At 71.9% G+C, this 112,904-nt stretch carries 99 protein-coding genes, 1 tRNA gene and 1 pseudogene (1 of these 101 running past the window's edge); 50 read left to right on the plus strand and 51 right to left on the minus strand.

Annotated features, from left to right (window positions below; genetic code table 11):
* The 5 genes and pseudogenes from GQQ92_RS12845 to GQQ92_RS12865 all read right to left on the minus strand — a co-directional run.
* Positions 1 to 183 (minus strand): annotated as a pseudogene (locus GQQ92_RS12845) (hypothetical protein); the annotation flags it as partial.
* Positions 180 to 1,298 (minus strand): 4-hydroxy-2-oxovalerate aldolase, encoded by a 1,119-nt coding sequence (gene dmpG / locus GQQ92_RS12850; protein WP_156999707.1) that lies wholly within the window; start codon positions 1,296 to 1,298, stop codon positions 180 to 182. The gene dmpG and the pseudogene GQQ92_RS12845, both read right to left, overlap by 4 nt.
* A complete protein-coding gene (locus tag GQQ92_RS12855) occupies positions 1,295 to 2,266 on the minus strand; it encodes an acetaldehyde dehydrogenase (acetylating) (RefSeq protein ID WP_156999708.1) in 972 nt (323 codons plus the stop codon). The genes dmpG and GQQ92_RS12855 overlap by 4 nt, the downstream gene beginning before the upstream one ends.
* Positions 2,263 to 3,162 (minus strand): 2-keto-4-pentenoate hydratase, encoded by a 900-nt coding sequence (locus tag GQQ92_RS12860; protein WP_269149182.1) that lies wholly within the window; start codon positions 3,160 to 3,162, stop codon positions 2,263 to 2,265. Before GQQ92_RS12860 ends, GQQ92_RS12855 begins: the two co-directional genes overlap by 4 nt.
* Positions 3,159 to 4,667, minus strand: coding sequence for a 2-hydroxymuconic semialdehyde dehydrogenase (locus tag GQQ92_RS12865; protein ID WP_156999709.1), 1,509 nt, complete (start codon positions 4,665 to 4,667; stop codon positions 3,159 to 3,161). Before GQQ92_RS12865 ends, GQQ92_RS12860 begins: the two co-directional genes overlap by 4 nt.
* 83 nt (positions 4,668 to 4,750) lie before the next feature.
* On the opposite strand from GQQ92_RS12865, the gene GQQ92_RS12870 reads away from it, so the two are divergent.
* From GQQ92_RS12870 to GQQ92_RS12925, 12 genes are all read left to right on the plus strand, one after another.
* The gene (locus GQQ92_RS12870) at positions 4,751 to 5,704 is read left to right on the plus strand and encodes a LysR substrate-binding domain-containing protein (RefSeq protein WP_156999710.1); all 954 of its coding nucleotides are present in this window, start codon (positions 4,751 to 4,753) and stop codon (positions 5,702 to 5,704) included.
* A gap of 243 nt (positions 5,705 to 5,947) precedes the next feature.
* The gene (locus GQQ92_RS12875) at positions 5,948 to 7,573 is read left to right on the plus strand and encodes an LVIVD repeat-containing protein (protein ID WP_156999711.1); all 1,626 of its coding nucleotides are present in this window, start codon (positions 5,948 to 5,950) and stop codon (positions 7,571 to 7,573) included.
* Between the two features lie 28 nt (positions 7,574 to 7,601).
* A complete protein-coding gene (locus GQQ92_RS12880) occupies positions 7,602 to 9,116 on the plus strand; it encodes a DHA2 family efflux MFS transporter permease subunit (protein WP_156999712.1) in 1,515 nt (504 codons plus the stop codon).
* Positions 9,117 to 9,201: 85 nt separating this feature from the next.
* The gene (locus tag GQQ92_RS12885; protein ID WP_156999713.1) at positions 9,202 to 10,326 is read left to right on the plus strand and encodes an ABC transporter ATP-binding protein; all 1,125 of its coding nucleotides are present in this window, start codon (positions 9,202 to 9,204) and stop codon (positions 10,324 to 10,326) included.
* A gap of 108 nt (positions 10,327 to 10,434) precedes the next feature.
* Positions 10,435 to 11,613, plus strand: a complete 1,179-nt coding sequence (locus GQQ92_RS12890; RefSeq protein WP_156999714.1) for a type 2 periplasmic-binding domain-containing protein — start codon at positions 10,435 to 10,437, stop codon at positions 11,611 to 11,613.
* A 54-nt stretch (positions 11,614 to 11,667) separates the two neighbouring features.
* A complete protein-coding gene (locus tag GQQ92_RS12895; RefSeq protein WP_156999715.1) occupies positions 11,668 to 13,506 on the plus strand; it encodes an ABC transporter permease in 1,839 nt (612 codons plus the stop codon).
* Positions 13,507 to 13,706: 200 nt separating this feature from the next.
* Positions 13,707 to 15,065: a 4-aminobutyrate--2-oxoglutarate transaminase gene (gene gabT, locus GQQ92_RS12900; RefSeq protein WP_156999716.1), complete on the plus strand. Its 1,359-nt coding sequence runs from the start codon at positions 13,707 to 13,709 to the stop codon at positions 15,063 to 15,065.
* Positions 15,062 to 16,363 (plus strand): Glu/Leu/Phe/Val family dehydrogenase, encoded by a 1,302-nt coding sequence (locus GQQ92_RS12905; RefSeq protein ID WP_156999717.1) that lies wholly within the window; start codon positions 15,062 to 15,064, stop codon positions 16,361 to 16,363. Before gabT ends, GQQ92_RS12905 begins: the two co-directional genes overlap by 4 nt.
* A gap of 115 nt (positions 16,364 to 16,478) precedes the next feature.
* Positions 16,479 to 17,951, plus strand: coding sequence for an NAD-dependent succinate-semialdehyde dehydrogenase (locus tag GQQ92_RS12910; RefSeq protein WP_156999718.1), 1,473 nt, complete (start codon positions 16,479 to 16,481; stop codon positions 17,949 to 17,951).
* A 143-nt stretch (positions 17,952 to 18,094) separates the two neighbouring features.
* Complete coding sequence (locus GQQ92_RS12915) at positions 18,095 to 19,459, plus strand: flavin monoamine oxidase family protein (RefSeq protein WP_156999719.1); 1,365 nt, start codon at positions 18,095 to 18,097, stop codon at positions 19,457 to 19,459.
* Between the two features lie 3 nt (positions 19,460 to 19,462).
* Complete coding sequence (locus tag GQQ92_RS12920; RefSeq protein WP_156999720.1) at positions 19,463 to 20,347, plus strand: universal stress protein; 885 nt, start codon at positions 19,463 to 19,465, stop codon at positions 20,345 to 20,347.
* Positions 20,344 to 21,906, plus strand: a complete 1,563-nt coding sequence (locus GQQ92_RS12925; RefSeq protein WP_156999721.1) for an APC family permease — start codon at positions 20,344 to 20,346, stop codon at positions 21,904 to 21,906. Before GQQ92_RS12920 ends, GQQ92_RS12925 begins: the two co-directional genes overlap by 4 nt.
* 325 nt (positions 21,907 to 22,231) lie before the next feature.
* Here GQQ92_RS12925 and GQQ92_RS12930 read toward each other — a convergent pair whose 3' ends face one another.
* Positions 22,232 to 23,935, minus strand: a complete 1,704-nt coding sequence (locus GQQ92_RS12930) for an amidohydrolase (protein WP_156999722.1) — start codon at positions 23,933 to 23,935, stop codon at positions 22,232 to 22,234.
* On the minus strand, positions 23,932 to 25,230 hold the full coding sequence (locus tag GQQ92_RS12935; protein ID WP_156999723.1) for an MFS transporter: 1,299 nt from the start codon (positions 25,228 to 25,230) through the stop codon (positions 23,932 to 23,934). Before GQQ92_RS12935 ends, GQQ92_RS12930 begins: the two co-directional genes overlap by 4 nt.
* 176 nt (positions 25,231 to 25,406) lie before the next feature.
* Here GQQ92_RS12935 and GQQ92_RS12940 point away from each other — a divergent pair, with 176 nt between their 5' ends.
* From GQQ92_RS12940 to GQQ92_RS12960, 5 genes are all read left to right on the plus strand, one after another.
* Positions 25,407 to 26,018 carry a TetR/AcrR family transcriptional regulator gene (locus tag GQQ92_RS12940; RefSeq protein WP_156999724.1) on the plus strand — a complete coding sequence of 204 codons (612 nt, stop codon included), beginning with the start codon at positions 25,407 to 25,409 and terminating at the stop codon, positions 26,016 to 26,018.
* A gap of 73 nt (positions 26,019 to 26,091) precedes the next feature.
* Entirely contained in the window at positions 26,092 to 27,534 is a 1,443-nt protein-coding gene (locus tag GQQ92_RS12945; RefSeq protein ID WP_197738251.1) for a basic amino acid/polyamine antiporter, read from the plus strand.
* 181 nt (positions 27,535 to 27,715) lie between these two features.
* On the plus strand, positions 27,716 to 28,162 hold the full coding sequence (locus GQQ92_RS12950) for an FAS1-like dehydratase domain-containing protein (protein ID WP_156999726.1): 447 nt from the start codon (positions 27,716 to 27,718) through the stop codon (positions 28,160 to 28,162).
* A complete protein-coding gene (locus GQQ92_RS12955; RefSeq protein ID WP_156999727.1) occupies positions 28,162 to 28,599 on the plus strand; it encodes a MaoC family dehydratase in 438 nt (145 codons plus the stop codon). Before GQQ92_RS12950 ends, GQQ92_RS12955 begins: the two co-directional genes overlap by 1 nt.
* Position 28,600: 1 nt before the next feature.
* The gene (locus GQQ92_RS12960) at positions 28,601 to 29,983 is read left to right on the plus strand and encodes a UDP-N-acetylmuramate dehydrogenase (protein WP_232057684.1); all 1,383 of its coding nucleotides are present in this window, start codon (positions 28,601 to 28,603) and stop codon (positions 29,981 to 29,983) included.
* Positions 29,984 to 30,245: 262 nt separating this feature from the next.
* On the opposite strand, the gene GQQ92_RS12965 is transcribed toward GQQ92_RS12960, so the two are convergent.
* Together GQQ92_RS12965 and GQQ92_RS12970 are read right to left on the minus strand one after the other, a co-directional pair.
* The gene (locus GQQ92_RS12965) at positions 30,246 to 30,680 is read right to left on the minus strand and encodes a hypothetical protein (RefSeq protein ID WP_156999728.1); all 435 of its coding nucleotides are present in this window, start codon (positions 30,678 to 30,680) and stop codon (positions 30,246 to 30,248) included.
* Positions 30,681 to 30,688: 8 nt separating this feature from the next.
* Positions 30,689 to 32,455, minus strand: coding sequence for a PspC domain-containing protein (locus tag GQQ92_RS12970; protein WP_156999729.1), 1,767 nt, complete (start codon positions 32,453 to 32,455; stop codon positions 30,689 to 30,691).
* A 115-nt stretch (positions 32,456 to 32,570) separates the two neighbouring features.
* On the opposite strand from GQQ92_RS12970, the gene GQQ92_RS12975 reads away from it, so the two are divergent.
* Together GQQ92_RS12975 and GQQ92_RS12980 are read left to right on the plus strand one after the other, a co-directional pair.
* Positions 32,571 to 33,791: an ATP-binding protein gene (locus GQQ92_RS12975; RefSeq protein WP_156999730.1), complete on the plus strand. Its 1,221-nt coding sequence runs from the start codon at positions 32,571 to 32,573 to the stop codon at positions 33,789 to 33,791.
* Complete coding sequence (locus tag GQQ92_RS12980; protein WP_156999731.1) at positions 33,784 to 34,503, plus strand: LuxR C-terminal-related transcriptional regulator; 720 nt, start codon at positions 33,784 to 33,786, stop codon at positions 34,501 to 34,503. The genes GQQ92_RS12975 and GQQ92_RS12980 overlap by 8 nt, the downstream gene beginning before the upstream one ends.
* A 218-nt stretch (positions 34,504 to 34,721) precedes the next feature.
* Here the strand turns inward: GQQ92_RS12980 and GQQ92_RS16845 are convergent, their stop codons facing one another.
* The 9 genes from GQQ92_RS16845 to GQQ92_RS13025 form a co-directional block, all read right to left on the minus strand.
* Positions 34,722 to 35,648, minus strand: coding sequence for a DUF1990 family protein (locus GQQ92_RS16845; RefSeq protein WP_232057685.1), 927 nt, complete (start codon positions 35,646 to 35,648; stop codon positions 34,722 to 34,724).
* Between the two features lie 128 nt (positions 35,649 to 35,776).
* Entirely contained in the window at positions 35,777 to 36,187 is a 411-nt protein-coding gene (arr, locus tag GQQ92_RS12990) for an NAD(+)--rifampin ADP-ribosyltransferase (RefSeq protein ID WP_156999732.1), read from the minus strand.
* 142 nt (positions 36,188 to 36,329) lie between these two features.
* Positions 36,330 to 38,093, minus strand: a complete 1,764-nt coding sequence (locus GQQ92_RS12995; RefSeq protein ID WP_269149183.1) for a long-chain-fatty-acid--CoA ligase — start codon at positions 38,091 to 38,093, stop codon at positions 36,330 to 36,332.
* Positions 38,094 to 38,239: 146 nt separating this feature from the next.
* Positions 38,240 to 39,982 carry an MDR family MFS transporter gene (locus GQQ92_RS13000; protein WP_156999734.1) on the minus strand — a complete coding sequence of 581 codons (1,743 nt, stop codon included), beginning with the start codon at positions 39,980 to 39,982 and terminating at the stop codon, positions 38,240 to 38,242.
* Positions 39,979 to 40,641: a TetR/AcrR family transcriptional regulator gene (locus GQQ92_RS13005; RefSeq protein ID WP_156999735.1), complete on the minus strand. Its 663-nt coding sequence runs from the start codon at positions 40,639 to 40,641 to the stop codon at positions 39,979 to 39,981. Before GQQ92_RS13005 ends, GQQ92_RS13000 begins: the two co-directional genes overlap by 4 nt.
* Before the next feature lie 168 nt (positions 40,642 to 40,809).
* Entirely contained in the window at positions 40,810 to 41,472 is a 663-nt protein-coding gene (locus GQQ92_RS13010) for a response regulator (RefSeq protein WP_156999736.1), read from the minus strand.
* On the minus strand, positions 41,469 to 42,677 hold the full coding sequence (locus GQQ92_RS13015) for a sensor histidine kinase (protein WP_156999737.1): 1,209 nt from the start codon (positions 42,675 to 42,677) through the stop codon (positions 41,469 to 41,471). The genes GQQ92_RS13010 and GQQ92_RS13015 overlap by 4 nt, the downstream gene beginning before the upstream one ends.
* A gap of 38 nt (positions 42,678 to 42,715) precedes the next feature.
* On the minus strand, positions 42,716 to 43,525 hold the full coding sequence (locus GQQ92_RS13020) for an ABC transporter permease (protein ID WP_156999738.1): 810 nt from the start codon (positions 43,523 to 43,525) through the stop codon (positions 42,716 to 42,718).
* Positions 43,522 to 44,430, minus strand: a complete 909-nt coding sequence (locus tag GQQ92_RS13025) for an ABC transporter ATP-binding protein (protein WP_156999739.1) — start codon at positions 44,428 to 44,430, stop codon at positions 43,522 to 43,524. Before GQQ92_RS13025 ends, GQQ92_RS13020 begins: the two co-directional genes overlap by 4 nt.
* A gap of 150 nt (positions 44,431 to 44,580) precedes the next feature.
* On the opposite strand from GQQ92_RS13025, the gene GQQ92_RS13030 reads away from it, so the two are divergent.
* A complete protein-coding gene (locus tag GQQ92_RS13030; protein WP_156999740.1) occupies positions 44,581 to 47,304 on the plus strand; it encodes a phosphoenolpyruvate carboxylase in 2,724 nt (907 codons plus the stop codon).
* Positions 47,305 to 47,310: 6 nt separating this feature from the next.
* Here GQQ92_RS13030 and GQQ92_RS13035 read toward each other — a convergent pair whose 3' ends face one another.
* Complete coding sequence (locus tag GQQ92_RS13035) at positions 47,311 to 48,618, minus strand: RNA polymerase sigma factor (protein WP_156999741.1); 1,308 nt, start codon at positions 48,616 to 48,618, stop codon at positions 47,311 to 47,313.
* A 7-nt stretch (positions 48,619 to 48,625) separates the two neighbouring features.
* On the minus strand, positions 48,626 to 48,967 hold the full coding sequence (locus GQQ92_RS13040; protein WP_156999742.1) for a YciI family protein: 342 nt from the start codon (positions 48,965 to 48,967) through the stop codon (positions 48,626 to 48,628).
* Between the two features lie 182 nt (positions 48,968 to 49,149).
* Between GQQ92_RS13040 and GQQ92_RS13045 the strand changes: the two genes are divergently transcribed.
* Positions 49,150 to 49,491 (plus strand): YciI family protein, encoded by a 342-nt coding sequence (locus GQQ92_RS13045; RefSeq protein WP_156999807.1) that lies wholly within the window; start codon positions 49,150 to 49,152, stop codon positions 49,489 to 49,491.
* Between the two features lie 3 nt (positions 49,492 to 49,494).
* Positions 49,495 to 49,842: a YciI family protein gene (locus GQQ92_RS13050; protein WP_232057686.1), complete on the plus strand. Its 348-nt coding sequence runs from the start codon at positions 49,495 to 49,497 to the stop codon at positions 49,840 to 49,842.
* Positions 49,843 to 49,899: 57 nt separating this feature from the next.
* Here GQQ92_RS13050 and GQQ92_RS13055 read toward each other — a convergent pair whose 3' ends face one another.
* Positions 49,900 to 50,667, minus strand: coding sequence for a LysE/ArgO family amino acid transporter (locus GQQ92_RS13055; RefSeq protein WP_156999743.1), 768 nt, complete (start codon positions 50,665 to 50,667; stop codon positions 49,900 to 49,902).
* Between the two features lie 71 nt (positions 50,668 to 50,738).
* Between GQQ92_RS13055 and GQQ92_RS13060 the strand changes: the two genes are divergently transcribed.
* Complete coding sequence (locus GQQ92_RS13060; RefSeq protein WP_156999744.1) at positions 50,739 to 51,719, plus strand: LysR family transcriptional regulator ArgP; 981 nt, start codon at positions 50,739 to 50,741, stop codon at positions 51,717 to 51,719.
* Positions 51,720 to 51,822: 103 nt separating this feature from the next.
* On the plus strand, positions 51,823 to 51,996 hold the full coding sequence (locus GQQ92_RS13065; RefSeq protein WP_156999745.1) for a CsbD family protein: 174 nt from the start codon (positions 51,823 to 51,825) through the stop codon (positions 51,994 to 51,996).
* 103 nt (positions 51,997 to 52,099) lie between these two features.
* Here GQQ92_RS13065 and GQQ92_RS13070 read toward each other — a convergent pair whose 3' ends face one another.
* Both GQQ92_RS13070 and dgt read right to left on the minus strand, forming a co-directional pair.
* Complete coding sequence (locus GQQ92_RS13070) at positions 52,100 to 53,326, minus strand: pyridoxal phosphate-dependent aminotransferase (protein WP_156999746.1); 1,227 nt, start codon at positions 53,324 to 53,326, stop codon at positions 52,100 to 52,102.
* A gap of 90 nt (positions 53,327 to 53,416) precedes the next feature.
* The gene (gene dgt / locus GQQ92_RS13075; RefSeq protein WP_156999747.1) at positions 53,417 to 54,934 is read right to left on the minus strand and encodes a dGTP triphosphohydrolase; all 1,518 of its coding nucleotides are present in this window, start codon (positions 54,932 to 54,934) and stop codon (positions 53,417 to 53,419) included.
* Positions 54,935 to 55,090: 156 nt separating this feature from the next.
* Between dgt and GQQ92_RS13080 the strand changes: the two genes are divergently transcribed.
* The 7 genes from GQQ92_RS13080 (at position 55,091) to GQQ92_RS13110 (ending at position 61,553) form a co-directional block, all read left to right on the plus strand.
* Positions 55,091 to 58,132, plus strand: a complete 3,042-nt coding sequence (locus GQQ92_RS13080) for a hypothetical protein (protein WP_156999809.1) — start codon at positions 55,091 to 55,093, stop codon at positions 58,130 to 58,132.
* Positions 58,133 to 58,242: 110 nt separating this feature from the next.
* Positions 58,243 to 58,315 (plus strand) — tRNA-Trp (locus GQQ92_RS13085).
* A 40-nt stretch (positions 58,316 to 58,355) separates the two neighbouring features.
* The gene (gene secE, locus GQQ92_RS13090) at positions 58,356 to 58,631 is read left to right on the plus strand and encodes a preprotein translocase subunit SecE (protein ID WP_156999748.1); all 276 of its coding nucleotides are present in this window, start codon (positions 58,356 to 58,358) and stop codon (positions 58,629 to 58,631) included.
* Positions 58,632 to 58,693: 62 nt separating this feature from the next.
* Positions 58,694 to 59,623, plus strand: coding sequence for a transcription termination/antitermination protein NusG (nusG, locus tag GQQ92_RS13095; RefSeq protein WP_156999749.1), 930 nt, complete (start codon positions 58,694 to 58,696; stop codon positions 59,621 to 59,623).
* Positions 59,624 to 59,795: 172 nt separating this feature from the next.
* Positions 59,796 to 60,224, plus strand: a complete 429-nt coding sequence (gene rplK / locus GQQ92_RS13100; RefSeq protein ID WP_055863240.1) for a 50S ribosomal protein L11 — start codon at positions 59,796 to 59,798, stop codon at positions 60,222 to 60,224.
* Between the two features lie 130 nt (positions 60,225 to 60,354).
* A complete protein-coding gene (gene rplA / locus GQQ92_RS13105) occupies positions 60,355 to 61,044 on the plus strand; it encodes a 50S ribosomal protein L1 (RefSeq protein ID WP_156999750.1) in 690 nt (229 codons plus the stop codon).
* A 137-nt stretch (positions 61,045 to 61,181) separates the two neighbouring features.
* A complete protein-coding gene (locus GQQ92_RS13110; RefSeq protein WP_156999751.1) occupies positions 61,182 to 61,553 on the plus strand; it encodes an iron chaperone in 372 nt (123 codons plus the stop codon).
* 134 nt (positions 61,554 to 61,687) lie between these two features.
* Here the strand turns inward: GQQ92_RS13110 and GQQ92_RS13115 are convergent, their stop codons facing one another.
* From GQQ92_RS13115 to GQQ92_RS13130, 4 genes are all read right to left on the minus strand, one after another.
* On the minus strand, positions 61,688 to 63,208 hold the full coding sequence (locus GQQ92_RS13115; protein ID WP_156999752.1) for an APC family permease: 1,521 nt from the start codon (positions 63,206 to 63,208) through the stop codon (positions 61,688 to 61,690).
* Between the two features lie 188 nt (positions 63,209 to 63,396).
* Positions 63,397 to 64,761 (minus strand): NAD-dependent succinate-semialdehyde dehydrogenase, encoded by a 1,365-nt coding sequence (locus GQQ92_RS13120; RefSeq protein WP_156999753.1) that lies wholly within the window; start codon positions 64,759 to 64,761, stop codon positions 63,397 to 63,399.
* Positions 64,762 to 64,847: 86 nt separating this feature from the next.
* Positions 64,848 to 65,627, minus strand: coding sequence for a hypothetical protein (locus GQQ92_RS13125; RefSeq protein ID WP_197738253.1), 780 nt, complete (start codon positions 65,625 to 65,627; stop codon positions 64,848 to 64,850).
* Positions 65,608 to 66,378, minus strand: coding sequence for a FadR/GntR family transcriptional regulator (locus GQQ92_RS13130; protein WP_156999754.1), 771 nt, complete (start codon positions 66,376 to 66,378; stop codon positions 65,608 to 65,610). The genes GQQ92_RS13125 and GQQ92_RS13130 overlap by 20 nt, the downstream gene beginning before the upstream one ends.
* Before the next feature lie 95 nt (positions 66,379 to 66,473).
* Between GQQ92_RS13130 and GQQ92_RS13135 the strand changes: the two genes are divergently transcribed.
* Together GQQ92_RS13135 and GQQ92_RS13140 are read left to right on the plus strand one after the other, a co-directional pair.
* Positions 66,474 to 67,763 (plus strand): CaiB/BaiF CoA transferase family protein, encoded by a 1,290-nt coding sequence (locus GQQ92_RS13135; RefSeq protein WP_156999755.1) that lies wholly within the window; start codon positions 66,474 to 66,476, stop codon positions 67,761 to 67,763.
* The gene (locus GQQ92_RS13140; protein WP_156999756.1) at positions 67,760 to 68,959 is read left to right on the plus strand and encodes an acyl-CoA dehydrogenase family protein; all 1,200 of its coding nucleotides are present in this window, start codon (positions 67,760 to 67,762) and stop codon (positions 68,957 to 68,959) included. Before GQQ92_RS13135 ends, GQQ92_RS13140 begins: the two co-directional genes overlap by 4 nt.
* A gap of 58 nt (positions 68,960 to 69,017) precedes the next feature.
* Here the strand turns inward: GQQ92_RS13140 and GQQ92_RS13145 are convergent, their stop codons facing one another.
* A complete protein-coding gene (locus tag GQQ92_RS13145) occupies positions 69,018 to 69,347 on the minus strand; it encodes a hypothetical protein (protein WP_156999757.1) in 330 nt (109 codons plus the stop codon).
* A 334-nt stretch (positions 69,348 to 69,681) separates the two neighbouring features.
* On the opposite strand from GQQ92_RS13145, the gene GQQ92_RS13150 reads away from it, so the two are divergent.
* From GQQ92_RS13150 to GQQ92_RS13165, 4 genes are read left to right on the plus strand one after another with little or no spacing between them, the layout of a single operon-like run.
* Positions 69,682 to 70,488 carry an amino acid ABC transporter substrate-binding protein gene (locus GQQ92_RS13150; RefSeq protein ID WP_156999758.1) on the plus strand — a complete coding sequence of 269 codons (807 nt, stop codon included), beginning with the start codon at positions 69,682 to 69,684 and terminating at the stop codon, positions 70,486 to 70,488.
* 33 nt (positions 70,489 to 70,521) lie between these two features.
* Complete coding sequence (locus GQQ92_RS13155) at positions 70,522 to 71,190, plus strand: amino acid ABC transporter permease (RefSeq protein WP_197738254.1); 669 nt, start codon at positions 70,522 to 70,524, stop codon at positions 71,188 to 71,190.
* The gene (locus tag GQQ92_RS13160) at positions 71,177 to 72,019 is read left to right on the plus strand and encodes an amino acid ABC transporter ATP-binding protein (protein ID WP_156999759.1); all 843 of its coding nucleotides are present in this window, start codon (positions 71,177 to 71,179) and stop codon (positions 72,017 to 72,019) included. Before GQQ92_RS13155 ends, GQQ92_RS13160 begins: the two co-directional genes overlap by 14 nt.
* A gap of 45 nt (positions 72,020 to 72,064) precedes the next feature.
* Positions 72,065 to 72,817, plus strand: coding sequence for a Pr6Pr family membrane protein (locus GQQ92_RS13165; protein ID WP_156999760.1), 753 nt, complete (start codon positions 72,065 to 72,067; stop codon positions 72,815 to 72,817).
* Here the strand turns inward: GQQ92_RS13165 and GQQ92_RS13170 are convergent.
* Positions 72,714 to 74,288, minus strand: a complete 1,575-nt coding sequence (locus tag GQQ92_RS13170) for a flavin monoamine oxidase family protein (protein WP_197738255.1) — start codon at positions 74,286 to 74,288, stop codon at positions 72,714 to 72,716. The two genes, GQQ92_RS13165 and GQQ92_RS13170, sit on opposite strands and share 104 nt — an antisense overlap.
* Before the next feature lie 106 nt (positions 74,289 to 74,394).
* On the opposite strand from GQQ92_RS13170, the gene GQQ92_RS13175 reads away from it, so the two are divergent.
* On the plus strand, positions 74,395 to 74,832 hold the full coding sequence (locus tag GQQ92_RS13175; protein WP_156999762.1) for a hypothetical protein: 438 nt from the start codon (positions 74,395 to 74,397) through the stop codon (positions 74,830 to 74,832).
* 69 nt (positions 74,833 to 74,901) lie between these two features.
* Here GQQ92_RS13175 and GQQ92_RS13180 read toward each other — a convergent pair whose 3' ends face one another.
* Positions 74,902 to 76,332, minus strand: a complete 1,431-nt coding sequence (locus tag GQQ92_RS13180; protein WP_156999763.1) for an aspartate aminotransferase family protein — start codon at positions 76,330 to 76,332, stop codon at positions 74,902 to 74,904.
* A 93-nt stretch (positions 76,333 to 76,425) separates the two neighbouring features.
* Positions 76,426 to 78,006: a CoA-acylating methylmalonate-semialdehyde dehydrogenase gene (locus GQQ92_RS13185; RefSeq protein ID WP_156999764.1), complete on the minus strand. Its 1,581-nt coding sequence runs from the start codon at positions 78,004 to 78,006 to the stop codon at positions 76,426 to 76,428.
* Positions 78,007 to 78,130: 124 nt separating this feature from the next.
* On the opposite strand from GQQ92_RS13185, the gene GQQ92_RS13190 reads away from it, so the two are divergent.
* The 3 genes from GQQ92_RS13190 (at position 78,131) to GQQ92_RS13200 (ending at position 81,130) form a co-directional block, all read left to right on the plus strand.
* A complete protein-coding gene (locus GQQ92_RS13190; protein ID WP_232057687.1) occupies positions 78,131 to 79,786 on the plus strand; it encodes a PucR family transcriptional regulator in 1,656 nt (551 codons plus the stop codon).
* Positions 79,787 to 79,911: 125 nt separating this feature from the next.
* Positions 79,912 to 80,373, plus strand: a complete 462-nt coding sequence (locus GQQ92_RS13195) for a VOC family protein (protein WP_156999765.1) — start codon at positions 79,912 to 79,914, stop codon at positions 80,371 to 80,373.
* 13 nt (positions 80,374 to 80,386) lie between these two features.
* Positions 80,387 to 81,130, plus strand: a complete 744-nt coding sequence (locus tag GQQ92_RS13200; protein WP_156999766.1) for a winged helix-turn-helix transcriptional regulator — start codon at positions 80,387 to 80,389, stop codon at positions 81,128 to 81,130.
* A 44-nt stretch (positions 81,131 to 81,174) separates the two neighbouring features.
* Here GQQ92_RS13200 and GQQ92_RS13205 read toward each other — a convergent pair whose 3' ends face one another.
* The 3 genes from GQQ92_RS13205 to GQQ92_RS13215 are packed head-to-tail and all read right to left on the minus strand — an operon-like array spanning position 81,175 to position 83,602.
* On the minus strand, positions 81,175 to 81,744 hold the full coding sequence (locus GQQ92_RS13205; RefSeq protein WP_156999767.1) for an MOSC domain-containing protein: 570 nt from the start codon (positions 81,742 to 81,744) through the stop codon (positions 81,175 to 81,177).
* A 38-nt stretch (positions 81,745 to 81,782) separates the two neighbouring features.
* A complete protein-coding gene (locus GQQ92_RS13210; RefSeq protein ID WP_232057688.1) occupies positions 81,783 to 82,154 on the minus strand; it encodes a cupin domain-containing protein in 372 nt (123 codons plus the stop codon).
* Positions 82,151 to 83,602 (minus strand): NAD(P)/FAD-dependent oxidoreductase, encoded by a 1,452-nt coding sequence (locus GQQ92_RS13215; RefSeq protein ID WP_156999768.1) that lies wholly within the window; start codon positions 83,600 to 83,602, stop codon positions 82,151 to 82,153. The genes GQQ92_RS13210 and GQQ92_RS13215 overlap by 4 nt, the downstream gene beginning before the upstream one ends.
* Before the next feature lie 137 nt (positions 83,603 to 83,739).
* Between GQQ92_RS13215 and GQQ92_RS13220 the strand changes: the two genes are divergently transcribed.
* Positions 83,740 to 83,901, plus strand: coding sequence for a hypothetical protein (locus GQQ92_RS13220; RefSeq protein ID WP_156999769.1), 162 nt, complete (start codon positions 83,740 to 83,742; stop codon positions 83,899 to 83,901).
* A 36-nt stretch (positions 83,902 to 83,937) separates the two neighbouring features.
* Here GQQ92_RS13220 and GQQ92_RS13225 read toward each other — a convergent pair whose 3' ends face one another.
* Positions 83,938 to 85,131, minus strand: a complete 1,194-nt coding sequence (locus tag GQQ92_RS13225; protein ID WP_197738256.1) for a serine hydrolase domain-containing protein — start codon at positions 85,129 to 85,131, stop codon at positions 83,938 to 83,940.
* Between the two features lie 118 nt (positions 85,132 to 85,249).
* Here GQQ92_RS13225 and GQQ92_RS13230 point away from each other — a divergent pair, with 118 nt between their 5' ends.
* Positions 85,250 to 85,786: a PadR family transcriptional regulator gene (locus GQQ92_RS13230; protein ID WP_197738257.1), complete on the plus strand. Its 537-nt coding sequence runs from the start codon at positions 85,250 to 85,252 to the stop codon at positions 85,784 to 85,786.
* A 3-nt stretch (positions 85,787 to 85,789) separates the two neighbouring features.
* Here the strand turns inward: GQQ92_RS13230 and GQQ92_RS13235 are convergent, their stop codons facing one another.
* Together GQQ92_RS13235 and GQQ92_RS16940 are read right to left on the minus strand one after the other, a co-directional pair.
* Entirely contained in the window at positions 85,790 to 87,313 is a 1,524-nt protein-coding gene (locus tag GQQ92_RS13235) for a helix-turn-helix transcriptional regulator (protein WP_156999772.1), read from the minus strand.
* Between the two features lie 187 nt (positions 87,314 to 87,500).
* Complete coding sequence (locus tag GQQ92_RS16940; protein ID WP_156999773.1) at positions 87,501 to 88,142, minus strand: TetR/AcrR family transcriptional regulator; 642 nt, start codon at positions 88,140 to 88,142, stop codon at positions 87,501 to 87,503.
* A gap of 95 nt (positions 88,143 to 88,237) precedes the next feature.
* Here GQQ92_RS16940 and GQQ92_RS13245 point away from each other — a divergent pair, with 95 nt between their 5' ends.
* From GQQ92_RS13245 to GQQ92_RS13255, 3 genes are all read left to right on the plus strand, one after another.
* Positions 88,238 to 89,545 carry a nucleotide disphospho-sugar-binding domain-containing protein gene (locus tag GQQ92_RS13245; protein WP_156999774.1) on the plus strand — a complete coding sequence of 436 codons (1,308 nt, stop codon included), beginning with the start codon at positions 88,238 to 88,240 and terminating at the stop codon, positions 89,543 to 89,545.
* A 94-nt stretch (positions 89,546 to 89,639) separates the two neighbouring features.
* Positions 89,640 to 90,422 (plus strand): alpha/beta fold hydrolase, encoded by a 783-nt coding sequence (locus GQQ92_RS13250; protein ID WP_156999775.1) that lies wholly within the window; start codon positions 89,640 to 89,642, stop codon positions 90,420 to 90,422.
* Positions 90,423 to 90,571: 149 nt separating this feature from the next.
* Entirely contained in the window at positions 90,572 to 92,959 is a 2,388-nt protein-coding gene (locus GQQ92_RS13255) for a glycoside hydrolase family 5 protein (RefSeq protein WP_156999776.1), read from the plus strand.
* 99 nt (positions 92,960 to 93,058) lie between these two features.
* On the opposite strand, the gene GQQ92_RS13260 is transcribed toward GQQ92_RS13255, so the two are convergent.
* The 9 genes from GQQ92_RS13260 to GQQ92_RS13300 form a co-directional block, all read right to left on the minus strand.
* A complete protein-coding gene (locus GQQ92_RS13260; RefSeq protein ID WP_156999777.1) occupies positions 93,059 to 93,613 on the minus strand; it encodes a cysteine hydrolase family protein in 555 nt (184 codons plus the stop codon).
* 9 nt (positions 93,614 to 93,622) lie between these two features.
* Complete coding sequence (locus GQQ92_RS13265; protein WP_156999778.1) at positions 93,623 to 93,982, minus strand: SHOCT domain-containing protein; 360 nt, start codon at positions 93,980 to 93,982, stop codon at positions 93,623 to 93,625.
* A 48-nt stretch (positions 93,983 to 94,030) separates the two neighbouring features.
* A complete protein-coding gene (locus GQQ92_RS13270) occupies positions 94,031 to 95,695 on the minus strand; it encodes an amidohydrolase (RefSeq protein ID WP_156999779.1) in 1,665 nt (554 codons plus the stop codon).
* Positions 95,696 to 95,895: 200 nt separating this feature from the next.
* On the minus strand, positions 95,896 to 96,858 hold the full coding sequence (locus GQQ92_RS13275) for an ABC transporter permease (protein ID WP_156999780.1): 963 nt from the start codon (positions 96,856 to 96,858) through the stop codon (positions 95,896 to 95,898).
* A complete protein-coding gene (locus GQQ92_RS13280; RefSeq protein ID WP_156999781.1) occupies positions 96,855 to 97,739 on the minus strand; it encodes an ABC transporter permease in 885 nt (294 codons plus the stop codon). The genes GQQ92_RS13275 and GQQ92_RS13280 overlap by 4 nt, the downstream gene beginning before the upstream one ends.
* A complete protein-coding gene (locus tag GQQ92_RS13285) occupies positions 97,732 to 98,913 on the minus strand; it encodes a polyamine ABC transporter substrate-binding protein (protein ID WP_156999782.1) in 1,182 nt (393 codons plus the stop codon). The genes GQQ92_RS13280 and GQQ92_RS13285 overlap by 8 nt, the downstream gene beginning before the upstream one ends.
* Before the next feature lie 50 nt (positions 98,914 to 98,963).
* Positions 98,964 to 100,145: an ABC transporter ATP-binding protein gene (locus GQQ92_RS13290; RefSeq protein ID WP_308206741.1), complete on the minus strand. Its 1,182-nt coding sequence runs from the start codon at positions 100,143 to 100,145 to the stop codon at positions 98,964 to 98,966.
* A 189-nt stretch (positions 100,146 to 100,334) separates the two neighbouring features.
* A complete protein-coding gene (locus tag GQQ92_RS13295; protein ID WP_232057689.1) occupies positions 100,335 to 101,759 on the minus strand; it encodes a permease prefix domain 1-containing protein in 1,425 nt (474 codons plus the stop codon).
* A gap of 1 nt (position 101,760) precedes the next feature.
* A complete protein-coding gene (locus tag GQQ92_RS13300) occupies positions 101,761 to 102,126 on the minus strand; it encodes a PadR family transcriptional regulator (RefSeq protein WP_156999783.1) in 366 nt (121 codons plus the stop codon).
* 325 nt (positions 102,127 to 102,451) lie between these two features.
* Here GQQ92_RS13300 and aceA point away from each other — a divergent pair, with 325 nt between their 5' ends.
* The 3 genes from aceA (at position 102,452) to GQQ92_RS13315 (ending at position 106,366) form a co-directional block, all read left to right on the plus strand.
* A complete protein-coding gene (gene aceA / locus GQQ92_RS13305; RefSeq protein WP_156999784.1) occupies positions 102,452 to 103,786 on the plus strand; it encodes an isocitrate lyase in 1,335 nt (444 codons plus the stop codon).
* Between the two features lie 135 nt (positions 103,787 to 103,921).
* A complete protein-coding gene (gene aceB, locus GQQ92_RS13310) occupies positions 103,922 to 105,625 on the plus strand; it encodes a malate synthase A (RefSeq protein WP_232057690.1) in 1,704 nt (567 codons plus the stop codon).
* 132 nt (positions 105,626 to 105,757) lie between these two features.
* Positions 105,758 to 106,366 (plus strand): GNAT family N-acetyltransferase, encoded by a 609-nt coding sequence (locus tag GQQ92_RS13315; protein ID WP_308206740.1) that lies wholly within the window; start codon positions 105,758 to 105,760, stop codon positions 106,364 to 106,366.
* Here the strand turns inward: GQQ92_RS13315 and GQQ92_RS13320 are convergent.
* Positions 106,318 to 107,730: a cryptochrome/photolyase family protein gene (locus GQQ92_RS13320; RefSeq protein ID WP_156999786.1), complete on the minus strand. Its 1,413-nt coding sequence runs from the start codon at positions 107,728 to 107,730 to the stop codon at positions 106,318 to 106,320. The genes GQQ92_RS13315 and GQQ92_RS13320 overlap by 49 nt on opposite strands.
* A gap of 295 nt (positions 107,731 to 108,025) precedes the next feature.
* The gene (locus tag GQQ92_RS13325; protein WP_232057691.1) at positions 108,026 to 109,429 is read right to left on the minus strand and encodes an MFS transporter; all 1,404 of its coding nucleotides are present in this window, start codon (positions 109,427 to 109,429) and stop codon (positions 108,026 to 108,028) included.
* Positions 109,430 to 109,485: 56 nt separating this feature from the next.
* On the opposite strand from GQQ92_RS13325, the gene GQQ92_RS13330 reads away from it, so the two are divergent.
* Positions 109,486 to 110,445 carry an ArsR/SmtB family transcription factor gene (locus GQQ92_RS13330; RefSeq protein ID WP_156999787.1) on the plus strand — a complete coding sequence of 320 codons (960 nt, stop codon included), beginning with the start codon at positions 109,486 to 109,488 and terminating at the stop codon, positions 110,443 to 110,445.
* 210 nt (positions 110,446 to 110,655) lie between these two features.
* Here the strand turns inward: GQQ92_RS13330 and GQQ92_RS13335 are convergent, their stop codons facing one another.
* The 3 genes from GQQ92_RS13335 to GQQ92_RS13345 all read right to left on the minus strand — a co-directional run.
* Positions 110,656 to 111,630 carry an NADP-dependent oxidoreductase gene (locus GQQ92_RS13335; RefSeq protein WP_156999788.1) on the minus strand — a complete coding sequence of 325 codons (975 nt, stop codon included), beginning with the start codon at positions 111,628 to 111,630 and terminating at the stop codon, positions 110,656 to 110,658.
* Positions 111,631 to 111,721: 91 nt separating this feature from the next.
* Positions 111,722 to 112,507 carry an alpha/beta fold hydrolase gene (locus GQQ92_RS13340; RefSeq protein WP_156999789.1) on the minus strand — a complete coding sequence of 262 codons (786 nt, stop codon included), beginning with the start codon at positions 112,505 to 112,507 and terminating at the stop codon, positions 111,722 to 111,724.
* Positions 112,504 to 112,904 carry the 3' portion of a YqaJ viral recombinase family protein gene (locus GQQ92_RS13345; RefSeq protein ID WP_372493355.1) on the minus strand. Its footprint extends 301 nt past the window's final position, so 401 of the gene's 702 nt are visible here — the last part of the coding sequence; its start codon lies beyond the right edge, outside the window; the stop codon is at positions 112,504 to 112,506. The genes GQQ92_RS13340 and GQQ92_RS13345 overlap by 4 nt, the downstream gene beginning before the upstream one ends.

The raw sequence follows: 112,904 nt of genomic DNA on the forward strand, positions 1-112,904 counted from the left end.
GCCGATGTGCTGGGCGGCGACGTCGGCCTCGGTGCAGTGGGTGGCCACGCGCACGCTGCGCACGCCGAGGTCGCGGGCGCGGGAGAGGTCGTCGATCGTGCCGATCCCGGGCAGGATCAGGGTGGTGAGCTTCGCGCGCGTGAGCACCGAGGCGGCGGCCGCGAACGCGGCGGCGGCGGTCACGCGACGGCCCCCGCGCCGGCCGACGCGGCCGCGCCGGCGCGCGCGGCGTCGGCGCGTTCGGCGAGCAGGTCGAGGGCCACATCCACGATCATGTCCTCCTGACCGCCGACCATGCGCCGACGGCCGAGCTCGATGAGGATGTCGCGGGCGTCGAGCCCGTGGCGTTCGGCCGCGCGTTCCGCGTGCAGCAGGAAGCTCGAGTAGACGCCCGCGTAGCCGAGCGAGAGGGTCTCGCGGTCGACGCGCACCGGGCGGCGCTGCAACGGGCGCACGAGCTCTTCCGCGGCATCCTGCAGTGCGAAGAGATCGCAGCCGTGCTGCCAGCCGAGCAGGTTGGCGACGGCGATGAACGCCTCGATCGGCGTGTTGCCGGCGCCCGCACCCTGCCCGGCGAGCGAGGCGTCGACGCGAAGGGCGCCGTGCTCCACGGCCGTGACCGAGTTCGCGACGCTCAGCGAGAGGTTCTCGTGCGCGTGGATGCCGATCTGCGTGTCGGGTGAGAGCACCTCGCGGTACGCGTCGATGCGTCGGGCGACGTCCGCCATGGTGAGGCGGCCGCCGGAGTCGGTGACGTACACGCAGTGCGCGCCGTACGACTCCATGCGGCGGGCCTGCTCGGCGAGCCCCTCCGGATCGTTGAGGTGGCTCATCATGAGGAACCCCGAGACGTCCATGCCGTGGTCGCGCGCCCAGCCGATGTGCTGGGCGGCGACGTCGGCCTCGGTGCAGTGGGTGGCCACGCGCACGCTGCGCACGCCGAGGTCGCGGGCGCGGGCGAGGTCGTCGATCGTGCCGATCCCGGGCAGGATCAGGGTGGTGAGCTTCGCGCGCGTGAGCACCGAGGCGGCGGCCGCGATCCAGCGCTCGTCGGTGTCGGCGCCGTGCCCGTAGGCGACGCTCGACCCGCCGAGTCCGTCGCCGTGGGCGACCTCGATCGCGTCGACGCCCGCGGCCTCGAGGGCGGCCGCGATGTCGCGCACCTGCTCGACGGTGTAGCGGTGGGCGAGGGCGTGCATGCCGTCGCGGAGGGTCACGTCCTGCACGTACACGCGGGTGGCGGATGCCTCAGGGGCGGATGCCGCGGGCGCGGCGTTCGTCGGCTGCTGCGCGGTCATGCGCGGGCTCCCGTCGTCTCGGTGGCGAGTCGGTGCTCGTCGAGGCGGCGCTCCAGGCGGCGCTCGACGAGGCGTTCGGCGGTGCGGAGCGCGGCCGAGGTCATGATGTCGAGGTTGCCCGCGTACTCGGGCAGGTAGTGCCCGGCGCCGGCGACCTCGAGCATGACGGTCACACGGATGCCGCGGAACGGCCGGTCGAGCGCGGGCACGTAGGCCTCGTCGACGGCGTCGAACTGCACGCGCTGCTTCAGGGCGTAGCCGCCGACGTAGGCCTGCACGTCGGCGACGGCGCGGTCGACGGAGTCGCGCACGGCGGCCTCGTCGACCTCGCCCTCGACGAGGCAGAACACGGTGTCGCGCATGATGAGCGGCGGCTCGGCCGGGTTCAGCACGATGATCGCCTTGCCGCGCTCGGCGCCGCCGATGCGCTCGATGGCGCGCGCGGTCGTCTGGGTGAACTCGTCGATGTTGGCGCGGGTGCCGGGGCCGGCCGACTTCGAGGCGATGGATGCCACGATCTCGGCGTAGGCGACGGGCGCGACGCGCGACACGGCGGCGACCATGGGCACGGTCGCCTGGCCGCCGCACGTGACCATGTTCACGTTCGACTCGTCGAGGTGCGCGTCGAGGTTCACGACGGGCACGACGTACGGCCCGATCGCGGCGGGCGTGAGGTCGACCATGATGCGGCCCGCGTTGCGCACGAGCGCGTCGTTGCGGGCGTGGGCGCCGGCCGAGGTGGCGTCGAACACGAGCTCGACGTCGGCGAACTCGGGCATCGCGAGCAGGCCGTCGACGCCCTCGTGGGTCGTCGCGACGCCGAGGCGCCGGGCACGGGCGAGCCCGTCGGAGTGCTCGTCGATGCCGGCCATGGCGACCACGTGCAGGGTCTTCGAGAGGCGCTTGACCTTGATCAGCAGGTCGGTGCCGATGTTGCCTGAGCCGATGACGGCGACGCCGACGCTCATGCCGGGTTCCCTTCGGTCGAGATGGAGGTTCGGTCGGATGCCGCGGGCGCCGTGAAGTCGGCCCGCACGTCGCCGAGCCCGTCGAGGCGGGCCCGGAACACGCCGGGTGCGGCGGCGACCATGGGGCCGAGCGCACCCGAGAGGATCACCTCGCCGGCGCGCAGCGGCTGCCCGTGGCGGGCGACCGCGCGGGCGAGCCAGGCGACCGCGATGACGGGGCTGCCGAGGCAGGCCGCGCCGGTGCCGGTCGAGACGGGCTCGCCGGCGTGGTCGAGCCGCATGCCGACCGCGGCGAGGTCGAGCCCGTCGAGCGCGTGCGGGGTCGTGCCGAGCACGATCGCGCCGCTCGAGGCGTTGTCGGCCACGGTGTCGGCGATGCGGATGTCCCAGTCGGCGACGCGCGAGTCGACGATCTCGATCGCGGGCAGCACGAACTCGGTGGCGCGCAGCACGTCGGCGACGTTCGTGACGGGGGAGTCGAGGTCGCGGCCGAGCACGAACGCGATCTCGGCCTCGACCCGCGGCTGCAGGAACCGGCCGAGGTCGATCGGCGCGCGGTCGTCGAACACCATGTCGTCGAGGAGCACGCCGTAGTCGGGCGTGAAGACGCCGAACTGCGCCTGCACGGCGGGCGAGGTCAGCCCGATCTTGCGGCCGATCACGCGCCGGCCCTCGGCGATGCGGCGGGCGATGCCGAGCGACTGCACGGCGTACGCGGCGTCGAGGTCGGCCTCGCCGATGAGCTCGCGCACGGGGGCGCACGGCACGGCGGATGCCGCGGCGGCGGCCAGTCGCGCGGCGGCGGCCCTGACGGCGTCCGTCGCGCCCGCGGCATCCGTCGCCGTCGTGATCTCCGGCGTCTCGCCGGGCCAGGCGGGGGTCCGCTGCCCGGTCACAGCTGCACGCACACGTTCGTCGGCTCGGTGTAGAACTCGAGCGAGTGGTGGCCGCCCTCGCGGCCGATGCCCGACAGGCCCATGCCGCCGAAGGGGCTGCGCAGGTCGCGCAGGTACCAGGTGTTCACCCACGACATGCCCGTGCGCATGCGCTGCGCGACGCGGTGGCCGCGGGTGAGGTCGCTCGTCCAGGTGACGGCGGCGAGGCCGTAGTCGGTGTCGTTGGCGAGGGCGATCGCCTCGGCCTCGGTGTCGAACGGGATGATCGCGGCGACCGGTCCGAAGACCTCCTCGCGCACGGCGCGGTTCGAGTTGTCGAGGCCGCTCCAGAGGGTCGGCTCGATCCAAGAGCCGCCGTCGAGCCCGTCGCCGAGGGTCGGGACGCCGCCGCCGGCGAGCACCGTCGCCCCCTCCTCGCGAGCCAGGTCGAAGTAGGACAGGACCTTCGCGCGGTGGGCCTGCGAGATGAGCGGGCCGGTCGTGGTGGCGGGGTTCTCGGGCCGCCCGAGCCGCAGCCGGCGGGCCTGTTCGGCGAGCCCGGCGGCCATCTCGTCGAAGATCGGGCGCTCGACGTAGATGCGCTCGGTGCAGAGGCAGACCTGCCCGGTGTTCAGGTAGGTCGACCTCGCGAGGCCCGCGATCGCGGCGTCGAGGTCGGCGTCGGCGAAGACCACGGCCGCGTTCTTGCCGCCGAGCTCGAACGACACGGGCCGCACGCGCGGGGCGACCGCGCGCATGATCGCGGATCCGGTCGAGGTCTCGCCCGTGAAGGTGACCCCGTCGATGCCCGGATGCCCCGTGAGGAACGCGCCCGCGGAATCCTCGCCGAATCCGTGCACGACGTTGACGACGCCGTCGGGCACCCCGGCCTCGCTGAGGATCTCGGCGAGGAGCGTCGCCGAGGACGGCGTCTCCTCCGAGGGCTTGATGACGACGGTGTTGCCCGAGGCGAGCGCGGGGGCGAGCTTCCAGGTGAGCAGCAGGAGCGGCAGGTTCCACGGCACGATGATCGCGACGACGCCGAGCGGCTTGCGGATCGCGTAGTTCAGCGCTCGGCGGCCGTCGGCCAACTCGGTGAGGAACGAGTCGAGTCCGGTCGAGGCGACCGTGTCGGCGAAGGAGCGGAAGTTCATGGCCGCGCGGGCGACGTCGAGGTCGCGGGCGAGCGTCTCGGGCTTGCCGGTGTCGCCGACCTCGGCGGCCACGAGGTCGTCGAAGCGGCGCTCGATCGCGTCGGCGATGCGGCGCAGCAGCGTGGCGCGGTCGCCGACCGACATCCGGCCCCACGGCCCGTCGAAGGCGGCGCGCGCGGCGGCGACGGCCCGGTCGACCTCGTGGCGGCCGGCCTCGTGCACGCGCCCGATGACCGCGCCGTCGACCGGGTCGATCTTGTCGAACCCGGCGACGCCGTCGACGAAGTCGCCGCCGATGAAGTTGCGGATGTCGCGCGGCGTGCCCGAGGCGGGCGGGGCGGTGGTCGTCGTCTGCGACGTCAGGGCGGGCATGTCCTCAGGCTAGGAAGGCGACGGGATGCCGACAAATACTCTCTTGTGGCACTGCCATGCCTGAACGGCTATGGTTCGGTGCCATGACCTCCGACCACATGCTCGACGGGCGCCTGAAGATCCGTCATCTCGTGCTGCTCGCCGCCATCGCCGACGAGGGCACGCTCGTGCGTGCGGCCGAGTCGCTGCACATCACCCAGCCCGTCGTCACCCGGGGCCTCCGCGAGGTCGAGGAGCTCGTGGGCGTGCAGCTCTTCGAACGGCTGCCGCGCGGCGTGGTGCCGACCCGCTACGGGGTGCCGTTCATCGAACGGGCCCGGTCGGTGCTCGCGGAGCTGCGCGTCGCGGGCGAGGAGGTGCGGCTCATGAAGTCGGGCCAGCTCGGCACCGTGACGGTCGGCACGCACCTGGCCGGCTCGAACCTGCTGCTGCCGCGCGCGATCGCGGCGCTCAAGGCCGAGCACCCCCGCCTGACGGTGGTCGTGCGCGAGGGCACCCCCGACACGCTGCAGCAGCTGCTGCTCGCCGGAGACCTCGACCTCACGGTCGGCCGGCTCTCGTCGACCGTGCCCGTCCGGCTCGAGCAGGAACGGCTGCATCAGGAGCCGATCCGGCTGGTGACCCGCGTCGGCCACCCCGTGCAGGACATCTCGCCCACCTCGCTCGCCGCCCTCGTCGGCTACCCGTGGATCTTCCCGGTCGCCCAGACCGCGCTGCGCGCCGAGCTCGAGGCGGTGTTCTTCCACGAGGGCCTGCCGCTGCCCGCCGACCGCGTGGAGTGCACGTCGATGCTCACGTTGCGCACCCTGCTGGTGTCGAGCGACGTGATCGCGGCGCTGCCCATGTTCATCGCGCTCGACGATGCCGAGCTGCAGCTGCTGCCGACCCAGCTGAGCTCGATCCGCCGGTCGGTCGGGGTCACCTCGGCGAAGGACCGCGCGCCGTCGGCGGCGGCGGCCGCGCTGCTCGTGCACCTGCGCGACGCCGGCGCCAGGCTCGCCGCGCTCGAGCGCGAGGTCGCCGAGTCCGGGCGCTGAGGCCGCGGTCGACCCCGCACCGGAGGCGCGCGGCTGCCTCGGCTCCGACGGTCCCGCTCCGTCCGGGCGAGTCTGAACGCCCGGTGAGCGGTCGCTGACCGTCGCCGAAACAGGTATGCCCGATCAGTCATGGCAGCGGCCGTTATAGATATTGGACAGTACTGGGAGATCCGACGACGCTGTGATGAACGACGCCGCCCTGCGTCGTGACACCGCACAGCAGTTGCCCGATCTGGAGGCGAAATGGCCGGCTCTCCCTACGCTCAGAACGCGAAGAAGTACGACCCGCAGGACTTCGAGCGGGTCGCCGGCGAGCCGGCCGATCCCGAGCCCGGTTCGTGGGGCATGCAGCCCGACGGTACCTTCCTGCCGCCCGCGCACACCCCGTCGGTGCCGCGCGACGTGTTCGTCGACTGGCCCGGCCAGCTCGACTACCGCGACCCCGAGACCTACGCCCTGAACGCGACCGCCGAGGCGTACTACCCGATCGTCGTGAACACGAGCCACTCGTGGCAGTGCATCTACGACATGGACGGCACGCGCTACATGCTGCACTACGGCGGCGGCAACCACTGGAAGCTCTACGACATCACCGATCCGCGCGACCTGAAGGTCGTCGACGAGGAGGAACGGGGCTGGGGCGACCCGCGCCCGCAGTTCGGCGCGACCACGGTGCAGTGGAACGAGCAGCTCGGGAAGTTCCTCGCGATCCAGGCGAGCGAGACGCCGCGCTACTTCCTGAAGGGCCGCGTCGCGAACAAGTGGATCGACGACACCGTCGAGGGCCAGCTGCTCGAGTGGGAGGGCCTGCGCGGCTTCCGCACGTTCGAGATGAACGGGCCGAGCCCCCGCGACTGGGTCCTCGTCAACGAGACCTCGACCGACCCGAACCACGGGCCCGACGAGATCCAGGAGGGCAACGGCGTCCTCGACCTGCCCGTCTACTACGGCGACAAGTACCTCTTCGTCGCCACCGCGCCCGACAACACCTTCACCAACCAGCCCTACAAGACCACGCTGTGGGCCGCGGGCCACGCGGCCTACGACATGACCGACCCGTCCAAGCCCGAGCTGCTCTCGACCTGGTGGGTGCCGGGCACCCGTGCCGGCGAGGAGGTCGACTCCGAGTACCTCGCGGGCAACGACCGCTGGAACAACAAGACCTCGTGGTTCGGCTCGCGCATGGGCGTGTTCATGCCCCGCTCGGTCGAGTCGGGCTACCGCCACGCCTACGCCGCGCAGGGCGGCCAGGGCTTCTTCGTGCTGGATGTCTCCGACCCCGCGAACATCCACCACGTCGGCTGGTGCGCGCTCCCGACGAGCGTCGCCGGCACCGAGGGCGACAACGTCGACACCACCCAGGTCGAGGAGACCGGCTACGTGTACGTCTCGGGCTACCCGATGAACACCGACTGCTACGAGCCCGCCAAGGAGATCTACCAGATCGACGTCTCCGACCCGACGAACCCGCGCGTCGTGCGCACGCTCCCGCGTCCGGTGCCGCCCGCCGAGGCGAAGTTCACCGACTGGGCGCAGCGCCGCGGGTCGTTCGGCCCCAAGCGCTCGGGCTACTTCACGAACACCGGAACCCCGCACGGCGGCGTGATCCCCTACGCGTTCTACGCGGCGGGCCTGCAGATCTTCGACGTGCGCGACCCCGAGGACCCGAAGGTCGGCGCGTACTTCGTGCCGCCCATGGGCCTCAAGGACGACGACGATCTCGCCGCCCCGGTGCACGGCATCTTCGTCGAGTGGGACCGCAACCTCATCTGGCTGTTCTCGAACCACGGCATCTACGCGGTCTCGACACCGCTGCTCGGCGAGCCCGTCGTCGGACTGCCCGACGCCGCGGCATCCGACGCCCGCTGAACCGGCCGAGACCCCCGCGAGAGCCGACATGACCCAGCAGACCTCCAGACCGTGGCCCGCCCTCTGGGCGCTCGTCATCGGGTTCTTCATGATCCTCGTCGACACGACCATCGTGTCGATCGCGAACCCGGCGATCCTCCACGACCTCGACACCGACCTCACCTCGGTGATCTGGGTGACGAGCGCCTACCTGCTGGCCTACGCGGTGCCGCTGCTCATCACCGGGCGCCTGGGCGACCGCTTCGGCCCGAAGCGCGTGTACCTCGTCGGGCTCGTCGTCTTCACGCTCGCCTCGCTCTGGTGCGGGCTCTCGGGCGACATCGGCATGCTCATCGCGGCGCGGGCGGTGCAGGGCCTCGGCGCCGCGCTCATGACGCCGCAGACCATGGCGGTCATCACCCGGGTGTTCCCGCCCACCCAGCGCGGAGCGGCCATGGGCCTCTGGGGATCGGTCGCGGGCGTCGCGACGCTCGTCGGCCCGATCCTCGGCGGCGTGCTCGTGGACTCGCTCGGCTGGGAGTGGGTGTTCTTCGTGAACGTGCCCGTCGGCGTCATCGCGTTCGTCGCGGCCTGGCGCCTGGTGCCCGACCTCGAGACCCATGTGCACCGGTTCGACTGGCTCGGCGTGGTGCTGAGCGCGGTCGGCATGTTCCTGCTCGTGTTCGGCATCCAGGAGGGGTCGACGTACGACTGGGGCGTGATCGTCGGACCGATCACGGTCTGGGGCCTCATCGTCGCCGGCATCCTCGTGCTGGCCGGGTTCGTGGTCTGGCAGGCGTTCAACCGCGTCGAGCCGCTGCTGCCGCTCGGGCTGTTCCGCGACCGCAACTTCGCGCTGTCGAACGTCGCGATCTCGCTCGTGGGCCTCGCCCTGACGGCGATGCCGCTGCCGCTCGCGTACTACTTCCAGGTGGGGCGAGGGCTCACGCCCACCCAGGCCGCGCTCATGCTCGTGCCGATGGCGGTGATCTCGGGCGTGCTCGCCCCGCTCGTCGGTCGCATGAGCGACCGGGTCGACCCGAAGTGGGTCGCCTTCGCCGGGCTGTCGACGTCGGCGGTCGCGCTGGCCTGGTACAGCGTGCTGCTGGCGCCGGATGTCCCGTACGCGGTGCTGCTGCTGCCCTCGGCGCTGCTCGGCGTCGGCATCTCGGGCGTCTTCGCACCGCTCGCGTCGACGGCGACCCGCAACCTGCCCCGCGCACAGGCCGGGGCAGGATCGGGCGTCTACTCGATGACCAGGCAGGTGGGATCCGTGCTCGGCTCGGCCGCGATCGCCTCCATCATGGGCATCGCGATCGCGGCGCAACTGCCCGGCGTCGAGGCGGAGCACGTGCGCCCCGCCGAGGGCGGCGCGCTTCCCGAGGCGCTCGTCGCGGGCTTCTCCACGGCGATGGGCCAGTCGCTCTGGCTCGCGGCGGCCGGCTTCGGGGTCTGCGCCCTCGTGGTGCTCGGCTTCGCCCGACCCAAGGTCACCGTCGGGTGGGGCGAGCCGACGCCCACCGCGGAGGCGACTCCGGCATCGACCGGCGGCGGCGAGCGCTGATGCCCGCGCGAACGGCCGCCGAGGCATCCGAATCATCCAACGGGATCCAGCATCCAGAAACCGTCACTGAAAGGTGAGCACCGACATGACCGACGCAACCGGAGGCGGGCGCCTCGTCGTCGACGGCCTCGAGAAGCAGTACGAGCTCGACGGCGCCGAGGTGCCCGTGGTGAAGGGCGTCACGTTCACCATCGAGCCCGGCACGTTCACCTCGCTCCTCGGCCCCTCGGGGTGCGGCAAGACCACGACGCTGCGCTGCGTCGCCGGGCTCGAGCACAGCAACGGCGGCGTCATCTCGCTCGACGGGAACGTGCTCTCCACCGGCACGAAGCACGTCTCGCCCGACCGCCGCGACATCGGCATGGTGTTCCAGAACTACGCCATCTGGCCGCACATGACCGTGCTCGCCAACGCGGTGTTCCCCCTGCAGGTCTCGGCCAAGCGGCTGCCGAAGCAGGAGGCCAGGCGACGCGCCATGGAGGCGCTCGAACTCGTGCAGCTCGACGCCTACGCGCACCGGCCCGCCACCGCGCTCTCGGGCGGGCAGCAGCAGCGGCTCGCCCTCGCCCGGGCGCTCGCCCACCGCCCCAAGCTCCTCCTGCTCGACGAACCGCTCTCGAACCTCGACGCCAAGCTCCGCGACACCATGCGGCACGAGCTGCGCGCCCTGCAGCAGCGACTCGGCATCACGGCGCTCTACGTGACCCACGACCAGTCGGAGGCGCTGTCGATGTCGGACCGCGTCGCCGTCATGAACCAGGGCCGCATCGTGCAGGAGGCCGCGCCCCGCGACCTCTACTACAGCCCGGCCGACCGCTTCGTCGCGGACTTCGTCGGACGCGTGAACATGATCCCCGCCGTCGTGCGCTCGCGCGACGACTCCGGCGACGCCCTCATCGAGGCGTTCGGCTCGCGCATGGTCACCCCGTGCCCGCCCGCGATCGGCACCGGCGCCGACGTGACCGTCACGTTCCGGCCCGAGAGCGTGCGCTGGCACGACAGCGCACCCGACCGCCCCAACGTGCTTCCCGCCCGCGTCGCCCGCGTCGAGTTCCTCGGCGAGATCGTCGAGTACGAGGCCGAGGTGCTGCACGGCGAGACCGTCGTCGGAACCCTCGTCGCCCGCGGCGCGCCCCTGAGATCGCCGAGCTCCGGCAGCCGCATCTTCCTCGAACTCGACCCGACCGCCTGCCGCGTCCTCGCGGCCTAGGCCCCCCGACCGCACCACCGCTCCACCCGCAGCATCCGCTCCACCCCGCAGCATCCGCTTCACCGGCTCCATCCCCGAAGGACCACGTCAGAGAAAGGAACGCGAATCATGGACACACGCATCACCCGCACCACGCGCACGGCATTCATCGCTCTCGCAGCGGTCGGAATGCTGGCGCTGAGCTCGTGCAGCTCGGGCGGCGCATCCGCCGGCGCCGAGATCGAACCCACCGGCGGCGCCGTCGACCTGGCCGCCTGCGACGCCGTCGAGCTCGGCGCGATCACCCGGTGCGAGAACTTCTACGACGACTTCTGGCCCGCGATCGACGAGCAGATGGACGGCCTCTACGAGGAGGCCAAGGAGGCCGACGGCGGCAAGCTCGTGATCTGGGACTGGTACGAGCTCTCGCCCGACGTGATCGCGCAGTTCAACTCCCGGTACCCCGACCTGAAGATCGAGACCCGCGGGCTCACCTACAACCTGTCGTCGGCGATCATCTCGGCCAAGGCGACCGGCTCGCGCAACACCGACGTCATCTCGGGCTCGCTCGTCTCGGCCGCCGCCATGACCGACGAGGGCTACTGGGCCGACGTCGACTGGACGCAGTTCGGCGTGCCGAAGGAGTACTTCACGATCGGCGCGCCCGAGATGCTGCCCGACAGCGTCAACGGCTCGCTCATGCAGGTCAACACCGACAAGATCGAGGCGCCCGACACGCTCGAGGGCCTCCTCGACCCGATGTACGCGGGCAGGGTCTCGGTGGCCAGCTACAACGCGAACGTGTTCGCCGGCTACGGCATGGAGAACGGCGAAGAGGCGATGACGGGCCTGATCGGCGACCTCCTCTCGTCGGGCAACCTCCAGGTGCTCGAAGACCAGGACTCGCCCCTCTCCAGCGGCGACGTGCCCCTCGCGCTCGGACAGACGCTCTTCAACCCGAACCCGAGCCTCTCGGTCTCGCCGTACGAGGACTCGGGCGTGTTCGCGCAGTTCTCGGGCGTCAACGTCGACGCGAAGAACCCCGCGGGCGCCATGCTCTGGGCGCTCTGGAACGCGTACGACCCCGACTGGCTCGAGCTGCGCATGACCGACGAGAACTACTCCACGACCCAGGTGCCCTACGCCGGTCTGCCGACCTCGCTGTTCGACTCGGCGACGGGCCTCATGAAGACGAACGCCGATGCGTTGCTCGCGGGACTCGAGGGCGGTGCGATCACCGAGACCGCCGACACCCGCGACGACTGGATCGCCATGATCAACGCGGCCGACGCCGCACTGAACGGATAACACGTGTCTCAGGCAGGACGGACCCTGAAGGTCGAGCGCACTCGGCCGACATCCATGCGGATCGCGACGATCATCGCCGGTGCGGTGATCTTCCTCCTCCTCGCGATCCCGTTGGCGGTGCAGGTCATCACGGCCTTCAGAGGTCCGTTCCTGCCGTTCGGCGTCTCGTCGGCCAAGTGGTCGGTCGAGAACTTCCAGACGCTGTGGGGGCTGCGCGACGACTTCTGGGCGGTGCTGGGCTCGACGGCCGCATTCGTCGGCGGCTCGACGGTGCTCTCCCTGCTCATGGCGTTCGGCCTCGCGTGGGTCACGGTGCGCACCGACGCCCCGATGCGCCGCGTGATCTCGGTGCTCGTCGTGGTGCCGTTCATCATCCCGCCCATCGTCAAGGCGCAGGCGTACCTGCTCATGCTCTCGCCCGAGTCGGGGGTGCTGAACCAGCTGCTCCGGCTGCTGCCCGGCGACCTCGTGATCGACCCCTACTCGTTCGTGACGATGACCTTCATCCAGGCGCTCACGAACGTCACGTTCCCGTTCCTCATGATCGTGCCGATCCTCACGAGCATGGACGGCTCCCTCGAGGAGTCGGCCAGGGTATCCGGTGCCTCGTGGCCGAAGACGCTGCGCCGCGTGACGCTGCCGATGCTCTGGCCCGGCCTGCTCGGCGTCGCGGTGCTGACGTTCATCCTCGGCCTCGGCAGCCTCGAGATCCCGCTCCTGTTCGGCCAGCAGTCCGGCAAGTCGATCTTCGCGCTGAAGCTCTGGAGCCTCATCAGCGCGGGTGCGGGGGAGCTGCCGCAGTACGGCCTCGCCGCGGCGTGGGGCTGCGTGTTCCTCGTGATCACGACGATCGCGTTCGTCATCTACCTGCGGGCCACACGCAACGCCGAACGTCGGGCGTCGATCTCGGGCAAGGGGTTCCGGCCGACCGTCATGAAGCTCGGGGCGTGGAAGATCCCCGTCATGGTGCTCGTCGTCGTGTTCGTGCTGCTCACCGCGATCCTGCCCCTCTTCGCGCTGCTGTGGTCCTCGATCACGCCCTACCCGATCGCCTTCTCGTTCGACGCGCTCGTCACGCAGACGCAGTTCGGCTCGTTCGGCGCCGTGCTCGCCGACCCCGAATTCTGGGCCTCGCTCGGCCGGACCCTCGTCATCGCGGGCGGCAGCGCCACGATCGCCTGCGTGGTCGCGACGGTGCTCGCCTACGGCATCGCCCGCGGCCGGCGCACGGGCTGGTCGAAGGCGATGGACCTGTTCGCGTCGTCGTCGGTCGCCATTCCCGCGGTCATCGTCGGCTTCGCGATGTTCCTCACGTTCATGGTCATCAACCCGGTGATCCCGCTCGCCGGAACCCTCGTCGCGCTCGTCATCGCCTACTCGTACCGGGTCTCGATCGCGTACCGCTCGGGGTACAGCGCGACCCTGCAGATCCGCATGGAGCTCGAGGAGGCCGCGCTCGTGAGCGGCGCGAGCCCCCTGCAGGGCTTCCGCAAGGTGGTCGTGCCCCTGCTCATGCCGACCGTGTTCGCCGTGTGGATCCAGATGTTCGTGCTCGGCACGAACGAGTTCACGCTGCCCGCGTTCCTCGCCACGCCCGAGACCCGGCCGCTCTCGGTCTACATGTACGCGATGATCAGCCCCCGGTCGGCGCAGCTCTACCAGCCCGACCAGGGCGCGGCGATGGCGCTCATCTTCACCCTGCTCGTCTTCGTGATCGGCTACGGCCTCCAGTGGGCGGTGTCGCTGCGCGCCATCGGCCGCGCGAAGCGCCGTCGGCCGCTGCCGGGCATCGGCGGCACGCCGGTCATCGAACCCGACGAGCCCGTGTCGCCCGACACGCGTTCCGTCGCGGCGCAGGACCTCGCCGACCAGCGCGAGCTCGCCAAACGCTGAGGCGCCGCCGAGCCGGCCGCCCGACCGCCCATCCGACCTCGTCGGGTGGGCGGTCGTCGTTGTACGTCGAGTCGAAGAATCGTGTGGGCGCTGTACATCGGGGCGCTGCGGCATCCGCTCGGCGCGTCTTAGCATTGCGGCATCGCCAACCGGATCGAACCGGTGCCCGCCACCGTCGTCAGCTTGCAGAGGAGCCCGTCATGACCATCGTCGACACCCCGGTCGCCGTCACCGGAGGACCGGCGCTCCCGCAGGAGCGACGCCTCGTCACCGCCATCCCCGGCCCGCGCTCGCAGGAGCTCATGGCGCGCAAGGCCGAGGCCGTGGCATCCGGAGTCGGGACGACCATCCCGATCGCCGTCGTCGCGGGCGGCGGCGGCGTGCTCGTCGACGCCGACGGCAACTCGCTCATCGACCTCGGCTCCGGCATCGCCGTCACCGGCGTCGGCAACGCCAACCCGCGCGTCGTCGAGGCCGTGACGAAGCAGCTCAACGCCTTCACGCACACCTGCTTCACGGTCGCGCCCTACGACTCCTACGTCGACGTCGCCGAGAAGCTCAACGAGCTCACCCCCGGCGACCACGCCAAGCGCTCGGCCCTGTTCAACTCCGGTGCCGAGGCCGTCGAGAACGCCGTGAAGATCGCCCGCGCCTACACGAAGAAGCAGGCCGTCGTCGCGTTCGACCACGCCTACCACGGCCGCACGAACCTCACCATGGGCCTGACCGCGAAGAACATCCCGTACAAGAATGGCTTCGGCCCGTTCGCCCCCGAGGTGTACCGCGTGCCGCTCAGCTACCCCTTCCGCGACGGCGGGCTCTCGGGCGCGGATGCCGCGGCCAAGGCCATCTCGCAGATCGAGAAGCAGATCGGCGCCGAGAACCTCGCCGCCATGATCATCGAGCCCATCCAGGGCGAGGGCGGCTTCATCGTGCCCGCGGCGGGCTTCCTCCCCGCCCTCGTCGAGTGGTGCCGCGCCAACGACGTCGTCTTCATCGCCGACGAGGTCCAGTCGGGCTTCGGCCGCACGGGCGAATGGTTCGCGAGCGACCACGAGGGCATCGTGCCCGACCTCATCACCACCGCAAAGGGCATCGCCGGCGGCCTGCCGCTCTCCGCGGTCACCGGCCGCGCGGAGATCATGGACGCCGCGGGCGCCGGCGGACTCGGCGGAACCTACGCCGGCAACCCGCTCGCCTGCGTCGCCGCGCTCGCCTCGATCGAGTCGTACGAGCAGGACGGCCTCATCGGCCGCGCCCGCGAGATCGGCAGCGTCCTCATCGGCCGCCTGAACGCCCTGCGCACCGCCGACGCCCGCATCGGCGACGTCCGCGGCCGGGGCGCCATGGTCGCCGTCGAGCTCGTCGACCCCGCCACCGGCGCACCCGACGCGGCCCTCACGAGCAAGGTCGCCGCGTACGCCTGCTCGCAGGGCGTGCTCGTGCTCACCTGCGGCACGTACGGCAACGTCATCCGGTTCCTGCCTCCGCTCACCATCTCCGACGACCTGCTCATCGAGGGCCTCCAGGTCGTCGCGGAAGGACTCAAGACGGCATGACCGCCCTCACCGACAACGACGTCGTGATCGCCCGCCCCGAGGCATCCGCCGACCACATCGCCACCCCGCTGACCGACGCGCGCTCCCAGCTCGCCGAGGCGGTCGCCCTGCTCGGCTACAACGACGGCCTGCACCAGATGCTCGCGACCCCGCGCCGAGAGCTCACGGTCGCCGTGCCGCTGCGCATGGACTCCGGCGAGAGCCGCCTGTACGTCGGCTACCGCGTGCAGCACAACTTCTCGCGCGGCCCCGCCAAGGGCGGCCTGCGGTACGCCCCGAACGTCGACATCGACGAGGTGCGCGCCCTCGCCATGTGGATGACGTGGAAGTGCGCCCTGCTCGACGTGCCGTACGGCGGTGCCAAGGGCGGTGTCGCGATCGACCCGCGACTGCACTCCACGGCCGAGCTCGAGCGCGTGACCCGCCGCTACACGAGCGAGATCCTGCCGATCATCGGCCCCGAGCGCGACATCCCCGCGCCCGACATCGGCACCGACGAGCAGACCATGGCCTGGATGATGGACACCTACTCCGTCAGCAGCGGCTACACCGTGCCCGGCATCGTGACCGGCAAGCCCATCGCGCTCGGCGGATCGCAGGGGCGCGCCTCGGCGACGAGCCGCGGGGTCACGCACATCGCGCTCGCCGCGCTCCGCCACGTGGGCATCCAGCCCTCGGGTGCCAGTGCGGCCGTGCAGGGCTTCGGCAAGGTCGGTGCGGATGCCGCGCGGTTCCTGTCCGAGGCCGGCGTCCGCGTCGCCGGGGTGAGCGACCAGTACGGCGCCGTGTTCAACCCCGCCGGACTCGACATCGAGGCGCTCGACGAGCACGTGCGCGCCACCGGCTCCGTCGTCGGCTTCGCCGGGTCCGAGCCGCTCGAGGGCGCCGACCTGCTGACGCTCGACGTCGACCTGCTCGTGCCCGCCGCCGTCGAGGGCGTGCTGCACGAGTCCAACGCGGGCGAGGTGCGTGCGCGCGTGGTCGTCGAGGGCGCCAACGGCCCGACGACGCCCACCGCCGACCGGATCATGCGCGAGCGCGGCATCCTCGTCGTCCCCGACATCCTCGCGAACGCCGGCGGCGTGATCGTCTCGTACTTCGAATGGGTGCAGGCGAATCAGGCCTACTGGTGGCGCGCCGACGAGGTGGAGACCAGACTGGAGGAGCGGATGCTCAACGCGTGGCAGCACGTGCTGGGATACGCCGAGACCAGGGGGCTCTCGCTTCGCACCGCCGCGACGGCGCTCGCCGTCGAACGCGTGGCCGACGCGCACCGACTCCGGGGCCTCTACCCCTGATCCACCGACGACCATCCCGACTCGCCCGTTTTCGCACAGAACCGGGCGACTCGGCAGCACGGCACCCACGAACCGCCGGCACTTCACCACCACATCGAACGGGAGTCACACGCACATGACGAATGCATCGCTCGAATCGACCGTCCTCTCCGCCGTCGAGCACCGTCTCTTCATCGGCGGCGAGTGGGTCGACGCCGAGGGCGGCAAGACCCTCGCCGTCGAGGACCCCGCGACCGGCACGACGATCAAGGAGATCGCGGATGCCTCGCCGGCCGACGGCATCCGCGCCCTCGACGCGGCCGTCGCCGCGCAGGAGGAATGGGCCGCGACCGCGCCCCGCGTGCGCGGCGAACTGCTGCGCAAGGCGTTCGACCTGCTCCAGGAGCGCAAGGAGGAGTTCGCGCTCCTCATGACGCTCGAGATGGGCAAGCCGCTCGCCGAGGCGCGCGGCGAGGTCGTCTACGGCGGCGAGTTCCTGCGCTGGTTCAGCGAGGAGGCCGTGCGCATCTCCGGCCGCTACGGGCTGAACCCCGAGGGCACGGGGCGCATGATCGTCTCGCAGCGCCCCGTGGGCCCGTCGTTCTTCATCACGCCGTGGAACTTCCCGCTCGCGATGGCGACCCGCAAGATCGCCCCCGCGCTCGCCGCGGGCTGCACCGTCGTCATCAAGCCGCCGGCGCTCACGCCGCTCACGACCATCGCGTTCGTGCAGCTGCTCGAGGAGGCCGGGCTGCCGAAGGGCGTCGTCAACGTCATCCCGACGTCGACCTCGTCGAAGGTCTCGGGCCCGATCATCGAGGACCCGCGCCTACGCAAGCTCAGCTTCACCGGTTCGACCGAGGTCGGCCGGGCCCTCATGAAGCAGGCCGCGACCGGCATCCTCCGCACCTCGATGGAGCTCGGCGGCAACGCGCCGTTCGTCATCTTCGACGACGCCGACCTCGACAAGGCCGTCGAGGGCGCGATGGTCGCGAAGTTCCGCAACATCGGCCAGGCCTGCACCGCGGCGAACCGCTTCATCGTGCACGAGTCGGTCGCCGACGAATTCGCGAAGCGCGTCGCCGAGAAGGTCGAGGCCATGAAGGTCGGCCGCGGCACCGAGGACGGCGTGAACATCGGCCCGCTCATCGACGGCAAGGCGGTCGAGTCGACCGACGCCCTCGTGCAGGACGCCGTCTCGCGCGGCGCGACCGTGCTCACCGGCGGCACCCGCATCGTCGACGGCGACGGCACGTTCTACGCGCCCACCGTGCTCGCGGGCGTCGCGGCGGGCACGCGCCTGCTGAAGGAGGAGATCTTCGGCCCGGTGCTCGGCATCACCACGTTCGCCACCGAGGACGAGGCCGTGAGCCTCGCGAACGACACCGAGTACGGCCTCATCTCGTACGTCTTCACGAAGGACCTGGCGCGCGGGCACCGCATGATCGACCACCTCGCCACCGGCATGATGGGGCTCAACACCGGCCTCGTCTCGAACGCCGCCGCACCGTTCGGCGGCGTGAAGCAGTCGGGCATCGGCCGCGAGGGCGGGCTCGAGGGCATCCACGAGTACCTCGACACGAAGTACACGCTCGTCCCGGTCGACTGACCTCCCGCCGGTCGAGGAGCGCAGCGTCTCGAGACCTGAGGGGGGGGGTCTCGAGACGGGCCTGGCGGCCCTCCTCGACCACCGACCTCGACCAGCGACCTCGACCGGCGAACACCGCACGAACCAGCGAAGGAACACACACCATGGAACGCATCGACTGCGACGTCGTCATCGTCGGCGCCGGGGCATCCGGCCTCACCGCCGCGAACAAGCTGAAGGACGCCGGCAAGTCCGTCGTCGTGCTCGAGGCCCGCGACCGCATCGGCGGCCGCCTTTGGACCGACGATATCGACGGCGCCATGCTCGAGATCGGCGGCCAGTGGGTCTCGCCCGACCAGGACGCCCTCATCGAGACCATCGACGAGCTCGGCCTCGAGACGTACTCGCGGTACCGCGAGGGCGAGAACGTGTACATCGGCGAGACCGGCGAACGCCGCCTCTTCGAGGGCGACATCTTCCCGGTGCCGGCGAAGACCGAGGGCGAGATCGTGGGCCTCATCGAGAAGCTCGACGCGCTCGTCGCCGAGATCGACCCCGACGCGCCGTGGGCGCACCCGCGTGCGAAGGAGCTCGACGAGGTCAGCTTCGCCGAGTGGCTCGGCACCCAGACCGACGACGAGGAGGCGAAGCTCAACATCGGCATGTTCATCGCCGGTGCGATGCTCACCAAGCCCGCGCACGCGTTCTCGGCCCTGCAGGCGCTGCTCATGGCGGCATCCGCCGGCTCGTTCTCGAACCTCGTCGACGCCGACTTCATCCTCGACAAGCGCGTCGTCGGCGGCCTCCAGCTGGTGCCGCTCGGCCTCGCCGAGCGGCTCGGCGGGGCGGTGCGCCTCGGCCAGCCGGTGCGCAAGCTCCGCTGGAACCCCGAGCAGCCCGACGCCGGCGTGACGGCCGTCACCGACGACCTCGAGGTGCACGCGAAGCGCGTGATCCTCGCCCTCGCGCCCGTGCTCATCAGCCGCATCTCGTACGAGCCGCCGCTGCCGCGCCGCCAGCACCAGCTGCACCAGCACCTCTCGATGGGCTTCGTCATCAAGGTGCACGCCGTCTACGAGACGCCGTTCTGGCGCGCCGACGGCCTGAGCGGCACGGCGTTCAGCCCGTACGAGCTCGTGCACGAGGCGTACGACAACACGAACCACGGCGACCCGCGCGGCACCCTCGTGGGCTTCGTGTCCGACGAGGAGGCCGACGGCGTCTTCACGCTCGACGCCGAGGAGCGCAAGGCGAAGATCCTCGAGTCGCTGTCGCACTACTACGGCGAGCAGGCGAAGAACCCGGTCGTCTACTACGAGTCCGACTGGGGCTCCGAGGAGTGGACCCGCGGCGCGTACGCGGCGAGCTTCGACATGGGCGGCCTCGCCCGGTACGGCGCCGACCTCCGCACCCCCGTCGGCCCGATCCACTTCTCGTGCAGCGACATGGCGGGCAAGGGCTACCAGCACGTCGACGGCGCGATCCGCGTCGGCCGCGAGGTCGCCGCCGCCATCCTCGCGGAGGGCTGAGCCGTGTCCGCGCGCTTCGTCGTCGGGTACACCGCGAACGAGCACGGCGCCGACGCGCTGGCCCTCGCGACGAGGCTCGCGGCGGCGAGCGAAGCGCTCCTCGACGTCGTCATGGTGCTGCCGAGCGAGGCGCGCAGCAGCACCGTGCCCTCGGATGTCGGGTACGAACGCCACCTCAAGGAGCGCTCCCGCGCCTGGCTGACCGAGGCGTCGAAGGGCCTGGACCCGGATGTCGCGCAGTCGCTCCACGTGCGCTACGCCGAGTCGTTCGCCGAGGGCCTCATCTCCGCGGCCCACGAGTTCGGCGCGTCGCTGATCGTCGTCGGCGCGGCGCGCGGCGGCATCCTCGGGCGTTCGCGCATCGGATCGGTCGCGAACGAGCTGCTGCACTCGTCGGATGTCCCGGTGGCGCTCGCACCGTCGGGTTCACGTGAGCTTGCGGCATCCGTCGGCATCTCGCGCATCACGGCGGCGGTGGGCTCGCGTCCTGGCGCGAGCGCGCTCCTCGATGCGGCGGTGCGGCTCTCGAAGGCGATGCACGCGCCCGTCCGGCTGCTGTCGCTGGCGTCGATCGACCTCCCGGCGGGCATGGACGAGGGGCTCGCCGAGCTCACGAGCACCGCGCACGCCGACGAGGTGCTCGCGGCCGCGCGCCGCGAGCTGCCGGCGACCACCGACGTCTCCGTCGCGGTCGCGACCGGCGACAGCATCGAGGCGGCGGTGCGCAGCCTCGACTGGCACCGGGGCGAGGTCGTGCTCGTGGCATCCAGCCGCCTCGCGCGGCCCCAGCATCTCTTCCTCGGTTCGACGGCGTCGAAGATGATCCGCGAACTCCCGGTACCGATGATCGTCGTGCCGCGCACCTCGAGCCGAAGGACGGCATCATGACGAACGAATCCGGGTCCGGCGCGCCGCTCACCAGCGCGAGCGCGGCGGTCGACGCCGCCGGAGCCCACGAGCACGGCATCTCGAAGAAGGGCCTCTCGGCCGGTTCCGTGGGCCTCATCGGCGCGATCGTCATCGGCATCTCGTGCATCGCCCCGGCGTACACGCTGACGGCCGCGCTCGGGCCGACGGTGTCCGAGGTGGGCGTGCAGGTGCCGGCGATCATCCTCGTCGGGTTCATCCCGATGCTGCTCGTCGCCCTCGGCTACCGCGAGCTCAACAAGCGCATGCCCGACTCCGGCACCTCGTTCACGTGGGCGACGCGCGCCTTCGGCCCCTGGGTGGGGTGGATGGCCGGGTGGGGCCTCATCGCCGCGACGATCCTCGTGCTCTCCAACCTCGCGGGCATCGCGGTCGACTTCCTGTTCCTCCTGATCGCGCAGATCTCGGGCAACCCCGACATCGCCGGCATCGCGACGAACCCGTTCGTCAACGTCGCGGTGTGCCTGCTGTTCATGCTCGGCGCCACCTGGGTCTCGTACCGCGACATGCAGACGACGCAGAAGCTCCAGTACTGGCTGGTCGGGTTCCAGGTCGCGGTGCTCGTGACGTTCTCGGTCGCGGCGCTCATCGAGACCGCGAACGGCAACGCGTTCGACGCGACGCCGATCGAGGCGTCCTGGTTCAACCCGTTCGAGGTGGACTCGTTCTCGGCGTTCGCGGCGGGTCTGTCGCTGTCGATCTTCATCTTCTGGGGCTGGGACGTCACGCTCACGATGAACGAGGAGACGAAGGGGTCCGACAAGACCCCGGGCCGCGCCGCGACGATCACCGTCGTCACGATCGTGGTGCTCTACCTGCTCATCTCGGTCTCGCTCATCGCGTTTGCGGGCGTCGGAACGGGCGAGTACGGGCTCGGCAATCCCGACATCCAGGACAACGTGTTCTTCCATCTCGCGGGGCCGATCCTCGGGCCGCTCGCGGTGCTGGTCTCGCTCGCGGTGCTCACGTCGAGCGCGTCGAGCCTGCAGTCGACGTTCGTGTCGCCGGCGCGCACGCTGCTCGCGATGGGCCACTACGGCGCGATCCCCGAGAAGTTCGCGAGCGTCAGCCCGCGCTTCTTCACGCCGGGCTACGCGACGGTCGTCTCGGCGATCGTGGCCTCGGTGTTCTACACGGTCATGCGCCTGCTGAGCGAGAACGTGCTGTGGGACACCATCACGGCGCTCGGCATGATGATCTGCTTCTACTACGGCATCACGGCGTTCGCGTGCGTGTGGTTCTTCAGAAGGGTGTGGTTCGCGTCGGTGCGCAACACGGTCTACACGCTGCTGGCGCCGCTGATCGGCGGGGTCATCCTCTCGGTGCTGTTCTTCACCACGCTCATCGACTCCATGGATCCTGAGTACGGCTCGGGTTCGTCGGTGTTCGGCGTCGGGCTCGTGTTCGTGCTCGGCATGGTCGTGCTGCTCGGCGGCGCAGTGGTGATGCTGTGGCAGTGGCGCAGGCGTCCGGCCTTCTTCCGCGGCGAGACGCTGTCTCGGGCGGTCGCCGACGCGTAGTCGGCCCGGCGCTGCCGATGCGCTCACCGTGTGGCGGTGCGGGTGGGCCCGGGGGCGGCCTCCGCCGCGTCGGTGAAGCTGCCCGATTCGGAGATTCCGCGACACGCCGTGTGCGAGCGGCACAACGAGCGGCATGTCGCCAAAATCTCCGAATCGGGCAGACCAGCGGATGCCTCGCAGCGCATCCACGGGACCGGCCGAAGTCGACTTCAGAGACTCGACGTCACGCCCGGCGCCGAGGTCGCGGCGAACCCCAGCATGAGTGCGATGAAGGCCACGTGGAGCGGCCCGACCCGGCCCGATGAACACCCGGCGCACGGGCGGGTCAGGACCGCGCGGCCGTGGCGGCCCCGTCGTCGGCGTCCGCCTCGAACACCGTCGCGCCGGCCACGACCGTGCGGATCACGCGCGCCGTGAGCAGCGCCTCGTCGCCGACCTCGAACGGGTCGACGTCGAGCACCGCGAAGTCCGCGGCGAGGCCCGCGACGAGGCGTCCGCGGGCGTCGCCGTCGCCGCACGAGGCTGCGGCGTCGCGGGTCGCATGGCCGATGGCCTGCGCGAGCGGCAGCGCGAATCCGGGCAGCGCGGGCGCGTGCGAGGGGTCGAGCGCCGACTTTCGCGTGGCGGCCACGTACATGTTGTGCAGGGCCTCGTGCGGGGCGGTCGGGGCATCTGTCGAGAAGGCGAGCAGGGCGCCCGCGTCGACGTACTCGGGCCACGCGAACGCGCGTTCGACGCGCTCGTCGCCGAGCATCGCGACCCAGTTGTCGAAGATCGCGGGGTCGGCGTGCACGGGCTGCATCGACGCGGTGACGCCGAGGCGAGACATCCGCTCAGCCGTTCCGGGGGCCGCGTACTCGAGGTGCTCGATGCGGTGGCGGCGCGGCCGGTCGCCGTTCACCTCGGCGGCGTGCTCGAGCGCGTCGAGGGCGATCTCGCTCGCGTAGTCGCCGATCGCGTGCTGGGCGACCTGCAGGCCGGCGGCGTCGGCGGCCGCGACCACGGGGTTCAGCGCGGCGGGCGGCCAGATCGGCTCGGCGTTGGACCCGTCGGCGTACGGATGCCGCATCGCGGCCGTGCACGCATCGATCACGCCGTCGAGCACGAGCTTGATGCCCACGATGCGCAGCCACGGCGCGGTCGGCGCGGCGGATGTCTCGGCGGCGAGCCGTGCGGCCTCGGCGACCTGCGCGAGGTTCGCGGCGTCGTCGCCCGTGTTGGCGACGAACCAGTGCGCGGCCACCCGGATCGGCAGGCTGCCGCCGCGCCGCTCGGCCGCACGTCGGAACGCGGCGAGCCCGAGCCCGTCGAACGCCATGTCGACGACCCCGGTCACGCCGGTGGCGAGGTACGCGTCGATGGTGCGCTCGACGGCGGCGTCGCGGTCGGCGTCGGTCGTGGCGTTCGCGAGGTGGTCCCACGCGAACTGCTGCGCGGCGGTCTCGTAGAGCATGCCGTCGGCCTCGCCGTCGGCGTCGCGGCTGATACGGCCGCCGATCGGGTCGGGAGTGTCGCGCGTGATGCCGAGTTCGGCGAGCGCCGCGGAGTTCACCCAGCAGGAGTGGTAGTCGTTGGCGTCGAGGTAGACGGGCACGTCGGTGACGGCCGCATCGAGCATCGCGGCGGTCGGGGCGCCGCCCGGCACGGAGTCGAACAGCCACCCGCGACCGAGCACGCGCGGCGCGTCGGGGTCGGCCGCCCGTGCGGCGCGCAGCCGAGCCCGGATCTCGTCGAGCGTGCGCGCGTCGGTGAGCCCGACCCGGCCGAGCGCATCGCCCATCATCACGAGGTGGGTGTGCGCGTCGGTGAAGCCGGGCAGCACGAGGCGTCCGCCGAGGTCGACGATTGCGGCATCCGCGCCGGCGATCCGAACCGCGCCCGCCTCGTCGCCGACGTGGGCGAGCGTGTCGCCGTCGACGACGAGGGCCTCGGCCCAGGTGACGGCGGCCGAATCGGTATCGGTCGCAGCAGCGCCCGCCGGGGCATCCGCCGTGAAGATGCGGGCGTTGCGGAAGATCGTGCGGGTCATGCGGAGACCTCCTCGGTGTCGGCGGGCGTGGGGACGGCGGAATCGCGCGCGGCGACCCCGCGCTCGTGCCGGCTCGAGACGTGAGCGGCGAACGCGGCGGGCACGGCGAGCACGAAGCTCGCGACGCCGAGCACCACGGTGAAGCCCTGGTAGCCGAACGCCTGCGCGATCGCGGCGCCGATGACCGGCGTCAGCGCGGAGCCCACGAGGTACACGGCGAGCAGCGGGCCCGACCAGCGGCCGTCGACGTCGAGCGCGGCCGACGTCGAGACGAAGTACATGAACGCGATCGCGTACACGGTGTTCCACGCGATGAAGACCGCGATGAACGAGGCCTCGTCGGTCGTGAAGCCCTCGACGATCTTGAGCGCGCCGCCGAGCACGAGCAGCACGACGAGGGGCACGGCCCGGCCGAGCCGGTTGCCGACGATCATGAGCAGCACCGAGCCGACGAGTCCGCCGGCGGTGGCGCCGCTGAGCGCGAGACCGAGACCCTCGGGGGTGAGCGCGGCCTGCTCGGCGCCCATGACGCCGGCCATCGCCCAGAGCGAGTCCTCGCTGACGGCCCAGAGCGCGAAGGTCGCGAGCAGCACGATGCCGGCGACCGTGGTGATGCGGGAGGGGCGGGCGGATGCCGCGGCGCGGGCCTTCAGCGCCGGGATCGCCGAGGTCTCGGGCACCTCGAGGGGCACGGCCTCGGCGACGGCGCCGCCGGCTCGCGGGTCGAGCACGGGGGCCGCCGGAAGCCAGCCGCTCACGGCGAGTGCGACGACCGAGAACAGGGCGAGCGCGCCGAACACGTCGATCGGGGCGAGGCCGATGAGCGGGACGACCGCGAGGATCACGGTGACCACGGCGCGGTTGGCGAGCCCGTTGAAGCCGGCGACCCGGTCGGGGTTGGTGAACGCGGCGATCGCGGCGCCGGCCGACGCGACCGCACCGCCCGCGCCGATGCCGCCGAGGATGAGCCCCGCGATGACGAGGGCGGGCACCGTGACGAGCGCGGCGGTGCCGAATCCGAGGATCGCGGCGACCAGGCCGATGCGGGCGACGGCGAGTCGGCGCGGTCCGGCGCAGAGCGGCGCGATGGCGAGGCCCGTGATCGCGGTGGCGAGCAGGGTGGCGGTCACGATCCAGCTGGCGGTGAGCACGTCGCTGTCGAGCGCGCCCTGCAGCGCGGTGATCATGTACGGCGACAGGTTGACGCCGAGGTAGCCCGCGATGCCGATCGTGAACGTGGCGGTCGCGGTGGGCAGCCGCAGCGGAACGCGTGCGGCGAGGTCGAGGTCGGTCATGTTCGTTCTCCGAATGGGGCACGTCGTCGTGCGGTGGGATCGCCGGCCGGGGTGTCGCCGCGCGTTTAGCGAATGGTATTCGTTTATTATGCATACGACGGATGCCGCAGGGAAGCGGTCTAGCCTGATTCGGGACGTCCGGCCCGCGACATCCGACACCCGACGACGGAGGACACATGGCCAGGCCGAAGGTGCCGCTGCTCTCGGTCGAGCGCATCGCGGATGCCGCGCTCGAACTCGTCGACTCGGGCGAGCCGTTCGGGGTCAACGCCCTCGCGCGGCGCATCGGCGTCACCCCGTCGTCGCTGTACAACCACGTCGACGGACGCGACGGCATCATCGAGCTCATGCGCGGGCGCTTCTCGGTCGAGTCGGGCGCACAGCTGCAGCACGGCGCATGGCACGAGGTCGTCGCCGAGACCCTGCGCGCGCAGCGGCGCATGTACGCGCGGCATCCGAACCTCGTGCCCCTCGTCGTGGGCAAGACGATCACCGACCCGTTCGTCATCGAGAGCTACGACCGCCTCGCCACGACGCTGCTCGAGGCCGGGTTCCCCGACGACGAGGTGCTGGGCGTCATCGCGATCATCGACGCGTTCGCGATCGGCTTCGGCCTCGACCTCGCGTCGCCCGAGGAGGTCTGGCAGCCCCAGGGCGAGACCGCGACCCTCGGGCGCCTCATCGCCGAGTCGCCCCACGGCGACGAGCGCTCCGACCGCGCCTTCGAGCTCGGCCTCGACCTGCTGCTCGACTCGCTGCGCCTGCGGCTCGCCCGACACCTCGGCTGACGCGCCGCGCGGCGTGTAGCGTCTCGCACAGGGGCGCGTTCGATCGAGACGCATGCCACCGCGGGGGAGGGCCATGACGGACACGGGTCGGCAGCCGGTGCGTCTCGGCATCGGCAGCCTCACGGCGGTCGTCGTCGGATCGATGGTGGGCGCGGGGGTGTTCTCGCTCCCGGGGCAGTTCGCCTCGAACACGGGGGTGGTCGGCGCCCTCATCGCGTGGGTCATCGCCGGCACCGGCATGCTCATGCTCGCGTTCACGTTCCAGGCGCTCGCGAATCGCAAGCCGCACCTCGACGCGGGCGTCTACTCGTACGCGAAGACCGGGTTCGGCGACCTGCTCGGCTTCTTCTCGGCGTTCGGCTACTGGGCGAGCGCGTGCGTGGGCAACGTGACGTACTGGGTGCTCATCATGTCGACGCTCGGCGCGTGGGTGCCCGCGCTCGGCGAGGGCGACACGATCCCGGCGATGATCGGGGCATCCGCTGGATTCTGGCTGAGCTTCCTGCTCGTGCGACGCGGGGTGCGCGAGGCCGCGGCCCTGAACCGCATCGTCACGGTCGCCAAGCTGGTGCCGATCGTCGTGTTCATCGTGATCGCGCTCACGGTGCTCGACCCGCAGGTGTTCGCCGACAACCTGCTGGGCGCGCCCGACGCCGGACCGCTCTTCGACCAGGTGCGCGGCACCATGCTCGTCACGGTGTTCGCGTTCCTCGGCGTCGAAGGGGCGAGCGTCTATTCGCGGCACGCGAGACGGCGGGCGGATGTCGGCAGGGCCACCGTGCTCGGATTCCTGTCGGTGCTCGCGGTGTTCGCGTCGGTCACGATCGTGTCGTACGGGGTGCTGCCGGCCTCCGAGATCGCCGAGCTGCGCGAACCGTCGATGGCGGGCGTCCTGCAGGCCGCGGTCGGATCGTGGGGCGCCGTGTTCGTCAGCATCGGCCTCATCATCGCCGTGCTGGGCGCGTACCTCGCGTGGACGCTGATGGCCGCCGAGGTCGTCTTCACGGCCGCCCGCGACGGCGACTTCCCGCGGATCTTCGCGCGCATGAACGCCCGCGACGTGCCGACGGTCGCCCTGCTCGGGAGCACGATCTTCGCGCAGGCCGTGCTCGTCGTCGCCTACTTCTCGGCCGACGCGTTCGGCTTCGCGCTCGACCTCACGAGCGCGCTCGCGCTGCTCCCGCTGCTGTTCGCGGCCGGGTACCTGCTGAAGATCGCGATCCGCGGCGACGGGTATGTTCCGGATGCCGCGTCGCGGCGTTCGCGGCCCACCGAGATCGTGCTCGGGGCCGTCGCGACCGGCTACGTGCTCTTCCTGCTCGTCGGGGCGGGCCTCGAGCTGCTGCTCATCTCGCTCATCGTGCAGGCGCCGGCGACGCTGCTGTACTTCTTCGCCCGCCGCGAGAACGGGCGCCCGTTCATCTCCTCGCCGTGGGACGTGGTCGTGCTCGGCGTGGCCGTCGCGGGCGCCGTCGTCGCGATCGTCGGCCTCTCGGCGGGTTGGCTCGCGCTCTGAGCCCGGGCGCCCGGCCGCGGCATCCGTTCGCGCGGGTGTCGTGCACGATCCGTCGAAGTCGGCCCGTTGTGCGCGTGGGTCGGGCGAAGATCGACGGATCGACGGTGTTCGCCCCCGCGGCATCCGCTCGCTCGACGGATCGGCCCGGACGCGGCATCCGCTCGCCGAATAGACTGGCCGGGTGCCAGTGAATCCCGAGCTGCAGGGGCGGGTCTTCCCGCCGGCCGAGCCCTACCTCGTCGGTCGTGAGAAGGTGCGCGAGTTCGCGCGCGCCGTGTTCGCGACGAATCCGATCAACCTCGACGTCGACGCCGCGCAGGCCGCGGGCTACGCCGACGTCGTCGCGCCGCCGACGTTCGCGGTCGTGGTGCAGGAGCACACCCTCGCGCAGCTGCTCGCCGAGCCCGACGCGGGCATCGACTTCGCGCGCGTCGTGCACGGCGACCAGCGCTTCACGTCGTCGCGGGCGATCGTCGCGGGCGACCTGCTCACGGCGACCCTCACGGTCGCGAGCGTGAAGACGCTCGGACCCCACTCGATGGTCACGGCCGAATCCGCGATCACGGATGCCGCGGGCGAGCACGTCGTCACGGCGATCTCGACGCTCGTGGTGCGAGGAGACGAGTGATGGCCGACGTGACGACTCCTCCCGTGTTCGACGAGCTCGCTGTGGGCGAGATCGTGGCCGAGCGCTCGTTCGAGCTCACCCGCGATTCGCTCGTGCGCTACGCCGGGGCATCCGGAGACTTCAACCCGATCCACTACCGTGACGACGTCGCGGCATCCGTGGGCCTGCCCGGCGTGCTCGCGCACGGCATGCTGACCATGGGCTTCGCGGTGCAGCCGGTCGTCGACTGGGCGGGCGATCCGGGCCGCGTCGTCGACTACCAGGTGCGGTTCACGCGCCCCGTCGTGGTCGACCCGTCGTTCGGCGCGACCGTGACCGTCTCGGCCAAGGTCGGCCAGCTCGACGCCGAGGCCCGTGCCGCGCGCGTCGACCTCACGGTCAAGCTCGGCGACGACACGGTGCTCGGCAAGGCGCAGGTCCGCGTCGTCCTCGGCTGACATGGGCGGCGACCTCGAGACGACCGATGCGGCGCGGGCCGACGCGCCCGAGCCGACGTTCGCCGACCTCACCACGCTCCGCGTCGGCGGTCCGATCCGGCGGCTCGTCGACGCGACGACGCAGCGCGACCTCGTCGACTTCGCCCTCGAGGCATGGGTCGACGGCGAGCCGTGGATGGTGCTCGGCGGCGGCTCGAACCTGCTCGTCGGCGACGAGGGATTCGACGGCACCGTGATCCGCATCCGCACGCGCGGCATCGAGGTGCTCGCGGGCGATGACCGCCGGTCGGGGAGCGACGGAGGAGCGTCTCGAGACCAGGTCGCGGGCGATGACCGCCGGTCGAGGAGCGACGAAGGAGCATCTCGAGACCAGGTCGCGGGCGATGACCGCGGGTCGAGGAGCGACGGAGGAGCGTCTCGAGACCAGGTCGACGACCCGGCATCCGTTCGCATCCGGGTGCAGGCCGGCGAGGTCTGGGACGACCTGGTCGCGTGGACCGTCGATCGCGGATTCGCGGGCATCGAGGCGCTGTCGGGCATTCCCGGATGCGTCGGAGCCGCCCCCGTGCAGAACATCGGCGCCTACGGGCAGGAGCTCGCGTCGACGCTCGTCGCGATCGAGTTCCTCGACGAGGGGGCCGATGCACCGCGGCGCATCACGGCGCGCGAGCTCGAACTCGGCTACCGCACCTCGGTGCTGAAGCAGGGACTCGCGGGCATCGTCGTGTCGATCGAGCTCGACCTGCACGACACGGCCGCCGAGCGTGCCGTGCTCGGCGAGACGCTCAGCCGCCCGGTCGCGTACCCGCAGCTCGCGGGGGCGCTGCACGTCGACGTCGGCGACCGGGTGCCGCTGGCCCGCGTGCGCGAGAGCGTGCTCGAGCTGCGCGCCTCGAAGGGCATGGTGCTCGACCCCGACGACCCCGACACGTCGAGCGCCGGGTCATTCTTCACCAACCCGATCGTGAACGAGCACACCGCGCGGTCGCTGCCGGGCGATGCGCCGCGCTGGTACGTCGAGGCCGACCCGGTCGACGAGGTCGTGCCGCTCGCGGCGGGTCTCGAGGCGTCGCCGCTCGACCAGTTCCTCGCGCACCAGGCGTCGCTCGAGGCATCCGAAGCGCCGACGGATGCCGCACCGCAGCCCACGCTCGTGAAGCTGTCGGCCGCGTGGCTGATCGAGCACGCCGGGGTCGGTCGAGGGTTCCGCCTGCCCGGGTCGCGGGCGGCCGTCTCGTCGAAGCACACCCTCGCGCTGACGAATCGCGGGGGAGCCTCGGCCGAAGAGGTCGCCCAGCTCGCGAGGTTCGTGCAGAGCCGGGTGCAGGCCGAGTTCGGCATCCTGCTGCATCCCGAACCGGTCGTCGTCGGCCTCGACCTCTAGCGAGGGCCCGGCGCACTCGCCGGTCGAGGAGGCGCGCCAGCGCCGTCTCGAGACCAGCGGCGATTCCGTGTCATGTGGTCTCGAGACGCTCCTGCGTCGCTCCTCGACCGGCGGGGCTCCTGCGTTCCGGGGTCCGCCGGTCGAGGAGGCGCGCCGGCGCCGTCTCGAGACCAGCGGCGGTTCCGTGTCACGTGGTCTCGACACGCTCCTGCGTCGCTCCTCGACCGGCGGGGCCCCTGCGTCGCTCCTCGACCGGCGGGTGCTATCGCGCGCCGTGGTGCACGGGCGGCCGCGGGGGACCTGCCACGGCGGGAGCGGCCTTCGCCGTTCGGGCGCGTTCGCCGCGGCGGATGAGCCCGACGACGCCGAACAGGGCGACGACGACGCCGATCGCGATGAGCGCGAACAGCGCGGCCGCGAGCGGGCTGAGCACGGCGAGCCATTCGCCGACGTCGGCACGTCGTCCAGGATCGACCAGGATCCAGAGGGTGAGCGCGGCCGCACCGCCGAAGATGAGTGCCCACACGAGGGCACCCCATCGGATGGTCGGGCGAGCCACGGTCGCGGCCTCGGCGGCCGCGGCCCCGACGGTCTTGGTCTCGACGGCCAAGGTCTCGACCGCCGCGGTCTCGACCGCCGCGGTCTCGACCGCCTCGGAGTCGGAGCCGGCGTTGGGGTTCGGGTTCGTGTCTGGCATGTGCTCGCTCACTGGTTGACCTGGATGTAGACGGTGCCGGTCCGTTGCGTCAGCACGACGCGGGCGTCGATGCGCTCGTCGTCCGACGGGTCGCCGATGCCGGATTCGCCGCCGAGGAGGAGCGCCGAGGCGTCCTCGCCGCCGAGCTGCGGCCGGGTGATGACGCCCGTCTCGTCGCTGACGACGAGATCGAGGCGGCCGGCGTCCTCGGCGTCGAGCAGCACGCGGTCGTCGCCGTCGATCGAGAGGATCACGTCGCCGGCGCCCTGAGTGAGCTCGATGACCGGGGTCGGGCCGCTCGTCGCCGCGGAGTACAGGTAGGCGCTGCCGAGCGGCTGTACGATCCGCTGCGAGCGGGACAGGTCGACGACGACGTTCGGCCCGATGAGGTCGCCCTGCGTCGCGACGGTCGCGCCGCCGATGCCGGCGAGCATCGCGAGCGTCGTCATGAGCGTGAAGAACGCGAGGGCGCCGCTGCGGCGACGGCGGAGCGCGGCGACGACCATGCCGAGCGCGAGCACGAGGGTCGCGGCGGCGAGGGCGACGGGCACCGCGAAGGCGGCGACATCCGGATCTCCGAGCGCCCACAGGGCGACGGCCGCGCCGCCGACGAGCGCGAGGCCGAGGGCGGTGAAGACGAACGCGGCGCTCGCACGGGGGCGGCTCCGGCGGCGGGCGGCGCGAGCCGCGTCGGCCTGCGCGGCGAGTGCACGGGCCTGCTCGCGGTTCTCGGCGGCCGCCTGGGCTCGGGCGGCGCGCATCGCCTGGTCCTGCCCCGACTTCCACTCGGCGTGCGCGACGCGCCACGCCTCGTGCTGGGCGCGCCACTGCGCGATCGCGTCGGCGTCGGCGCCCATGGCGGGCACGGGCGGTTCGGTCGAGGGGGCGGATGCCGCGGGGGCGCCGGTGCTTCCGTCGAGGCCCGCGCCGCCGGGGCCGGCGGTCGCGCCCGAGTATGAGGCGGACGCGGCATCCGTCGACTGAGCGGATGCCGCATCCGCACCCGACGCGCGGGTGTCGCCGTGCGTCGGGGCCCCGGCCGTGGCGGCGGCTGCGGAAGCCGTTCGCGCGCCGACGCCGCCGGCCGGGGGGTTCTGGGGATCTGGGGCGGTGCGGCCTGCCAGCGCGGTCTGCGACGACCGGCGGGCGAGCCAGATGACGAGCGCGACGATGCCGCCCACGACGAGCAGGGTCCAGATGATGCGCAGCGGCACCATCAGGTCGAACCCGAAGATCGGGTCGGAGACGACGGGCCAGTCGTCCCACCAGTGCCAGCCGAGCCAGCCGCCCTGCACCAGGGGGATGAAGCCCAGCACGGCCATCACGGCGATGCCGACGACCGCCGGATCCACGATGCCGCGCGTCAGCCGCTCGAGGTGGATGCGCCCCTCGACGTCGGGCAGCAGCAGCCACGCGACCGCGTACAGCAGCACGAAGGGTGCGCCGAGCACCGCGACCACGACGACGATGCCGCGCACGATGATCGGGTCGATGCCGAGCCGGGCGCCGATGCCGGCGCACACGCCGCCGAGCCAGCCGGCGCGGCGCGGCAGGCCGAGACGTCGCAGCCAGGGGTAGAAGCCCGGGCCCGTGGCATCCGGTGCGGGCTCGTCGGGGATGCCGGCGCCTGTGCTGCCTTCGTCGGCGCCGGCGTCGCCCGCGCCCATCGAAGCCGAACCGACCGCCCCGCCGGCCGCCGACGCGGTCGACGCGGAGTCCCCCTGCGCGTCGTCTGACGCCGGGTCGGTCTGCGGGGCGGTCTGGTTCGTCTCCATGCCTCAAGGCTGGCAGCGTCGCCGACCGGCTCGCTATGGGGTGAGTCCCTGATTCGACCCTGAGCGTCGCCCCCGGGCCCGGCCGCGCGGCGCGGCGTCTGCTTGGATTGCTGACATGACCGAGGCATCCGCGATCGCAGGCCCGCGGATGTCGCGTCCGCGCGACTGCCTCGCCACGGGCGTCTGCGCGGGGCTGGCCGCGCATCTCGGCTGGCCGCCGGTCGTCGTCCGACTCGCGTTCGCGGTCACCGCCCTGCTCGGGGGAGCCGGCGTGCTGCTGTACCTGTGGCTGTGGGCGCTGACGCCGTGGGAGCCCGGCGAGGCCCGCCCGAGCCGACGCGCGCCGGTCGCGTGGCTGCTGGTCGCGGCATCCGCCCTCGTGCTCGGATTCGCCTGGATGCTCGGGGCGCAGGCGCTCGGCACGGGCAACGCCACCGTGCAGTGGTGGTTCGGAGCGGTGCTCGCGGGCGTCGCGCTCGCCGTGGGCGCCGGCGCGTGGGCGAGCTTCATCGACCGGCCCGAGCCCGAGCGCGGCCCCCGGCATGAGCTGACGATCCGGCTCGTCGCGACCGGCCTGCTCGCGGTCACGGCCCTCGCCCTCGTGCTCGGCGACGCCGCGAGCCGGCACACCGTCGCCTCGTTCACGGCCGCGCTCGCCGCGATCGTCGGCATCGCGCTCGTGTACGCGCCGACCCTCGTCACGGCGTGGCGCGACCTCACCGAGGAGCGCACGAAACGCATCCGCGAGGAGCAGCGCAGCGAGATCGCCGCGCACCTGCACGACTCCGTGCTGCAGACCCTCGCGCTCATCCAGAACCGGGCGGGCGCGACGAGCGAGGTCGCCCGCATCGCGCGGGCGCAGGAGCGCGAGTTGCGCGACTGGCTGTTCGACGGCGAGGCGCCGGCCGACCGCGACCTCGGCACCGAGCTGCGCGCGTTCGCCGCCGACCTCGAGATCGAGTACGCCGTCACGATCGACGTCGTCGCCGTCGGCACCTCGAGCGAGCGCGCGAGCGGCGAGGTCGCCGCCGCGGCCCGCGAGGCGATGCTGAACGCGGCGCGGCACGCGGGCGGCGAGGTGTCGGTCTACCTCGAGGCCTCACCCGAGCTGGTCGAGGTGTTCGTGCGCGACCGCGGCCCCGGATTCGACCCCGCCGAGGTGCCGGGCGACCGGCTCGGCGTGCGGCAGTCGATCATCGGCCGCATGCGCCGCGCCGGCGGATCGGCCGAGGTGCGCCGCGGGGTCGGGGGCGTCGGCACCGAGGTGCGGCTGCGGTTCCCCGCCGAGCGGGCGGCCACGGTCGAACGAGCGACAGGAGACATGAACCGTGGCTGAGGCATCCGCTCGACCGACTCACGACGGCGCCGTACGTGTGGTCATCGTCGACGATCACTCGATCTTCCGGTCGGGGCTGAAGGCCGACCTCGACGCGTCGATCGAGGTCGTGGGCGAGGCGCACGACGTCGAGTCCGCCGTGCAGGCGGTGACGGATGCCGCGCCAGACGTCGTGCTCCTCGACGTGCACCTGCCCGGGGTCGGCGTGCCCGCGGGCACGAGCGGCGGGGCCGAGGTGATCCGCCGTGCCGCGGCAGCCCTGCGACAGGCTCAGGACGGTGCCGTGCCCGCGACGAGGTTCCTGGCGCTGAGCGTGTCCGACAGGGCCGAAGACGTGGTCGGCGTGATCCGTGCGGGCGCCCGCGGGTACATCACGAAGGGGTCGTCGGGGGCCGACGTCAGCCGGGCCGTGCACGCCGTCGCGAGCGGAGACGCCGTCTTCTCGCCCAAGCTCGCCGGATTCGTGCTCGACGCCTTCGGCGCCGCCGGCGGCGAGACCGCGGCCGCGAGCGACGAGCTCGACCGGCTGTCGGCGCGCGAGCAGGAGGTCATGCGCCTCATCGCCCGCGGCTACGCCTACAAGGAGGTCGCGGCCGAGCTGTTCATCTCGACGAAGACCGTCGAGACCCACGTGTCGGCTGTGCTGCGCAAGCTCCAGCTCTCGAGCCGGCACGAGCTGACCGCCTGGGCGAACGCGCGACGTCTGCTCTGAGGATCCGCCGGTCGGGGCGTCCCCGTCGGTCGAGGAGCGAAGCGTCTCGAGACCTGCCGGGGGTCTCGAGACGGCGCCGGCGCGCCCCCTCGACCTGCGCCCGCCCCGCCGGTCGAGGAGCGAAGCGTCCCCCGCCGGTCGAGGAGCGAAGCGTCTCGAGACCTGTCGGGGGTCTCGAGACGGCGCCGGCGCGCCTCCTCGACCGGCGGCAACGCCGGTCAGCCGAGCGCGCGAAGGTACCTCCGCCGGGCGACGATCTGCGCGATCCGGAGCGCGGGGTAGAGCGCGCGCCACGGCCCGCCCGGCGCCGGCGCCGTCAGCGACCGCACCGTGAGGAACACGTCGTCGCCGTCGCGATGCACGATGAACGCCTCTTCGCCGTCGACCGGATGCCCGGGAAGCGTCCGATACGAGAACCCGACCCGCGACGAGGTCTCGACGACGTCCACGACCTGAACGGGTTCGCGCACGGTCACCCCGACGACGCGAGCGGTCACCGTCGACTCGGCACCGCGCGTGACGGGCCGCGCGTCGTCGACCGTGAAGCCGCTGCGGGTCTTCACCGCCCATCGGAGCACGTCTCGCGAGGCGCGGCGCCACACCTCGTCGCCGCGACCGATGAGGGCGGATGCCTCGGAGCGCCGGAACGGGCTCGACGGATCGTCGGCCCAGCTCGGCGATCCCGGGTCGGTGCCGCGCGCCGCCCCCAACGCCTCGAGGAGATGGTGGTTGCGTCGGCGGATCAGGCGGCGCAGATACGGGACGAGCACGAGGCGTTCCGCCAGCCGCCCGAAGACCGGCGAGGCGAGGGTCAGCGTGTCGACCATGACGGTGGTCTCGCCGTCTCGAGTGAACGAGTGCTCGTGGTGGAAGGAGCGGAACGGACCGCGAACCTGCTCGTCGACGAAGCGATCCGGCCGTTCGAGGGCGGTGATCCGCGATGTCATCGTGAACCAGATGCCGAAGTGCCGTGCACGCCAGGTCACGGTCTCGTCGAGGCCGATCGTGCCGGTGGTGACGCCCCCGACCGCCTGCTCGCCCGACTGGTCCATCGAGGCCACGTGCTCGTCGATGCTGAGGCAGACGTCGAACAACCGCTGCGCCGGCACGGTCGTGCGGGTCACGAGGGAGAACGAGCTGGCCATCCCTCGATCCTGTCAGGCCTTCCGCGGTCTGCCGTACCGAGGCCGGGAGGTCTCGGGATGCTGCGCGCCTCGACCGGCGCGATGGGGCAAGCCGGTCGAGGAGCCGCGCCGGCAGGGGCGCACGACGATCAGTTGATGATCTCGCCGCGCTCGTCCTCGCGGAGCTCGGCGAGCCGCTCCCGCCACGCCCGGAGCGCCTCGGGCGTCAGCCGTTCCCAGTCGTCGACCTCGCCGACGACCTCGAGCGGGGTGCTGCTGCGGTACGACCGCGTGGGGTTGCCCGGGAACTTCTTGTCGGTCACGTTCGGGTCGTCCTCGTATTCGCCGGTGGGCTCGACGAGGTAGACGCGCGGGGCGGCATCGCCGGGCGCGAGCTCGGCCGCCAGTCCCGCGCCGTTCGGCAGCGCGGTGAAGTAGATGTGGTTCATGACCACCTCGGGGCGGTAGTTCGATCGGAAGCCCGCCGTGAGCCGGTCGCCGACCCGGAGATCGGCCTTCGTGCCGTGGTAGAACGGGCCGTCGTCGTGTGCTGCGTTCACGGTTCGCCTCGCTCCTCACCGACGGTCGGGACTCGCCGATCCGTCTCGGACTGCAGTATAAGAAAAGACATTCCCAGTGTCATTGCTGATACCGCCGGGTGATCCGGCCGACGGCACTGTCGACGATGGCGCGGCCCTCGGATCACGAGCCCGCCCGCGCCAGCAGCTCCTCGCGCACCTGCCGGCGCAGCACCTTGCCGATGAGCGAGCGGGGCAGCTCGTCGAACGGCTCGATACGGCGGGGGACCTTGTAGGGCGTGAGACTCGTGCGCAGGAAGTCGCGCATGGCGGTCTCGTCGAATGCGGCGCCGTCGCGCAGTTCGACGGCCGCGGCGACGACCTCGCCGCCGTCGGCGCGTGGAAGCCCGACGGCGGCGGCGCCCCGGACGTCGGGGTGCGCGAGCAGCGCCAGCTCCACCTCGGACGGCGAGACGTTGAAGCCGCCCGTGATGATGAGCTCCTTCACCCGGTCGACGATCGTCACGAAGCCGTCGTCGGAGACGCGCACGATGTCGCCGGTGCGCAGCCAGCCGCCGGGCAGCAGCGTCTCGGCGGTCTCGGTCGGGCGGCGCCAGTACCCCTGGAACACCTGCGGCCCGCGGATGAGCAGCTCGCCCTCCTCGCCGGCGCCGCGATCGGTCTCGGGGTGCTCGGGGTCGACGACGCGGATCTCGGTGCTCGGGAACGGCACGCCGACGGTGCCCGGCCTGCGGGTCGGTCCCATCGGGTTGCCGACGGCGATCGGCGAGCTCTCGGTCATGCCGTAGCCCTCGACGAGGAGGCCGCCGGTGGCGTGCTCCCACGTGTCGACGGTCGTGACCGGCAGGCTCATCGCCCCCGAGATGGCGTAGCGGATGCGGGAGAGCGCCTTCGGGTCGGCGGCGGCCGCGGTCACGAGGGTGTCGTAGATGGGCGGCACGGCCGGCAGGAACGTGGGCGGCGAGTGGCGCGCGGCGTCGAGCACGAGTTTCGTGTCGAACTTCGGGAACAGCACGAGCCGGGCGCCGACGCTCATCGCGGTGGTCAGGCAGAGCGTGAGCCCGTAGGCGTGGAACAGCGGAAGCACCCCGTAGAAGACCTCGTCGCCGAGGTGGAGGCCGGGCACCCACGCGCGTGACTGCATCGCGTTCGCGCGCAGGTTGCGGTGGCTGAGCACCGCGCCCTTGGGGCTGCCCGTGGTGCCGCTCGTGTACTGGAGCACGGCGGTGTCGTCGAGGGAGGGGCGCGGATGCCGCGTGCTGATCGCCCGGCGCGAGGTGAGGCGTTCCCAGGGCACGAGGCCGCGCGCACGCGGTCTCGTCGAGAGCGCCGCGCGCGAGCGCCGTGCTTGCGGGATCGGCAGTCGCAGCGCCATCCGCTTGCCGAGGGGCAGCGCCCGCGTGAGGTCGACGGCGATGATGTGCTCGGGCCGGATGTCGCCGGGGAAGTCCGCGACGGTGTCGGCCACGTTGCTCCACACCACGGCGACGCGGGCGCCGTGGTCCTCGAACTGGTGCCGCAGTTCGGGCGGTGTGTAGAGCGGGTTGTGCTCGACGACGATCGCGCCGAGCCGCAGCGCGGCGTAGAAGGCGACGACGTGCTGCGGGCAGTTCGGCAGGATGAGCGCGACGCGGTCGCCGGCGGTCACTCCGAGCCGGCGCAGTCCCTCGGCGACGGCGCCGATCTGCGCGCCGAGGTCGTGGTAGCTCGTCTCGGCGCCGAAGAACTCGAGGGCGGTGCGCCGACGGTAGCGCTTCACCGACGCGTCCATCATGTCGACGAGCGTCTCGGCGGGTTCGTCGATCTCGGGCGGCACCCCCTCGGCGTAGTGCGCGAGCCACGGTCGGTGCTCATAGGGGTTCATGCTCGCCTCTCGGGCGGCCCGTCTGCGTCGGCGGCGGTTGCGACCGCCGCTGCCACGGCACATGCGGATGCCTCATCCCAGCGTAGGCGCGATCGCCGGCGCGTGCCCGTCGCCGCGAACATGCCGAGCATGCCGGATGCAGGAAACGAGGACCCATCCCCGCTCCACACGGGGGATGGGTCCTCGATTCCTGCAGGTCGAACCGGCGGTCAGCCCTCGCGGCCGGTCGCGGGGGCGTCTTGGGCGGGAGTGCTCCCCGTGGCCGTGGAGACCGTGTCGGGGGTGTCGTCGGCCGGCCCCGTGACGACGGTGCCGCCGTCGAGGAGCGCGCGCTCCGCGGCATCCGCCGACTCAGCGGCATCCGCCCGCGCCGCGGCATCCGCGTCGTCGCCCGAGATCGCCTCGCCGCGCGCGACCATGCCGGCCGTGTCGGAGAGCGGGATCTGCTTGAGGAACAGCGCGAGCACGAAGGCCGCGAGGATGAACGGGATGAGGTACCAGAACACGGGGGCGAGCGAGTCGGCGTAGGCCGTCACGATCGAGTCGCGCACGGGGTCGGGCAGCTCCGAGAGCTTCTGCGGGTCGAGGGTCGACATGGCCTCGCCCGCCTGCCCGGCGCTCGCGCCGGCGTCGGTGAAGATCTTCGTGAGGTTCTCGGAGAGGCGGGTCGTGAACAGCGCGCCGAAGATCGCGACGCCGAGGGAGGCGCCGACCTCGCGGAAGTAGTTGTTCGTGCTGGTCGCGGTGCCGACCTGCGTCGCGGGAACGGCGTTCTGCACCACGAGCACGACGACCTGCATGATGAGGCCGAGCCCGGCGCCGAACACGAACAGGTACACGCAGATCAGCCAGATCGGGGTCTCGGCCGCGAGCGTCGTCATGGCGAGCATGGCCGCCGCCGTCACGAGCGTGCCGGCGATCGGGTAGGCGCGGTACCTGCCCGATTTCGAGATCGCGATGCCCGACCAGATCGAGGTGCCCATCATGCCGACCATCATCGGCAGCATGAGCAGGCCGGACGCCGTGGCCGAGGCGCCCGAGGACATCTGCAGGAACGTGGGCACGAACGCGATGGCCGAGAACATGCCGATGCCGAGCGTGAAGCCGATCGCGGTCGCGTTGATGAACACCGGGTTCTTGAACAGCGAGAGCGGGATGATCGGGTCGTCGGCACGTGCCTCGACGACGACGAACGCGGTGGCCGCGGCGAGGAGGCCGACGCCCCACGCCCAGGTCTCGAGGGCGTCCCAGCCGTGGTCCGCGGCGCCGCCGAAGTCGGTGAAGAAGATGAGGCACACCGTTGCGGCCGAGAGCAGCATGACGCCGAGCACGTCGATCTTCTTCTCGGCCTTCTTGCTGGGCAGGGTGAGCGTGAACCAGGCGATCGCGAACGCCGCGATGCCGATCGGGATGTTGATGTAGAACGCCCACTGCCAGGTCATGTGGTCGACGAAGAAGCCGCCGAGCAGCGGGCCGGCGACGGCCGAGAGGCCGAAGATCGCGCCGAGCGGTCCCATGTACTTGCCGCGCTCGGAGGCGGGCACGATGTCGGCGATGATCGCCTGCGAGAGGATCATGAGCCCGCCGCCGCCGAGGCCCTGCATGGCTCGGAACGCGACGAACGCCCAGAAGGTCGGGGCGAACGCGGCGCCGACGGATGCCACGGTGAACAGCGCGATCGCGATGAGGAACAGGTTGCGGCGCCCGAGCACGTCGCCGAACTTGCCGTAGATCGGCATGACGATGGTCGTCGCGAGCAGGTAGGCGGTGGTGATCCACGCCTGGTACTCGACGCCGCCGAGCTCGCCGACGATGGTCGGCATGGCGGTCGAGACGATCGTCTGGTCGAGGCTCGAGAGCAGCATGCCGGCGATGAGGGCCGAGAAGATGATCCAGATCCGTCGCTGGGTGAGCACGAGCGGTGCGCTCGTCTGTGTTCGTGCAGTGGTCATGAGGGGCTTTCCGTGGTTCCGATGGGGCGGGCAGACGTGGCGGGGTTCGGGGTGCCGGCCGCGCGGGTCGCGGCGACGGAGGCGCGGAGGATCTCGGCGAATTCCTCGCGGCCGCCGTCGTCCTCCGCGAAGACGCGGTGTCCGGCGGCGTTCACGAGCGAGCCGATGACGACGGCGGCGGTGCGCGCGAGCGGGTCGCCCGCGGCGAGGCCCTCGCGCGTCTCGATCGCGGTGACGATGCGCTGCTCGAGCTGGCGGCCGGCGCCGATCATGTGGGTCAGGAGATGGGGTTCGCGTTCGATGAGGGCGTGCGGGTCGACGGCGTCGTGCTCGTCGTCCCACCTGGTCATCGTGGTGATGGCAAGTTCGGCGAGGCCGTCGAGCAGGGTGGGTGCGCCGTCGTCGCCGCGGGTGAAGGCGGCGAGGGCGTCTTCGTCGACGGCGTCGGCGTCGTGGCCGACGACGGCGGCCTCCTTGCCGGCGTAGTAGTTGAAGAACGTGCGACGGGAGACGCCGACGTCGGCGCAGAGCTCCTCGATCGTGAAGCCCGAGAGGCCGCGCTCGATCGTGAGCTGGCGGGCGCGGTGGCAGAGATCGCGCCGGGTGCGGTTCTTGCGCTGCTCGCGCAGGCCCGGGGAATTCGTTGCACTATCTGACACGAAGTGCAATTCTGCACTATTCGAGCCAGAGTGCAAAATAGAGCACCAGTCGGGTTCGGCCGACGTGGGGGGTGCGGATATTCAGGAGATCGCGGGGCATGCCCGCTCCGGTGGACCTATAACCCCGGGATCTCCTGAATTCCCGCTCGCGAACCCCGCGGGCGGTCGTCAGAGCAGGCCGAGCTCCATCGCCTTCGTCACCGCGCGCGTGCGGTCGCCCACGTCGAGCTTCTCGAACACGTGCGCGAGGTGCGTCTTCACGGTCGCCTCGCCGATGATGAGCATGCGGCCGATCTCGGGGTTCGACCGCCCGGCGGCCACGAGGCGCAGCACCTCGAGCTCGCGCGGCGAGAGCGCCGGGCGAGCCCCGCGGGCCGCGTCGCCCTCGCCCGCACCGCCGGCCGGGCCGCCCCGCAGCCGCGACACGAGTTTCGTCGCGATCGACGGGGCGAGCGCCGTCTCGCCCGCCGCGACCGCCCGGATGCCGGCCAGGATCTCCTCCTGGGGTGCGGCCTTCAACAGGTAGCCGCTCGCGCCCGCCTCGATCGCGCCGAGGATGTGCTCGTCGGTCTCGTACGTCGTGAGCACGAGCACGCGCGTGCCTGGCGCCTCCGCGACGATGCGCGCGGTCGCCGCAGCGCCGTCGAGGTTCGGCATCCGCAGGTCCATGAGCACGAGGTCGGGTCGCAGCCCGAGGGCGAGCTCCACGGCCATGGCGCCGTCGGATGCCTCGCCGATCACCTCGAGGCCCTCGACCGACCCGAGCAGGCCGACGATGCCCGCGCGTACGATCGGGTGGTCGTCGGCGACGACGATGCGGATGCCGCTCATCGCGTCTCCTCCGCCGTCGCGGTCCGTCTCGGCACGGTGACGCGGAGCAGCGCCCCGCCGCCCTCGGCCGGGCCGAACGCGAAGGAGCCGCCCACGAGGGCGGCGCGGTCGCGCAGCCCCGCGAGCCCGAAACCGCCCGGGCCGGTTCCTCCGGCATCTCCGGCACCGCCAGCCTCGCCGTGGGCGGTCGGGCCGACGCCGTCGTCGCGGACGGTCAGCACGACGCCGTCGGCCGAGTCCTCGACGGTGATCCACGCGGTCGCCGCCTGCGCGTGCTTGCGCACGTTCGCGAGCCCCTCCTGGGCGCACCGCAGCACCACGACCTCGAGCTCGCGGTCGAGCCCGGTCGCGTCGGCCTGTACGCGCACGACCGTTCCGGTCTCGCGCTCGAACGCGGCCGCGAGGCGGTCGAGCGAGGCGGCGAGCCCGCCGTCGGCGGTCACGGGCGCGATGGTCGCGACGAGCCCCCGCGCCTCGGTCAGGGCCTCGCGCGCCATCTCCTCGATGAGCGAGACATCCGCTCGGACGGATGCCGCGGCGGGACCGTCGACGGCCGTGAGCCGGTTCCCGGCCCGCTGCGCCACCATCACGAGGCCGGTGAGGCTCTGCGCGATGGTGTCGTGGATCTCGCGCGCGAGCCGCGCCCGCTCCTCGCCGACGCCGGCCTCGCGGTGCAGCGCCGCGAGCTCGCCCTGCACGGACTGCAGGTCGGCCAGCAGCCGCGCCCGCTCGTCGCCGTACTCCGCGATGCGCGTGATCCAGAGCCCGAGCGCGAGGGCGAAGCCGAGCGAGAGGGCGCCGACCGTCAGCCCGGTGACGATGCCCGCGGCGCCGAAGTGGAGCACGTAGCCGATGACGATGCCCGTCGCGAGGATGCCGTTGCCGATCACCGCCCTGCGGGTGTCGGGCGCCGTGATCCAGAGGAAGGGGTACGCGAACGCCTGGAGCATCGCGAAGGAGGGCTCCGCCGCCGTGCCGGCGACGGACAGCGCGGTGAGCACGATCACGATCGCGACGTAGTGCCGTGGGCCGTCGTCGCCGCCGATGCGGCCGCGCAGGTACAGCGCGTAGGCGAGGAGGAACGCCGCGGTCACCGCCCAGGTCGCCACGTCGTCGGCGCCGTAGGGCGGATCGACCAGCCCGACGAGCACCGTGACGAGCGCGACCGCGAGCGCCGCGGCATCCCACCATCGCCGGTTCACCATGCGGTCAGGCTCCCATACCGTGCCGCGCCGGGGCGAGTTCAGGCATCGCGCCGGATCCAGCGGAACGTGAGGCGGCTGAGCACGAGTCCGACGACGAGCCAGACGAGCAGCGCGACGGCGACGCCGGGAAGGTTCCACGACTCGTTCTGCTCGAGCGCCTCCCACCCCTCGGGGAGGAACACCGCCCGCATGCCCTGCGCGATCCACTTCAGCGGGAAGATGCTCGCGATGTTCTGGAGCCAGTCGGGCAGCATGTTCCACTGCAGGTAGACCCCCGAGATGAACTGCAGGATCAGCCCGATCGGGATCACGACGGCCGCGGCGCTCTTGCCCGAGCGCGGCAGCGCCGAGAGCGCGATGCCGAGCAGCGCGCACGTGGTCAGGCCGAGCACGAACACCCATGCGAACGTGAGCCACTTCTCGGGCTCCGTCGGCAGTTCGATGCCGAGCACGAGCCAGCCGGCGAGGATCAGCAGCCCCGCCTGCAGGGTGCCGGTCGCGAAGACCTGGCCGATCTTGCCGGCGAAGTACGCGATCGGCGAGAGCGGGGTGCCGCCGAGCCGCTTGAGCGTGCCGTTCGACTTCTCGAGGGCGATGTCGACGGCGAGGTTCTGCACGCCCGACAGGAAGATGCCCGAGGACACCATCGCCGGCAGGTAGAGGGCAGCGATCGAGATCTCGGAACCGGGAGGGCCGACCTCGCCGGAGGTGCTGAACGCGGCCGAGAAGATCGCGAGCATGACGAACGGGAAGAGGAAGGTGAAGAACAGCGTGTCGGGCGCGCGGAAGTACATCTTCGTCTCGACGCCGATGCGCGCCGTGCCCTGGGTCATCAGTCCGGCGGTCATGCGACGGCCTCCTCGTTCGTGTCGGCGGCAGCGGCGTCGGGATCGGCGCCCGCGCTCCGCACGAGCCCGAGGTAGACGTCCTCGAGCGTCGGGCGGATCACCTCGAGCGCCCGCGGCTCGCCGCCCAATGCGCCGACCATGGATGCCACGACCCGCCCGGGCTCGTGCGTGCGCACCTCGTGCGGTCGGCCCTCCGCGTCGTTCCACCGCACGACGGGGACCCTGGCCTCGGCGCCGCCGATCTCGTGGATGCCGCCGACGTCGACGAGGCGACCCCCGGCGATGACGCCGGCGCGGTCGGCGAGCTGCGCGGCCTCGTCGAGGTAATGGGTGGTGAGCACGATGGTCGTGCCCTCGGCCTTCAGCGAACGGATCAGCCCCCAGAACTGGCGGCGCGCCTCGGGGTCGAAACCGGTGGTCGGCTCGTCGAGGAACAGCAGTTCGGGGCGCCCGACGATGCCGAGCGCGACGTCCACGCGCCGCTGCTGTCCGCCCGAGAGCTTCGAGACGCGCATGTTCGCCTTCGCCTCGAGGCCGACGGCCGCGATCACGTCGTCGACGTCGCGCGGGTCGGGGTAGAGCCGCGCGAAGTGCTTCAGCACCTCGCGCACCGTCAGCAGTCCGGTCTCGCCGCCGGTCTGCAGCACGATGCCGAGGCGGGCCTTCCAGTCGCGGCCGCCGTGGGCCGGATCGACGCCGAGCACGTCGACCTCGCCCGCCGTGCGCGAGCGGTAGCCCTCGAGGATCTCGACGGTCGTCGACTTGCCCGCGCCGTTCGGGCCGAGCAGCGCGAACGTCTCGCCGCGACGGATGTCGAGGTCGATGCCGTCGACCGCGACCACGCCGCCGTAGACCTTGCGGAGCCCGCGGATGCGGACCGCGGTGCCGGTTGGTGGAGATTGCATGCTCCGAGCCTGCCCTGCCGGGCCGCCGCGCAACAGCCCTCGACCGGTCGATGCGGGCATCCGCCGATCGGGGGATGCCCGCCCGGGGCGTGCGTTTCACGCCCCGTCATCCGATTTCGACGCCGACGGCAACGCGGCTAGTTTCGAAGCATGCCCAACCCCATGGAATCCGCCTACGACCGCGACCGCGAACTCGTCGTCAGCGACATCGACGCCCGGTTCCGCGCCGACGTGAGCCTGCTCGGCGGGCTGCTCGGCACGATCCTCGTCGAGGCCGGCGGGCAGAGCCTGTTCGACGACGTCGAGCGGCTGCGGCACGCGGCGATCGACGCCTACGAGACGCGCGACGACGAGGCGCTCGCGGCCGCCGAGCGCATCGCGGCCTCGTTCGATCCGGCCCGCGCCGAGCAGGTCGCGCGGGCGTTCACCGTGTACTTCCACCTCGTGAACCTCGCCGAAGAGCACCAGCGCGTGCGCATCCTCCGGGCGCGTGCCGAGCAGCGCGAGCGCGCCTCCCGCGACGGCGCGACGGCGACCGGGGCGGCCGCGAACGGCGGCGCGATCGGCGCGGCCGGCGCCGACGGCTCGCTGTCGGCCGCGATCCGCCGCCTCGTCGACGAGGTCGGCGCCGACGAGGCCCGCTCCCGCGTCGCCGGGCTGCGATTCCACCCCGTGCTCACGGCGCACCCGACCGAGGCGCGCCGTCGCGCCGTCGCCTCCGCGATCCGTCGCATCGGCGAACTCGTCGACGAGCGCGACGACCTTGCCCCGGGCGACCGCACCGAGGCCGAGGTCGACCGTCGCCTGCTCGAGGAGATCGAGGTGCTCTGGCGCACGGCGCCCATCCGCACCACGCGGCCGACGCCGCTCGACGAGGTGCGCACCGCGATGGGCGTCTTCGACCAGACCCTCTTCGAGGTCGTGCCGCAGGTCTACCGCAGCATCGACGACCGCCTCCAGTCGGATGCCGCGGGCCGCGTCGCGCCCGTCGCGCCGGCGTTCCTCCGGGTCGGCAGCTGGATCGGCGGCGACCGAGACGGCAACCCGTTCGTGACGTCCGAGATCACGCGCGAGGCGGCCCACATCGCGGCCGAGCACGTGCTCCTCGGGCTCGAGCGGGCCGCGACGCGCATCGGCCGGACCCTCACGCTCGACGCGAGCGAGACCCCTCCTTCCGATGAGCTGCTCGAACTGCTCGCCGCCCAGCAGGAGCTCGCACCGCAGGTCACCGCGAGCATCGGCACCCGCGCCCCGCACGAGCCGCACCGCCGGGTGCTCCTCGTCGTGGCCGAGCGCATCGCGGCCACACGACGCGGCGACGCCGAACTCGGGTACGCGGGGCCCGAGGCGCTGCTCGACGACCTGCACGTGCTGCAGCGCTCGCTCCGCCACGGCGGCGCCCTCCGCAGCGCGAACGGCGAGCTCCAGCACCTCGTCTGGCAGGCCGAGACCTTCGGGTTCCACCTCGCCGAGCTCGAGGTGCGCCAGCACTCGAAGGTGCACCGGCAGGCGCTCGCCGAGATCCGCGAGGGCGGCGAGCGCGGCGAGATGACCGAGGAGGTGCTCTCGCTGTTCCGGGTCATCGCCGAACTGCAGGGCCGCTTCGGCGTGCGCACCGTGCGCCGCTACATCGTGTCGTTCACGCAGAGTGCCGAAGACCTCGCGAACGTGTACGCGCTCGCCGAGGCCGCGCTCGGGCCGCAGGCGGCCGACGTCGCGATCGACGTCGTGCCCCTGTTCGAGACGTTCGCCGACCTCGAGGCGAGCGTCGACATCCTCGACGGCATGCTCGAGCTCGAGCCGGTGCAGGCTCGCCTCGCGGCGACCGGCCGGCAGATCGAGGTCATGCTCGGCTACTCCGACTCCTCGAAGGACGTCGGCCCCGTGTCGGCGACGCTGGCCCTGCATCGTGCGCAGGCGCGCATCGCCGCCTGGGCCGACCGCAACGACATCGAGCTCACCCTCTTCCACGGCCGCGGCGGCGCGCTCGGACGCGGCGGCGGGCCCGCCAACGAGGCCGTGCTCGCGCAGCCCGCCGGCTCGGTCGACGGGCGGCTCAAGATCACCGAGCAGGGCGAGGTCATCTTCGCCCAGTACGGCGACCCGGCGATCGCGAGGCGTCACCTCGAGCAGATGGCCTCGGCCGCGCTGCTCGCCGGAAGCCCGTCGAACGAGGCCCGCAACCGCGCCGCCGACGAACGGTTCGCCGCCCTCGCCGAGACGCTCGACGACACCTCGCGGGCCCGGTTCCACGCGCTCGTCAAGGCCGACGGCTTCGCCCCGTGGTTCGCCGACGTGACGCCCATGGAGGAGATCGGCCACCTCGCGCTCGGTTCGCGTCCGGCGCGTCGCGGGCTCTCGGTCGAGTCCCTCGACGACCTGCGCGCCATCCCGTGGGTGTTCTCGTGGAGCCAGGCCCGCATCAACCTCGCCGCCTGGTTCGGTCTCGGCACCGCGCTCGAAGCCGTGGGCGATGAGCAGCTGCTGCGCGAGGCGTACGCCGAGTGGCCGCTGTTCACGGCCATGATCGACAACTTCTCGATGTCGCTCGCGAAGACCGACGAGCGCATCGCGGCACGCTACCTCGCGCTCGGCGACCGCGACGACCTCGCCGGGCTCGTGCTCGACGAGATGCGGCTCACGAAGCAGTGGCTCGGCCGGGTGACGCAGAGCGACGAACTGCTCGTCGCGCGCCCGGTGCTCGCGAAGGCCGTGCGCCTGCGCAGCCCCTACGTCGACGCGCTGTCGCTGCTGCAGCTCCGCGCGCTCGCCGCGGTGCGGGCCGGCGAGGCCGACCTGCCGAGCGACGACCACCACCGGCTGCTGCTGCTGACCGTCAACGGCGTCGCCGCCGGCGTGCAGAACACGGGCTGAGCGGGCTCACCCGAGGTCGGGCGCGTCCCGCCCGTCGAGCTCGGCGAGGCGTCGCGTCAGGAACCGCCGCTCGGGCTCGGTCGGGGCGAGCTCGATCGCCCGGCGGTAGCGTGCCGCCGAGGCATCCGCTCGCCCGAGCCGGCGCAGCAGGTCGGCCTGCGCGGCCGGCAGCAGGTGGTAGCCGTCGAGCGAACCGGATGCCTCGAGCCGCTCGAGCTCGTCGAGCCCCGCCTGCGCGCGGCCGGCCAGGCCGAGGGCGACGGCGCGGTTGAGCTCGATGACGGGCGACGGCGTCAGGGCGAGCAGGGCGTCGTAGCGTCGCACGATCGCCGGCCAGTCGGTGTCGTCGGCGTGGGCGGCGATCGCGTGCTCGCGCTGGATCTCGGCCTGCAGGCGATACGGCCCTGCCGCGGCGGGTCGCGTTGCGTCGAGCCGGTCGAGCACCGCGAGCCCCTGCGCGGTCTCGGCGGCGTCCCACCGGGTGCGGTCCTGCGCGTCGAGCGGCACGAGATCGCCCGACGCGTCGACGCGGGCCGCCGAACGCGCGTGCTGCAGCAGCAGGAGCGCGAGCAGCCCGCCGGCTTCAGGCTCGTCGGGCATCAGCTCGACCACGAGGCGGGCGAGCCGGATCGCCTCCTCCTGCAGGTCGAGGCGCAGCAGTCGGTCGCCCGAGCTCGCGAGGTAGCCCTCGTTGTGCACGAGCATGAGCACCGCGAGCACACCCGAGAGCCGTCGCCGCAGCTCGTCGCCCTCCGGCACCCGGTACGGGATGCCCGCGTTGCGGATCTTGCGCTTGGCGCGCACGAGCCGCTGGGCCATCGTCGCCTCGGGCACGAGGAACGCGCGCGCGATCTCGGGCGTCTCGAGCCCGCCGACCGTGCGCAGGGTGAGGGCGACGCGCGCCTCGAGCGGCAGCGCCGGGTGCGCGCACGTGAAGACCAGCCGCAGCCGGTCGTCGATCTCGGCGGCACCCGAGCGGGCCGCGACCACGTCGGCCGGATCCGTCGGGGCGCCCGGCCCCCGCATCTCGTCCATCGCCATCCACTCCCTCACCTTGCCGACCTCGACGCCTCGGCGCCGCAGCACGTCGAGCACCCGATTGCGGGCGACGGTCGTCAGCCACGCGCCGGGGTTGCGCGGAACGCCCTCGCCCGGCCAGCGCTCGGCCGCGCGCACGAACGCGTCGGCGGCGGCATCCTCGGCGACGTCCCAGTCGCCCGTGGCGCGGATCAGCGTCGCGACCACGCGCGTCCACTCCTCGCGGTAGGCGCGGTCGACCGCCTCGCGCACCCCGTCGGGATCGGCTCCGGTCATCGGCCGCTCACTCGTCCTCCTCGCCGTTCCAGAACGGGCGCAGCTCGATGCGGCCGCCCCTTGCCATCGGATGCCGCGACGCGATCTCGATCGCCTCGTCGAGGTCGCGGCACTCGAGGATGTCGAAGCCCGCGATCCACTCCTTGGACTCGGTGAACGGGCCGTCGGTGACGATCGTCTCGCCGTCGCGGACCCGCACGAGCGTGGCGTCGCGCACCGGCTGGAGCCGCTGCCCCTCGATGCGGGTACCCCGGGCGTCGTTCTCCTCGACCCACTGCTCGACGGGGATGCCCTCGTCGCTCGAACGGTCGGGGGCGGTGTCGGTCGCGACGAACATGACATAGCGCATGTGCTTCTCCTCAGGTTCCGGTGTTCACGGTATGCCCAGGCGACGAACGGCGACAGGATGAATCGACAGGTCCGAGGCATCCGTTCGAGATTCCTCCGGCGGATGTCCCGAACGGTGTCGATCCAGCGCCGACCCGTTCGTCGTAGGGGAAAGCGCAGGATGAACGAGAGGAGCGCACCGTGATGGAGATCATGATGTTCGTGGTCGGCGACCCCGAGGTCGAGGCCGGCGAGGTCGATCAGGAGGCCGTGGCCGAGTGGGACAGGCTGCGGGCCGAGCAGGGCGTGCTCACGCGCGCCATGCGGCTGCGGCCCGCCGACGAGGCGGTGACCGTGCGGGTCAGGGGCGGCGAGACGATCGTCACCGACGGCCCGTTCGCCGAGTCGAAGGAGTGGATCGCCGGCTACGACCTCCTCGCCGTCGACGACCTCGACGAGGCGATCGAGTTGGCCGAGGGCGATCCGCTCGCGCGCCACGGCGCCCTCGAACTGCGGCCGTTCTGGCCGCTCGACCGGGAGGAGTGAGCCGTGGAGTACCTGATGCTGGTGCGCAACGATCCCACCGCCGTGCCCTACGATCCCGCCGAGGACGATATCGCCGAGTGGGGCGCCGAGGTCGGCGCGCGCGGCGTCTGGATCGCGGGCGATCGGCTGCGCCCGCCCGAGTTCGCCAAGACGGTGCGCGTGCGCGACGGGCGATCGCTCGTCACCGACGGCCCGTTCGCCGAGTCCAAGGAGTGGATCGCGGGCTTCGACGTGCTCGAGGTGCGCGACCTCGACGAGGCGATCGAGATCGCGGCGAAGCATCCGATGGCCAGGTTCGGGTGCATCGAACTGCGCCGGGCGTGGCCGCTCGCCGAGGGCTTCGAACCCTGAGCGGATGCCGCGTGCCCGGCGCCGTGCGCGGCTTCGGCGCCGCGGCGCCCCGGCCGCTCAGTGCGGCAGCACGAGCATGACGCCGAGCGTGATCATGACGACCGCGATCACCGCGTCGAGCACGCGCCACGCGCGCGGGCTGCCGAGCACGCCGCCGAGCAGGCGGCTGCCGTAGGCGAGGGCGAAGAACCAGACGAAGCTCGCGAGCCCGGCGCCGGCGGCGAACGCCCAGCGTCCGTCGCCGTGGGTGTTCGCGATCGACCCGAGCAGGAACACGGTGTCGAGGTAGACGTGCGGGTTCAGCCAGGTCAGGGCGAGGCAGGTGAACAGGGCCGCGGCGAGTCCCGTGCGTCGCGGCCCTGCGGTCGGGTGCACGAGCGTCGGGGCCGCGGATGCCGCGGGGCCGGCGACGCGCTCGTCCGGCGCGACGCCGGCGGCCTGCGCGATCCGGACGGTTCCGCCTTGCGCTGCTGCGCCGCCGTCGTGCGGCCCGGAGGCGGCGTCGATCGCGGCATCCGCCTCGACGTCGAGCGCCTCGCCGCTCGGTCGCAGAACGCGTCGGGCCGCGAGCAGGCCGTACGTCACGAGGAACGCGGCGCCGGCCCATCGCACGGCTTCGACGAGCCAGGGCACCGCCTGGAGCACGGCTCCGACGCCCGAGACGCCGATGCAGATCAGCACGAGGTCGCTGAGGGCGCAGACGAGGGCCACCGCGAACACGTGCTCGCGGCGCACGCCCTGGCGCAGCACGAAGAGATTCTGCGCGCCGATGGCGACGATCAGCGAGAGGCCGAGGCCGAAGCCAGCGAGCAGGGAGGAGGGCACCCGTCGAGGCTACGGCGCGCGATCTCATCAATCCAGCTCAGGTTCCTTCAGAACCATTAGCGTTGCTTCATATGGAGATCCCGCTCGACCTCGCGCGCACCCTGGCCGCCGTCATCGACGAGGGCACGTTCGACGCGGCCGCACGCCGGCTCAGGGTGACCCCGTCGGCGGTGTCGCAGCGCATCAAGGCGCTCGAGCAGCAGCTCGGACGCGTTCTCGTCGTGCGCTCGAAGCCCGTCAGGGCGACGGAGGCCGGGGGCGCAGTCGTGCGCCTCGCCCGCCAGGTGGCGCTCCTCGAGCACGACACCCTCGCCGAGTTCGGGCTCGAGGCGGGCGCGCCCGACGGTGCCGGCCGGGCCCAAGGGGCCGACGGGTCCGCCGCGTCCGGCGCCGCGCGGCCCGCGCGCCCGGTGACGCTGCCGTTGGCCGTGAACGCCGATTCGCTCGCCACGTGGTTCCTCCCGGCGCTCGCGCGCGTCGCGCGGAGGCATCCGGTCGTGTTCGACCTGCATCGGGACGACCAGGACTTCACGGTCGGCCTGCTCGAGTCGGGCACGGTCATGGGCGCGGTGACCTCGCAGGCCACGCCGGTGGCCGGATGCCTCGTCCGCCCGCTCGGAGTCATGCGCTACGAGGCGGTGGCGACGCCGGAGTTCGCCGCGCGCTGGGGCCTCGGCGGTGACGCGGCGGATGCCTTCGAGGCGGCGCCCGTCGTCGAGTTCGATCGCCGCGACGACCTGCAGCGCGGATACCTCGCCGCGCGCGGTCTCGACGCCGACCTGCCGCCGCGGCATTTCGTGCCCGCGTCGAGCGATTTCGCGTCGGCCGTGCGGCTCGGTCTCGGATGGGGCTTGCTGCCGGGCTTCCAGTCCTCCGACGGGCTGGCCTCGGGCGGGCTGGTCCGGCTCGGCGGCCCGCACGTCGACGTGCCGTTGCACTGGCAGCAGTGGAACCTGCGCTCACCGCTGCTCGACGCCGTCGCCGACGCGCTCGCCGAGGAGGCCGCGACGGCCCTTCGCGCGCCCACCCCCGCTCGGGGGTGGAAGCGGTAGACGATCCTCGCTGGGAACTCAACCCCTAGTCCGTCGTCGCCGACGCGGGTTGACTGGTCCTCGAGCACGGCAGACCGCCGATCGCTCGCGAAGGGAGTCCACCATGGGAATCGATGACCGCGTCGAGAACACCGCCGAAGACCTCAAGGGCAAGGCGAAGGAGGCCCACGGCAAGATGACCGGAGACGACGAGAAGGTCGCCGAAGGCAAGGCCGATCAGGCCAAGGCCGACCTCAAGAACGCTGCTGAGGACGTCAAGGACGCCTTCAAGCACTGACCTCCTCGGGCCGCACCGCGACGGTGCCGCCTGAGGTGAGCGAGAACGCCCGCACCCGGGGAGAGTGCGGGCGTTCTCGTGCGTCCGATGCCGGCGGCTCCGCTCAGGCGAAGAGGCGCTGCAGGCGCTGCACGCCCTCGAGCAGGGGCGCGTCGCCCAGGGCGTAGCTGAAGCGCAGGAAGCCGCTGGGGCCGAAGGCCTCGCCGGGCACGGCGGCGACCTCGGCCTGGTCGAGGATCAGGTCGGCGAGCTCGAGCGAGTTCGTGGGCGTCACGCCGCCCCAGGTGCGACCGAGCAAGCCGGTGACGTCGGGATACACGTAGAAGGCGCCCTCGGGCACCGGCACGGTGAGGCCGTCGATCTTCGACAGCTCCGACACGATGAGGCGGCGTCGGCGGTCGAAGGCGCGGCGCATCTCCTCGACGGCGTCCTGCGGGCCGTTCAGGGCGGCGATCGCGGCGCGCTGCGAGATGTTCGACACGTTCGACGTGAGGTGGGACTGCAGGTTCGCGGCGCCCTTGATGACGTCGGCGGGACCGACCATCCAGCCGAGGCGCCAGCCGGTCATGGCGTACGTCTTGGCGACGCCGTTCACGAGGATCGTCTGGTTCGCGAGCTCGGGCACCGCCTCGACGATCGACAGGGCGCGCGGCGGGGCGGCGCCGACCTCGGTGTCGAGCCCGGCGTAGGTGAGGTTCTGGTAGATCTCGTCGGTCACGACCCAGATGCCGTGCTCGAGCGCCCACTCGCCGATGGCGCGGGTCTGCTCGGGGGAGTAGACGGCGCCGGTCGGGTTCGACGGCGACACGAACAGCAGCACCTTCGTGCGCTCGGTGCGGGCGGCCTCGAGCTGTTCGACGGTGACGAGGTAGCCCTGGTCGCTGCCCGCGAACACGTCGACCTGCACGCCGCCGGCGAGCTTGATCGCCTCGGGGTACGTCGTCCAGTAGGGGGTCGGCACGAGCACCTCGTCGCCCGCGTCGAGCAGCACCTGGAACGCCTGGTAGACCGCCTGCTTGCCGCCGTTCGTGACGACGACCTGGCCGGGCGAGACCTCGAGGCCCGAGTCGCGCAACGTCTTCGCGGCGATCGCCTCGCGCATCTCGGGCAGGCCCGGGGCGGGCGTGTAGCGGTGGTTGCGGGGCTCGTGCACGGCCGCGAGCGCGGCCTCGACGATGTGCTCGGGCGTGGCGAAGTCGGGCTCGCCCGCGGCATACGAGATGACCGGGCGGCCCTCGGCCTGCAGGGCCTTCGCCTTCGCGTCGACCTTCAGGGTCGCGGACTCGGCGATGGCGGCGATACGGGCGGAAAGGCGCGGCTTCTCGGTCACCACGCCAGTCTACCGAGCGGATGCCGCGGGCGGCCGTGCGTGACGACGTGCACGTCGTGCACGACGTGCGCGACGGGCCGCGCGGCGGGGCTACAGGTTCTGCCCGATGTCCCACAGGCGGTCGGGGCGTCCGTCGATGGCCTCCGAGACGCCGAGCGCCTGGTCGTCGCTGAGCGACGCGACGTAGTCGATGACGCCGCGCGCGACGCCGAGGCGGTGCACCTCCGAGGCATCCGGAACCGGCACGCCCTCGGGCTTCGCGACGCGCAGCAGCGCGTAGCCCTCGGTCGCCAGGTCGACGAGCTCGCGCAGGCGCTGCGGCACCCGGTGCCGGTCGTAGTCGTCGGTGACCCACGCGGTGAGGCCCTTGACCGCGCGCGTGATGACCCGGCTGAGCCCCCGCTGGTACATGGCGATGTCGGAGCGGTCGAGGATGAAGTGCCGGTGCACGAACTTCAGCACCTCGACCTGGTGCCAGGCGAGCGCGTCGAGCGTGACGAGCCCGGTGCGGATCTCGTCGGCGGGCGCGGGCACGACGGAGTCCTGGAGGTGGTTGATCCAGCGGTACGTGAACGACGAGAGTGCGCGCTCGGCCGCGATCGACCCGTCGAACGGGATCGACAGCAGCCCGTCGACGAGGTCGTCGGCGACGACGTCGACGGCCTCGGCGAACGCCTCGTCGGAGGCGATCCACGCGTCGGAGCGGTGCAGCTTGCGGCGCAGCCCCTCGAGGCCGGCGCCCGGGGGAGCGGAGCGGGCGCCGATCGCGTCGTCGTCGAGGTCGCGCAGACTCGCGCCGTCCTCGATGAAGCCGCGGAACTCGCGGGCCACCGACCCCTGGCTGAGCAGGCCCGCCCGGTAGAAGTCGTCGACGTCGTGGATCGAGTAGGCGATGTCGTCGGCGATGTCCATGACCGAGCACTCGAGCGACTGCATGAGCGGCGGGAGCCCGTCGCGGGCCGAGGCGAGGTCGGCCGCGTCGAGGTCGTACGCCGAGAACTTGCCCACGTCGACCCCGCCGGAGACGCGGCGAAGGCCCCGGGGCAGCGATCCGCCGCCGAGCGAGGAGACGTCGACGAACCGGGTCCACGGGTACTTCGCGACGGCGGTGCGCACGGCGGCCGTGAGGTTGAGGCCGTGCGGTGCGATGGCCGAAACGTCGAGCGCGGTGATGATGCGGTAGGTCTGCGCGTTGCCCTCGAACCCGTCGCTGAGGCCGAGCTCCTCGCGGGCGAGGCGGTCGAGCACGCGCTCGCCGAGGTGCCCGAACGGCGGGTGGCCGAGGTCGTGGGCGCTCGCGGCGGCCTGCACGGCGACGGCGTCGCAGCCGTGGGCGGCGGCGAGGTCGCGGCTCGGGGACGCGGCATCCGTCAGCCCCACGGCGATGGCGCGTGCCACGGCCGTGACCTTGATCGAGTGCGTGAGCCGGTTCTGCACGAGGGGGCCGGCGCCGGGCTGGGCGATGACCTGCGTGACGGCCGACAGCCGCGAGAAGTACGGCGAGAACCGGATGCGTTCGAGGTCGAGCCGGAACTCGGAGTGCTCGCCCGTGATCTGCAGGCTGCTCTGCGGTTCGGCGACGAGCCGGCTTCCGCGTTCGGTCGACATCCGCGCTCCCCTCGGTCGGCCGCGGCGACGGATGTCCCGTGCGGCCGTCCTCCCAATCTACGGCCGTGCCCGGTGCGGGCGCGGCATCCGCTCGCTTCCGTCATGGAAGATCACAACTGGGTCACGCGACCCACTCTGGGGTATGCTCCGCGCGTGATGAAGCGCCCCGGTCGACCCGTGCTCGCCGCGGTCGCCGCCCTGATCCTGCTCGCGCTCGGCGCGGGCATCGCCTTCGTGCTGACCGACGCGCTCGGCATCCGCACCGAGGCGGCCGACCTCCCGGTCGAGTCGCCGCGCGCGGTCGACATCGCCCCGACGGTGCTGCCGCCCGCGTTCGACGTCGTCGCCGCGACCGGCTCGCCACGCCTCGACGCGGCGCTCGCCGAGCTCGAGGAGGCGGTGGCGGATGCCTCGGCCACGGCCGGAACCGCGACGCTCGCCGTCGTGGCGGGCGACGGCGACCCGGCCGACGAGACCTACACGCTGACGGGCGCACCCGACGCCCTGCGCGTCGAGGGGGCGAGCGAAGCCGGAGCCGTGCGCGGCGTGTACGACCTCGCGCTCGCCGTGCGCGACGGACGGTCGACGGCCGAGCGCCTCGGCGACACGGTCGTGTCGCGGCTGCCGTTCCGCATGGCGGACCTCGGCGCGGTCGGCGTCGAGCCCGACGAGGAGGCCTGGGCGGCGGGCGACGACTACTCGCACAACTCGAAGGCCTTCGAGGACGTCATCCTGCCCGACGCCCCGTACATCGACGAGGAGGCGCTCGCCGCCGCGCGCGTCGAGTTCGACGACTACGTCGACCACCTGCTCGCCGAGGGGTACACGGCGCTCGCGTTCCCCGGCCTGCTCGAGTACCTCACGTTCTCGGACGTCGGCGACGGCACCGAGGTCTACGCGCCGGGCGACGAGCACGTCGAACGCGCGCTCGCGATGCGCGCCGCCTTCGGGCCGATGCTGCAGTCCGCGCACGACGCGGGGCTCCAGGTCTTCTTCCGCACGGACATGCTCGTCGTCACGACGCCGCTCGAGGAGTACCTGACCGAGCGGTTCGGCGGACTCGACACCGAGAACCCCGAGTTCTGGGGCGTGTACGCGGCCGGCCTCGACGAGCTCTACCGCGAGCTGCCCGCCGTGGACGGCGTGCTGATCCGCATCGGCGAGGCGGGCCAGGTGTACGACCTGCCCGACTGGGACTACCGCTCCGAGCTCGCGGTCACGACGGTCGAGGCCGTGCAGGCCATGCTCTCGACCCTCCTCGATCAGGCCGAGCGGGCCGACCGCGAGGTGATCTTCCGCACGTGGACCGTCGGCGTGGGCGCGGTCGGCGACCTGCACACGAACCCCGACTCGTACCGCACGGTGTTCGACGGCATCGACTCCGATCGGCTCATCGTGTCGACGAAGTACACGCTCGGCGACTTCTACAGCCACCTGCCGTTCAACGACACGCTCGAGATCGGCGACCAGCGGCGCATCATCGAGTTCCAGAGCCGGCGCGAGTTCGAGAACTTCGGCGCCTGGCCGAACGACCTCGGCGACCTGTACGCGCAGGCCCTCGACCGCCTGCTCGCGGCGAACCCGAACATCGAGGGCGTCTGGACGTGGACGCAGGACGGCGGCCCCTGGCGGGCCGGCCCCATGAACCTCGAGCTGAAGACGGGGTTCTGGCAGCTCGCCGAGCTCAACACCGTGCTCGCGGTGCGGCTCGCCCGCGACCCGTCGACCGACCCCGCCGAGGTCACGGCCGACTGGGCGAGACGGTGGTTCTCCGACGACCCGCAGACCGTGCAGGCGATCGTCGAGGCGATGGCCGACTCCCGCGAGGCCATCGCCGACGGGCTCTACATCGGGCCGTTCGCCGACCAGCGGGTGTTCGCGATCGGGCTCGAGCCGCCGCCCATGATGTGGATCTTCGAGTGGGACATCCCCACCGGCGACAGCGCGGCGCTCGACGTGATCTACGCCATCGCGCGCGACGACCTCGACGAGGCGATCGCGGGCGGCGACCGGGCGCTCGACGCCGTCGACCGCATGCGGACCCGCATCGAGGGCACGGATGCGTCGACCTGGAAGGATGCCGCGCTCCGCGAGGCGTTCGTCGGGGCGCTCGCCTACGAGCGCAGCACGCTGGCCATGCTCGGCGACTACCGCGAGACGGTGCTCCGCAAGGCGCAGTGGCACGACACGCGCGACCCGGAGGCGCACGCCTCGTGGCAGACCGCGCGCGCCGCGTTCCTCGAGAGCGCGGCGGCGCACGAGCGGGAGTACGCGGGCGACCCGTACCACCCCGCCTACAACCTCGAGGCGGCCCGCCTCGGGCTCGAGCGCGGCGACCGCGACCTCGCGATGGGCTGGGCGGCCGGGGGCGCGCTCGTGCTGACACTGCTCTGGATCGCGTACGGCGTCGCGGCCCGCACCCGATGCGTCGCGGCCTGGCCAGGAGCGCGGCTCGCGCGCGCCATGTGGGTCGCCGGCACGCGGCCGTGGCGGGCGGCCGAGGCCACCGTGGCGCTCGGCCGCGCGGAGCGGGTGCTCCTCGTCGCGGTCCCCGCGGCCGCGCTCGTGGTCAGCCGCGGCATCCTCACCTGGTTCGCGGCGCCCGCGCATCTGGTCGCGACCCTCGGGGCGTGGCTCGTCTTCGGCGCGGTGCTGCTGACGCTCGCGCGCGTGCTCGGCGGACGCGACGCGCAGGCGTCGGTCGCGGCATCCGTCGGCGGAGCGGCGATGCTCCGGGTCGCGCTGCTGTCGTTCGCGCTCGCCCCGACCGGCCCAGGCGGCTACTGGTTCGGGTTCTGGACCGACCCGATCGCGCGATCGGCGTACTCGACGGTCGCGTTCGCCCTGTTCGCCTGGGTGATCGTCGCGGGGGCGTGGGCGCTCGCGTGCTCGATCGGGGCTCGACGGGCGGTCGGTGCGGCGCTCGCCGCGTGCGGGGGCGCGCTCGCAGCCGTCGCCGCGCTCGTCGCGGTGATCGGGCTCGAGGCCGCGCTCACCGTGTGGAACGACCAGATGGCGCTGCTGCCCTGGGGGCTCTCGCGGATCCTCGGCATCACCGTCTACCTCGGCATCCCGGCGGATGCCGCGTGGTGGGCGGCCGCGATCGGGGCGCTCGTCGCGGTGGTCGGGGTCGTGCTCGTGGTGCTGCCCGGCGGCCGTCGGGCGCACCGGTTTGGCGGTGGGGCATCCGTCGCCTAAACTTGCTGAGGTTGCGCACGACGACCAAGCTTTCCCGTGCCCGAATTCCTCCGGAGTTCGAGTAAGGTGAGCCGGTCACGAGGTGTGATCTTCAGGGGCGTTGCTCCTGAAGGGCGGTGGCTCAATTGGTAGAGCAGCGGTCTCCAAAACCGCAGGTTGCAGGTTCGAGTCCTGTCCGCCCTGCGAGCCGGCAGTGATTGCCGGCCCACGAAAGGTGTACGAGGTGGCACGGAAGATCATCGACGAACCCAGCGAGGACGTCGTCGCCGACGCGAAGCGCGAGCGCGCAGCGCGGCGGAACCCCTTCGCGCGGATCGCGTTGTTCATCCGACAGGTCTTCGCCGAGCTGAAGAAGGTCGTCACCCCGACCCGCAAAGAGCTCGTCAACTTCACCATCGTGGTGCTCGTGTTCGTCGTCATCATGATGGCGCTCGTCTGGGCGCTCGACACGGTGTTCGGATGGGTTGTGCTGTACGTCTTCGGGTCGACGGGGGCCTGATCAGCCACTCGTCCTGAAGAGCCGCGCGCCGCGAGGCGCACGAATGAGAAGGAATCGAGAAATTGGCAAAGATTGAGCGCGACGACGTCGACTGGGCCACGGCTGCAGAGCAGTCGGCCGAGGACGACGAGGCCCAGGAGGGCAACTCGCTCGAGCACGACGAGCAGTCGGTCGAGCCGGCCGAGCACCGTGCCGTGCACGTGATCGACGACGAGGGCAACGACGTCGACCTCGATGCCGTTCTCGACGCCATCGCCGAGGCGAGCGACCCCGAGGCCGACGCGGTCGTCGAGGACGCCCTCGACATCGACTCGGTCGAAGAGGCCGACGCGGCGCTCGAGGCCGTCTCCGAAGAGAGCGAAGAGCCCGAGCACGACCCCTACGAGGAGTTCCGCAACGAACTGCGCTTCCTCCCGGGCAAGTGGTACGTCATCCACTCCTACGCGGGCTTCGAGCGTCGCGTGAAGGCGAACATCGAGCAGCGCCGCGAGTCGATGGCGATGGCCGACTACATCTACCAGGTCGAAGTGCCGATGGAAGACGTCGTCGAGATCAAGAACGGCCAGCGCAAGATGGTCACCCGCGTGCGCATCCCCGGCTACGTGCTCGTGCGTATGGACCTCAACGAAGACAGCTGGTCGGTCATCCGCCACACGCCCGGCGTCACGGGCTTCGTGGGCAACGCCCACAACCCGACGCCGCTCCGCTTCGAAGAGGCCTTCGGCATGCTGAAGAGCCTCGTCGAGCCGAAGGACGTCCCGGCGGCCAAGGGAGCCAAGAGCTCCGGCGGCGCGACCGCGGCCCGCGTCATCCCCGCCGAGGTCGACTTCGAGATCGGCGAGACCATCACGATCAAGGACGGCTCGTTCGCGGGCCTGCCCGGCACGATCAGCGAGATCAAGCCCGAGAGCGGCAAGCTCACCGTGCTCGTCTCGCTCTTCGAGCGCGAGACCCCGGTCGAGCTCAGCTTCGACCAGGTCACCAAGCTCTAGCCTCCGGGCACTTCGGGCTCCCACCTGAAACCCAGCCGACCCTCCGGTATACTCGGAGGGTTGTGCTGTGTCAGCAGCGCTGTCGCAGCACCCGATCCACCGCCTTCCGGAACCGCCGGTCGAGCGGGAGAGTGCCCAGGACTTGGGCGTTCGAACAGAAAGAGAGAAATCAATGGCACCGAAGAAGAAGGTCACTGGTCTGATCAAGCTTCAGATCAAGGCCGGCGCCGCCAACCCCGCCCCGCCCATCGGCCCGGCGCTGGGTCAGCACGGCGTCAACATCATGGAGTTCTGCAAGGCGTACAACGCGCAGACCGAGTCGCAGCGCGGCAACGTCATCCCCGTCGAGATCACCGTCTACGAGGACCGTTCGTTCACCTTCATCCTGAAGACCCCGCCCGCCGCGGAGCTCATCAAGAAGGCGGCCGGCGTCGCCAAGGGCTCCGGCGTCCCGCACACCACCAAGGTCGGCAAGCTGACCCAGGCGCAGGTGCGCGAGATCGCCGAGGCGAAGATGGTCGACCTCAACGCCAACGACCTCGACGCCGCGTCGAAGATCATCGCCGGCACCGCCCGCTCGATGGGCATCACGGTCGAATAACGCCGTCGGTCCAGGAGGCGCTCCGGCGCCGTCTCGAGACCAGGGTGCCGCAGGCATCCGAATCCAGAACTCTCAACTCGTGGCAGCGCCCGCCAGGCGCGATGACCACACTCTCTCAAGGAGAACCAACATGGCACAGAAGTCCAAGGCCTATCGGGCCGCGGCCGAGAAGATCAAGGCCGACACCTTCTACACCCCGACCGACGCCGTCGCACTCGCGAAGGAGACCGGTTCGGCGAAGTTCGACTCGACCATCGAGGTCGCGCTGAAGCTCGGCGTCGACCCCCGCAAGGCCGACCAGATGGTGCGCGGCACCGTCATCCTCCCGCACGGCACCGGCAAGACCGCTCGCGTCATCGTGTTCGCGACCGGCCCCGCCGCCGAGGCCGCCATCGCGGCCGGCGCCGACGAGGTCGGCGGCGCCGAGCTCATCGAGAAGGTCGCCGGCGGCTACACCGCCTTCGACTCGGCCGTCTCGACCCCCGAGCTCATGGGCCAGGTCGGTCGTCTCGGCAAGGTCCTCGGTCCGCGTGGCCTCATGCCGAACCCGAAGACCGGCACCGTGACCCCGAACGTCGGCCAGGCCGTCTCCGACATCAAGGGCGGCAAGATCGAGTTCCGCGTCGACAAGCACGCCAACGTGCACTTCGTCGTCGGCAAGGCGTCGTTCTCGGTCGAGCAGCTCGACGAGAACGTGAAGGCCGCCCTCGAAGAGGTCGTGCGTCTCAAGCCGTCGAGCTCCAAGGGCCGCTACATCCAGAAGGGCGCCGTGTCGACCACGTTCGGCCCCGGCATCCCGCTGGACGTCAACTCCATCTGATCCCCGTCAGATCTCGAAGGGCTCGCCGGTTCGCCGGCGGGCCCTTCGTCATCCCGGCGGCACGCGGCCGACGGGCGCCGAGCGGCACCCCCGGGTGGGTGCTGGCAGGCGGCAACCCGGGGTGCGATGATGCACGCATGGGACTCATCGACACGCACCTCGCCGGCGTCGCCGACGCCAACCGCGCCGCGCTCGCGCGCGTGTACGACATCGCCCGCGACGTCGACCCCGACGCCACCGAGGGCGAGAGCTACGGCATGGCGGCGCTGCTGCACCGCGGCAAGGGCTACGTGGCGGCGCTCGAGTCCAAGGCGCACCTCGGGCTCTACCCGTTCAGCGGCAGCGTGTTCTCGTCGATCGCCGACGAGCTGACCGACTTCGACTGGTCGCCCGGAGCGCTGAAGTTCAGCGCCGACCACGAGATCCCCGAACCGGTGCTGCGCCGCATCCTCGAGGTGCGCATCGCCCAGATCGACGCCCAGCTCGACCGCAGCGGCAAGAAGCGGTAGCCGCGCGCTGCCCGGCGCAGCAGCCGCGCACGTCTGCCCGGCGTCGGTGGCCGCGCACGCCCGCCCGGACGACGGATGCCGCCCCCGACCGAGGTCGTGGGGCGGCATCCGCTTCGTGCGGCGATCGCGAGCGGTCAGTCGACCTTCGCCATGCCCGAGGTCTCGACCCGACGGGCCCGCAGGCGCTCGGCGACCTCGATCGCGTCGCCGGCGGGCGCGTCGGACTTGCGGTCGGGGCGTGCGATGAAGAGGTACGCCAGCCCGGTGACGAGCACGACGCCGAGCCCGATCCAGACGGCGTAGTCGACGACGAAGTCGCCCGAGCTGCCCGGCGTGGCCATGAGCCAGATCGCGAACACGCCGTAGGCGAGCGCGAGCACGTTGATCACGAAGCCCCACGCGCCGAGCGAGAACGTGCCGGCGGGCTTCCAGCCGCGCAGGCGCTGGCGCAGGGCGCCGAGCACGACCATCTGGAAGGCGATGTAGATGCCGAGCACCGCGAACGCCGTGACGGGCAGGGTGATGCCCGGCTCGAAGTAGATGAGCACGGTGATGATGGCCGGAACCGTGCAGGCGACGATGAGCGCGTTGCGCGGCACCTTGTTGGGGCTCACCTTCGAGAGCCAGCGGTGGCCCGGGATCATGCCGTCGCGCGCGAAGCTGTAGAGCAGGCGGCTGGCGGCGGCCTGCAGGCTCAGCACGCACGAGATGAAGGCGAGCACGGCGACCACGAGGAAGATCTTCGCGCCGACGGTGCCGAGGGTCGCCTCGAGGATGCCGGGGATCGGGTCGGCGTCCTCGCCCGAGACGATCGAGGCGAGGTCGGGGGCGGCGAGCACGTAGCCGCCGAAGGAGAAGAGGGCCGAGACGCCGCCGACGAGGATCGTGAGGATCATCGCCTTGGGGATCCGGCGGCCGGGGTTCTCGACCTCCTCGGCGACGTCGCCGCAGGCCTCGAATCCGTAGAAGAGGAACAGGCCGGCGATGGCCGCGCCGATGAACGCGGTGACGTACGACCCGTCGCCCTCGACGCCCATGGTGTCGAAGAAGACGCTGAACTCCTGCTTGCGCTGGAAGATGAGCAGGTAGAGGCCCACGCCGATGACGCCGATGAGCTCGGCCGCGAGGCCGATCTTCGCGACGCGGGCGAGCGTCTTCGTGCCGGTGAAGTTGAAGATGAGCGCGAGCAGGAGCAGGCCGAGCGAGAATCCGAGGACGACCTCGGGCGTCGCGCTGATGCCGAAGAGGCTCGCGACGAACCCGGAGCCGTATCCGGCGACCGCGGTGATCGTCACGATCATGGCCCAGATGTAGACCCATGCCGCCATCCAGGCGTAGCGACGGCCCCAGAGGCGCCTGGCCCACGGGTAGATGCCGCCGTGGATCGGGTACTGCGAGACGACCTCGCCGAACACGAGCGACACGAGCAACTGCCCGGCGCCGACGATGACGATCCACCAGATCGAGGGCGGGCCGCCGATCGTGAGGGCCACCGCGAACAGCGAGTAGACGCCGACGAGGGGGGAGAGGTAGGTGAAGCCGAGGGCGAAGTTCGCCCAGAGGCTCATCGAGCGGTTGAACGAGTCCTGGTAGCCGAGGACTTCGAGGTGGTCGCGGTCGCCGAGGTCGGTCGGCTTGGCTGGTTCGACGGACATGTTGGCCTTTCGGGGTCGTCATGAGGTGCCGCCGACGTCCCCCGGCGCCGTCGCCACCTCATCGTGGTCGGGCCAGCCTACAGATACATCCGGTCATAAAGCTATAGCTATGAATGATTAAACGACGGATGCCCCGGGGCGCCGGCCCCGGGGCATCCGCTCGCTCGTGCGAGCCGCTTCAGCGGTGGTCAGCCGATGCGGATCATCTTCTTGTTCACGAACTCGTCGGCGCCGAAACGGCCGAGCTCGCGGCCCGAGCCCGAGCGCTTGATGCCGCCGAACGGCAGCTCGGCGCCGTCGGCGCCCACGACGTTGACGAAGACCATGCCGGCCTCGATCTTGTCGGCGACGCGCAGCGCCTGCTCGTTGTCGGTCGTGAAGACGTAGGAGCCGAGGCCGAACGGGGTGTCGTTCGCGAGCTCGACGGCGGCGTCTTCGTCGGCGACCTTGAACACCTGCGCGACGGGGCCGAAGAACTCCTCGTGGAATGCGTCGGAGCCGGGCTTGACATCGGTGAGGATCGTCGCCGAGTAGTAGTTGCCGTTGCGCGAGCCGCCCGAGTGCAGCGTGGCGCCCTGCGCGACCGCGCGGGCGACCTGGTCGGCGAGGCCGTCGGCGGCCTTGGCCGAGGAGAGCGGGCCGAGCCCGGTGCCCTCGGCGGCGGGGTCGCCCTCTTCGACGGCGTTCATCGCGGCCGTGAACTTCTCGAGGAACGGCTCGTAGAGGTCTTCGACGACGATGAAGCGCTTGGCCGCGTTGCAGGCCTGGCCGTTGTTGTCGATGCGGGCCGCCACCGCGGCCTCGACGGTCGCGTCGAGGTCGTCGGTCGAGAGCAGCACGAAGGGGTCGGAACCGCCGAGCTCGAGCACGACCTTCTTCAGGTGGCGGCCGGCGATCTCGGCGACGGCCGCGCCGGCGCGCTCGGATCCGGTGAGCGAGACGCCCTGCACGCGCGGGTCGGCGATGACGGTCTCGATCTGGTCGTGCGAGGCGTAGATGTTGACATAGGCGCCCTCGGGGAAGCCCGCGTCGAGGAAGATGCGCTCGATCGCCGCGGCCGACTCGGGGCACTGCTCGGCGTGCTTGAGCAGGATCGTGTTGCCGATGATGAGGTTCGGACCCGCGAAGCGCGCGACCTGGTAGTACGGGAAGTTCCACGGCATGATGCCGAGCAGCGGCCCGAGCGAGGAGCGGCGGATGAGGGCGGACCCCTCGCCCGCGAGAAGCTCGATCTGCTCGTCGGCGAGCAGCGACTCGGCGTTGTCTGCGTAGTACTCGTAGATCGCGGCGGAGAACTCGACCTCGCCGACGGCCTGCTCGATGGGCTTGCCCATCTCGCGGACGATGATCTCGCCGAGCTCCTGGACGCGTTCGTTGTGCAGCTCGGCGACACGGCGGATGAGCGCGGCGCGCTCGGCCACCGTGGTGTTCTTCGACCAGGTGCGGTGCACGTCGGTCGCCTTCGCGATCGCAGCCTGCAGGCCCTCGTCGGTGATGGTGTCGAACGATTCGACGGTCTCGCCCGTGGCGGGATTGATCACGGCATAGCTCATGGGGTTTCTCCTTCTCGGGTGCACGCACGCAGAGCCTCGTCTGCCTCGGCGCATACGCTCATGTCAAAGATATAACAACGGATGATTCAATTCGAGCCGGATGCCGCGGGGCCGACGATCACCCGCAACGGCGTGCCGGGGCACGCGATGGTCGAGGCATCCGCGCCCGTCTCCTCGGATGCCCGGGGAACCGGGACGAGCTGCCCGACCTGCAGCGCCGGCTCGGTCGAGAGCACCACGCGGCCCTCCTCGTTCACGAGGGCGAGGGGTGCCTCGACCTCGAGGAACGCCCCGAGGAGCTCGCGCTCGAGGCGCCGCACCGAGACGTCGGCGCCGATGACGCCGACCATGCGGGGCGCTGCGGCGCGCTCGGAGTCTGAGGCGTCGGCCGCGTGCACCGGCATCGTCAGCGTGAGGATGTAGTCGCAGGTGCACAGGTGATCGACGTACGGACCCGTGACATGCGCGTGCCGCGTCGTGGCCGGGATGCGGTACCACTCGAGCGCGCGGAAGTCGCGCAGGTACTCGGTGTAGCCGCGCGTCGTGAGATCGAGCCGGGTGGGCTCCGTCGTCGAGCCGAGCACCGGGTTCGCGTCGAGCGGGCCGAGCCACCAGGCGAAGTGCACGTCGCGCCCCCGCACGATCTCGCCGTCGGCGATGAAGCCCGCGCCGACGAGCATCGGGTCGGCCTCGGTGAGGCGGGGGAGCACGAGGGACGCGACGACCTGGTCGATCTCGGCAGGGCGGGTCTCGGGCGCGGCGCCGATGACGTGCTCGACCGGCGCGCGCCACGCGACGAGCTGGTCGAAGACGCCCGCGAACACCTCGCCGACGGCGAGCGCGACGTCATGCGCTGAGCGGGGCATCGAGCACACCTCCCCGTTCGATCCTGGCCTTCGCGGCGAGCAGTGGGACGGTGAGCTCGCGCAGCAGGTCGCCGGCGGCCTCGCGGGCCTTCGCGGGGCGGTGCTCGGCCACGGCGTGCACGATGCGCCGGTCGTGGGCCGCGGCATCCGACCGGTGCTGCGGATCGTCGAGGCCGAGCAGCAGGAGGGGCCCGAACTCGGCCTGGAGCCGGATCTGCTCGCGCACGAGCCGGGCCGACTGGCTCAGCACTGCGACCTCGAGGAAGAACCCGCCCTGATTCGTGCGGGCGGATGCGGCGGTGTCGAAGTCCGCACCGTCGAGCCAGGCCCCGAGCCGTTCGGCGTCGCCGGCCGAGGCCCGCTCGGCCGCGCGTTCGGCGGCGCCCGCGAGGATCGCGGCGAAGTAGACGGCCATGTCGCTGAGCTCGACCTGGGCGAGCGAGCGCAGGCGCGCGGCGATGAGCGCGTGGTGGTCGTCGTCGGCGGCGGTGACGAAGCTGCCGCCGTCGCGCCCCCGACGGGTCTCGACGAGCCCCGCCTCGCGGAGGATGCCGAGGCCCTCGCGCACGGTGATGAGCGCGACGCCGAAGCGGCGGGCGAGCTCGGGCTCGCTCGGCAGCCGTTCGCCGGGGCCGAGCACGCCGAGCACGATGCCGTCGGTCAGCCGCTGCGCGACCTGTTCGGCGCGGCCGGTGTCGGCGAGCTGGGCGAACACGGCCTCGCGCGCGCCCGGGCCGACCCTCGATTCCATGCGCCAACCCTTTCACAATTCGGGCACCCCGCCCGCCCGTTAAACATTCACTATAGGATGTATCGGAGTCGACGGCGATGAGGAAGGCGGGCGAGATGGATGAGCAGCACGGCACCGGAGCCTCCGGGCCGCTCGCGGGCGTGCGCGTCGCCGACTTCTCGCGCGTGCTCGCCGGGCCCTACGCGACCATGATGCTCGCCGACTTCGGCGCCGACGTCGTGAAGATCGAACCGCCCGCCGGCGACGACACCCGGCACTGGACCCCGCCCGTCGACGCGAACGGGCAGGCCACGTATTTCGGCAGCGTCAACCGCAACAAGCGATCGGTCGCGCTCGACCTGACGGATGCCGCGGGGCTCGCCGAGGCCCGCAGGCTCGCCGCCTCGGCCGACGTCGTGATCGAGAACTTCCGGCCCGGCGTCATGGGGCGCTTCGGGCTCGACCACGCGGCCGTGCGGGCGCTGAACCCCGGCATCGTCTACTGCTCGATCACCGGGTTCGGCTCGGGAGCCGGCTCCGCCCTGGCCGGGTACGACCTCCTCGTGCAGGCCGTCGGCGGCCTCATGTCGATCACGGGCGACGCCGACGGCACACCCGCGAAGGCCGGCGTCGCCCTCGTCGACGTGCTCACCGGGCAGAACGCGCTCGCCGGCATCCTGCTCGCGCTGCGCGAACGCGACCGCACGGGCACCGGGCAGCTCGTCGAGATCGACCTGCTCGGCAGCCTGCTCTCGGCGCTCACGAACCAGGCCGGGTCGACGCTCGCGACCGGCGTGCCGCCGCGACGGCTCGGCAACGCCCATCCCAGCATCGCCCCGTACTCCGTGTTCCGCGCCCAGGATCGCGAGCTCGTCATCGCCGTCGGCAACGACAAGCAGTTCCGCGCGCTCGCCGAGGTACTGGGCGACCCCTCGGACGCCGCCGGCCGAGGGGGGAGGGCGAGCGAGCCTCTCGAGGGCTCCGACGCTGGTCACGAGACGGCCCCGGGGGGCCTCCTCGACCGGCGGGGCCCGGGGGGCCTCCTCGACCGGCGGTTCGCGACGAACGCCGAACGCGTCGCGCACCGCGCCGAACTGACCGAGGCGATCGAGCGGCGGCTGGCCGAGGCATCCGCCGCGCACTGGATCGCCGCGCTCGGCGAGGCCGGGGTGCCCGCGGGCCTCGTCAACGACATCGCCGAGGCCGTCGCGTTCGCCGAGTCGCTCGGGCTCGAGCCCGTCGTCGAGACGCGACGCACCCCCGACGAGCCCGCGACCCGTTCGATCGCGAACCCCATCCGCCTCGCGGCCACGCCCGCCGCGTACCGCACGCCACCACCCGCACTCGACGAGCACGCCGGCGCCGACTGGCATCCGCTCGACCCCACGGAAGGACCGCACGCATGACCGCCACCGCCCCCCGCATCGACCAGGTGTTCGACCTCGACGCGCTCCTCACCGAGGACGAGCGCGAGTGGCAGCAGCGCGCGCGCACGATCGCGCAGGAGCGCATCGCGCCGATCATCGAGGACGACTTCGAGAACAAGCACTTCCGCCGCGAACTCGTGAAGGTCATGGGCGACGCCGGCTTCCTCGGCATGCACCTGAAGGGCTACGGATGCGCCGGGGCCGGCGCCGTGGCGTACGGGCTCGTGTGCCTCGAGCTCGAGGCCGCCGACTCGGGCTGGCGCACGTTCGTCTCGGTGCAGGGCTCGCTCGCGATGAGCGCGATCCACAAGTACGGCTCCGAGGAGCAGAAGCAGCGGTGGCTGCCGGGCATGGCGGCCGGCGACCTCATCGGGTGCTTCGCCCTGACCGAGCCCCAGGGCGGCAGCGATCCCGCCGCGATGACGACCGTCGCACGCCGCGACGGCGACGAGTGGGTCATCGACGGCGCCAAGCGCTGGATCGGCCTCGCGTCGCTCGCCGACGTCGCCGTGGTCTGGGCGCGGGTCGACGACCCGTCGGGCGCGTACGGCGAGGGCGGCAGCGCCGTGCGCGGGTTCCTCGTGCCGACCTCGACGCCGGGCTTCACCGCGACGCCGATCGACGGCAAGCTCTCGATGCGCGCCTCGGTGCAGTGCGACCTCGACTTCGACGGCGTGCGAGTGCCCGCCGAGGCCATGCTGCCCGGGGCATCCGGGCTCTCCGGCCCGTTCGGGTGCCTCAACGAGGCGCGCTACGGCATCGTCTGGGGCGCGATGGGCGCCGCCCGCTCATGCCTCGAGGCCGCCCTGGAGCGCTCGGTCACGCGCGAGGTGTTCGGCAAGCCGATCGGCGCGAACCAGCTCACGCAGGCCAAGCTCGCCGACATGTTCGTCGAGGTCGAGAAGGGCGTGCTGCTCGCCCTGCACCTCGGGCGGCTGAAGGAGCGCGGCGCGCTCACGCCCGCGCAGATCTCGGTCGGCAAGCTGAACAGCGTGCGCGAGGCGCTCGAGATCGCGCACCAGGCGCGCTCGATCCTCGCGGGCGACGGCATCACGAACGCGTTCCCCGTGATGCGGCACGCGGCGAACCTCGAGTCGGTGCGCACCTACGAGGGCACCGACGAGATCCACCAGCTCGTGCTCGGCCGCGCGCTCACGGGCATCGCCGCGTTCTGACGCGGGACGGGCGCCCCGGGACGGATCCCGAGGCGCCCGGCGCCGGTGCGATGCGGCGTCAGTTGATGCCGGGGACCACGATCCACTGGTTCACGAGCACGATCCAGATCGCGGTGACGACGAGGGCCGCGAGGGTGATGCCGCGACCGGTGCGGCCGCCGAGGAACAGCGCGACGACGAGGGCGATGAGCATCGCGACGCCGAGCACGAGCGAGCCCCACGGGATGCCGGGCACGAAGAACGAGAGCAGGAACAGCGCGGCGACGATGACCTCGATGACGCCGACGACGGTGGAGCCGCCGCGGGCGCGGAGCCGCAGGATGCCGTCGACGAGGGCGAGGATGCCGCCGATGAGCGCGATGAGCAGGAGCCAGGTCAGGGTGATCAAGGGGGTTCCCTTCGGGTGGCGGTGCGGGTGGCACCGGGGTCGGCGGAGGGGGTTCCGCCGGTTCTGAACACTATCGGCGGCGGGCGGTGCGGCGCGAGGGGTTGCGGCCGATCCGCCGATCCGTGTATGCCGCGCGGCGCATGTAGGGCGGTGCGAGGGTCGCGGATGCCGCGGAATCCGGTCTGCACGATCGGGAATGCAACGCGGGGTCATCCGGTTTCACCGTGGAGGAACGGCGTGATGGACTCGTCACGTCGGCCCGAACGCACGGTCCGCACCACCCCGGCCCACGACGCCGAACCCACGAAAACGCCACGAACGGAGCACCACCCGCATGTCACGCGCCCGCACCCTCCTCGGCCTCGCCGCCGCATCCGCCGCCGTCCTCGCCCTCGCCGCCTGCTCGAGCAGCGCTCCCGAGTCCGGAGATGCCGCCGCGGGCGACGACTACGGCCTCGCGAAGGCGGGCACGCTCACCGTCGCGACCGAGGGCACGTACCGTCCGTTCAGCTACCACGACGAGGGGTCGGGCGACCTCGTCGGGTACGACGTCGAGATCGCCGAGGCCGTGGCCGAGGAGCTCGGCCTCGAGATCGAGTTCCAGGAGACGCAGTGGGACGCGATCTTCGCGGGCCTCGAGGCCGGCCGCGCCGACGTCATCGCCAACCAGGTCTCGATCAACCCCGAGCGCGAAGAGAAGTACCTCTTCAGCTCGCCGTACACCGTGTCGCCCAGCGTCGTCGTCGTCGCCGAGGGCGACACGTCGATCTCGAGCTTCGACGACCTCGCGGGCAAGACGACCGCGCAGTCGCTCACGAGCAACTTCTACCAGCTCGCCGTCGACGCGGGCGCGAACGTCGAGGCCGTCGAGGGGTGGGCCCAGGCGGTCGCGCTGCTCGAGCAGGGCCGCGTCGACGCGACCGTGAACGACGAGCTCACCTACCTCGACTACGTCAAGGAGAACCCCGACGCCGGGCTCGAGGTCGTCGCCGAGACCGACCCGACGCAGAGCGCCCTGGCGTTCGCGAAGGACAGGACGGCACTCGTGAAGGCCGTCGACGAGGCGCTCGAGACGCTCCGGGCCGACGGCACGCTCGCCGAGATCGGCGAGAAGTACTTCGGGGCCGACGTCTCCGAGTAACCTGCCACGACACGACCTCGAAGGGAGGCCGACGTGGATGCCTCCGGTTGGCAGCTGTTCCTCGACTCCTTCTGGCCGATCGTCTGGGGAGGGGTGAGCGGGACGATCCCGCTCGCCCTCTCCTCGTTCGCGCTCGGCCTCGTCATCGCGCTCGGCGTCGCGCTCGCCCGGCTCTCGAAGAACCGGGTGCTCTCGGGCGCCGCGCGCTTCTACATCTCGGTGATCCGCGGCACGCCGCTGCTCGTGCAGCTGTTCGTGATCTTCTACGGCATGCCGGCGATCGGCATCGTGCTCGACCCGTGGCCGAGCGCGATCATCGCCTTCTCGCTCAACGTCGGCGGGTACGCGGCCGAGATCATCCGGGCCGCGATCCTCTCGGTGCCGAAGGGGCAGTGGGAGGCGGGGTACACGATCGGCATGGGGCAGGCGACGACGTTGCGCCGCATCATCCTGCCGCAGGCCGCCAGGGTCTCGGTGCCGCCGCTGTCGAACACGTTCATCTCCCTCGTGAAGGACACCTCGCTCGCATCGCTCATCCTCGTGACCGAGCTGTTCCGCGTGTCGCAGCAGATCGCCGCGTTCAGCCAGGAGTTCATGCTCGTCTACCTCGAGGCCGCCCTGATCTACTGGCTGTTCTGCCTGGTGCTCTCGAGCGGCCAGGGCATGCTCGAGAGGAGGCTCGATCGCTATGTCGCCGTCTGATCGCGACCAGGGGCGGGCGGATGCCGCGGGGCGGGCGTCCGACCCGCTCGCGCCCGCCACGACGCCCGACGACGCCGTGCTGCTGACCGCCAGAGGCATCCGCAAGTCCTTCGGCGACAACGAGGTGCTGCGCTCGATCGACCTCGAGGTGCGGCGGGGCGAGGTCGTCGTGCTCATCGGCCCGAGCGGTTCGGGCAAGACGACGGTGCTGCGCTCGCTCAACGGCCTCGAGACGCCCGACCGCGGCACTCTGAGCTTCGCCGGCGGACCCGACCTCGACTTCTCGACCCGCGTCTCGAAGCAGGGCCGGGTCGCGATGCGCGACCGGTCGGCCATGGTGTTCCAGCAGCACAACCTCTTCCCGCACATGACGGTGCTCGAGAACGTCATCGAAGGGCCGGTGCGCGTGCAGCGGGTGCCGAGGGCGCGCGCGGTCGCCGAGGCCGAGGCGCTCCTCGAACGGGTCGGCCTCGCCGAGAAGCGCGACGAGTACCCGTTCTCGCTCTCGGGCGGGCAGCAGCAGCGCGTCGGCATCGTGCGCGCGCTCGCGCTGAAACCCGACCTGCTGCTCTTCGACGAGCCGACGAGCGCGCTGGACCCCGAGCTCGTGGGCGAGGTGCTGAAGGTCATCAAGGAACTCGCCGACGAGGGCTGGACCATGGTCGTCGTCACGCATGAGCTGGGCTTCGCGCGGCAGGTCGCCGACGAGGTGCTGTTCATGGACGGCGGCGTCGTGGTCGAGCGCGGCGCGCCGAAGGACATCTTCACGAAGCCGGCCGAGGAGCGCACGAGACGGTTCCTCGACCGCATCCTGCGTCCGTTCGACTGACCGGTCGCGCCTCGCCCGGCGAACCCGCTGGCGTAGCGTTGAGGCATGCCCGACACCACCGGACCTTCGCCAGAGGCCCGGGTCAGGCTGGCCCGGCGCGCGCTCGGCGTGTTCCGGCTGTGCCTCGCGGTGCTCGAACTCGTCGCGATCGTCGGCAACTTCCGCTACGTGCTGGGATTCCGCACGTTCGCGACGGCGAACTTCTTCAGCTACTTCACGATCCAATCGGCCTTCCTCGCCGTGATCACGCTCGGCATCGCGGCCGGATTCGCGTTGCGGGCCCCGCGCGACCCGGCCTGGCTCGGCGTCCTGCGCACCATGGTGACGGTGTACGTCGTGCTCTCGGGCGTGGTGTTCGCGCTCATCGTCGCCGAGTCCTCGTCGCACGGGTACCGGGTCGACGTGCCGTGGTCCGACACGCTGCTGCACTTCGTCGTGCCGGGCCTCGCGCTCGTCGCCTGGACCGCCGACAGCGTGCTTGCCGTCAACCCGCGGGTGCCGTGGTCGACGGTCGGCTGGGTGCTCGTGTTCCCCGTGATCTGGCTCGTCTACACGCTGATCCGCGGCGCCGACGTCGGGTGGTACCCGTACTTCTTCCTCGACGAGGCGCAGGTCGGCAGCGTACTCGGCGTGGTCGCGGCCTGCGCGGTCGTGCTCGTGATCTTCCTCGTGCTGACCTCGACGCTCGTGCTCGTCAACCGCCTGCTGTGGCGAAGGGCTCGAGATCGGCGAGCACGGCCGTCAGGAAGTCCTGATCCGACAGCTGTTCGAGCCGCGTCGCCTGCGTCGACGCGATGACGCCGACGAGCACGGCGTCGCCGCTTCCGGTGGCGACGCCGGCGTCGATCCACGCGGCCACGGTCGGGTAGGCGCCGACGACGGTGAGCACGGATGCCGCGGGGCCGGCGTCTGCGGTCGCATCCGCGTCGGCCGGGGTCTCCGCGCCGGCGGCGGCATCCGCTTCGGCGGCGGCATCGGGTTCGGCGGCGGCATCCGCTTCGGCCGCGGCATCCGACCGCCAGAACGGCTCGTCGAACGCGAGCCACACGACGTCGACCACGCCCATGCCGATCTGCGCGATCGCGTGCTGCTGGGGTCGGGGGAGCGCGGGCTCGAAACGCACCTGGTCGGTCTTCAGCACGCCGAGCGGGAGCGTCACCACGGCTCGGTCGACGTTGATCGACTCGCCCGTGTCGAGCCGGAGGCTCACGCGCTCGTCGTCGTAGGCGATGCGGCTCACGGCGCTCGAGAGCACGAGGTCGAGTCCCTCGGCGAGCGGCGCGAACACGTCGGCGATGGGCTCGGCGGGCACGCGCACCTCGGCGAGCGGATCGACGAGGCGGGCCGGGTCGAACTGCTGCGCCGACACGACCGTCGGGGTCGAGCCAGTGAGGGGCTGCAGCCCGCTCGTGAGCGCGTGCCGCAACCATGCGGCGGGGCTGACGCCGTCGTCGCCGGGCGTCTCGGACATGGGGATCATGCCGGCGCCGAGCAGGGCGGTGGCGACCGGCACGTCGTGCGGGCGTCCCTCGGCCCAGGCGTGCGCCTGCTCGAGCGCGTCGATGCCGACCGGCGACGGCTCGACGGGGGTGCCGTCGGGTCGGCGAACAGCGGCCACGCCGCCGACCGCGGTCGTCGTCACGGATGCCCCGGCCAGCGCGCCGAGCAGGTCGTCGTCGTTCTGGATGAACCAGGTTCCGAGCTCGACGGTTCCGCCGAACGCGTCGTCGTCGACGGACTCGACGCGGCCGCCGATGCGCTCCCGCGCCTCGATGACGAGCACCTCGAAGCCCTCGTCGGCGAGCCGCCGGGCCGCGGTGAGGCCGGCCATGCCGGCGCCGATCACCGCGATGCGCTCGCCGGGCCCGCCGAGCGCGGCGATCGACGTCGCCGCCCGCAGGCCCGACCGTCGCGCACCGTCGAGGGTGCCGGGCGCGGCCGTCGACGTGGCCTCGCCGGCGAACACGAGCCGGTCGCCGACCGGGGTCGTGAGGCGTTCGCGCAGGGCATCGGTCGACCCGAACTCGGGGAAGCTGAACGAGCCGCGAGCGTACGGGTCGGATCCCCAGGCCGAACGCCGCATGTTCGTCGGGCGCGGCACGCCCGACGCGTCGGGGGCGGACGTCGGGTCGGGAGTCGGCACGGCGGTCGGGGTGGGCGCGGGGTCGCCCCACACGCAGCTCGACAACCCGACCGCGACCACGCCGGCCAGCCCGGCCGCGAGGAAGCTGCGCCGGGCCATGCCCCCCGACGCGCCCCGTTCGTCCATGCGACTCAGGCTAGCCGACGCGGCCGCGACCCTCTCGATCCCGTCGATATGCTGAGCGCGACCCGGCGCTCGCCGCGGCATCCACGTTGAAACGGAGAACCATCCAGTGACCCCCTCGAACCGACGACGCTTCAGCTTCCGCACGCCGCTGATGGCCGCCGCCGCGCTGCTCGGTGCCGCAGCACTCGCACTCTCGCCGACCGCGGCGTTCGCCGCGGGCTGGGGCACGCTGTCCACGGCCAAGGTGAACTCCTCCGTCACCGCGACGGCGTGGACGCAGCTCGGCTCCGGCTTCAAGACCGCCACCGGCGTCACGTACCGCTACTGCGTCACCGTCAAGGGCAAGGGCAAGCTGAACCTGCAGCCGACGGCGTTCGGGACGGTGGTGACGGTGGACAGCAGCTCCTACGTCACGCGATGCACCAAGAGCTTCAAGGGCGCGGCGAACACGTTCAAGCCGATGGCCCTGCGCATCGGCAGCGGGAACGTGACGATCGGCACCGTCACCGTGCAGCGCTACTACACGGGTTCCGTCCCGGTGTGACCTCCGCCTGATCCGGCAGAGCACGGAGGCCGACCCGCGCTGTCGCGGGTCGGCCTCCGTCGTCTCGGCTCAGGCGACGTACGAGTCGGCGACGGTGAGCGCCTCGTCGATGATGTCGAGGCCGCGCACGAGGTCCTCCTCGGAGATGACGAGCGGCGGAGCGACGTGCATGCGGTTGAAGTGCACGAACGGCCAGAGGCCCGCCTGCTTGCAGGCCGCGGCGACGGCGCCCATGGGCGCGGCATCCGCACCGCTCGCGTTGAACGGCACGAGGGGTTCGCGCGTCTCAGCGTTCTTCACGAGCTCGATCGCCCAGAACAGGCCGATGCCGCGCACTTCGCCCACCGAGGGGTGCTTCGCCGCGATCTCGCGCAGGCGCGGGCCCACGACGCGTTCGCCGAGGTCGCGGACGCGCTCGAGGATGCCGTCGCGCTCGAAGACCTCGAACGTCGCGACACCGGGCGCGCACGCGAGCGGGTGGCCCGAGTACGTGAGCCCGCCCGCGAAGGCGACCGTGTCGAAGTGCTCGGCGATCCGCTTCGAGATCACGACGCCGCCGAGCGGCGCGTAGCCCGAGTTGACGCCCTTCGCGAAGGTGATCAGGTCGGGGGTCACGCCGAAGCGGTTCACCGCGAACCACTCGCCGATGCGCCCGAAGCCGACCATGACCTCGTCGGCGATGTAGACGATGCCGTACTTGTCGGCCAAGGCCCGCACGCCCTCGAGGTAGCCGGGCGGCGGCACGAGCACGCCGTTGGTGCCCACGATCGTCTCGAGGATGATCGCGGCGACCGTGTTCGGCCCCTCGAGCGTGATGACCTGCTCGAGGTGGGCGAGGGCGCGCTCGGACTCCTGCTCGGGGCTGTCGGCGTGGAACGACGAGCGGTACGCGTACGGCCCCATGAAGTGCGCGACCGACCCGTCGGAGGGCTCGTTCGCCCAGCGACGCGGGTCGCCCGTGAGCGAGATCGCCGTCGCGGTGCCGCCGTGGTAGCTGCGGTACATCGACAGCACCTTGCGGCGGCCGGTGACGGCGCGCGCCATGCGCACGGCGTACTCGTTGGCGTCGGCGCCGCCGTTGGTGAAGAACACCTTGTCGAGGTCGCCGGGCGCGACCTCGGCGATGCGGCGCGCGAGCTCCCCGCGCACGTCGTTCGCCATCGACGGCTGGATCGTCGCGAGACGCCCGGCCTGCTGCCGGATGGCCTCGACCAGGTCGGGGTGCTGGTGGCCGAGGTTCAGGTTCACCAGCTGCGACGAGAAGTCGAGGTACGCGTTGCCCTGGTAGTCCCAGAACGTCGAGCCCTCGCCGGCCGCGATCGGCAGCGGGTCGATGAGCGCCTGCGCGCTCCAGGAGTGGAAGACGTGCGCGCGGTCGTCGGCCCGCACCCGGGCCTCGGCCTCGGTGTCGGGCAGCGGATGCCGCGTGCCGTCACGGTCGACGAAGCCCGCCGTCGCGGCATCCGTCGTCTGCGTCTCGGGGGTGAGGGTGTCGGTCATCTCTCTCGCCTTTCGAAAGTGTCGCCGGAGGAGGAGCGAGGGGGCCGGAGACCGGGGGTCTCGAGACGCTGCGCTCCTCGACCGACGAGACGGTCAGTGGTTCTGGGGGAAGCCCAGGTTGATGCCGGTGTGCGCGCTGTCGGTGCGCGTGGCGGGGTCGATCCAGCGGCTGGTGACGGCCTTCTCGCGCGTGAAGAAGTCGAAGCCGTGCACGCCGTAGGCCTTCGCGTCGCCGAAGAGCGACTGCTTCCATCCGCCGAACGAGTGGTAGGCGACGGGAACGGGGATCGGCACGTTGATGCCGATCATGCCGACCTGCACCTCGTTCTGGAAACGGCGTGCAGCGCCGCCGTCGTTGGTGAAGATGGCGGTGCCGTTGCCGAACTGCCCCGAGTTGATGAGGTCGAGGCCCTCGTCGTACGAGGCGACGCGCACGACCGAGAGCACCGGGCCGAAGATCTCCTCGGTGTAGGCGCGGCTCGTGGTGGGCACGCGGTCGAGCAGCGTCGGGCCGAAGAAGAAGCCGTCCTCGTGGCCGTCGACCGTGAGGCCGCGGCCGTCGACGACGACGGTCGCGCCGTCGGCCTCGGCGATGTCGACGTAGGAGGCGACCTTGTCGCGGTGCACGTCGGTGATCAGCGGGCCCATGTCGGGTTCGACGCGCGTGCCGTCGCCGGCGTCGACGCCCGCGCCGTTGCCGATCTTCAGGCGGCCGATGCGCTCGGCGATCTTCTCGATGAGGTCGTCGGCGACGGGCTCGACGGCCAGCACCACGCTGATCGCCATGCAGCGCTCGCCCGCGGCGCCGTACCCGGCGTTCACGGCCTGATCGGCGACGAGGTCGAGGTCGGCGTCGGGCAGCACGAGCATGTGGTTCTTCGCGCCGCCGAGGGCCTGCACGCGCTTGCCGTGCTTGGACGCCGTCTCGTAGATGTACTGCGCGATCGGCGTCGAGCCGACGAACGAGATCGACTGCACGAGCGGGCTGGTCAGCAGGCCGTCGACCGCGAGCTTGTCGCCCTGGAGCACGGTGAACACGCCGTCGGGCAGCCCGGCCTCCTTCCAGAGTGCCGCGATCCAGAGCGCGGCCGAGGGGTCCTTCTCGGAGGGCTTCAGCACGACGGCGTTGCCCGCGGCGATCGCGATCGGGAAGAACCACATCGGCACCATGGCCGGGAAGTTGAACGGGCTGATGATGCCGACCACGCCGAGGGGCTGCTTGATCGAGTACACGTCGATGCCCGAGGAGGCGTTCTCGCTGAACGCGCCCTTGATGAGGTGCGGGAACCCGGTCGCGAGCTCGACGACCTCCTGGCCGCGGAGGATCTCGCCCATCGCGTCGGAGACGACCTTGCCGTGCTCGGAGGTGATGATCTCGGCGAGCTCGCCCTTACGCGAGTTCAGCAGCTCGCGGAACGCGAAGAGCACGGTCTGCCGCTTCGCGATCGAGTAGCCGCTCCACTCGAGGAAGCCGGCGTGCGCCGAGGCGATCGCCGCGTCGATCTCGGCCTGGTCGGCGAGGGCGACCCTGGCCTGCACGGCGCCCGTCGCGGGGTCGTACACGGGCGCGGTGCGTCCGCTCGTCGACGCGCGCGGGGCGCCGTCGACCCAGTGCCCGATCGTCGCGACCTCATGGGTCGGCGCGGGCGCGGAGGCGGTCTCGGTGATGCTCATGGCAGTTCCTTCGTGATGGAGTGACGGATGCCGCGTGGCCGGCGCCTTGCGCACCCGGACACTTCGCCCGACCGTCGGTTAGGCTTGCGACTTCAAGTTTTTCAGAGGGTGTGAGGGTGCGCGGATGTCAGAACGTCGCGAAGAGTCGGTGATCCAGACGGATCGTATTGGCGCGGCGGTCCTCGATGACGGCCTTCCGACGGTGCGCGAGATCCTCGCGCTCCAGGCGGTCGTCGACGGCCTGCCCGAGGTGCTCGCGAGCGACGAGGCCCTCGAGGCGAGCGTGCGATGGGTGCACGTGTCCGACAGCGCCGGGGTCGCCCGCCTGCTCGAGGGCGGGGAGCTGCTGCTCTCGACGGGATCGGGCTGGCCGACCGAGCCCGCCGAGCTCGACGAGTTCATCGGCGGGCTCGTCGACGCGGGCCTCGCGGGCCTCGTGCTCGAGCTGGGCGTGCACTACCGCTACGTGCCGGCCGTGGTCGAGAAGGCCGCTCGCGACCGCGGGCTCGCGCTCGTCACCCTGCACCGCGAGGTGAAGTTCGTGGTGCTCACCGAGGCGGTGCACAACCGCATCATCTCGGAGCAGACGGCCGCCCTCCGCGCCCGCGACGAGGTGCGCGAGCGGTTCACGGCGCTGAGCCTGCGGGGGTCTCCGGCCGACTTCATCGTGCATCAGCTCGCACAGACGCTCGGCTCCGCCGTCGTGCTCGAGAACCTCGCGCACGAGGTGGTCGCCGCCGAGGTGCCGCCCGCGGCCGAGGAGGTGCTCTTCACGAACTGGGAGGCGCGCTCCCGGCTCGCCCACCGGCACGCGGCCGCCCCCGGCACGCCTGCGGCCTCCGAGCAGTGGCTCATCGTGCCGGTCGAGGCGCGGGGCACCCGATGGGGGCACCTCATCGCGCTGCCCGGCCCGGCCCACGCGGCGGGCCGCACGAGCGTGCTCGAGCAGGGGGCCATCGCCCTGGCGCTCGGGCGTCTCGCCGACGGCGAGGCCGACGAGTGGACGCGCATCGGCCGCCAGCGCCTCGTCGACGGCCTCGTCGCGGGTCGCTTCGCGGGGCTCGCGGGCGCCGAGGCGCGGGTGCGGGCGGCGGGCCTGCCGGTCGACGGGTCGACCCTGTACGGCGTGGTCGCGACGGGCGCGCGCGTCGATGCGGGTGCGGCGGATGCCGCGGCGCGAGCGCTCGCCGGGCGCGCGATCGACGGCGAGGTCGCCATCGCGGGCGCGCCCGCCGGCGCTCGCGTGGTGCTGCTGTCGGTGCCGAAGCCGCTGACCGACGCGCAGGCGAAGGCCTTCGGAACGGCGCTCGTCGGGGGCGACGCCGCATCCGCCGACCGGCTCGTGCTCTCGATCGGGGCCGCGGCGACCGGGCTCGAGGCCATGCTCGGCTCGGTGCAGGAGGCCACGGACCTCGCGCGCGGCGCTCGGCCGCGCGGGGTCCGCGGCGTGCTCGTGCGTCGCGGCGACGACCGTCCGCTCATGCGGCTCGTCACCTCGCTGCGCGACGACCACCGGTTGCTCCGGCACAGCGAGAGGATGCTCGCGCCGCTCATCGAGTACGACCTCGCGCGCGACGGCGACCTGCTGAGCGTGCTCGGCGCGATGCTCGCGCATCCGGGCAACCGGACCGCGGCGGCGGCGGCATCCCACCTGTCGCGGTCGGTGTTCTACCAGCGGCTCGCGCTCATCGGCGACCTGCTCGGGCTCGACCTCGACGACGGCGAGGTGCTGACCGCCCTGCACCTTGCGCTGCTCGTGCGGCGGAGCGCCGCGCGCTGACACGCGGCATGCCCGCGGCATCCGCGGCATCCGGACTTCGTCGTTTACTTGCTATTGACAAGTCCACTTGCAAAGAGCAAGCTGGGTCTCGCGAACGGAACACCGCGATCCCACAGGAGGAGATCATGACCGCAACCAGCATCTTCGTGAACCTGCCCACCGCCGACCTCGCCCGCTCCAAGGCGTTCTACGAGGGCCTCGGGTTCAGCATCAACCCGATGTTCACCGACGAGAACGCCGCCTGCGTCGTGCTCGACGAGAACATCTACTTCATGGTGCTCACGCGCGAGTACCTCGGCACCTTCACCGACAAGCAGATCGTCGACCCCAAGACCCACGCGCAGACGAGCATCGCGTTCACGCGCGACTCCCGCGACGAGGTCGACGCGGTCATGGCCAAGGGGCTGGCGGCCGGCGGCACCGAGCCCCGCGAGGCGCAGGACTACGGCTTCATGTACTCGCGCGACCTCGAGGACCCCGACGGCAACATCCTCGGCTTCCTCTACATGGAGCCGACCGCCGTCGAGCAGGGCCCCGACGCGTACCTGGCCGGGCAGGGCGCCGAGTCCTCGGCGCCCACGGCCTGACCGGGGCGGCCGCATGGCGACACGCGCGGCGCGCGGGTACGGGCAGTACAGCGGTACCGCCCGCGCGCTCGAGCGCGTCGGCGACCGCTGGGCGCTGCTCATCGTGCGCGACCTGCTCGTCGGCCCGCGGCGTTACGGCGATCTCAAGGCGTCGCTGGCCCGCATCCCGACGAACATCCTCAGCGACCGGCTCAGGGAACTGCAGGAGTCCGGGGTCGTGCGCCGCGTGCCGAGCGTTCGCGGCGGCTACGAGCTGACCGAGTCCGGCCGCGCCCTCGAACCGGTCGTCCTCGCCCTCGAGCGCTGGGGCTGGGCGATGCTCGGCGACCGGGGCGAGGGCGAGTCGGTCGACGCCGACGCGCTCGCGATGTCGCTGCGGGCCGCATTCCGAGCGGATGCCGCGGCGGCGCTGCCGCCCTCCGAGTACGTGCTGCACGTGGGCGGCGTCCGCGAGGGCGACGAGGGCGGCGTCTCCCTGTCGGCCGTCGTCGTGGGCGCCTCGCTCGACGTCGTGGCGATCGGGCCCGGCGCGCTCCCCGCGCCGAGGCGGCGTTCGGCGTTCGAGCCCGTGCCGGAGGCCGTGCTCGAACTCGAGCTGGAGCCGGCGCAGCTGCACCGTCTGCTCACGGGCGACCCCGGCCGGCTGGTCGTTCCGACGGCCGACGAGGCCCTGCTCGACCGGTTCGCCGAGACGTTCCGCATCGAGTCCGCCCCGCCGCCGGCCGAGTCGGGCGATGCGCAGGCCGTTCCCGCTTGATCGGTGCCAGGGCGTCGCGGCCCCGTCGGAACGGCGGAATCGGGTCAGACGGGCTGGAGCGGCTCGTGCTCGCCGTCGGGCAACGTGACCGTGATCGGGTCTCCGGGCAGCACCTCGCCGCCGGCGAGCACGACCGCCATGACGCCCGCGAGGCGCACCACCTCGCCGTCGTCGTCGCGCGACACCAGTCGCTTCATGAGGCCGTCGCCCAGCTGGTCGATCTGCGTGCACGGGTTGCGGAGGCCGGTGATCTCGACCTCGGCCCCGCCGCCGATGCGCAGGCGCGTGCCGCGCGGCAGCCCGAGCAGGTCGACGCCGCGCGTCAGCACGTTCTCGCCGAGGGCGCCCGGCGCGACGTCGTAGCCGTCGGCGGCGAGCTCGTCGAGCAGCTCGGCGTGGATCAGGTGCACCTGGCGCAGGTTCGCCGAGGTCGGGTCGCGACGGACCCTCGAGAGGTGCTGGACCGTCTCGCCGAAGTGGGCGTCGCCCTCGACGCCGAGCCCGGTCACGAGCCGGATCTCGTCACGGGTCGGCTTGCTGAACCGATGGGCGTCGTCCATCGAGACGGAGGCGACGGATGCGGGCGCGGTGAGGGCGTCGTCGAGTGCGGCCATGCTCCGAGCGTATGCGATGCCCGTCGCGCCGCCGGGCGTCAGCGCGAGATGAAGATCTTGCGGAGCGTCGCGCGCACGGTCCAGACCGTCTGCATGCCGGCGGTCAGGCGCACGACCGAACCGGGGCGCAGCTCGATCGGGTCGAGCCGAGGCTCCTCGAACTCCACGGTCGCGTCGCCCGCGAGCACGACGAACACCTCGTCGACCTCGATGTCGCGCATCACCCCGGGGGTCATCTCCCAGACCCCGATCTCGCCGACCCCGTCGGCCGCGGCGGGCTCGTCGAGCGCCGTGTACGCGGTCGTCGGGCCGCCCGACACGGCCTGCTCGGCGGGCACGGGCTCGGGCTCGAGCGCCAGCCCCGCGGCATCCGTCATCGAACCCGGCTCGAGGCGCGCGAGCCCGCTCACGAGTCGAACCCGAGGCCGAGCGCGTCGAGCGTCTTCAGGAGCACGTTGCGCTTGCCGCGGTTGTGGTCGGCACGGTCGAGCGACCAGCGGGTCGCGTTGATGCCGATCGACGCCGCAGGCTCGGGCGGGAAGGGCAGCGGGCGCTTGCGCACCATCTCGAGCTGCGTGCGCTCGTTGTCGCGGCGCTCGAGCAGGTCGAGCATCGTCTCGGCCGCGAACCGCGTCGATCCCACGCCGAGGCCCGTGAACCCGGCGGCGTAGGCGACGCGATGGTCGCGCGCCGTGCCGAAGAAGGCCGTGAACTGGGTGCTCGTGTCGATCGCGCCCGCCCACTGGTGGCTGAACTGGAGGCCCTCGAGCTGCGGGAACGTCGTGAAGAAGTGGTTCGCGAGCGTGTTCCAGGTCTCGGGGCGGCGCTCGTAGCCCGAACGCACCCTGCGGCCGTAGTGGTAGATCGCGTCGTAGCCGCCGAACAGGATGCGGTTGTCTTTGGAGAGGCGGTAGTAGTGGAACTGGTTCGCCATGTCGCCGATGCCCTGGCGGTCGCGCCATCCGATGCTCTCGAGCTGCTGCTCGGAGAGCGGCTCGGTCATGAGCACGTAGTCGTAGACGGGCACGGTCATGAGGCGGTTGCGCTTCAGCAGCGACGGGAAGACGTTCGTGCCGAGCACCGCATGCGTCGCGTCGACGCGGCCGTGCTCGGTGACGACGCTGACGGCGCCCGTCGAGCCCGGGGTCTCGAGCCGCTTCACGGGGGAGTGCTCGAACACCTCGACGCCGAGCTCCTCGGCGACGCGCGCCAGCTCGGACGCGAGGCGAGCCGGATGCACCATGCCGTTCGTGCGCTTCTCCCACACGCCCCCGAGATAGGTGGGCGATGCGACGGATGCCTGGACCTCGTGCTCGTCGAGGTACACGACCTCGTCGCCCTCACCGCGGGCTGCCGCCTCGTCGGCCCACTCGCGCAGCCACTCGAGCTGGTGCTCCTCGATCGCGGGAGCGAGCTGCCCGGTGCGCTCGAAGTGGAAGTCCATGCCGAGCTCGGCCTCGGACGCCTCGATGGCGTCGAGGTTCTCGAGGCCCAGCCGGTGCAGCAGCGGCATCTCGTCGGGCCAGCGCGCCATGCCGTTCTCGTCGCCGTGCGTGAGGCTCGACTCGCAGAAGCCGCCGTTGCGGCCCGACGCGGCCCAGCCGATCGACTTCGCCTCGACGAGCACGACCCGCGCGCCCGGGTTCCGGCGCTTCGCGAGCACGGCGCTCCAGAGGCCCGTGTAGCCGCCGCCGACCACGACGAGGTCGGCCACGATCGTGCGGGTGAGCTTCGGGCGCCCGCCGACGGCGCCCTCGGGCAGGTCTTCCAGCCAGAACACCGCCTGTCGGGTCGGCTTCAAGGCATGCTCGACAACGGATGCCGGAGGCCGGCGTCGTTCGAATACGGTCGTTCCCACGGGGTATCTCTCCGATGCGGTTGGTCTCCCCATCCTCCCGCGCGGCGCGCTGACGGCGCCAGTGGCGGCTGTCTCGACATCCGCCTCCCACCGGACAGGCTGTGCCACGCCCGCTCCGGCTTGGCCATACTGATGCGATGACCTCGATCCTCGTACTCCTGCTTTACGTCGCGGGCATCGCGATCCTCGCGTTCGTGCTCTACACGGTGATCCGGCTGGCGGTGCGAAAGGCCATGCGCGAGCATCAGGAGTGGCTCGACACGCGGCCGACCCGGAGCAGCCCCGCTCTGGTCGAGTAAGCGACGCGCACCGCTCCTCGACCGCCCGTCTCGCGGTCAGGCCGACCGGCGCTGCAGCAGTTGCTCGATCGCGATGAGCGTGCGGAAGCTCCGCGTCATCTCGCGGGTCGACGCGAAGTTCAGCACGATCTCGGCGTCGTGCACGGGGTCGTGGAACAGGTGCGTCGCGAGCACGCCGATGTGGCCGACCGGGCGGGGGAGGCCGCGCAGCAACGGGCTGAAGCCGTCGAACCGCACCTGCATCGTGCCTGCCCCGTACCGGATGCCGGGGCGGAACCGGTTGCGCACTTCGAAGAGGTGGGCGAGGTTCGCATCGCTCACGAGCTCGCCGTGGTGCAGCGCGTGACTGAAGGTCGCGAGGTCGCCCGGCGTCGAGACGATGCCGCCGCCGGCCCAGTCGCAGCTGATGCTCGTGAACCGGCTCGCCTCGACCTTGCCGAGGCGGAACGGCGCGATCTCGGTCGTCACGACGTGCCCCACGCGAGTGCCGGCCCCGTCGCCGGGCGCGCCCGCCACCGAGCGCTCCACGATGTCGCGCGCGGGTCGGGAGAAGAACTGCACAGCGCTGTCGTCCATGCCGAGGGGCGTGAACACCCGATCCTGCAGCAGTTCGTGGAACGCTCGGCCGGTGGTCAGCTCGAGGATCCGGCCGAGCAGCACGTACCCCGTGTCCGAGTAGGCGAACCGCCCGCCGGGGCGCCCGATGGGTCGCTGGCGTTCGCGGCTGAAGTCGAGCAGCTGCGGCGGCGTCCAGAGCCGATCGGGCTCGGCGAGCACGAGGTCCAGCATCCGCGGGCCGCTCGTGACGGCGCCGCCGAAGTAGTCGGCGACGCCCGCCGTGTGCGTGAGCAGGTGGTGCACGGTCGCGCCGCCCGCGGCATCCGCTGTTCCCTCGATCTCGAAGAGGCCCGCGAGCTCGTCGTGGGGGAGGAGCGCGCTGACGGGCGTGTCGACCGTGAACGCGCCGGCTTCGACGAGCTGCATGATGAGCGTCGCGGTGAAGGTCTTGCCGATGCTCGCGACGTGGAACCGCTGGCGGTGGTCGCCGAAGCGGTAGTCGAGGCCGAGTCGTTCGGAACGCACCGCGACCTGCGGCGCGCCGAGGTAGCCGCGCCGGTGCGTGATCCGGGCGAGGTGCGCGTCGAGCTGTTCGGTGAATCCGGGGAGGTCGAGGCCGTGTCGACCAGGATTCGAGGTGGCGGGTGGCGCTGGGCGCTGGGGAACGGGCATCTGCGAGAATCCCTCCGACGGGTTGCCATTCGTGATGTCACTACTCGATACATCACGGAACGTAGCATTAGCCGCGGCCCGCCGCATCCGTCGACGACCGATCCGCGAGAGGAACCGCATGGGCAACGTGATCCTCGGCCTGCTGCTCATCGGCCCGCAGACCCTCTACTCGCTGAACAAACAGTTCGAGCAGGGCATCTCGCTCTTCTATCGCGCGAGCTATGGCAGCCTGCAGAGTGCGCTCAAGTCGCTGCTCGCGAAGGGCTACGTGAGCTTCGTCGAGAGCATCGACGGCGGCCGCAACAAGAAGACGTACACCATCACGGATGCCGGCAGTGCGGCGTTCGACGCCTGGATGCGCGCTCCCGTTGCCGGCGGAGACCTCGAGGTCGCCGCCCTCTCGAAGCTCTACCACCTCGGACTCGTCGACGACGACGACGTGCGCCAGGCGGTGCTCGACGACCTCGTCGCCGCGATCACCCACGAGCGCAACGCCCTCGAGGGAATCGCCGACCAGATCGACTCGCTCGAGGTGCCGCCCGAGTACGACCGTCTCTTCCGCTATCGCCGGGCGACGCTCGACTACGGCATCGTGTCGCATCGCGCGGGCCTCGACTGGTTCCTCGCGCTCGCAGAGGAAGAGCGCCGCCGCTGAGGCTCAGCCGCGCGGTGCGTGCGCCTCGAGGAAGGTGAACACCTCGGTCTGGTCGACGCCCGGGAACGTGCCCGTCGGCAGGGCCGCGAGCAGGCTCGTCGGGGTGCGGGCGGCCGGCCATGAGGCATCCGCCCATCGCTCGGCGAGTCCGGACGGAGCCTGGCAGCAGGCGGGGTCGGGGCAGCGTGAAACCGCACGATGGGGTGTCTCGCGGCCGCGGAACCACTTCACGTGCTCGAACGGCACGCCGACCGACACGGAGTACTCGCCCTCCTTCGCCTTCTCGATGCGCGAGGTGCACCAGAACGTGCCGGACGGAGTGTCGGTGTACTGGTACCAGGGGCTGAAGCGGTCCTCGACGTCGAACACGGTGCGCGCCGTCCAGTTGCGGCACATCGTGGTGCCCTCGATCGCGCCGAGCGCGTCGCTCGGGAAGCGGACCCGGTCGTTCTCGTAGGCCTTGATGATCGTGCCCGACTCGTGCACCTTCGTGAAGTGCACCGGGATGCCGAGGCGCGCCGTCGCGAGGTTCGTGAACCGGTGCGCCGCCGTCTCGTACGACACGGCGAACGCGTCGCGCAGGTCTTCCATCGAGATGCGGCGCAGGTTCTTCGCCTCGGTGAGGAAGCGCACGGCCGCCTGCTCGGGCAGCAGGATCGCGGCGGTCAGGTAGTTCGTCTCGATGCGCTGCCGGAGGAACTCGGCGTAGCCGCCCGGCTCCTCGTGGCCGAGCAGGTGGCTCGCGAGCGCCTGCAGGATGGGCGAGCGCGAGTCGCGCGAGGGCGACTGCGCGGTCGGCAGGTAGATGCGGCCGTTGCGCTTGTCGGTGACCGAGCGGGTCGAGTGGGGCAGGTCGCCGACGTAGTGCAGCGAATAGCCGAGGTGGCTGGCCATGTCGGCGACGAGCTGGTGCGACACCGGGCCGCCCGTGTGGCCGACGGCCTCGAGCAGCTCGGCGGCCTTCGCCTCGAGCTCGGGGTAGAAGTTGTCGCGGGCCCGCATCTCGGCGCGCAGCAGCGCGTTGGCCCGTCGCGCCTCTTCGGGCGTCGCCGCCCGTTCGCGGTGCAGCCGGTCGATCTCGTTGTGCAGCGCGAGGATCGTCGCGAGCGTCTGGTCTGTCATGCCCTTCGCGACGCGGAACGGCTCGAGCCCGAGCGCCGAGAACACGGGCCCCCGCTGCGCGCGCTCGACGGCGATCTCGAGGGCCGCGCGCTCGGACGGGGCATCGGGCTTCAGGAGCTCGTCGACCGAGGTGCCGAGTGCGAGGGCGATCGTGCGCAGCATCGACAGCCGGGGCTCGCGCTTGCCGTTCTCGATCGCGCTCACCTGGCTCGGTGCGCGATCGATCGCCGCCGCGAGCTCGCCGAGCGTCATCGAGCGCGCGGTGCGGTGCTCGCGGATGCGCCGCCCGAGCGTGAGGGCGTCGACCTCGGTGCCGGGCTCGACGTCGGCTTCGACGGCGGCGGACGCGGTGCGGGCCGGCGGGTCGAAGGCGGAGGCTCGGATGCTGCGATCGGCGGTGATCATCTCTCGATGGTCACACGCGCGTGCGGATGCCGCAAACAGAACTCTTTACGAAGTTCTGCGTCTCTGGGGCGCTGGGGTGGTTTCAGAGGTCATCGAGTCGACCGCGAGCGTGAAGCACCGAGGATGTTCTTTCGGCGGGCCCAGGCTTCACCCGGCGGGCCCAGGTTTCACCCGGCGGGCCCGGGCTTCACCCGGCGAACTGGCGTCGGGCGACGTCGGCGAGCCAGCGTTCGTAGCGCTCGATGCCCCAGCCGCTCTGGAGGACGAGCTGCTGGTGGCTCTCGGGCGACCAGAGGAACGAGAGCGCGGCCGCGGCATCCTGCGGGTCGTCGACGCCGACGGCGATGCCGCGCTCGACGAGTTGCTCGACGACGCGCAGGTAGTCGCCCCGACGTCGGGCGAGCAGGTCGTCGAGCGCGCTCGCCACGGCGGGGTCCGCGTTGGCGGCGGCGAGGAACTCCATCCACAGCGCGCTCGTGCGCGCATTGGCGGCGCCCACGAAGGCCGCGACCCCGGTGAGGAACGCGTCGTCGTCGGCTTCGGCGATGAGCTGCCGCGCCCGGTCGCTCTCGGACACGGGCGCCTCGCCCTCGGCGCCGGCGAAGGCCTGCTCGAAGGCCCCGAGCAGCAGTTCGCGCTTCGGCCCGTTGACCTTGACCGTCTCGGGGGAGACGCCGGCCCTGGCCCCGATGTCGGCGAGCGAGGTGCCGCTGTAGCCGTGCTCGGCGAAGCAGGCGGCGGCCGCCTCGAGGATGCGGCGGCGGGTCGCGGCGGCCTGCTCGGTGCGGAGGGCGGAGCGGTAGGCGCGGGTGGGGGCCTTCTCGGACATCAGGGTTCTCCCTTATTGACTAACCCATTGAGGTGGTGAATACTCCAGAACGTGATTCGATACTATCCGACCAGACAGAACCGAGGACCTCGACCATGAGCTCCGTCCTGATGACCGCCACGCCCGTGCACGGGCACGTCACCCCGCTGCTCGCGGTGGCCGCCTCGCTCGTCGCCGCGGGCGACCGCGTGCGCTTCCTCACCGGAGCGCGGTACCGCGACGCGGTGCTCGCGACCGGGGCCGAGTACCTGCCGCTGCCGCCCGCAGCCGACTACGACGACCGCGACGTGGACGCGGCATTCCCGGGGCGGCGCGGGCTCCGCGGGCCCGCCGGCATCCGCTACGACATGATCGAGATCTTCCTGAAGCCGGTGCCGGCCCAGCTCGCCGCGGTGCGTGCCGCGCTCGCGGCCGAGCCGACCGACGCGATCCTCGCCGAATCGATGTTCGCCGCCGCCGCGCTGCTTGGCGAGATCCCGCGCGACCAGCGCCCGCTGCTCGTGAACCTCGGCATCATCCCGCTGGGCATCAAGCATCCGGATGTCGCGCCGTTCGGCCTCGGCGTGCGCCCCCGCCCCGGCGGGCTCGGCCGTCTGCGCAACCGCCTGCTGACGCTGAGCGCCGAGCGCGGTGTCTTCGCCCCTGTACAGCGCTTCGCCGACGAGCTCTGCCGCACCGAGGTCGGCCGCCCGCTCGAGCGCTTCTTCCTCGACTGGCCGAGCGGCGCCGACCTGCTCGTGCAGTTCACGGTGCCCGAGTTCGAGTACCCGCGCGACGGCCTGCCCGACACGGTGCGCTTCGTCGGCCCGGTCTCGCGGGCGCGGGCGTCGACCGTGCCGCTGCCCGACTGGTGGGCCGACCTCGACGGCACCCGACCCGTCGTGCACGTCACGCAGGGCACCGTGGCCAACGCCGACTGGACCCTGATCGAGCCCACGGTGCGCGCGCTCGCCGACGACGACCTGCTCGTCGTCGTGAGCACGGGCGGACGCCCGGTCGACACGCTGCCGCGCGATCTGCCCGCCAACGTGCGAACCGCGAGCTTCCTGCCGTACGACCGCCTCCTGCCGCGCACCGACCTCATGGTCACCAACGGCGGTTACGGGGGCGTGCACTACGCGCTCGAGCACGGCGTGCCGCTCATCGTCGCCGGCCGCACCGAGGACAAGACCGAGGTGAGCGCGCGCGTGGCGTGGTCGGGTGTGGGCGTCGACCTGCGCACCGACACACCGACGCCGCGGCAGGTGGGCGACGCCGTGCGCCGGGTGATGGCCGAGCCCCGGTTCCGGCAGCGCGCCGAGCAGATCGGCGAGGCGATCCGGCGCTCGCCGGGGCCCGATGCGGTGCACGGGCTCGTCGCCGAGGCGCTGGCCTCGCGTCGTGGGGGCGAACGGGTGGGCTGAGCCTGCGGGCGGGCCGCGTGCGTCGGGGCCGAGGGTCGCGGATGTCGCAGACGACCCCTTGCCGCATCGCGCGGGTGGTGGTCTGATGGGCGGCATGGAGCACGCAACCTCGGCAGACGGCACGGCCATCGCGTACCAGGAGGTCGGCGACGGCCCGCCGGTCGTCATCGTGGGCGGGGCGTTCTCGACCGCGCAGGCGGGCGATGCGCTCGCCGCCGCCCTCGCGGATGCCGGGTTCCGCGGCGTCACCGTCGATCGGCGCGGGCGCGGCGAGAGCGGCGACACGCGCCCCTACGCGCCCGAGCGCGAGGCCGAGGACCTGGCCGCGGTCATCGAGGCCGTCGGGGGCGGGGCATCCGTGCTGGGGCATTCCTCGGGTGCGGTGCTCGCGCTGTTCGCGGCGTCGCAGGGCGTGCCCGTCACGCACCTGTTCCTGTCGGAGCCGCCGTTCCACTTCGGCGAGGGCGAGCCGGCCGCCGATCTGCCCGAGCGGCTGCAAGCGCTCGTCGACACCGGTGAGACCGCCGAGGCGGTCACGACGTTCCAGCGCGAGGGGGTGGGCCTGCCCGACGCGCTCATCGCGCAGATCCGCGAGAGCCCGCTGTTCGACTCGCTCGTGCCCCTCGCGCAGTCGGTGGTCTACGACGCGCTGCTGACGCGGCAGGTCTCGACGCCGACCGAGGCCATGACGCGCGTCGACCTGCCGGTGACGATCTTCCGCGGGGAGCCGACGTTCCCCGTGCTCGTGCGATCGACCGACCTGCTCGCCGCGGCGATGCCCGGGGCCGAGCTCGTGGTCGTGCCCGAATCGCACGACCACTCCGTCGACCCCGCGGGCACCGTGCGCGAGATCGAGCGGCGGCTGCGCGGCGATTGAGGCGCGGCGACCGACGCGGCGCGCTGCGCGGCGCGCTGCGTGGCGTCGGCGCCCGGACGCAATACCAAACGTGATTCGTGTTGACACGCACGGCACCGGTGCCGGATGCTGTGCTGACCCCCAACCCGAACACGTCACGCTGGAGTGCCATGAAGCCGGCCCGTCGTCCCTCGGTCGCGCTCGCCGCGATGCTGCTCCTCGTCATCGTGCAGGCCGCGATCGATCCGTCGGGCCTGCTCGCGCTGGTCGGCTGGCCGGGCGGCACGCTCCGCACCGACGTCGGCATCTGGCCGTTCGCGCCCTACGTCGTGTTCCTGCCCGTGCTGCTCGCGATGACCTGGTGGGCGGCGCGGCGCGCGGGCGAGCGCTACTGGACCCTCGTCGCGGGCCTCGTGCTCGCCGTGCTGCTCGCGCAGGCGGCGGCCTGTCTCGTGATGACGTGGGATCCGGTGCTCTCCGCCTGGGGTGCAGGCTACGTGCTCGGCAAGGCGGTGCCTGCGGCCCTCATCGTCGCCGCGCTCGCGCGCTGGTTCGGCGGCCCGACCGAGCGCATGGTCGCCCCCGTGGCCGGGCTCGCCCGCACCTGGCCGGTGGCCGTCGTCTTCGCGGCGATCGCGCCGCTCGTCTCGGGGTACTGGTGGACCGGCGCCGTCTACGCCGACGGCGTTCCCGTGGCCCGCATGGACCGGGGCCCCGTCTCGCTCCTCGTCGCGGTCGTCGTGCTCGCGGCGGCGACCGCGCTCTGCCTGCGCTGGATGCGCGCCCGGGTGCCGGGCTTGCTCGGCGGATGGCTCGCCGCCCTCGTCGCCGGAGGCATGCTCGGCGTGGTGCAGGCGCTCGTCGCGTTCGTCGTCGACGGCGGCCTCGACGGCGGGCTGTGGCCGCTCATGGCGGCATACGTCGCGATCGCCGACGGGCTCTCGTTCGGCGCCTGCCTCGGGTGGATCGTCTGGGTCGGGGCGCTCGTCGTCGACCGCGTGCTCGAGCGCTCCGAGCGCGGCGCCGAGCGCTCGGCGCGTTCGTTGCGTGCCGTGCAGCTGGCCGCGGCGGTCGTCGCCGTCGTCGCGCTCGCCGCCGCCCTCGTGCTGCCGTCCGCCCTCGCGCAGACCGCGTCGGCGCAGCCGCAGGCATCCGCCGCCCTGCCCGAGGACATGCTGCGCGCCGACGGCGACCGCATCGTCGACGGCGCCGGCGACCAGGTGCTGCTGCGCGGCGTGAACGTCAACCAGCTCGTCGACTTCTACCAGCCCCAGCCCGACGTGCCCGCGACGCGCCCGCTGACCGAGGCCGACTTCGCCGGCATGGAGGCGAACGGGTTCGACGTGGTGCGGCTCGGGTTCTCGTGGTCGGCCCTCGAGCCCGAGCGCGGCGAGCTCGACCAGGACTACCTCGACCGCATCGTGGAGGCGGTCGGATGGGCGAAGCAGTACGGCATGTACACGGTGCTCGACATGCACCAGGACGGCTGGTGGGCCGGCGCCACTCCCGAGGGCGAGACGTGCCGGCCGGGCACCGACCCCATGTGGGGCTACGACGGCGCACCCGAGTGGGCGACCCTCACCGACGGCGCGCCCCGGTGTTCGTTCACGGGGCGCGACATCTCGCCCGCCGGCGACCGCGCGTTCCAGCACTTCTACTTCGATACCGACGACGTGCAGACGGCCCTCGTCGACACCTGGGGCGAGCTCGCGAAGGTGTTCCGCGACGAGCCAGCGGTCGCCGGGTACGACCTGCTGAACGAGCCCGGCTTCGGCGAGACCGCCCCGGTCACCACCGCCCTGCAGCTCGGCCGGTTCACCGACCGCGCGATCGACGAGATTCGGGCGAACGGCGGGCAGCAGATCGTGTTCGTCGAGCCCAGCATCTTCTGGTCGGGACTCGGCTTCGACAGCGGGCCGATCCTGCGCGACGAGCCCGACCGCAACATCGTCTTCTCGCCGCACCTGTACGCCGAATCGATCACCATGGACCGCTCACTCGGTCTGCCGCCCATCGTGAGCATCGAGCGGCAGTTCAAGCTCGCCGAACGCGTCGCCGCGAACTACGACGCGCCCCTCTGGTCGGGCGAGTACGGGTACTGGGGCGAGCCCGACGACGTCGTCGCCAGGCTCGAGCGATACGCCGACGCCGAAGACGAGTACCTGCTCGGCAGCGCCTACTGGGTGTGGAAGCAGGCCTGCGGCGACCCGCAGAACGGCATCGGCCCGACCGGCAATGGCCTCATGGTGCAGGACTGCGAGACCGGCGACGACGCGCCGCCGCGCACCGACCTGCTCGACATCCTGAAGCGCGCCTACCCGCGAACGGCCCCCGGCGAGCTCACCTCGCTCGAGGCCGACGGGGCGGCGTTCGAACTGACCGGCACCGTCGACGGCGACTCGTGCGGCCTGGACGTCTGGGTGCCGGGCGCCGACGAGCCCGACGTCGTCTCGGTCGGCATCACCGACCTGCACGTCGCGCAGGCGCCCCGTTCGCCCGCCGCCTGGCGCATCACCGGGTGCGCATCGGGCGACTACTCGCTCGCGACGCGGCGCTGACGCGGGCGGGCCGGCTGCGGCATCCGCTCGCCGCCGGGCAGATCGCCGGTGCCGGGCAGATCGCCGGTGCCGGGCCGCTCGGCGGCGCCCAGCCGCGGCTCAGGCCGCGCCGAGCAGTTCGTCGACGCTGACGACCTCGGCATAGCTGTCGCCGAGGGCGGCCATGAACGCCGCGTGCACCTGGGAGGCGGGCACGGTCGCCTCGCCGAATCTCAGGTCGGGGGCGGCGCACGCGTCGTGCGCGACCGTCACGGAGTAGCCGCGGTCGGCGGCCGCCCGCACGGTCGCGTCGACGCACATGCTCGACATCATGCCGACGATCACGACGCCGTCGGCATCCGCGCCGGCCGCGCGCAGCCGCTCGTCGAGGTCGGTGCCGAGGAACGCGTTCGGCTTCGCCTTGACGACGACCGGCTCGCCGCCGGCGGGGGCGACGAGCGGGTGGATCTCGACGCCGTGCGTGCCGGGGGCGAAGAACGCGGCGTCGGGGGCGTCCCACACGTGCTGCACGTGCACCACGGGCTGGCCGGCCTCGCGGTGCGAGGCCAGCAGTCGGGCGGCGGCGGTGGCAGCGGCATCCGGCCCCACGAGTGGATGCCGACCGCCCGCGAAGTAGTCGTTCTGGATGTCGATGATCACGAGCGTGCGGGTCATGCGCCCACGCTACGCGCTCGCGAGGATCGCCGCCCGGGCCTGTGCGTGCTCGGCCTCGCTGATCGTGCCCGCTCGCCGCAACGCGTCGACGCGAGCCAGCCTCGCCTCGATGCCCTCGGCCGGGGCCAGCAGATCGCTGTCGAGAGCCCGCACCGCGAGATCGGTCTCCATGGTCATGAGGTCGTGCCCGGAGGCCTTCGCGCGGCGGGCGTTGCGCACGATCGAGACGATGACCACCACGAAGACCGTGGCGACCACGAGCGACACCAACACGAACACGATGCCGAAGACGACGCCGAATGCGCCGAACGCGGCGAACGCGTCGAAGGGGCCGGGCAGCAGCGGATCGCCGGGGTAGTCGTCGGGCATCGCGTTCCTCTCTCTGCGCCGTGCAGCGGTGCACGGCGTGCGATGAACCTACAGCATCGCGGCGTCGGATGCCTCGTACACGCACTCGCCCTCGACCCAGGTCTGCAGCACCCGGGTCTCGCCGATCGCGGAGGCGGGCCCCGCGAACGGGTCGCGGTCGAGCACCACGAGGTCGGCGTGCTTGCCGACCTCGACGGTGCCGGTCACGTCGTCGAGGTGGTTCACGTACGCCGAGCCCGCCGTGTAGGCGGTCAGCGAGGTGGCGAGGTCGATGGCCTGCTCGGGCAGGAACACGTCGAACTCGCCCTCCTCGTAGCCGGGCGCCGAGACGCGGTTGACGGCCACGTGGATCGCCGCCATCGGGTTCGGCGTCGACACCGACCAGTCGCTGCCCGCCGCGAGCACCGCGCCCGAACGCATCAGGTCGCCGAACGGGTACTGCCAGGCATCCCGCGGCGAACCGAGGAACGGCAGCGTGAGCTCGACCATCTGCGGCTCGAGCGCGGCCCACAGTGACTGCATGTTCGCCACGACGCCGAGCTCGCGGAACCGGGCGATGTCGTCGGGGTGCACGACCTGGATGTGCGCGATGTGGTGGCGGTGGTCGTTGCGGCCGTTCGCCCCGATGGCGTGCTCGACGGCGTCGAGGCACTCGCGCACCGCACGGTCGCCGATCGCGTGGAAGTGCAGCTGGAACCCGAGCTCGTCGAGCCGGGCCGCGGCCGGGTTCAGCACGGCAGGGTCGACGAACGAGATGCCCGAGTTGTCGGTGAAGTGGCCGTGCCCGTCGCAGTACGGCTCGAGCATCGAGGCGGTGAAGTTCTCGGCCACGCCGTCCTGCATGATCTTGATGCTGGTGGCCGCGAACCGGCCGCCGCGATACGCGTCGCGCTTGGCGACGAGGTCGTCGATCTGCTCGAGCCCGCGCAGGCGGTCCCACCAGATCGCGCCGACGACGCGCCCCGTGAGCTTCCCGGCGTCGGCCGCGGCGACGTACGCGGGCCCGGGGTCGCCGGCGTCGCCGTAGCTGCCGACGATCGCGTCCTGCCACGCGGTGATGCCGAACGAGTGCAGGTACTCCTGCCCGAGCAGGAGCGCCTGCATGAGTTCCTCGTCGGTGGTGCGCGGCAGCAGGCGGTTCACGAGGCCCATCGCGCCCTCGTGCAGGGTTCCGGATGCCTCGCCCGAGGCATCCCGCTCGATGCGCCCGTCCGAGGGGTCGGGCGTGCCGGCGTCGATGCCCGCGAGGCGCAGCGCGGCCGAGTTGACCCAGGCGCCGTGGCCGTCGCGGTTCGGCAGGAACGCGGGACGATCGGGCACGACCGAGTCGAGGTCGGCGGCCGTGGGCGTGCCGCCCGGGAACGCCGACATCGACCAGCCGCCGCCGAGCACCCACTCGGTGTCGGGGTTCGCGTCGGCGTAGGCCTTGATCGCGGCCAGGTACTCGTCGCGCGTCTCGAGCTCGGCGAGGTTGCAGCGCATGAGGTCGAGCCCGCCCCACACCGGGTGCACATGCGCGTCCTGGAACCCGGGCACGAGCATCCGGCCGGCGAGGTCGACGTGCCGCGTATCGGGCCCGATCAGCTCGCGCACCTCGTCGTGGCCGACGGCGACGATGCGGCCGTCGGTCACGGCGACCGCGGTGGCCCGCGTGCGCTGGGTCGTCGCGGTGAAGACGGGACCGCCCGAGAAGACGAGGTCGGCGTGGGTCATGGTGTTGGTCCTCAATCGTGGGATCGGTGGTCGAGGAGCGACGGAGGCGCGGCTCGAGACCTGGATCTCGAGACGGCCTGCGGCCTCCTCGATCGGCGGGAATGGGTGGTCGAGGAGCGACGGAGGAGCGTCTCGAGACCTGGATCTCGAGACGGCCTCCGGCCTCCTCGATCGGCGAGCGGACGGCCTGCGGCCTGGCCTCAGCCGCCGGCCATGGTGCGCGCGATCTGCGTCGCCGAGTCGCCGGCGCGTCTCAGCACGTAGGCCACGAGCGCAAGAGCGCCGAGGGTGAGCAGCAGCATGAGCGTGGAGACGGCCGCGATCTCGGGCCGGAGCCCGCTGCGGAGCGCGCTCAGCACGTACACGGGCCACGGCGTCGATCCGGAGACCTGCACGAACGAGGCCACGATCGTGTTGTCGAGCGAGAGCGTGAACGACAGCAGCGCGCCCGCGAGCACGGCCGGCATGGCGAGCGGCATCGTCACTCGGCGGAACGTCGTGAACGGGGTGGCGTACAGGTCGGCGGAGGCCTCTTCGAGCTGCTCGTCGAGGCCGACGAGGCGTGCCCGCACGATGTACGTGACGACCGCGGTCGCGAACAGCGAGTGGCCGATGACGAGGCGCACGGTGCCGTCGTTGAAGATGCCGATGCCGAGGTCCTGGCCGAGGAACACGAGCCACGGCAGCAACGCCACCGCGTCGACGATCTCGGGCGTCACCGACACGAGCAGCAGCAGCCCGACGAACCAGAACATCCATTTGCCGGGGCGGCGCGCGAGCGCGATGCCCGCGAGCGTGCCGAGCAGGGTCGCGACGAGGGCTGCGATGACGCCGGTTCGCAGCGACACCATGACCGACTCCTGGATCGCCGGTTTCGTGAAGATCGTCAGGTACGGGTCGATGCCGAAGCTGTCCCACGCGATGAGCAGGCGCCCCGTGTTGAACGAGTACACGATGATCACGAGGATCGGCGCGAACAGGAACAGGAAGACGAGCACGGCCCACACGGTCATGCCGAGGTCGAGCAGCGAACGCCGGCGGCGTCGACGCGGTGCGGATGCCCCGCCACGGCCGTCCGAGGCATCCGGAGCCCCGTTCGGGCCGATGCCCGTCGCCGCGACCGCGCTGGTGTCGGGCGCGCTGCTCACGGTGCTGTTCGTCATCGTGCTTCCTCCAACGTGACGGTGTAGCGGTTGCGGAACGGCAGGGCGACCAACCAGAGCAGGCCGCCGATCACCGCCGCCGAGGCCATGATCACGAGGATCAGGAGCACCGCCATCGCGGAGCCGAGGGCCCAGTTCTGCGCCGTCTGGAACTGGCTCGCGACGAGCTGGCCGACCATGTTGCCCTGTGCGCCGCCGAGCACGGTCGCCGTGATGTAGTCGCCCATGAGGGGGATGTAGACGAGCAGCGCACCCACGATGATGCCGGGCCGGGCGAGCGGGATCGTGACGCGCACGAACGTCGAGAACCGGTTCGCGCCGAGGTCCTTGCTGGCCTCGCGGAGCGAGTCGCCCACGCGGTCGAACGCCACGTACAGCGGCAGGATCATGAGCGGCAGGTAGTTGTAGACCACGCCGAGCAGCACCGCGGAACGCGTGTAGAGGATCTCGAGCGGCGCGTCGGTCAGGCCGATGCCCTGGAGCAGGTTCGAGAACCAGCCCTCGGGGGCGAGGATGATCTGCCAGCCGATCGTGCGCACGAGGAAGTTCGCCCAGTACGGCACCATCACGATCGCGATGAGGAGCCCGCGGATCGACGGCGGGGACTTCACCGCCATCCAGTACGCGACCGGGAGGCCGATGAGCAGGCAGATCACCGTGCCCGTGATGCCCACCCACAGCGTGTTCAGGAACACGTCGAAGAAGGTCGGCGTCAGCGCCTCCGCGTACCGGTCGAACGAGAGGATGTCGTTCGCGTGCGTGCCGAACAGCCCGGGCTTGTAGCCGAAGCTGAACCAGATCACCGCGCCCACCGGGAGCACGAAGAACAGGATCAACCACGTCCAGGCCGGAACGGCGAGGCCGAACCGCAGGTTACGCACCGGCGGCAGCCTTCGCCTTGTTCCAGATGTCGACGGTGCGCTGCTGAGCCTCGTTCACCTCGCCGTCGTGCATGGTCGCGAGCTGCTCGGGCGTGAAGAACACCAGGTCGAGCATCTCGAGGCCCTCGGCCTGGGCGGCATCCTCGATGCCGGCCGCACCCGTGTGGTAGCCGATGTAGTCGACCTGCAGGAGCTGGTTCTCGGGCACCATCGTGTAGTCGATGAACGCGTGCGCCGCCTCGGGGTTCGCCGCTCCGACCGGGATCGCCCAGTTGTCCATCCACAGCTCGGTCGCGGGCGAGCCCAGCACCCACTGCCAGCGGTCGGGGTCGGGGCTCTCGAGGATGCCGATGCGGGCGTCCCCGTTCCACGACTGCATGAGCACCTGCGTGGCCTGCGGGATCGCCTGGCCGCCCGGGTAGGAGTCGAACGCCGCGATGTTCGGGGCGAGCGTGTTGACGATGAAGTCCTCGCACGCGTCGATGTCGGCGGCGTCGGTCGTGTTCCAGTCGATGCCGTTCGCCCAGTAGTAGATGCCGGTGACCTCGGCGGGGTCGTCGAGCACGCTCGTCTTGCCGCTGGCCTCGTTCTGCGCCGCGTCGAGGAAGTCGCTCCACGTCTTGAGCTCGCGCTTGATGACCGTCTTGTCGTAGACGAACCCGGTCGTGCCCCACGCCTTGCAGATCGAGTACGCGTTGTCGGGGTCCCAGCCGCGGCCGAGGAACTCGGGGTCCATGAACTCGAGGTTGGGCAGCAGGTCCTTGTTCAGCTCCTGCAGCAGGCCGTTCTCGACCATCTGCGGGATGAACGCGCCCGTCGGCACGACGATGTCGTAGCCGCTCGTGCCCTTGGCCGCGACGAGCTTCGAGATGAGCTCCTCGTTCGAGCCGTAGGAGTCGAACCGCACCTTCGGGCCGAGCTCGGCGGTGAACGCCTCGACGACGTCGGGGGAGTCGTAGTCGCCCCACGAGTAGATGCTCAGGTTCTTCTCGAGCGCGCCGCCGGTGGCCTGGGGGCCGGCCGATGTGCCGCCGCCCGGCGTGCACGCCGCGAGGAGGCCGACGCTGCCGGCCGCGGCGGCGAAGCTCAGGAAGCGGCGGCGGGACAGCTCGCGTCGGATGATCGGGGTCGCCTCCGCGCTGGCGAGGATACGGAGGGGGGACTGTTCAGCCATGTTCGCTCCAGAGTTCGGGTCGGTGGGTTCGGGGCTGGGGATGGATCGGGTCAGTTGGTCGGGGGTTCGACGTACCCGGCTTCGGCGGCCGCGGCGTCGAGGGCGAAGAGCTGGACGCTCTCGGTGCGCCACGAGCAGACGACCTCGTCGCCGACCGCGAGCCGCGGGGCATCCGGGGTCGGCCGGCGGGCGATGACGCTCAGGTCGTCGCCGACGCGCACGAGGTACTGCATGGTCTCGCCGAGGTGCGAGACCCCGATGAGCGTGCCCCGCACGAGGTTGGGCCGGGTCGGGGCGTCTTCGCCCGCGGCGGAGGCATCCGCCACCTCGACGAACTCGGGGCGGATCGCGGCCTGCGCGACGGAGCCCGCGGGCAGGTCGGGTCGCGCCGTCGTCGCCTGCACGATGCCGTGCGCCGTCGCGATGCCGTCGCGGGAGGCGGTGAGCGCGCCCTCGATGAAGTTCTGCTGTCCGACGAACGCCGCGACGTACGCGGAACTCGGGCGCGCGTAGACCGTGTCGGCGTCGGCGAGCTGCTCGATGCGGCCGTCGCGCATGATGGCGATGCGGTCGCTCATCGAGAGCGCCTCGCCCTGGTCGTGCGTGACGAAGACGAACGTGATGCCGAGCCGGGACTGGAGCAGCTTGAGCTCGAGCTGCATCTCTTCTCGGAGCTGGCGGTCGAGCGCGCCGAGCGGCTCGTCGAGCAGGAGCACCGACGGGCGGTTCACGAGCGCCCTCGCGAGCGCGATGCGCTGCTGCTGGCCGCCCGAGAGCTGCGTGGACTTGCGGTCGGCGAAGCGGCGCATCTGCACGAGGTCGAGCGCCGAGGCGACCCGCTCGCGGATCTCGGCCTTGGGGGTGCGGCGCTGCTGCAGCCCGTAGGCGACGTTCTCGGCCACGCTCATGTGCGGGAAGAGCGCGTACGCCTGGAACACCGTGTTGACGTCGCGCCGGTAGGCGGGCACGCCGAGCACGGAACGTCCGGAGACGCGGATGTCGCCGGCGTCGGGCTGCTCGAAGCCCGCGATCATGCGCAGCGTCGTCGTCTTGCCGCAGCCCGACGGGCCGAGCAGCGAGATGAACTCGCCCGGTTCGATCGAGAGCGACATCTCGCGCACCGCCGTCGCCTCGCCGTAGTGCTTCGTGACGCCGTCGAGCACCACGGCACCCGGGCCCTCGACGGGGTCGGTGCCGGTCCGGCCGGACTCGGTCGTCATCGTGGTGCTCACCAAGTGGCCTCCGTTCATCGTGACGCAGCTATGCGTACGCGTTGCGCCATTCAAACCGTGCGCCGGCGCCGAAGCAATGGGCGCGGGTCCGAATGGGACAAACCATCGCACGGATCCGGGGTGCCTGACAGATCGTCCGGCCGGTCGTTACACAGACGAAACCTGCTGGGGTCGCCGCGCAGCGGAGCGTCAGGCGAAGCCGAACACGGGCGGGAAGACGAGCACGAGCGCGCCCGCCCACGCGAGGTACACGGGCAGATACGCGGTCTGCCATCGCTCCAGCGCGGCGAAGCCGGTGCGCCGACGCAGGAACCCGATCTGGAGCAGGGTCGCCCATGCGAGGTTCGCCAGCAGGATCAGGTTGAGCCCGAGGGAGGCGGTCTTGTTGGCGCTGAACCCGAACTCGCCGGTGCGCGCGACCATCGCGACGAGGACGATGAGGTCGACGGCGAGCGCCGCCCCGAGCAGGACGAGCAGCAGCCGGTCGAACCAGCCCGGCGGCAGCAGCGGATCGCGAGCCGACAGCGAGTAGACGAGGAGGGCGACCACGACGACGAGCACGAGGTCGAAGGCGATGAGCAGGTCGCGGTTCGCGTCGACCACGTTCCACTGCACGAGCGCCGCGACGATGAGCGCGAGCATCATGAGCGTGACCAGCGGCGTGAACACCCGCGTGAGCACGGGAGCGATGTTCTCGATCACGCGCTGCTTCGCCTCGACGAGCCAGGCGGCCACGAGCACCGCTCCGGCAGCGCCGCACGGCAGCACCCACTCGCCGACGAACGCCGACACGTCGACGTCGATCGACGCGAACACGGCGACGGTGAGCGCGCTGAGCGCCCCGCCGACGAGGGCGATGAGCACCGCGTACACCGCCCACTCGCCGCTGAACCGCACGAAGTGCATGCGCGCGTCGCTGCTGCGCCACGCCCCGCCCGCCTCGACCGCGCCGACGACGAGCCAGAGCCCGACGCACGAGCCGATCATGGCGAGGAGCCCGGTCGCGGTGGACAGCGCACCCGCGGAGGAACCATCGGGCGCCGCGAAGGGGTACAGGTTCAGCGCGAGCCCGGCGACGACGAACGCGGCGCCCGCGCCCGCGCCGATCATGGTCGCGGCCCGGGGGCGCCGGCGCCAGGCGAACCACAGGGCGAGGAACGGGAGCACGGTGACGGCGACATTGAGCCATGCCGCGGGCACGCCCGCCGCGAACTGCACCGTCTTGACGGCGAGGCCCGCGCCGACGCCGAGGAGGAGGGCGACGGCGAGCCCGTTCGCACGCCGGAACAGGGGGAGCGGCTCGCCCGGGGCATCCGTCGCCCGCGCGTCCTCGGCGCCGCCCCCGTCGAGCACGAGCTGCTTCCAGAGGCGTTCGGAGTGTTCGCGCGCGTACTCGCGAGAGAGGTCGTCGGTGCGGCCGAGCCGCTTCACGGCGATGAGGAACGCCTCGTCGTGGGTGAGCCCGGACGCGACGAACTGGTCCACGCGATCGAGCAGGTGGCTCTCGAGCTCGTCGACGTCGGGCTCGGTGAGGGCGTCGTGGCGCAGCATCCACCGGCGCCAGGAGGCGACGAGCGCCTCGAGGCCCGGCGTCTCGGCCTCGGCGGGCGCCACGTCAGGCCTCCCCGAAGGCGAGGCGCACGCGCGGCCCGCCGTCGTCGGGCCAGACCTTGCCGAGCACGCCCCCGACGACCGACCACTGGCGGCGCTGGTCGGCGAGCACGGCGGCCCCCTGCTCGCTCAGCCGGTAGTGCTTGCGCGGACGCCCGGCCTCGGACCGGCGCCACTCGGAGTGCACGTGGCCGAGCCGTTCGAGCCGGTGCAGCAGCGGATACAGCATGCCGTCGCTCCACTCGAGCTCGCCCTCGGAGAGGGTGGCCACGCGCTGGAGGATCGCGTAGCCGTACGACTCGCCCTCGGCGAGGATGCCGAGCACGACCGGGGTCGCTGCCGCGGCGACCAGGTCTTTGCCGATGCGCATGGGCCTCCTCGAGTCGGATGGATACCTGACAGTGCCACATACATAGTGCTGCAAGGTACATGGATCTGCAAGGTATGAACGGCGAGCGGATGCCGCAGCCGGGCCTCCGGGGCTCGAACGGCCGATCCGGGGGCGGGAATTCCGCCGCGCAGAACTTCGCCGGAAGTTCACCCCCCGGATCGTGGGTCGGACCCTGTCGGCGGCGCCCAGAGTGGATGCACGGCCACCCCGACGGCACCGCATCAGACGCCGGAGGGAACCGCACGAGACATCCGCTCGGTCCCGAACCGCAGCGCCGAAGCCGCATCACCGAAGGAGCACGACGATGAGCACCAACCGCCCCGGCGACCAGATCCAGACCGCAGCCGAGCTGCAGCTCGAGTGGGACGCGAACCCGCGCTGGGAGGGCGTCGCCCGCGACTACACCGCCGAGGACGTCGTCGCCCTGCGCGGCCCGGTGCGCGAGGAGCGCACCCTCGCCAAGCGCGGCGCCGAGCGCCTGTGGGAGGACATCACGCAGAACACCGGCACCGCGTTCGAGCGCATGGAGGACCCGCAGTGGTCGGCCGCGCTCGGCGCCCTCACCGGCAACCAGGCCGTGCAGCAGGTGCGCGCGGGCCTCAAGGCCATCTACCTCAGCGGCTGGCAGGTCGCCGCCGACGCCAACCTCAGCGGCCAGACCTACCCCGACCAGTCCCTGTACCCCGCGAACTCGGTGCCGGCGGTCGTGCGCCGCATCAACAACGCACTGCTGCGCGCCGGTCAGATCGAGCAGGGCACACCCGGCCCCGACGGCGAGCGCGACTGGATGGCCCCGATCGTCGCCGACGCCGAGGCCGGCTTCGGCGGCCCGCTGAACGCCTACGAGCTCATGCACCAGATGATCGAGGCGGGCGCGGCCGGCGTGCACTGGGAGGACCAGCTCGCGAGCGAGAAGAAGTGCGGTCACATGGGCGGCAAGGTGCTGATCCCGACGTCGCAGCACATCCGCACGATCAACGCGGCGCGGCTGGCGGCGGATGTCGCGGGCGTGCCCTCCATCATCATCGCCCGCACCGACGCGCTCGCCGCGACCCTGCTCACGAGCGACCACGACGAGCGCGACCGCCCGTTCGTGACGGGGGAGCGCACCGCCGAGGGCTTCTACGAGGTGCAGAACGGCATCGAGCCGGTCATCGCCCGCGGGCTCGCGTACGCCGAGTACGCCGACCTGCTCTGGGTCGAGTCGGCAGAGCCCGACCTCGACCTGGCGCGCCGGTTCGCCGAGGCCGTGCACGCGAAGTTCCCGGGCAAGCGACTCTCGTACAACTGCTCGCCGTCGTTCAACTGGAAGCGCCACCTCGACGACGACCAGATCGCGAAGTTCCAGCGCGAGCTCGCGTCGATGGGCTACGCGTTCCAGTTCATCACCCTCGCGGGCTTCCACGCCCTCAACCACTCCATGTTCACGCTCGCGAAGGACTACAGCGAGCGGCACATGAGCGCATACGTCGAACTCCAGGAGGCCGAATTCGCCTCGGAGGCATCCGGGTACACCGCCACGCGCCACCAGCGCGAGGTCGGCACCGGCTACTTCGACCAGATCGCCACGGCGCTGAACCCCAGCAGCGCGACCCTCGCCCTCGTCGGATCGACCGAGGAAGACCAGTTCGCTCACTGACCCTCTCGGCGGTCGGGGGGCCGCCGGTCGAGTAGGCGCCCCGGCGCCGTATCGAGACCCACACCAGGTCTTGATACGCGCTTCGCGCTACTCGACCGGCGAACTCGCCACCGCCGAACCGAAGGAGACACCATCATGAACACGACACCGACCATGACCCTCGAGCGAGAGCGTACGGATGCCGCATCCGGTCGCCTGCCCGAACCGAAGCCCGCCACGGGCAGCTTCCAGACCGTCGAGCCGCGCATCGAGGTCGCGCCCGCCGGCGCTTCCCGCCCGGACCGCGCCGATGAGATCCTCACGCCCGAGGCGCTCGCGTTCCTCGCGGCGCTGCACGACCGGTTCGCCGGTACCCGCCACGAACTGCTCGCCGCACGGCTGCAGACCCGCGTCGACGCCGCGAACGGGCGCGACCCGCGCTTCATGCCCGAGACGGCATGGATCCGCGACGACGCGTCGTGGCGGGTGGCCGGCCCCGGCCCCGGACTCGAGGACCGACGCGTCGAGATCACCGGTCCGACCGACCGGAAGATGGCGATCAACGCGCTGAACTCCGGCGCGAAGGTCTGGCTCGCCGACCAGGAGGATGCCACGAGCCCCACTTGGGAGAACGTCATCGGCGGGCAGCTCTCGCTGTACGACTTCCTGCGCGGCGACCTCGCGTACACGAGCCCTGAGGGCAAGGAATACCGCGTCACGGCGTCGGAGACCCCGACCATCGTGATGCGGCCGCGCGGCTGGCACCTCGTCGAGAAGCACCTCACATTCCACGACCGCGCCGGGCGGGCGATGCACGCGTCGGGGTCGCTCGTCGATTTCGGGCTGTACTTCTTCCACAACGCGCAGGCGCTCATCGCCGCCGGCCGCGGCCCGTACTTCTACCTGCCGAAGCTCGAGTCGCATCGCGAGGCGAAGCTCTGGAACGACATCTTCGTGTTCGCGCAGCGCGAGCTCGGCATCCCGCAGGGCACGATCCGAGCGACCGTGCTCATCGAGACGATCCAGGCCGCGTTCCAGATGGACGAGATCCTCTACGAGCTGCGCGAGCACTGCGCCGGCCTGAACGCCGGCCGTTGGGACTACATCTTCTCGATCATCAAGACGTTCCGCTCGCGGGGGCGCCGCTGGGTCTTCCCCGACCGCAAGGCGATCACCATGACGGTGCCGTTCATGCGGGCCTACACCGAGCTGCTCGTGCAGACGTGCCACAAGCGCGGAGCGCATGCGATCGGCGGCATGAGCGCGTTCATCCCGAACCGGCGAGACCCCGAGGTCACCGAGCGCGCGCTCGCCGCCGTGTCGGCCGACAAGCGCCGCGAGGCGGGCGACGGCTTCGACGGCACCTGGGTCGCGCACCCCGACCTGATCCCGACGGCTCGCGCCGAGTTCGACGCGGTGCTGGGCGACCGGCCCAACCAGGTCGCCCGACTGCGCGATGACGTCGAGGTCGCGGCATCCGACCTGCTCGACATCCCCTCGATCGGCGGCGAGGTCACCGAGGCCGGCGTGCGCGACAACATCGCGATCGCAATCCGCTACATCGAGTCGTGGCTGCGTGGCACGGGCGCCGCGGCGATCGACAACCTCATGGAGGACGCCGCGACCGCCGAGATCTCGCGCTCGCAGATCTGGCAGTGGCTCGACAACAACACGGTCACCGCCGAGGGCACGCGCATCGACCAGACGTCGATCGTGCGCCTCATGGCCGAGGCCGTCGCCGCCCTGCCGCGCTTCGAGGGCGACCGGTTCGATGACGCGATCTCGGTGTTCCGCACCGTGGCGCTCGAGCCCGAGTTCCCGACGTTCCTGACGGTGGGGGCGTACGCCAGGTTCCTCTGAGCCCCGCTCGGGCGCGCGCTCCAGGCCCCCCCCGGGAGCTGAAGTCAGGAGATCGGGCCCCATCCTCGCTGTGAGCGGGGCATGGGTCCCGATTTCCTGAATCCGTGCGGGGTTCTGCCAGAATGGCGCATCGTGACCCGCCACTCCATTCGCCCGGCCGGGCCCGCGGATGCCGCGGCGCTGGCCGATCTCGCCGCCGACACGTTCCCCCTCGCGTGCCCGCCGTCGACCACGCCCGAGGCCATCGCCGAGTTCATCGCGACGAACTTCACGGTCGCCCGCTTCGAGGGGTACCTCGCCGACGACGAGCGGATGCTGGTGGTCGCCGAGCGCGGCGCCGATGACGTCGACGGCGGCGGCGACGACGGCGACGGCGAGGGCGACGGTCACGGCACGGGCGCGCTCGTCGGCTACGCGATGCTCATCGCGGGCGATCCGGCCGACGCGGATGTCGCGGCCGCCGTGACCGTGCGTCCGACCATCGAGCTCAGCAAGTTCTACACGCGCAAGACGGCGCACGGCTCAGGTGCCGTCGCCGGCCCGCTCATGGAGGCCGCGATCGAGGCCGCCCGCGCGCGCGGCGCCGCGTCGGTCTGGCTCGGCGTCAACGAGGAGAACGCCCGAGCCATCCGCTTCTACGAGAAGCACGGCTTCGCGAAGGCCGGCCGCAAGCGCTTCAAGCTCGGCGACCGCTACGAGGACGACTGGGTGCTGGTGCGCGCCGACTTCACCGCCGCGTAGCCCGCGAGGGCGGCCTCGCGGGACTCGCCGAGGTCGACGATCGGCTCGGGGTAGTCGTCGGTGCCGATCTCGGGCACCCAGTGACGCACGTAGGCGCCGTCGGGGTCGAACTTCTTCGCCTGCAGCATCGGGTTGAACACGCGGAAGTACGGCGCGGCATCCGCCCCCGACCCGGCGACCCACTGCCAATTGAACGGGTTCGCCGCGGCGTCGGCGTCGACGAGCGTGTCCCAGAACCACTGCTCGCCACGGCGCCAGTCGACGAGCAGGTTCTTCGTGAGGAACGACGCCGTGACCATGCGCACCCGGTTGTGCATCGAACCGGTGCGCCAGAGCTCGCGCATGCCGGCGTCGACGAGCGGCACGCCCGTTCGGCCCTCCTCCCAAGCGCGCAGCGCGGTGGGGTGCAGGCGCGGCCACGGGAACGCGTCGAACTCGGACCGCCAGTTGCGGGTCGCGAGATCGGGCGCGTGGAACAGCACGTGCCACGCGAACTCGCGCCAGCCGAGCTCGGCGAGGAACCGGGCCCGGCCGCGGGCCTCGCCCGAAGCGCCGCCTGCCCCTCCGCGCCGCTCGCGCACGGCGTTCCACACCTCGAACGGGCTGATCTCGCCCCAGCGCAGATGCGGCGACAGTCGCGAGGTGGCGTCGATCGCCGGGCGATCGCGGTCGGCGTCGTAGTCGCCGAGGCGATCATCGAGGAACTCCGCGAGGCGTTCGTGCGCCGCCGCCGATCCGGGCGTCCACGTCTCGCGCAGGCCCGCCGCCCAGTCGGGCCGGGTCGGCAGCAGGTGCCACGACGCGAGGTCGTCGCTCGCGACATCCGTCACCGACGCCTCGAACGAATCGGGCGCGGGCGCGGGCAGCGGATGCCGCGGCTCGGGCGCCGCGACGCAGGCCCGCCAGAACGGGGTGAACACCGAGTACGGCGTGCCCTGCCCGGTGCGGATCGTCCACGGCTCGAACAGCAGGTTCGCGCCGAAGCTGCGCACCTCGAGCCCGTCGTCGGCGAGGCCGGACTTGAGCTCGGCGTCGATGTCGCGTTCGGGGCCGCCGTAGCGGCGGTTCCAGAAGACGGCGTCGGCGCCGGTCTCGGCGACGAGCGAGCGGATGACGCGGCCCGCCGCTCCCCGTCGCAGCACGAGCGTGGCGCCCAGCGTCTCGAGATCGGCGCGCAGGGCCTCGAGCGAGCCGTGCAGCCACCAGCGGGCGGCCCCGCCGAGCGCGCGGATGCCGGGCGACTCCTCGTCGAGCACGTACACGCACACCGCGGGCGCGCCACGCTCGACGGCGGCCGTGAGGGCGGGGTGGTCGCCGATGCGCAGGTCGTCGCGGAACCAGACGATCGACGGCGCGGCAGGCATGCGCCCGACGATACCCGACCACCCGTTGGTTGCGGCGGCGCCCCGGCCCGCTGGTCGAGGAGGCGCCCCGGCGCGCCGGTCGAGGAGGCGCCCCGGCGCCGTCTCGAGACCTGGGCGTGGCGGGTCTCGAGACGCTTCGCTCCTCGACCGGCGGGGCGTTGGTCGAGGAGGCGCCCCGGCGCCGTCTCGAGACCTGGGCGTGGCGGGTCTCGAGACGCTTCGCTCCTCGACCGGCGGGCGGGCGTGGCGGTCTCGAGACGCTTCGCTCCTCGACCGGCGGGCTCCGACCGGCGCGTTACGCGGCGGCCGCCGCGCGGCGCGCGATCGCCCACGTGCCGAGCCCCGACGCGAGGAAGATCGCGGCGAGAATCCCCCAGCCGGCCAGTCCCAGGTTGATCGCCGTGACCGTCACGACGACGGGCGCGAGCGTCGCTCCGATCGAGTACCCCATCGAGTAGACGCCCTGGTAGGTGCCCGCCTGCACGGGGTCGGCGAGCTCGAAGCTGAGCCCCCATCCGCCCGCCTGCGAGAGCACTTCGGCGAACGCGTGCGAGATCGCGGCGAGCACGACGAACAGCACCGAGAACCAGACCGGCAGCCCGGCCGCGGCGGCGTAGATCAGGCAAGCGGCGGCCATGAGCCACGCGGCGATCGCGGAGACGCGTCCGGCACGGCGCAGGTCGTGGGTGCCCCGCGAGAGCGGCACCTGGAAGATCACGACGATGATCGTGTTGAGGATCAGCACCGCGGAGACCAGCACGGTCGAGGCATCCGTCTCGTGCGCGATCCAGAGCGGAACCCCGATCTCGGCCACGCCGAACTGCATGCCGAAGATCGCGCTGAGCCCCGTGAGGGCGAGGTAGCGCGGGTCGCGCCAGGGCGAGTGCGCGAGGCGGGAGCGCCGGGTCGAGGCATCCGGCCGGGCGATCGATCCGGTGGGCGTGAGTGTCGGCGCGATGCGCGGCGCGTCGACCGAGGCGGGCAGCTTCACGAGCCGCACGAGCGCGAGCAGGTACAGGGCGCCGGCCCCGACGAGCAGGATGCGGTACGCCTCGGGCGTGCCGATGGCGAGCGCCAGCGCGCCGAGCCCCGAGCCGGCCGCGATCGCGAGGTTCGTGACGGTGCGCAGCACCGCCCGGGCGTGCACGCGCGACTCGCCCTCGAACGCGCGGGCGATGATCGCCATGCGGGTCGAGTTGGCCGCCTGCCCGAAGGCGCCGACGAGCACGGCCACGATCAGGGCCGAGACGAAGTCGGAGGTGGCGGCGTACGCGATCAGGCCGAGGCCCTCGAGCGTGGTGACGACGAGGAGCACCCGCCGGGCGCTGACCCGGTCGGCGAGCCATCCGCCGGCGAGCGAGGCGACGATGCCGGCGGCGCTCGCCGCGGCGAGCACGATCGCGACCTGGTGCGCCGGCAGCCCGACGACGAGGGTGAAGTACAGCACCGTGATCGTGAGGAAGATCCCGCGCCCGACCCGGCTGATGAGGGTCGCGGTGACGAGGATGCGCAGCATCGGGTCGGAGACGGATGCCGCGATGCGTGCGCCGAGGCCCGGTCGGTCCGTGCCGCCGTCTCCGGTCGAGTGCGGGCGGGTCGAGGCATCCGCTTCGTCGATGCTCGCGGCGGCGGATTCGAGCGCCGGTTCGATGACGGGCAGCGACGAGGTGTCGGGGTCGGATGCGGTGGGCCGGGTCACGGGTTCGATCCTGTCGGGCGCGACCGACGCCCGAAATCGATGTAGAGTAGTGCTTCATGTTGCGGTACGTGCTGAACGAGTCGGATGTCGCGTCCGTGCGTTTCGGCATCTCACCGCTCTGCGAGCTCGGCCTCTCGCTGCGCGCGATCAACGACCCGGCCCGGTTCCCGCTGCAGCTGCCGTGGCTCCGCCGCACCGAGGCCGCGCGCGCGGATCTCGACCTCGACGTGCTCGGCGCGCTCATCGACGAGCGGCTCTGGACGCCCGACTTCCTGAACCCCCGCCCGTCCGGCCCGCTCACCCGGCTCGACGACGAGCTCGCAGCCCTGCGCGAGCTGTCGCCCGCCGAGTTCGAACGCGACCTCGTGGCCGTGCACGGCCGGGTGCCCGACGTGTTCGCCGGCCCGCCGCGGGTTGCGATCCGCCGTCTCGTGGCGGCGCTCGAGCAGCTCTGGGCCGCCACCTTTGAGCCGTACTGGCCGCGCATGCGCGCCGTGCTCGAGGCCGACGTCGTCTACCGCGGCCGGCAGATCGCGCAGAACGGCCTGGCCACGATGCTGAACGGCATCTCGGCCACCGTCGACTACGAGGGCGGCGTCGTGACCGTGCGGCTCCGCGACCCGAACGAGCGCGTGCAGGCCATCGACGGCCTCGGCCTCACGCTCGTGCCCACGATGTTCACGCGGCGCGGATCGGCTCCCGTCGGCGACGGCCCGCCCATGATCATGTACCCCGCGCGCGGTCAGGGCGCCCTGTGGGAGGCCGAGAGCGTCGCGAACCCCGCGGCCGTCGCCGCCGTGCTCGGCGAGACGCGCGCGAGCCTGCTCGCAGCCCTCGGCGACCCCGCGTCGTCCACCGAGCTCGGCGTGCGTTTCGGCGTCACGGCCTCGGCGGTGAACCAGCACCTGCGCGTGCTCCGCGATGCGGGCCTGCTCGTGAGCACGCGCTCGGGCCGCAGCGTGCTCTACCTGCGCAGCGAACTCGGGTCGGCGTTGCTCGAGTCGCGGTCGGGTTGAGCTGGTCCCGGGCGGGCGGTCTCGCGGTCTCGTTCTCAGGAGAAGCGCGATCATGGTGCCCGATATGCGCCCATGACCATGCTTCTCCTGAATTTCGGCGGGCTGGGGGTCAGCGCGGGCGCGGAGCGGACGGGCGCGCGGATGGGCGCGGCGCGGCGCGGAGCGGGCGCCCGCGGGCGCGAGGCATCCGCTCGCGGCATCCGCCCCCCGTCACTCGGGGTCGGGCGCGACCCGCAGCACGACCTTGCCGCGCACGTGGCCGGCCTCGATGAGGCGGTGCGCCTCGGCGCCCGACTCGAGCGGCAGCTCGCGGTCGACGTGCACGCGCAGGGCGCCGTCGTCGACGAGCCGGGTGAGCACGGCGAGCGTGCGCGCGTCGGGCGAGCACGAGTATCCGGTGGCGCGGATGCCGCGGGCCGCCGCCTCGTCGGCCATCGTCGGCCACGACCCGGTGGGCACGTTCACGATGAGCCCGCCGTGGCGGATCACCTCGAGCGAGCGGGTTCCGGTGTCGTCCTTCACGTTGCCGATGAGGTCGATGACGACGTCCTGCTCGCCGGCGACCTCCTCGAAGCGTTCGGCCCGGTAGTCGATGACGTGTTCGGCGCCGAGACCCTGCACGAACTCCACGTTGGACGCCGAGCAGGTGGCCGTGACGTGCGCGCCGAAGTAGGCCGCGAGCTGCACCGCGAGATGTCCGACGCCGCCGGCGCCGGCGTGCACGAGCACGCGCTGGCCGTCGTGCACGCGGGCGACGTCGACGACGGCACCCCACGCGGTGAGCGCGGCGATCGGCAGGGCGGCGGCCTCGGCGAAGCCGAGCGATGCGGGCATCGGGGCCACGCTCATCGAGGAGACCGTCACGAACTCGGCGTAGCTGCCCGGAGTGCGCGGAGGGCGGGCGGCGCCGTAGACGCGATCGCCCGGATGCAGCGGATGGCCCGCGTAGGGCACGGTCTCGACGATGCCCGCGAAGTCGTTGCCGAGCACGGTCGGGTAGGTTCCGATGGCGGCGGACACCCCGCGCCCCGCGCGCGTCTTCGCGTCGATCGGGTTGGCGCCGGCGGCGATGACGCGCACGACGACCTCGTCGCTGATGCGCGTGGGTCGGGGCACGTCGGCGAGGTGGAGCTCGTCGGCCTCACCGGTGCGGTCGATCACCAGGGCGCGCATCGTGTCGGTCATGGCTCCATCCTCGCGGCCCGTGGCGGCGACCGCCAGCAGGCTGCGCACGGATGTCGCCGCCGAGCGGCGTCGCCGGTTCGGCGCGGTCGGCCTAGAAGTTCGTCATCCAGCGGGCGACCTGCTCGGTGAGCACGTGCGCCTGCGCGGCCGGGCCGTCGTCGCGGGCCGGCAGCACGAGCATGGGCGACGCGGTGCCGGCGGCCCAGCGCTCGGCCGTGGTCATGGGGTGCACCGGGTCGCGCAGCGCGCCGACGACGAGCGAGCGGATGCCGCGGGTCTCGAGCTCGGCGAGCTCGGCGTCGTCGCGGAACGCCCGGTTGCGCGGGATCTCGACGAGCCGCATGGCCCGCCGCGCGGCATCCGGTGCGGAGAACTGGGCGAGCAGGGAGCGGGCGCCGATGGGCGACACCTCGGCGACGCGGTGGTAGAGCTCGCGCTCCTGGAACTCGGCGGCGCCCGACGGGCCCGCGTCGGCGAGCACCTGACCGATGACCGGGAAGGCGCGGAGGTTCTCGGGCAGCGGCTTGTCGTCGAAGGAGGGACGGATGAACACGGCGCGCTCGACCGGCAGGAGCTCGTCGAGGGTGATGCGCAGGGCGAGCGCGGCGCCCATGGAGATGCCGAAGATCGAGACGGGCTGCTCGTGCGAGCCGCCCGCCTCGTCGATGCCGCGGCGCACGGCGCCGGCCACCTCGGCGGCGAGCGCGTCGATGGCGAAGTCGTCGGCGTGGCCGACGTCGAGGAATCCGCCGTGGGCTCGCACGTCGGGCGCGATGATCAGCTCGTCTTCGCCGGAGACCTCTCGCAGCATCGGCTCGAGCAGCGTCAGCGGCTGGCGGCGGTCGGCACCCAGGCCGTGCAGGAGGACCGTCGTCATGCGAGCACGCTCGGCCGGAACGCGGCGCGCGGGTCGTGTACGGGGGCGTGCGCCGGGCGCAGCTCGGCGAGGAGCTCGTCGGCGAGGGACACGAGGATCGCGATCTGGTCGTCGTCGCGGTCGATCCATCGGCACTGCGGTTCGGGATCGACCGGCACGAAGTCGTCGTGCTGCTCCCAGACGATGAGCGTGCGCTCGGCGCCGAGCACGTACTGCTGCCACCACACCTGCCGCAGGTAGCTGCGCGGAACGGCCCGCCACGGCTTCGACGTGGTCTTGATCTCGCACAGCTCGAGCACGCCGCCCGTGACGCGCAGGCCGTCTGGCGTGGCCAGGTGACGGCGATCGGATGCCGCGTGGTACAGCAGCGACGAGTGCGTCATGCCGTGGGCGCGGG

This window comes from Agromyces terreus, from assembly GCF_009749465.1.
Classification (GTDB): Bacteria; Actinomycetota; Actinomycetes; order Actinomycetales; family Microbacteriaceae; genus Agromyces; species Agromyces terreus.

Excerpts from the sequence above, each read along its gene's own strand:
- GQQ92_RS12870 (WP_156999710.1), top strand. The coding sequence starts at position 4,751 with ATGACCTCCGACCACATGCTCGACGGGCGCCTGAAGATCCGTCATCTC.
- GQQ92_RS13190 (WP_232057687.1), top strand. The coding sequence starts at position 78,131 with ATGTCAGAACGTCGCGAAGAGTCGGTGATCCAGACGGATCGTATTGGC.
- GQQ92_RS13040 (WP_156999742.1), bottom strand. The coding sequence starts at position 48,967 with ATGCGCTATGTCATGTTCGTCGCGACCGACACCGCCCCCGACCGTTCG.
- GQQ92_RS12955 (WP_156999727.1), top strand. The coding sequence starts at position 28,162 with ATGGCCGACGTGACGACTCCTCCCGTGTTCGACGAGCTCGCTGTGGGC.
- GQQ92_RS13080 (WP_156999809.1), top strand. The coding sequence starts at position 55,091 with ATGAAGCGCCCCGGTCGACCCGTGCTCGCCGCGGTCGCCGCCCTGATC.
- GQQ92_RS13180 (WP_156999763.1), bottom strand. The coding sequence starts at position 76,332 with ATGACCGACACCCTCACCCCCGAGACGCAGACGACGGATGCCGCGACG.
- GQQ92_RS13330 (WP_156999787.1), top strand. The coding sequence starts at position 109,486 with ATGTTGCGGTACGTGCTGAACGAGTCGGATGTCGCGTCCGTGCGTTTC.
- GQQ92_RS13170 (WP_197738255.1), bottom strand. The coding sequence starts at position 74,288 with ATGGACGAACGGGGCGCGTCGGGGGGCATGGCCCGGCGCAGCTTCCTC.
- GQQ92_RS13235 (WP_156999772.1), bottom strand. The coding sequence starts at position 87,313 with ATGATCACCGCCGATCGCAGCATCCGAGCCTCCGCCTTCGACCCGCCG.
- GQQ92_RS16845 (WP_232057685.1), bottom strand. The coding sequence starts at position 35,648 with ATGGCCAGCTCGTTCTCCCTCGTGACCCGCACGACCGTGCCGGCGCAG.
- GQQ92_RS12935 (WP_156999723.1), bottom strand. The coding sequence starts at position 25,230 with ATGACCGACCTCGACCTCGCCGCACGCGTTCCGCTGCGGCTGCCCACC.
- GQQ92_RS13220 (WP_156999769.1), top strand. The coding sequence starts at position 83,740 with ATGACCTCGATCCTCGTACTCCTGCTTTACGTCGCGGGCATCGCGATC.
- GQQ92_RS13150 (WP_156999758.1), top strand. The coding sequence starts at position 69,682 with ATGTCACGCGCCCGCACCCTCCTCGGCCTCGCCGCCGCATCCGCCGCC.
- GQQ92_RS12925 (WP_156999721.1), top strand. The coding sequence starts at position 20,344 with ATGACGAACGAATCCGGGTCCGGCGCGCCGCTCACCAGCGCGAGCGCG.
- GQQ92_RS12940 (WP_156999724.1), top strand. The coding sequence starts at position 25,407 with ATGGCCAGGCCGAAGGTGCCGCTGCTCTCGGTCGAGCGCATCGCGGAT.
- GQQ92_RS12975 (WP_156999730.1), top strand. The coding sequence starts at position 32,571 with ATGACCGAGGCATCCGCGATCGCAGGCCCGCGGATGTCGCGTCCGCGC.
- dgt (WP_156999747.1), bottom strand. The coding sequence starts at position 54,934 with ATGTCGACCGAACGCGGAAGCCGGCTCGTCGCCGAACCGCAGAGCAGC.
- GQQ92_RS12970 (WP_156999729.1), bottom strand. The coding sequence starts at position 32,455 with ATGGAGACGAACCAGACCGCCCCGCAGACCGACCCGGCGTCAGACGAC.
- GQQ92_RS13045 (WP_156999807.1), top strand. The coding sequence starts at position 49,150 with ATGGAGATCATGATGTTCGTGGTCGGCGACCCCGAGGTCGAGGCCGGC.
- GQQ92_RS13225 (WP_197738256.1), bottom strand. The coding sequence starts at position 85,131 with ATGCCCGTTCCCCAGCGCCCAGCGCCACCCGCCACCTCGAATCCTGGT.
- GQQ92_RS13160 (WP_156999759.1), top strand. The coding sequence starts at position 71,177 with ATGTCGCCGTCTGATCGCGACCAGGGGCGGGCGGATGCCGCGGGGCGG.
- GQQ92_RS12960 (WP_232057684.1), top strand. The coding sequence starts at position 28,601 with ATGGGCGGCGACCTCGAGACGACCGATGCGGCGCGGGCCGACGCGCCC.
- GQQ92_RS13285 (WP_156999782.1), bottom strand. The coding sequence starts at position 98,913 with ATGGCTGAACAGTCCCCCCTCCGTATCCTCGCCAGCGCGGAGGCGACC.
- GQQ92_RS13200 (WP_156999766.1), top strand. The coding sequence starts at position 80,387 with ATGGCGACACGCGCGGCGCGCGGGTACGGGCAGTACAGCGGTACCGCC.
- GQQ92_RS13130 (WP_156999754.1), bottom strand. The coding sequence starts at position 66,378 with ATGGAATCGAGGGTCGGCCCGGGCGCGCGCGAGGCCGTGTTCGCCCAG.
- GQQ92_RS13035 (WP_156999741.1), bottom strand. The coding sequence starts at position 48,618 with ATGACCGGAGCCGATCCCGACGGGGTGCGCGAGGCGGTCGACCGCGCC.
- gabT (WP_156999716.1), top strand. The coding sequence starts at position 13,707 with ATGACCATCGTCGACACCCCGGTCGCCGTCACCGGAGGACCGGCGCTC.
- GQQ92_RS13250 (WP_156999775.1), top strand. The coding sequence starts at position 89,640 with ATGGAGCACGCAACCTCGGCAGACGGCACGGCCATCGCGTACCAGGAG.
- GQQ92_RS12915 (WP_156999719.1), top strand. The coding sequence starts at position 18,095 with ATGGAACGCATCGACTGCGACGTCGTCATCGTCGGCGCCGGGGCATCC.
- GQQ92_RS12910 (WP_156999718.1), top strand. The coding sequence starts at position 16,479 with ATGACGAATGCATCGCTCGAATCGACCGTCCTCTCCGCCGTCGAGCAC.
- GQQ92_RS12995 (WP_269149183.1), bottom strand. The coding sequence starts at position 38,093 with ATGTGCCGTGGCAGCGGCGGTCGCAACCGCCGCCGACGCAGACGGGCC.
- GQQ92_RS13185 (WP_156999764.1), bottom strand. The coding sequence starts at position 78,006 with ATGAGCATCACCGAGACCGCCTCCGCGCCCGCGCCGACCCATGAGGTC.
- GQQ92_RS13260 (WP_156999777.1), bottom strand. The coding sequence starts at position 93,613 with ATGACCCGCACGCTCGTGATCATCGACATCCAGAACGACTACTTCGCG.
- GQQ92_RS13025 (WP_156999739.1), bottom strand. The coding sequence starts at position 44,430 with ATGCAATCTCCACCAACCGGCACCGCGGTCCGCATCCGCGGGCTCCGC.
- GQQ92_RS13065 (WP_156999745.1), top strand. The coding sequence starts at position 51,823 with ATGGGAATCGATGACCGCGTCGAGAACACCGCCGAAGACCTCAAGGGC.
- GQQ92_RS12930 (WP_156999722.1), bottom strand. The coding sequence starts at position 23,935 with ATGACCCGCACGATCTTCCGCAACGCCCGCATCTTCACGGCGGATGCC.
- GQQ92_RS13265 (WP_156999778.1), bottom strand. The coding sequence starts at position 93,982 with ATGCCCGACGACTACCCCGGCGATCCGCTGCTGCCCGGCCCCTTCGAC.
- GQQ92_RS12895 (WP_156999715.1), top strand. The coding sequence starts at position 11,668 with ATGCGGATCGCGACGATCATCGCCGGTGCGGTGATCTTCCTCCTCCTC.
- GQQ92_RS13125 (WP_197738253.1), bottom strand. The coding sequence starts at position 65,627 with ATGCCCCGCTCAGCGCATGACGTCGCGCTCGCCGTCGGCGAGGTGTTC.
- GQQ92_RS13320 (WP_156999786.1), bottom strand. The coding sequence starts at position 107,730 with ATGCCTGCCGCGCCGTCGATCGTCTGGTTCCGCGACGACCTGCGCATC.
- GQQ92_RS13275 (WP_156999780.1), bottom strand. The coding sequence starts at position 96,858 with ATGACGAACAGCACCGTGAGCAGCGCGCCCGACACCAGCGCGGTCGCG.
- GQQ92_RS13030 (WP_156999740.1), top strand. The coding sequence starts at position 44,581 with ATGCCCAACCCCATGGAATCCGCCTACGACCGCGACCGCGAACTCGTC.
- rplK (WP_055863240.1), top strand. The coding sequence starts at position 59,796 with ATGGCACCGAAGAAGAAGGTCACTGGTCTGATCAAGCTTCAGATCAAG.
- GQQ92_RS12885 (WP_156999713.1), top strand. The coding sequence starts at position 9,202 with ATGACCGACGCAACCGGAGGCGGGCGCCTCGTCGTCGACGGCCTCGAG.
- GQQ92_RS12865 (WP_156999709.1), bottom strand. The coding sequence starts at position 4,667 with ATGCCCGCCCTGACGTCGCAGACGACGACCACCGCCCCGCCCGCCTCG.
- GQQ92_RS12855 (WP_156999708.1), bottom strand. The coding sequence starts at position 2,266 with ATGAGCGTCGGCGTCGCCGTCATCGGCTCAGGCAACATCGGCACCGAC.
- GQQ92_RS16940 (WP_156999773.1), bottom strand. The coding sequence starts at position 88,142 with ATGTCCGAGAAGGCCCCCACCCGCGCCTACCGCTCCGCCCTCCGCACC.
- GQQ92_RS13135 (WP_156999755.1), top strand. The coding sequence starts at position 66,474 with ATGGATGAGCAGCACGGCACCGGAGCCTCCGGGCCGCTCGCGGGCGTG.
- GQQ92_RS13060 (WP_156999744.1), top strand. The coding sequence starts at position 50,739 with ATGGAGATCCCGCTCGACCTCGCGCGCACCCTGGCCGCCGTCATCGAC.
- GQQ92_RS13000 (WP_156999734.1), bottom strand. The coding sequence starts at position 39,982 with ATGACCACTGCACGAACACAGACGAGCGCACCGCTCGTGCTCACCCAG.
- GQQ92_RS13300 (WP_156999783.1), bottom strand. The coding sequence starts at position 102,126 with ATGCGCATCGGCAAAGACCTGGTCGCCGCGGCAGCGACCCCGGTCGTG.
- GQQ92_RS12945 (WP_197738251.1), top strand. The coding sequence starts at position 26,092 with ATGACGGACACGGGTCGGCAGCCGGTGCGTCTCGGCATCGGCAGCCTC.
- aceB (WP_232057690.1), top strand. The coding sequence starts at position 103,922 with ATGAACACGACACCGACCATGACCCTCGAGCGAGAGCGTACGGATGCC.
- GQQ92_RS13245 (WP_156999774.1), top strand. The coding sequence starts at position 88,238 with ATGAGCTCCGTCCTGATGACCGCCACGCCCGTGCACGGGCACGTCACC.
- GQQ92_RS12905 (WP_156999717.1), top strand. The coding sequence starts at position 15,062 with ATGACCGCCCTCACCGACAACGACGTCGTGATCGCCCGCCCCGAGGCA.
- GQQ92_RS13140 (WP_156999756.1), top strand. The coding sequence starts at position 67,760 with ATGACCGCCACCGCCCCCCGCATCGACCAGGTGTTCGACCTCGACGCG.
- GQQ92_RS13270 (WP_156999779.1), bottom strand. The coding sequence starts at position 95,695 with ATGACCCACGCCGACCTCGTCTTCTCGGGCGGTCCCGTCTTCACCGCG.
- GQQ92_RS13015 (WP_156999737.1), bottom strand. The coding sequence starts at position 42,677 with ATGGTGAACCGGCGATGGTGGGATGCCGCGGCGCTCGCGGTCGCGCTC.
- GQQ92_RS13205 (WP_156999767.1), bottom strand. The coding sequence starts at position 81,744 with ATGGCCGCACTCGACGACGCCCTCACCGCGCCCGCATCCGTCGCCTCC.
- GQQ92_RS13335 (WP_156999788.1), bottom strand. The coding sequence starts at position 111,630 with ATGACCGACACGATGCGCGCCCTGGTGATCGACCGCACCGGTGAGGCC.
- GQQ92_RS13165 (WP_156999760.1), top strand. The coding sequence starts at position 72,065 with ATGCCCGACACCACCGGACCTTCGCCAGAGGCCCGGGTCAGGCTGGCC.
- GQQ92_RS13010 (WP_156999736.1), bottom strand. The coding sequence starts at position 41,472 with ATGAGCGGCATCCGCATCGTCGTCGCCGACGACCACCCGATCGTACGC.
- GQQ92_RS12965 (WP_156999728.1), bottom strand. The coding sequence starts at position 30,680 with ATGCCAGACACGAACCCGAACCCCAACGCCGGCTCCGACTCCGAGGCG.
- aceA (WP_156999784.1), top strand. The coding sequence starts at position 102,452 with ATGAGCACCAACCGCCCCGGCGACCAGATCCAGACCGCAGCCGAGCTG.
- GQQ92_RS13120 (WP_156999753.1), bottom strand. The coding sequence starts at position 64,761 with ATGAGCTATGCCGTGATCAATCCCGCCACGGGCGAGACCGTCGAATCG.
- GQQ92_RS13115 (WP_156999752.1), bottom strand. The coding sequence starts at position 63,208 with ATGTCCGTCGAACCAGCCAAGCCGACCGACCTCGGCGACCGCGACCAC.
- GQQ92_RS13255 (WP_156999776.1), top strand. The coding sequence starts at position 90,572 with ATGAAGCCGGCCCGTCGTCCCTCGGTCGCGCTCGCCGCGATGCTGCTC.
- GQQ92_RS12890 (WP_156999714.1), top strand. The coding sequence starts at position 10,435 with ATGGACACACGCATCACCCGCACCACGCGCACGGCATTCATCGCTCTC.
- GQQ92_RS12875 (WP_156999711.1), top strand. The coding sequence starts at position 5,948 with ATGGCCGGCTCTCCCTACGCTCAGAACGCGAAGAAGTACGACCCGCAG.
- GQQ92_RS13230 (WP_197738257.1), top strand. The coding sequence starts at position 85,250 with ATGGGCAACGTGATCCTCGGCCTGCTGCTCATCGGCCCGCAGACCCTC.
- GQQ92_RS13020 (WP_156999738.1), bottom strand. The coding sequence starts at position 43,525 with ATGACCGCCGGACTGATGACCCAGGGCACGGCGCGCATCGGCGTCGAG.
- dmpG (WP_156999707.1), bottom strand. The coding sequence starts at position 1,298 with ATGACCGCGCAGCAGCCGACGAACGCCGCGCCCGCGGCATCCGCCCCT.
- GQQ92_RS13340 (WP_156999789.1), bottom strand. The coding sequence starts at position 112,507 with ATGACGACGGTCCTCCTGCACGGCCTGGGTGCCGACCGCCGCCAGCCG.
- GQQ92_RS13110 (WP_156999751.1), top strand. The coding sequence starts at position 61,182 with ATGGGACTCATCGACACGCACCTCGCCGGCGTCGCCGACGCCAACCGC.
- rplA (WP_156999750.1), top strand. The coding sequence starts at position 60,355 with ATGGCACAGAAGTCCAAGGCCTATCGGGCCGCGGCCGAGAAGATCAAG.
- GQQ92_RS13195 (WP_156999765.1), top strand. The coding sequence starts at position 79,912 with ATGACCGCAACCAGCATCTTCGTGAACCTGCCCACCGCCGACCTCGCC.
- GQQ92_RS12880 (WP_156999712.1), top strand. The coding sequence starts at position 7,602 with ATGACCCAGCAGACCTCCAGACCGTGGCCCGCCCTCTGGGCGCTCGTC.